Source organism: Brevundimonas sp., from assembly GCF_032055285.1.
Classification (GTDB): Bacteria; Pseudomonadota; Alphaproteobacteria; order Caulobacterales; family Caulobacteraceae; genus Brevundimonas.
In genome coordinates this window covers 111,592-221,153 of the sequence record NZ_DAMBRE010000001.1, presented here as the reverse complement: position 1 = coordinate 221,153, position 109,562 = coordinate 111,592, and the positions used below count along the sequence as shown (strand labels likewise).

Here is a 109,562-nt window from a genome sequence, read left to right as displayed (position 1 = left end):
TCTTCGACGGTCTGGACGCCTTGCTGGCCGCGCCGGCCGGCGCGCTGACCGGCAAGATCGCCGTGGTGGACGGCGGTCAGATGGTGCGGATGCAGGACGGTTCGGGCTATGGCTCGCTGTCGCGCATTCGCGGGGTCGGCCCGACCGAGGCCGCCAAGCGCGGCGCTGTGGCCTTTGTCATGCGCTCGGCCGGTTCGGACGAACACCGCATGCCGCACACCGGCACCACTCGCTATGTCGAGGGCAAGGTGCCGCTGCCGGCCTTCGCTCTCAGCGCGCCTGACGCCGACCAGATCGCGCGACTGGTGGAGATGGGCGAGCCGGTGCGGCTGCGTCTGAAATCCACCGCCCACACCTATCAGACGCACAGCCAGAATGTGATCGGTGACATCGTCGGCGCGACGCGCCCGGACGAGATCATCGTCCTGGGTTCGCACATGGACAGCTGGGACCTCGGCACGGGCGCCATCGACGATGCGGCGGGCGGCGCCATCACCCTGGCGGCGGCCAAGCTGATCGCCGAGCAGGGCCGTCCCGGCCGCACCGTGCGCGTGGTCCTCTACGGCTCGGAAGAGGTGGCGCAGCCGACCGACACCGGCAACGGCGGCGGCGCCTACCTGCGCAACATCGGCGCGGCGGGCGTCGAGAAGCACATCATCGCGGGCGAGAGCGATTTCGGCGCCGACCGCATCTATGCCCTGAAGACACCGCCGGGCGCGCAAGGCTCGGACTTCGCCAGGATCGCCGCGCGGGTGCTGCGTCCGATCGGCGTCCTGCCGTCGAGCGAGCCGGAGCTGCACGGCGGCGTGGACATCGGTCCGCTGGCCGGGGCGGGCGTGCCGGTCTTCGGTCTGCCCCAGGACGGCACGCGCTACTTCGACCTGCACCACACGGCCGACGACACCCTGGACAAGATCGACCCGGCGCAGATGACCCAGAACGTCGCCGCCTGGGCCGCCCTGGTGCGTCTGATCGCCGATTCCGATGTGGACTTCCGCGCCCTGCGTTCGGCGGCTACACCGGCCAAGCCGTAGGGCCTCACAAGGCGAGCGTGGCGAAACTGGTAGACGCAGCAGACTTAAAATCTGCCGACTTCGGTCTTGCGGGTTCGACCCCCGCCGCTCGCACCAATTCAGATCATTGAACCGTCGTCGGCCGGGAGGCTGGCGGCGGTTTTTTCTGGCCAGAGCGGACCTGCGCGGGGCAGGGGCCGTCGGCCAGCATGTCGTGGACAGCAAAAAGGGCGGCGAACCGAAGTTCGCCGCCCTTTCCGTTCAAGCCTGGAGGCTTAGAACGGGCGGTAGTTCAGGCTCAGGAAGAAACGACGTCCGAACAGGTCGAAGTTGTCCGCCGTCGTATTGCCCAGCCAGCGCGCCGGTTCGGCGTCGAAGACGTTCACCACGCCGGCGCGGACCGTCAGGTTGTCGCGAGCCGCCCAGCGCACCGAGAAGTCGTGCTGCGAGAAGTCGCCCGTTTCCAGGTACTTGGCGGTTTCATACAGGTCCGGGTTGGCGACCAGGTTGTCCTTGTCGAGGATTTCCTGGCTGGCCTGCCAGTCCCAATCCCAGGTGAAGGCCAGGGTGTCGATCGGCGCCCAGGTGACGGTCGACAGGAAGCGCACGCGCGGCATGCCGACGGTGTCTTCGAAGTCCGACGAGTCGGTCGGGTCGTCGATGTTGACGAAGTCGTGCTGCTCGATCAGCCAGTTGCCGCGGATCGAGTGGCTGAACGAACCCCAGTTGCGACCGAAGAACTCCGGCAGGTCGGTACGGTAGGCGACCGTGAAGTCGACGCCCTTGGCCGTCAGAGCCGCATAGTTCAGCGAGCCCTGGATGAAGCTCGTGACCTGGAACGAGGTGGCGTCGCGGGTCTGGGTGGCGCAGGCGCCGGTGTTGACCGAGGTGCCGTTGACGCACTGGTTGGCGGCGTTCTGGGCGGTCACCGAGGCGATCGCGTCGTTGATCTCGATGTCATAGTAGTCGAGCACGACGGACAGGTTGGGCAGCAGATAGTCCGGGGTCCAGACGCCGCCGATCGTGAAGCTTTCCGAGGTTTCGGGCTTCAAGAAGGGGTTGCCGCCGGCCAGGCCCGACACCGAGCCGCTGCCGTAGTTGGGCAGGTAGGCGTTGGACGCCGAAGCGTCGGCGAAGTTCAGGTTCAGGCCCGCAGCGCTGGCCAGGGCGCCGCAGTTGGCGATCCGGTTGGCGGCGATCGAACGGTCGGCCAGGTTGTTGATGACCACGGCCGAGCAGGGGTCGCTGAAGCCGTTGGCGAAGGTCTCGCCCAGCGGCTCGTTGGTCTCGCCCAGGTTCGGCACGCGGATCGCCGTGGCGGTCGTGGCGCGGAACATGAACTGATCAACCGGGCGCCACTGGAACTGGCCGCTGTAGGTCTCTTGCTGACCGACGTGCGAGTAGTCCGAGAAGCGGTAGGCGCCGCTGATCTCGGCCGAACGACCCAGGAAGCTGTCGCGGAACAGCGGGATGCTGACTTCGGCGAAGACGTCGTTGGTGTCGTAGCTGGCTTCTTCGAAGTCGGGACCGGAGTTCAGGAACAGGAAGCGGCCGGCGGTGTCGCGGTCGCGGCCCGTGCCGCTGGTGATTTCCTTGCGGTACTCATAGCCGATCGACGCGCCGATCGGGCCGGCGCCCCAGAAGTCCCACAGCTTGCCCGAGGTGTAGGCCATGAAGTCATGCTGCTTGTTCTGGTCGGTCACCGTGACGGCGGCCTGCAGATAGTCCAGGCCTTCCTGGGTGAAGCCGTTCGGGCCGAAGACGCGGACCGGCGAGCAGTCGTCGATGACAGCGCCCTGACGCGAGAAGGTGGTCGGCACGCCGCCCACGCTGATCACGGCGTCCGGCACAGCGATGCCGTTGGCCTTCATCAGTTGCACGCGGCAGACGATTTCGCCCGGCTTGCCGTGAACCTTGCCCGCGACGTCGATGACGGCGTCGGCCGCAGCCTGGTAGCGGACCACGTCCACGCCCAGTTCGCGGTTCGAGTTGTTCATCTCGCCGTAGGTGTAGCCGGCTTCCCAGTTGACGTCCTTGACGAAGCCGATGTCGCCGGCGTCGCCGCGCAGACCAACGACGTAGCGTTGCAGGTCACGGGTGTTCTGCTGGTTGCGGACCGGGCCGTACAGCTTGTGCTGGGCGCGGGCGTCGGCGACCGTGCTGGTGACCACGCCGGCCGAATTGAAGATGTCGCGGCGGTTGTTGGCGATGGCCTGACGCACGTCAGCCGGCAGATAGGCGTTGTCCAGGCCGATCTCGAAGGCCGAGGTCGACGTGATGGCGCCGACGGTGTTGGCGGCCAGGTTGCGGATGTTGAAGTCGTGGAAGACGCGCTGACCGGCGTCGTAGGTTTCTTCCTCGACGTACTTGGCTTCGGCGAACAGGCTGACCCGGTCGGTGATGTCGAAGTTCAGACCGGTCTGGAAGCGGTAGTTCTCCGATTCCGGCAGGCGGCTGGCCTGGCCCTGTTCGGTGTTCGCGACCTGACCTTCGCCGCCGTTGCTGACGTTGCGGGTGAAGCCGGAGCCCTGACGGATCGAACCGAAGGTGACCGGACGCGACACGCCCTGGTCGTTATAGAGGTAGGCGTTGTCCAGGCGGTTCGACGGGGCCAGCGAGAAGCAGTTGGCTGAGAAGGTCGTGGCCGAGCAGGTCTGGAACGGCACATCCGGGTCGCTGGCGATGCTGGGCTTGGTGCCGGTCGACAGGATGGTGACGCCGCCGAAGTTGGTGCCGCGGATATAGGTGCGGGCGTCGCGGATCAGGATCTGGTCCGGAATGCCGTCCGAGGGGGCGCTGGACGGATCGGCGTCATTGCCGATCAGGGCCCAGGACTCACGGCGCCAATCGACGTCGGAATCCAGAACCTCGTCGTTGCGCTGATATTCGCCCGACACATAGTAGTTCAGGCGGCCGTCCATCAGGTTCTGGCCCCACAAGACCGAGAGACGCTCGCTCAGTTGATGGTCCTGGTTGATCTCGGCGATCGAGCCGTCGATCTCGAGGCCGTCGAAGTCCTTGCGCGTGATGAAGTTGACCACGCCCGAGACGGCGTCAGCGCCGTAGACGGCGGCGGCGCCGCCAGTGATGACTTCGGTGTTGGCGACCAGCAGACGCGGGATGGTGTCGACGTCGACGGCCAGCGAGCCGGGGCTCGAGCCGACGTGACGACGGCCGTCCACCAGGACCAGGGTGCGCACGGCGCCCAGGGCGCGCAGGCTCAGCAGCGACAGACCGCCGTCGTTCAGGTTCGAACCCGTGGTGTCTTCCGGGACCTGCGAGGTCGACAGAGCCGGGATGTCGGCCAGGAAGTCGATGACGTTGACTTCGCCCGACTGCAGCAGCTCTTCCTGACCGATCTGGATCAGGGGCGTCGGCGAATTGGTCGGGTTGCGGCGGATGCGCGAACCGGTGACGACGATCTCGCCGACGTTGGTAGCCTGGTCTTCCTGAGCCATGGCGACTGCGGGCGCCGCGCTGATCACCGCGGCGGCTGCCATGCCAGCGATCAGGGTCGAACCCATCAGACGTGTTTTTGTGGTTTTCATTTTTTTCTTTCCCCTCCCAGAGAATCCTCTGGGTGAACGGCGTCCTTCCGCCGCATCGCCTCCATATGACAACTGCGTGGCAAGGCAAGAAGTATGGCGAAGTCGCGATACGAATGAGGACAGAGTGCGGCGTTTTGGTAGCACTTCCGCCTCATTGCCGCGTTCCACGAGCGATGGGCGCTGGGGGGCGCAAGGCGGCGCCATTTGGAAGTCGCGTTGACGGCGTCTTGACGGTAATCACCCGACACCGCTTTTCGATATTGGTGCTCATGATGATCCGTAGTCGTGTTCTGGCCTCGACCCTGACGTTCGCCCTTCTGGCGGGCGCGGCCCTTCCGGCTATGGCCCAGCAGGCGGCCCAGCCGGTCGCCAGCGCCGCAAGCGCCGAGCGCGCGGCCCCGGCCCTGGTGGTGACCCTGGTGATCGACCAGTTCAGCGCCAATCTGTTCAACCAGTACCGCAGCCAGTTCACCGGCGGTCTGAAGACCCTGGCCGATCAGGGCATGGTTTCGATCAACGGTTACCAGACCCACGGTGTGACCGTGACCTGCGCCGGGCATTCCACCGTCCTGACGGGCGTCCATCCCACGCACAGCGGCATCCCGGCCAACGACTGGATCGACACCACGACGGGCGAAGAGACCTATTGCCTGGCGGCGCCGCAGAACACCCTGGCGCACGGCAAGAACACCGACAACGGTCCGGTCGGCCCGGATCAGCTGAAGGCCTCGACGCTCGGCGACTGGCTGAAGACCGTCAGCCCGCGAAGCCGCGTCTTCGGCATTTCGGGCAAGGATCGCGGTGCTATCAACCTGGCCGGGCACAAGGCCGACGGGGCCTTCTGGCTGACCGAGGGCTTCGGCTTCACCACCTATGTCGAACCGGGCCAGTCGGCCGAGGCCAGGCTGGCGCCCGTGGCGGCGATCAATGCGCGGATGATCGACCGGTTCAGCCGCTCGGCGCCGGTCTGGAACTATCAGCATGACGCCTGTCGTCGCCTGGAAGGCCAGTGGGTCATCGGCGGCCAGACCTTCAACTCGACCCTGCCGCCGGCGGACGACACGTTGGAAGGCTCGCCCATGCTGGACGAGCTGACGCTGGAGGGCGCGGCTGCTCTACTTGAGGAGCAGCAACTGGGCCGTCGCGGCGTCACCGACATGCTGGGCGTCAGCCTGTCGGCCACGGACCGCATCGGCCACGGCTACGGCACGCAAGGGCCGGAGATGTGCGAGCAGATGCTGCGCCTCGACGCGGCCCTGGGCGTCTTCCTCGACAAGCTGGCCACCATCCCCGGCGGCGTGATCGTGACCTTGACCGCCGACCACGGCGGCTCGGACTTCCCGGAGCGTTCCTCGGTCGAGGGCTATCCGACGGCGGGCCGCGTGGATCGCGCCCTGATGCCGCGCGTCAATGATGCGCTGAAAGCCCGGTTCAACCTGGACGCCAATCCGCTGGTTTCCTCGGCCGGCGGTCTGGTCGTGGTCGGGGCGGATCACAAGTCGCTGGCCGAGCCGCTGCGCAGCCAGGTTCTGGCCGCGGCCGTCGAACTGCTGAACGCCGAGCCGCAGGTGGCCCTGGCCGTGTCGCGCGATGAACTGCTGGCCGAGCCGGCGCCGGCCTCGGACAACCCCGAGGAACTGAGCGTGCGCCAGCGCTTGCGTCTGTCGGCTGTGGCCGGGCGTTCGCCGGACATCATGCGCTCCTATCAGCCGGGGCTGACCGGGGCGGGCCGGATCGGTTCGGCCATCTCCAGCCACGGCTCGCCCTGGGACTATGACCGCCGCGTGCCGATCATCTTCTGGTGGCCGGGCGCGAACGGTCAGGAGCGCTTCCTGCCGATGCGCACCATCGACATCGCGCCCACCCTGGCTCACCTGATCGGGGTCAAGCCGACGGACGCGGTGGACGGCCGCTGCATGGACCTGCCGCAGTTCGCCGCGGGGCGTTGCGAGGCCAAATAGGCCTGAGGGCCGTAACGTCGTGTTTCAGCCTCATAAACTCGTGTTTCCAGCCGGGGGCGTGGTCTTACGCCCCCGGCTTTTCGTTGGCACAAGGGATCAAGGCCTCTGAGGGGAGGCCATGGCCGTCAGAGCCGCCTTGAGGAAACACTATGAACAGAGCCCGCCGCGCGCGCATCGTCGCGACCCTTGGACCCGCGAGCCGCGCGCCCGCGACCGTCAAGGCGCTGGCCCAGGCGGGAGTGGACGTCTTCCGTCTGAACTTCAGCCATGGCTCGCATGAAGATCACGCGGCGGCCTTGAAGGCCGTGCGCGGCGCCGAGATGGCGCTGAAGCGTCCGCTGGGGGTTCTGGCCGACCTGCAGGGGCCCAAGCTGCGGCTGGGCCGCTTCGCCGACGTCGAGATCGCCATCAAGCCCGGCCACAGGATGCGCTTCGACCTGAACCCGGAACTGGGCGACGAGACGCGGGTGCAGATGCCGCATCCCGAAATCTTCAAGGCCCTGCGCACCGGCATGCTGCTGCTGATCGACGACGGGCGTATCCGCCTGCGGGTCGGCGAGCGCACCGACGAATGGGCCGACGTGACGGTCGAGAGCGGCTCCAAGCTGTCGGACCGCAAGGGCGTAGCCGTGCCGGAGGCCGTCATCCCGGTGTCCGCCCTGACTCCCAAGGACCGCGAGGACCTGGCCTTCGCCCTGCGTCTCGGCGTCGACTGGGTGGCCCTCAGCTTCGTGCAGAAGGCCGAGGACATGGCCGAGCTGAAGCGCATCGTGAACGGTCAGGCCGCCTGTCTGGCCAAGATCGAGAAGCCCCAGGCCCTGAACGATCTGGAGAGCATCCTCGACTACTGCGACGGCGTCATGGTCGCGCGCGGCGATCTGGGCGTCGAGATGGACCCCGAAGAAGTGCCGGTGGCCCAGAAGAAGATCCTGCGCGCCGCCCGCCAGCGCGGCGTGCCGGCCATTGTGGCGACTCAGATGCTGGAGTCGATGACCAGCGCGCCCGCTCCGACGCGGGCCGAGGCCTCTGACGTGGCCAATGCCGTCTATGAAGGCGCCGACGCCCTGATGCTGTCGGCGGAAACGGCTTCGGGCGACTATCCGCTGGAGTCGGTCGCCATCATGAACCGCATCATGGAGCGGGTGGAGCGCGATCCCCTGTGGCCGGGTCTGATGGACGCCGAGCACGCGGGCATGGACATCCACGACGTCGACGCCCTGGTCGCGGCGGCGAGAAAGGCCGCCGAAGCCGCCTCGACCGCCTGCATGGTGGTGTTCACCACCCTGGGCGGCACGGCGCGGCGCATGTCGCGCGAGCGGCCGCTGCAGCCCGTTCTGGCCCTGACGCCCAAGCCGGAGACGGCGCGCCGTCTGGCCCTGGTCTGGGGGCTGGAGCCGCGTCTGGGCGACCAGCCGTCCTCGCTGGAAGGCCTGACCGACGATGCGGTCGAGGCGGCCATGACCTATGGCCTGGCCGAGGCCGGTCAGCGCATCCTGATCCTGGCCGGAACGCCTTTCGGCGCGCCGGGAGCCGCGAATCTGTTGCGTCTGGCCCATGCTCCGGCCCATGTTCCGCAAGGGGCGAAGCGCGCCCGGAAGACCTGACGGGACGGAATGATCAAGTACATCGGCTCAAAGCGCGCGCTTCTGGGCCATGTCACGGGTGCGGTGCGCGCCGCCCTGCCGGACGGCGGGACGGTCTGCGACCTGTTTTCCGGCTCGGCCCGCGTCGGTCATGCCTTGAAGGGGCAGGGCTTCCGCGTCTGGTCGAACGACCACAACGCCTATGCCCACACGCTCGCCACGGCCTATGTCCAGGCCGACCGTGAACGCTGGGCGGCGCAGGCAGAGGTCATCCTGGCTGAGCTGCGGACGGTGACGCCCGACGCCGGATGGTTCACCAAGGCCTTCTGCGAGGACGCCCGTTTCTTCCATCCCGACAACGGCGCCCGCATCGACGCCATGCGCACTCGCATCGAGGCCATGGGGCTGGAGCCGGAACTGAAGGCCGTGGTTCTGGTCGCCCTGATGGAGGCGGCGGACCGGGTGGATTCCACGGCGGGCCTGCAGATGGCCTATATGAAGCGCTGGGCGCCACGCGCGCTGAAGCCGCTGGAGCTGCGCCTGCCGGACCTGCGGCCGGGCGTGGCCGCCGGGCCGTGCAAGGCGACCCAGGGCGACGCGGTCGAGATCGCCGATCAGGTCGAGGCCGACCTGGTCTATCTGGACCCGCCCTACAACCAGCACTCCTATCTGGCCAACTACCACTGCTGGGAAAGCCTGGTGCTGTGGGACAAGCCCGAGACCTATGGCGTGGCCAACAAGCGGGTGGACGTGAAGACCCGCAAGAGCCCGTTCAACAGCCGCCCCGGCATCGGCCCGGCCCTGCAATCCGTGGTCGAGCGGCTGAAGACGCCCAACCTGATCGTCAGCTTCAACGACGAGGGCTATCTGAGCCGCGACGACCTGACGGCCATGCTGTCGGCGCGCGGCCATGTCCAGGTGGTCGAGATCCCGCGCCCCCGCTACGTCGGCGCCCGCATCGGCATCCACAACCTGAAGGGCGAGAAGGTCGGGGCCGTCGGGCGGCTGCGCAATGTCGAGCACCTGTTCGTCGTGACCGAAAAGCCACTGCGCCTGCCGGTCGCCGCCTGACGCGGAACCAAGACGCGGGGATGCGGTTACAGGCGGCATGAGTGCCTCGACCGATCGTACGCCTGACAAGTCTTCCGCATCCCGTCGACGGTCGCCGAACGGACTGCCGAACTGGTTGTTTATCGTGCTGGTCGCGGCGGTGGTCGTGATCCTGGGCCTGCTGGTCGCGGGCGCGACGGGCGGCTAGGCCGCGTCCAGAAGGGCCTTGATCGGCGCCCAGCTGCGGCGATGCGCCGGACAGGGGCCGAGAGTCTGCAGGGCGGTCTGGTGGATGGGGGCGTTATAGCCCTTGTGGCTGGCGAAGCCGTAGCCCGGATAGGTCGCATCCATTTCGATCATCAGCCGATCCCGCGCCGTCTTGGCCAGGATGGAGGCCGCCGCGATGGACAGGGAGCGGCTGTCGCCCTTGACCACGGGCGTCACCGCGCACGGCAGTTTGAAACGATAGTTGCCGTCCACCAGGGCGTGAACCGGCGGATGGGCCAGGGCCTCGACCGCGCGGCGCATGGCCAGGCCGGTGGCGTGCAGGATGTTCAGCTCGTCGATCTCCTCGACCGAGGCGAAGCCGACGCCCCAGGCCAGGGCGCGGGCCTTGATCTCGGGTTCAAGCAAGGCGCGGCGCTTCTCCGTCAGGGCTTTGGAGTCGTCGATGCCGGGCGGCAGGTCGTCCGGGTTCAGGATCACCGCCGCCGCCGACACCGGTCCCGCCCAAGGCCCGCGCCCCGCCTCGTCCACGCCGCAGACGTGACCGTTCCACGTCGCGCGAGCCTCCAGCTCCAGCATCAGGGTGGGGAAGGGGCGGTCGATCCTGGCGGAGGCTTTGGGCGGCTTCATCGCGCGTCAGTGCCACGAACCTCGGCGTGACGAAAGGGCGGCGGGCCTTGCCCTATCGGCGGGCCATGTTCACGACGCCGATAGGACCTCCAATCGGCAGCAGGCGGACCCTCAAGCTGGCGTCGCCGCGAAAGCCGGTCCGTGTCCGCTCCGCCAGGGTGAAGGTCATGCGGACGCCGTTTTCGGCCACGACCACGATCAGCCTGCCATCCCTGACACGGCATTCAGCGGGATCGCCGTCGACGACGCACGAGAGCCGGCCACTGGCTAGGGCCGTAACGGTCAACGGAAAGTCGAGCTGCTGCCTCCCGTCCTTGGCCTTGAAGGTGATGCTGACGTCCTGTCGGTCGGCGGGTGTGATCGCCAGGGTCCATGCCCCGACCACGTCCCGATCCGTGATGGGCGCAGCGCCTTGAGCGAAAGCTGCGTCGACGATCACGGAGCACAACAACAGGGTCGTTCCGAGCACTTGAAGCTTCGCCATGGCGCACTCCCAGTTTCCGCTTACGCCAGCATCGAACGCCTACAGCAAACTGACCCGTGAATTTTTAGAAAGGTAGGGCGGATCGGAAGCGGACCCACGTCTAACCCCGCCATCAGGCCTTGGCGACGCGCCCTGAGCCGCCCGCCTTGCCCACCTCCCCATGACGGAAGCAGGTCGTCTGGTGGTCGTTGACCATGCCGACCGCCTGCATGAAGGCGTAGGTGATGACAGGGCCGCAGAACTTGAAGCCGCGGGCCTTCAGGGCCTTGGCCATGGCGACGCTTTCGGGCGTCTGGGTCGGGGCCTCGCGGAAGTGGCTCCACTGGTTCACCAGAGGCTTTCCATCGACGAAGGACCAGAGCCAGGCGGAGAAGTCCTCTCCGTTGTCTCGCATCTCCAGCCAGATCCGGGCGCCGTTGATGGCGGCGTCGATCTTGGCGCGTGAGCGGATGATGCGCGGGTCGGCCAGCAGGCGGGCGCGGTCGGCGTCGTCGTAGCGGGCGATGATCTCGGGATCGAAGCCGTGGAAAGCCTCGCGCATGCCTTCGCGCTTTCTCAGGATGGTGATCCAGGCCAGCCCGGCTTGGAAGCCGTCCAGCACCAGCTTCTCCCACAGGGCGCGGGGGTCGTACTCGGGCACGCCCCATTCGGTGTCGTGATAGGCGATGTAGAGCGGGTCGGTCGTGCCGCACCAGCCGCAGCGGCCTTCAGCCTTTTCGGATTCGGTCATGGCTCGATGTTGCCGGAATGTTCCAGTTAGGCAAGGGGAACAATCATCTCCGTCATCCCCCGGTCTCGCTCCGCTCGCCGGAGGATGACGGAAGGAAAACAAGCAAAAAGGCCCGGCGTTTCCGCCGGGCCTCTCGCGTGGTTGAAGTCTGAACTTACAGCCGCTCGACCGTGAACCCGCGCGCCTTCAGCATGTCGATGAGGCTGTCCTGATCGGCCAGGTGGGCGACGCCGACGGCGACAAAGGCCGAGCCGGAGCCCTGCATCATCGTCTCGATCTGGTCGGTCCAGTCGGCGTTGCGCACGATCAGGGCGGCGCGGTGGACGTCCTCGTGGATGTCGCGGGTGTCGAGGCGGTTCAGGCGTCCGACCTCGGCGGCGTCGCCCTTGAGCCAGGCGGCGACGGTCTGATCCAGCTTGGGCACGATCTGGCCGCCGTTGCGGACATAGTTGTTCAGATAGGCGATCTGGGCCTCTTCGCTCATCCCGGCGATCAGGCGCAACTGGATGTCGGCGGTCTCGAAGCCGTGGATGGTCTTACCCTCGGCGCGGGCGCGGTCCATCAGGGTCTTGTCGACCCCGGCGTCGGGGCGATAGCCGGCCTGGATCGGCGCGGTGCCGGCGACCATGAAGGCGGCCAGCCAGGGGCGGTAGGCGTCCATGGCCGCGCCGCTGGCGCCCACGCCCTGGGCGGCCTTGTCGAAGGCGGCGAAGTCCTCGGCCGACAGGATCGACGACAAGGGGCGGTCGGGGGTGACGCCGTGCTGCTGGGCGACGGCGGCCACGCTCGGGTCGTCCTGATCGGCCACCTCGACCCAGAACTGGTCCGCGCTGGCGAAGGCGGCGTCCACCTTGTCCGAGCCCCAGGCCGTGCCGGGGCGCAGATAGTGGATGGTCCCGAACAGATAGACGGTGGAGTCCGCGTCCCTGACCACCCACAGCGGCGGACCGGCGCCCTCGGCGCGGGGGATGGCGGGGGCGGCGACGGCGGCGGCCGGGACGGTGGCTTGCTGGGCGTGGGCGGCGCCGGGGAAGGCGGCCAGTGCAGCGCTGGCGGCCAGGGCGGCGCAGGCGCCGAAGGCCATGCGCGAGACGTGATTGGCCGTACGGCCCATGCGGTTGGCGAGGGTCATTGGATCGTCCTTGGATTGTCGGGGTGTTTGGAAAGGCGCCGATCAAGTCGGCGAAGGCGTCGGCCCGGCGGGCCGGAAGATCAGTGCGTGGTCGAGACGGCGACAGCGGCGGGCTGGCTGTGGCCGAAGGTCGGGACCGCCTCGATGGCCGTGGCGATCAGGAAGGCGCCGCACAGGCCCAGGGCGAAGCCCGAGAAACGTTCGACGATGGCGGAGTAGAGATTGAACATGGGTCTGGTCCTGAAAATGAGGGGCTCAGCGGGCGGCGACGGCGGCGGCGGGGGCGTCGAACCAGGCGGCGGCCTGGCCGGGGCTGGGGATCAGCATGACGGCGACGCAGATCAGCAGGGCGCCGCAGACGCCCAGGGCGAGGTTGGAGACGTGTTGGGTCGCTTGGCCCATGCGGTTGGCGCAGGTCATGGTGTAGTCCTTTGAATGTCGGTGTGTTTTGACGGTTGGCGGGCGCGGGGCCGCGCCGGCTTCACTGAACGAAGATGGCTTCGATCGGTCGGCCGAAGAGGCGGGAGATGCGGAAGGCCAGGGGCAGGGAGGGGTCGTAGCGGCCCTTTTCCAGCGCCTGGACGGTTTGACGGGAGACGCCGAGCTGTTCGGCGAGATCGGCCTGGGTCCAGTTGCGCTCGGCGCGGAAGACCTTGAGGCGGTTGACGAACTCGCTGGTCATCGGCGGGCCATCCACCAGCCGCACCAGGCGACGCCGTAACCGACGGCCTGGGCCGCGAAGAGGCCGACGACGCCGGCGGCGACCAGGGCCGCGTCCGAGCGCTGCACGAAGGCCGGCAGCAGGTTCACGTCCATCAGGGCGGCGGCCACGACGCCGGCGCCGCCGATCACCATGCCCAGGTTGCCGCCCCACCACCAGGCCCACTTGTGGGCTTCCTTGGCGGCTTCATCGAGGGCGCGCCACCAGTAGAGGCTGTGGATGGCGGAGAAGACGGCGACGGCGGCGGCCAGCAGGACCACGCCCAGTTGCGGGGCGCTGCCCAGTTGGGCGGGCCAGAAGGGCGTGGCGACGGTCAGGCCGGAGGAGACGACGACCAGGGCGCACAGGCCGACGGCCAGGTCGTTCATCTTCTTGGTGTTGGCGGCGGCGGCCTTGGTTTCGGTGTTCATGACAAGCTCCCCTGTCGTTGTGACAAGTGAACTTTACCAATGCCGTGTTCTGCGTCAAGCGACTTTTACATCATGACAAGTAGATTTTCCGATCTTCTGAAATTAGCCTTGAAAATCAGGGATCCAGTCGGGCCTCTCGGCGCGCACGGGGCGGCCGTCGACGCTCAGATCGCCCTCCAGTCGGTCCAAACGCATCAGGGCGATGGCGCGGCCGTCGGCGCCGGTCATGACCTCGCCGGCGCGTAGGTCGCCGTTCAGCACCTCGGCGCCGCGCTCTGGGGCGGGGCCGTCGAAGGCGATGGCCATCATGCGGTTCTTGATCGTGCCGCGCCGTTTCATGCGCGAGGTCGTTTCCTGACCGATGAAGCAGCCCTTGTGGAAGTCGATGCCGTTCAGCAGGTCGAAGTCGGCCTCGATGGGATAGGTCTTGTCCAGAAGCGTGTCCGCTGTGGGGTCCGGCACGCCCAGAGCCAGGCGGTGCGCCTGCCAGTCGGCCTCGGTGGCGTCGGTCTCGCACTGGTCGCCCCAGCGGCGGCCGCCGAGTTCGGTCAGGCGAGGATCGGGGATGAAGCCGTCGGGCGTCTCATTCCAGGCGACGAAGACGGCGTCGGGAATCGGCATGACCTCGACGCTGGAGCGCAGCCTGTACATCGACAGGCGCTGGACCAGAGCGTCGCGACGCTCGGCCGCCACGTCGAGCACCACGCCGTTCTCTTCGCCCCACAGGAAGAGGTCGAACAGCAGCCGACCGGGCGGCGACAGAAGCGCGCCGAAGCGCAGGGCTCCGGGGTCCAGCGTCTCCACGTCCTGCGTCAGCAGGTTGTGCAGAAAGGGGCGGGCGTCAGGGCCGGTGACGTGGATCAGGGCGCGGCTGTCTAGGCGAGCAATGGACATGCGGCCAAGATAGGGAGGGGGCGGCCGATGCGACAGCCCTAGCCGTCCAGTTCCGCCCGCGCCTGTTCGGCCAGGTCAAAGAAGCGGCGGCGCACCGCGGCGGCGTAGGGGTTGTCGTGTTCGATGGCGCGGAACACCGCCGCGCTGTCGTGGCGGACCATGTCGACGCCCTGCATGACCCGCTCGAAGCTGGTCGTGGTCATCCGCGTCGGCAGGGGCTCCATGGCCAGCAGGACCTTGGCGATCAGGTGGGTCAGGCCCTGAACCGTCGCCGCCTCGCGGTCGTGATCCTCGGGCGCCACGACGAAGACCTTCAGGCTCAACGCCTTGCGACAAAAGGCGGCGACGCGCCACGCCGCCTTTTCACCGCGCACGGGACAGACGGCGATGCGCAGACCCGCGATGCCGTCCTTGCCGCTTTGGGGTCCGAACAGGGGGTGGGTGCCGACGATCTGAACGCCCTCAGGCAAGCCCAGCATGACCTTGGCCGGCTTCACCTTCACCGAGCTGACGTCGAGGATCAGGGCGCCCGGCGTCACGTGCGGTACGATGGCCGCGACCGTTTCCGCCAGCACGCCGACCGGCACGGCCAGCACCACTGTCGGACAGGCCGCCGCCTCTTCCAACGTCGTCAGCCGCGCCAACCCCTCGCCGTCGTCCGCCGCCGGGTCATGGGCCAGGATGTCGAACCAGGGCGACAGATGTCTGGCCGTCAGCCGCCCGAAGGCGCCGAAGCCGATCAGGCCAAGCTGGGGCCGGACGCCGCTCACCCCGCCAGCGTCTCCTGGAACCGCACCGGCTGGCCATGGGCCTGACCGATCAGTTCGCCGTCCTTCATCACCACGCGGCCGCGCACGATTGTCGCCACCGGCCAGCCCGTGGTCTCGAAGCCGTCGAAGGGGGTCCAGCCGCATCGCGTGGCCTGCTGGTCATGCGTAATGGTCTTCTTGGCCTTCAAATCGACGATGGTCAGATCGGCGTCATAGCTGACCGCCATCCGGCCCTTGTTGGCGGTGCCGAACACCCGCTGCGCCCCGCCCGAGGTCAGGTCAATGAAGCGCTCCAGCGACAGACGCCCGTTCGCCACATGGGTCAGCATCAGCGGCACCAGGGTCTGCACCCCCGGCATGCCCGACGGCGAGGCCGGATAGGGCTTGGACTTTTCTTCCTTGGTGTGCGGCGCGTGGTCCGAGCCCAGGACGTCGGCCACGCCCTGCTGCATCCCCCACAGCCACAGGGCGTCGACGTGCTCCTGCGAGCGGATCGGCGGGTTCATCTGGGCGTAGGCACCGAGCCGCTGATAGGCCTCGGGCGCGACCAGGGTCAGGTGCTGGGGCGTGATCTCGACCGTGGCGACGTCCTTGTGGAAACGCAGGAACTCCATCTCGTCCCGCGTCGTGACGTGCAGGACGTGGATGCGGGCGCCGGTTTCTTTCGCCAGTCCGACCAGTCGGCGGGTGGACATGATGGCGCTCTCGGCGTCGCGGACCTCGGGGTGGCTGGTCCAGTCGCCGGTGCGGGCCAGGCTGCGGCGCTCGACCAGACGGTATTCGTCCTCGGAGTGGAAGGTGGCGCGGCGGCGCACGTTCGACAGGACCTTGCGCACCCCTTCGTCGTCGGCGATCAGCAGGTCGCCGGTCGAGGCGCCCATGAAGACCTTGACCCCGCAGCAGCCCGGCAGGCGCTCCAGATCGGCCAGATGCTCGGCGTTCTCGTGCGTGCCGCCGACGTAGAAGGCGTGATCGGTCCACATCCGGTTGTTGGCCCGCACCAGCTTGTCGGCCATGGTCTCCGGGTCGGTGGTGTTGGGGTTGGTGTTCGGCATCTCGAATACGGCGACGACGCCGCCCAGGGCCGCCGCGCGGCTGCCGGTCTCGAGGTCTTCCTTCCACTCCAGCCCCGGCTCGCGGAAGTGGACCTGGGTGTCGATGACGCCGGGCAGGACCGTCAGGCCGGTGGCGTCGAACACCTCTCCGGCAGAGGCCTGGGACAGGTCGCCGATGAAGGCGATGCGGCCGTCGATGACGCCGACGTCCGCCTTGCCGCGTCCGGCGTGGTTGGCGACTTCGCCGCCTCGCACGATCAGGTCATAGGTCTGGGTCATGGGCGCATCTCCTGAGGTCGAGCGCTTATGCGCGCGTGCGGCCTCAGGGGAAACCCCCGAAGGCTCAGCCGGCCAGTTGCGCCAGCAGCTTCTTCGACGCCTTCAGCACCCGCTCATAGGGCAGGTCCATCATGTGCTGGATGTGCTGGTTCAAGCGCGGGTCCAGGTCGATGAACTCCTGCAGGCTGCGCGGTCCGCGTACAGCCACCCCCGTCCAGGGGCGACGCAGGGTCTCGTCGGAGGGGCCGAACACCCCCACCGACGGCACGCCCGCCGCCACCGCCAGCTGGGTCCACAGCGAGTCGCCGCCGATATAGAAGTCCGCCCGCGACAGGGCCGCCACGGTCTGCAGCCGCGTCAGCCGCCCTTGCAGCTCGATCACCCGCTCCCGCTTGACGGCGAAACGGATGGAGTGGGCCGCGTCGCGGTCGGCTTCCTCGCCGATGATCATCAGCCGCCCGCCCGCCAGAGGTCCGTCCTCACCCAGCAGCGACAGGGCCACCTTGGCGTAACGGTCGGCGGGCCAGCGCTTGCCGATCCAGTCCACGCCCGGCCCGATGGCCAGGATCGGCCCGTCGCCCGGCGGGATCAAAGCGTCGGCGGCTTCCTGCGCATCGCGTCCCACGAACAGTTTCGGCGCCGGGATTTCGTCCAGTTGCAGCACCCGCGCCGCCTGCTCGACCAGATGGACGTCGGGCAGGACCTTGCCCTTCACCGCCCGCTTCTGACGCCGCAGCTTGCCCGACAGCGTCGAGCCGCGCATGTCAACCACCAGGCCCCAGTTGGTCTCGCGCACCTGGTTCCACAGGGCGATCCAGTCCCACCGCCCGTCGCGGTCCAGAACGATCAGCCGCTCCAGCCTTGGCAGGTCCGCGAACAGGGGCGCGCTGGCCGGCGATCCGACGACGGTGAAGGTGGCGTGGGGAATGGCCTCAACCAGATGGGCGAGCGCCCCCGACGAGAGGACCGCCTCTTCTGCGTCCGCCTCGGCGATATAGAGGATCGGGAAACGCCCATGCATCGGGCGACCCTAGAGGGATTCTCTACGGAATTCAGTAGATGCGACCGGAGCCGCCATCCGGTCTGGAATGGCGGCTCGTTTGACTCGCGTTCTAGGGATTCGCCGCCGACCAGGTCGCATAGAGGTCCAGCGCGCGCTGCGGCGCAGCCAGCCACCACGAATAGCCGTTGCGGCGCCCGATCGAGATGCCGTTCACATCGTCGTGGATGCTCTGGTCCTTGTCGCCGAAGATCGGACGGCCGGTGACCAGGTCGTAGTTGCGCGACCAGATCGGGCCGGCGCCGGGCTTGTCGATCAGCTTGCGGCCGTCGTCGGTCATCTCGAACGACTTGTCATAGACGCGGACCGATTCCAGCCAGGCCACGCCGCCGCGGATCGCCGCCTTGACCTCGGGCGAGGGGTTGGGCTCACCCATCAGGAACTCGAGGACGTCCGTGGTCTCGCCGCTGGCGATCGAGCGGGGCTCATAGTTGCGGGCGCTGGTCGGGACCAGGCGCATCGGCTCGACCTGCTGCGGCCAGCCCTGCAGGCGACCATCCTTGCGCACCTGGGCGGCCAGGGTGACGTCGATGGCCTTCTTCACCGCCTCGGCGGCGCGGGCTTCCAACTCCGGCGGCACGAAGCCGAAGCCCTCGGCGCCGTTGGCCACATCACGCAGCACCATGGCGGCCTCGGCCACGGCGTTGTCGTTGAAGGTGATGGAGTCGTGGAAGCCGCCTTCCAGGGGCCAGATCTGCGGCCAGCCGCCGTTCGGGTACTGGGCGTTCAGCAGATAGTGGACGCCCTTGATGACGCTGGCGCGCCAGGCGTCGCCCTCGCGCCCCGGTGCCTGGGCCGCGACCTTGGCCAGGTAGCGCATCTCGGTCCAGGTGGAGTTGTTGTCGAGCGTGCCGACGAAGGTCCAGAACCGGTCGGCGGGAGCGTCGAAATTGGCCGGGTTCTGCTCCATCGTCTCGGCGTCGTTAGAGAAACGCTGGCCCGGAAGACGCTTGAGGCTGCGATCCTGGTTCTTGCTCCAGCCGCCGGCCGGGGTCTGGAAGCTGACGACGGCGTCGGCCACGGCGCGAGCCTCGGCCGAGCGATACCAGGCGGCCGGACGGTCCAGCGGCATGTGCGAACTGTTGCCGCGGATGGCCAGGGGCGGCGGGGGCGGGGTGGCGCCAGCGGGCAGTTCCGCGGCCAGGGCGGCGCGATCGGCCAGATGCTGGGCCTGCGAGCGCGCCAGATAGTCGGCCCAGGCCCCGCGCTCGGCGTCCGGCAGGGCGCCGATCCGGTCGATGGTCAGGCCGACCGCGGGCGTATTGGCGCGGATGACCTCGGCCTGGGCGGAGCCGTGGCCGGACGCCGTCGCGACGGCCAGGGCGAGGAAGGAGATGGTGAAGGCGTGTCTCACTGGAAGCGTTTCCCGACTGCGTTCGACTTGAACATCGATTTCACTATGTCAGATAACATTCTACATAATGGCACTTCATGGCAAGCCGCGATGGGTTGTTCCGCCCGCGCATTTCCGCCCGCCTTGCGCTAAACCCCGTTCATGAGCCTTCCCCTTCTGCCTGACCGGACCTGCGGCGGCTGCGTCGAGTGCTGCCGCGTGATCCCGCTGAACCTGCCCGAGCTGGCCAAGCCGACGGGGGAGTTGTGCGGCTATTGCGTCGATGGGGCGGGCTGTTCGGTGCATGAGATACGCCCCCAGACCTGCCGCGTCTGGTTCTGCCTGTGGCGTGCGGTTGAGCTGTCCGACGACTGGCGGCCGGACCGCAGCGGCGTCATCATCCGCCCGGACGGCGTCGAGCGCGGCGAGATCACCCTCTATGTCGTGCGCCGTTCCGACTTCCTGACGGGCATGGACTTCTTCGCCACGGTCGCCGGCTGGATCGCCGAGGGGGTCGAGGTGGCGCTCAGCGTTCCCGGCCCGGTCGGGACCTATCCGGCCCGCGCCGTGGTCACCGACTGGCTGCGCCCCGCCATCGAGGAGGGCGATCCGGAAGATTTCGTCGCTCGCGTCCTGGCCTCTCTGGATCGGCTGGATCAGCATGACTTCCAGCCGGACGGCGTGGTCGCCCGGTACGCGGTCGTCTGACCGGCCTATTTCAGCACGAAGTTCGCCACGGCTTCGACAACCCCAGGGGCCAGAGGCAGGGCCGGGTCCATATAGATGGCGACATTGGCCGCGCGGTCGATCGGCGCGGTCTTCAGCACATGGTTGACGCCGTCCCAGACGACCAGCGTGGCGCGGGGTTGGGCCGCCTTGATCGCCTCGGCGTCGGCGACCGTGACTTGAATGTCCGTCGTCCCCTGGCCGACGAAGATCGGACCGTGGTAAGCGGCGGCCAGTTTGGCCGGGTCCAGCGTCAGCCAGGAAATCAGGTAGGGCTGGACCGAGGGGCGGAACAGGGCGGCCAGTTCGGCGGGGGGATCGGCCACGGTGCGACCGGCCTCCAACTCAGCCAGGACCTCATAGGCGCGGGCTTTCAGCGGCTCGGGCAGGGCGGCTAGCTGTTCGCGCAGCAGGACGCCCGCCGGACGCCCGGCACCCGACAGCAGGACCAGGCCGCAGATCTTGTCGTCGCCGTTCGAGGCGGCGGCCAAGGCCACCAGGACGCCCTCGCTATGGCCGATCAGCCAGGCGCAGGGGCGGTCGGTCTTCGCCGCCGCCTCGGCGGCCCAGGCGCGGGCGTCATCGGCGTAGGTGGAAAAGCGCAGATCGGCCTCAGCGGGACCGGCGGCGGCGCTCTCGCCGACGCCGCGCTTGTCGATGCGGATCGACGCGACGCCGCGCTCGGCCAGACCCTCGGCCAGCAGGCGATAGGAGGCGGCGCGGATGCCGAACTGGGCGCTGTCGCCGTTGCGGTCGGTCGGGCCGGAGCCGGGGACGATGACCGCGGCGGCGCGCGTCTGGCCCTCGGGCGTCAGCAGGGTTCCGTGCAGCGGGGCGGGCGTAGAGGGCAGTTCGACGGGCGTCGAAACCGGCGAGAGCAGCAGGGCGGCGGCGAGGGTCAACATGCTTGTCTCCGTCGTGTAGGCGGGATGAATTTAGAAGGGCTGGCGGTCGGGGTCGGCGCGCCACACGCGCCAGCTTTCGAGCACCGACCAGCCGGCGGCGATCAGGACGCCGGTGATCAGGGTGATCATCCCGGCGGGCTGCGGCGTGAAGGGGCTGGCGATCAGGCCGAGCGCGCCCAGCCAGAACATCAGCCGGCCGGCCAGGCGGTTGGAGCGGTCCCAGGCCAGTCGCGACTTGTAGACCCAAGGCGTCTTGACCCCGATGAAGGGGTTGGGGCTGACACGGCCCAGGACGGCGCCGGTGATCAGGAGGATGAAGGCGGTGAAGGCCATGGCGACGCCCGGGTGGCTCACTCCGGAGGCGGCGGCGGGGCCGAGGCTGGCCCAGGCGATGAAGACGGCGACGGCGCCCATGATGATGATCGACAGCCATTGCCCGCGCTGAAGACCCTTGCGACGGACGGGGTCGGCGACGGATGCGGCCTGACGACCGGTCATCCAGGCCACCAGCAGGTTCAGCAAGGCCAGTCCGGCCAGAACCGCCGCAAGCTCATGGCGGCTGCCGTAACGATCAGCCTGTCCGGCGGCGTCGAAATGCACCGGGATCGGCGTTTGGGGGCCATAGACCGCGATCCACGCCGCCCCTGTCAAAATCAGGAGCGAGACGATGGCGGCGATCGTGTCGGCCAGGGTCAGACGTTTCATCGGGACACCTCCTCATCATCGGCTTTGCCCGTTCCGCTCAGGTCCATCAGGAAGGCCAGGGCCTCTTCGACGGCCGAGATCTCCAGCCGGTAGCGGATCGACTGGCCGTCGCGCTCGGTGCTGACCAGGTCGGCCTCCTTGAGCGCGTTCAGGTGTCCGGTGACCGTCGGCCAACTCATGTCGAAGGCGGCGGCGATGTCGCCGGAGGACAGGGGGCCGGTCCGCAGCATGGCGATGATGCGTCGCCGCACCGGATGGGACAGGGCTTTGAACAGGCTGTTCATAGGGAGGAGGCTAATTAGGAAAAATCCTAAATTCAACCCGTGTTCGTCGAGGCGCGACTGGCCTTCGACGGAAGCGCGGCCTATGGCTCGGCTTCGTTCTTCAGCGTGAGGCAGGCCTATGGAAATCCGCGATCAGATCGTTCTCATCACTGGCGGCGCGCGCGGCGTAGGCGCGGCGGCGGCGCGGGCCTTTGCAGGGCAGGGGGCGCGGGTGGTGATCAACTGGCGGGCCAGCGGCGAACAGGCCGAGGCTCTGGCGGCGGAGCTCGGCGAGCGAGCGATCGCCCTCCAGGCCGACGTGACGGATCGCGCAGCGGTCGAGGCCATGGTGGGACAGGCCGCGGCCCATTTCGGCGGGCCGATCAGCACCGTGGTCAACAACGCCCTCGACTACAGCTTCAACGGCGACGCCCGCGCCCAGATGGCTGATATTCTGTGGGAGGACATGGAGCGTCAGTTCTCGACCGTGATCCGCGGCGCGCTGAACGTCATCCAGGCCACGGCGCCGGGCATGAGCGCGCAGAAGTTCGGCCGAGTGGTCAACATCGGCACCAACCTGTTCCAGAATCCAGTCGTGCCGTACCACGACTACACCGCCGCCAAGGCTGCCCTGCTCAGCCTGACGCGGACGGCGGCGGGGGACCTCGGCCCGTCGGGCATCACCGTCAACATGGTCTCGGGCGGTCTGCTGCGGACCACGGACGCCAGCGCGGCGACGCCGGACGCGGTGTTCGACCTGATCGCCGGCATGACCCCGCTGCGTTCGGTGACGACGCCGCAGGAGTTCGCCGACGCGGTTCTGTTCTTCGCCTCGCCGTGGAGCCGGGCTGTGACGGGTCAGAACCTGGTGGTCGACGGCGGCCTGGTCCGCGACTGACGGCTTGGCCGCACCTCGGTCGCGTTTTGGGCCGGTTCGCCCTATAGGACGCGGCCAACGCTCCCAACGCCTGCGCCCCTGAGGTCATGACGCCACACCCGCCGCACAGACTGTCCGTCGCCCCGATGATGGACTGGACCGACCGCAACTGCCGGGCGTTTCACCGCGCCCTGAGCAGCCGGGCGCTGCTCTATACCGAGATGGTCACGGCCCCGGCGGTGATCCACGGCGACCGCGAGCGGCTGCTGGGCTTTGACGCGGTCGAGCATCCGGTGGCCCTGCAACTGGGCGGGTCGGACCCGGCGCAGCTGGCCGAGGCGGCGAAGATCGGCGAGGCCCATGGCTATGACGAGATCAATCTGAACGTCGGCTGCCCCTCGGACCGGGTGCAGTCGGGCAAGTTCGGCGCCTGCTTGATGCGTGAACCGGAACTGGTGGCCGACTGCATGGCGGCGATCAAGGAGGCGGTCAGCGTCCCCGCCACCGTCAAATGCCGCATCGGCGTCGACGATCAGGACCCTTTGGTCAGCCTGTTCGCCACGGTCGACGCCTCGGCGGCGGTGGGCATCACCAGCTTTGTCGTCCATGCGCGTAAGGCCTGGCTGAAAGGCCTGTCGCCCAAGGAAAACCGCGATGTGCCGCCGCTGGACTATGATCTGGTGCGGCGTCTGAAGCGCGAGCGGCCGCATCTGACCATCTGCATCAACGGCGGCATCGGCGATCTGGATCAGGCCGAGGCCCATCTGGACGATGCTGACGGCGTGCAACTGGATGGCGTCATGCTGGGCCGCGCCGCCTATCACGAGCCGGCCCTGCTGGGGCAGGTGGATCGGCGCATCTTCGGCATGGATGTCGCGGACGTCGATCCCTTCGCCGCCATCGAGCGCTATCGTCCCTATATGGCCGGGCGGCTGGCCGAGGGCGCGCACCTGGCGGGCATGGCGCGGCATATGTTGGGCCTGATGCACGGCCGGGCCGGGGCGCGCGCCTTCCGCCGCATCCTGACGGTCGAGGGCGTCAAGGCCGGGGCCGGACTGGAGGTCTTGGATCGCGCCGTCGAGGCCGTGCGCGAAGCCGAGGCGCGTCAGGCGCGGTTGGGCGAGAGCGAAGAAGCGGCCTGACCCTTCATTACTTCCGTCATCCTCCGGCGAGCATCGCGAGACCGGGGGACCCAGCGGCGCTGAGGGCGATCTTTACTGCAAGCATGGCGCGTGGCGTTTTCGCCCTACGGGCGCCGCTGGGTTCCCCGGTCGGCGCCGCTACGCGGCTTGCCGGAGAATGACGGAAAGAAGAGGGGGCAACTGACGCCCTTTCCGGGATGACGCTGGCGAACGGCAAGGCTATGCCCAAGCCATGAGCGCCTTGCCCCTGTCCGAACTGCTGATGATGTTGGCCGCGCTGATCGCGGCGGGCGCGGTCGCAGGCGTGATCGGCGGCCTGTTCGGGGTCGGCGGCGGGACGGTGCTGGTGCCCGCACTGTTCTACGCCTTTTCGGTGCTGGGCGTGGGCGGCGAGAGCAATCTGCACGTCGCCATCGGCACCTCGCTGCTGACCATCGTCGCCACCTCGCTGCGGTCGCTGGCGACGCACCGGGCGCATGGGGCCGTGGACGAAACGGTGCTGAAGACCTGGACGCCCTGGGTGGCGTTCGGCGGTCTGGTCGGGGCGGCGATCGCGGGTTTCACCTCCATGGAGGGGCTGGCCATCGTCTATGGCGTCTGCTTGCTGCTGATCGCCATGCAGATGGGGCTGCTGCCGGAGCATGTGACCCTGCGCAAGGACCTGCCGACGGGCTGGGGACGGCGCGGCGTCGGCACGGGCATCGGCCTGCTGTCGGCCATGATGGGCGTCGGCGGGGGCAGTTTCGGCGGCATGATGATGACACTGTGCGGACGACCCATCCATCAGGCGGTGGCCACGGCCAGCGGCTTCGGCCTGGCCATCGGGGCGACGGCGGCCTTGGGCTTCGCCGTCTTCGGCTGGGACGCGCCGGGGCGACCGCCGTTGTCGCTGGGTTACGTCAACGTGCCGGCGGCGGTGATCATGGGACTGCTGACGGCAATGACCGCCCCCTATGGCGCGCGGCTGGCGCACCGGCTGAACCGCAAGGTGCTGAGAAAGGCCTTCGCGGTCTATCTGTTGCTGACGGCCCTGTCGGTGGTGCTGAAGGCGCTGTAGCGGCGACTACGTAGATTTCCGCTGTCGGCCGATAAGCCTTTGTCGAACAGCGGGACGCTAGGGAGCTGGTTCAGTCCTCCCCCGCGAGCGTAGAAATGCTGCAGAACCTGTCCGTTCCCAAGAAGCTGATGCTGTCCTTCGCCGCCGTGATCGCGGCCTGCGGGATGGCGACCATGGTGGTCCTCTGGGCCGTGACCGTGCTGCAGAAGGCCGACGCCGCCAACGCCGCCTCCGCCGATATGTTCAAGGCGTCAGATCTGGTTCTGGCCGCCGCGGTCGAGCAGCAGAACGCCATGCGCGCCTATGTGGCGACGCGCGACGCCGACTTCATTCCGAAATACGAGGGGCCGGGCAAGGTTCTGGTGTCGCGTCTGGCCGATCTGGCCGCCGCCGACGTCAACGCAGCCTATGGCCAGGAGCAGGCGGCGCTGAAGGGCGCTGTCGACGCCTTCCACCAGAGCGCCGACGGCCTGATCGCCCTGGCTCGCGATCCCGCCACCCAGCCGCAGGCTGTGGCCGGTCTGGAAGCCGGGGCGCGCCTGTCGGATATCCGCGCCGCCATCACCTCCATTCAGGAAAAGGAGGCGGTGGTCGCCGCCGCCAACGCCAAGGCCAAGGCCTTCGCCTACAAGGAAGCCTACTGGAGCTTCGCCATCGGCGGGGTCGTGGCCCTGGGCATTGCACTCGGCGCCATCGCCTGGCTGATCGGGGCGCTGAGCCGTCCGGTCGAGGCCATGACCCGCGCCATGGGCCGTCTGGCCTCGGGTGATCTGAACGTCGCCATCCCCGCCATCGGTCGCCGCGACGAGATCGGCCACATGGCCGCCGCCGTCCTGACCTTCAAGCAGAACGCCGAGGAGAAGGTGCGGCTGGAAGCCGAGGCCGAGGTCCAGCGCGCCGCCGCCGAACAGGCTCGCATCGCCCAGGCCGAACGCGACGCCGAGATGGCTCGTCAGCAGGCCCAGGTCGTGGACGGCATCGCCTCGGGCCTCGATCGTCTGTCGAACGGTCAACTGGCCTTCCGCCTGAACGCCAGCTTCGCGCCCGAATATGAAAAGCTGCGCGCCGATTTCAATGGAGCGATGGCCAAGCTGCAAAGCACCATGGGCGTCATCGTCGACCGTTCCAGCGCCATCGGCGCCAGCGCCCATGAGATTTCGCAAGCCTCCAACGACCTGTCGCGCCGCACCGAGCAACAGGCCGCCGCCCTGGAGGAGACCGCCGCCGCTCTGGAGCAGATCACCGCCACTGTGACGCGCTCGGCCGAAAACGCCGTCGAGGCCGGCGGCGTGGTCCAGGCCGCCCGTAGCGAGGCCGTCGAGGGCCAAGCCGTGGTCGGCCGCGCCGTCACCGCCATGGGCGAGATCGAACGCTCGTCCAACGAGATCGGCAACATCATCGGCGTCATTGACGAGATCGCCTTCCAGACCAACCTCCTGGCGCTGAATGCGGGCGTCGAGGCGGCGCGCGCCGGCGACGCCGGACGCGGCTTCGCGGTCGTGGCCTCGGAAGTTCGAGCTCTGGCCCAGCGTTCGGCCGAAGCCGCGAAGGAGATCAAGACCCTGATCTCGGCCTCCAGCCGTCAGGTCGGCGAGGGCGTGCAACTGGTCGGCGACACCGGCGAGGCCCTGAAGCGCATCGGCGGTCAGATTGAGCGCGTCACCGCTATCACCGGCGAGATCGTCGCCTCGTCGCAGGAACAGTCCAGCGGTCTGCAACAGGTCAACACCGCCGTGGCCCAGATGGATCAGGTCACGCAGCAGAATGCGGCCATGGTTGAGGAAGCCACCGCCGCCAGCCACTCTCTGGCCCAGGATGCGCGCGAGCTGGACCGGATGATGGGGCAGTTCTCGCTGGAAGACGCCGCGATGGACGCGCGCGGTCAGCAGCGGATGCTGGAACGCGCCGTGGCGTAATAGGGCGCTTCTCCTCCCCACTTGTGGGGAGGTGGCGCGGCGCCGCAGGCGACGTGACGGAGGGGCTCGGTTGAGCCTGGCGAGACGCCCCTCTACCGCTACGCGGTCCCCCTCCCCACGCAGTGGGGAGGAAACTCCGACTGTGTCCTACGCCGCCTGTTGCAGCACCAGGGCGTCGAGCGCCTGGATCAGGTCGGCCAGGATGTCGTCCTGATGCTCCAGCCCGACCGACAGGCGGATCAGGCCGTCGGTGATGCCGGCGGTGACGCGGGCGTCGGGCGTCATGGCGGCGTGGGTCATGGTGGCGGGGTGGGCGATCAGGCTTTCGACGCCGCCCAGGGACTCGGCCAGGGTGAAGATGTCGAGGGCCTCGATCAGGTGGCGCACGGCGTCGGTGCCGCCGTCCAGCTCAAAGCTGAGCATGGCGCCCGGGCCCGACTGCTGGCGCGCGGCCAGGGCATGGCCGGGGTGGGACTTCAGGCCCGGATAGTGGACGGCCTTGACCGCCGGGTGCTGTTCCAGGGCGGCGGCGACCAGACCGGCGGTGGCCTGCTGGCGCTCGATACGGGTGAACAGGGTGCGCAGGCCGCGCAGGGTCTGATAGGCGTCGAAGGGCGAGCCGGTGACGCCCAGGCAGTTGGCCCACCAGGCCAGTTCAGCGTGATCCGCCGGGTCCGCCGCGATCACGGCGCCGCCGACCACGTCGGAATGGCCGTTGATGTATTTGGTGGTCGAGTGGACGACGATGTCGGCGCCCAACTCCAGCGGACGTTGCAGGGCGGGCGACAGGAAGGTGTTGTCGGCCACCACCTTGGCCCCCACCGCATGAGCGCGGCGACAGACGTCGGCCACGTCCACCACGCGCAGCAGCGGGTTGGACGGGGTCTCGATCAGCACCAGCTTGGCGCCATCGGCCAGAGCGGCGTCGAGCGCCTCGCCGTCGTTCTGATCAATGAAGGCGACGCGGAAGTGGCCCTTTTTCGCGCGCGCCGTCAGCAGGCGGTGGGTGCCGCCGTAGCAGTCGTGGGGCGCGATCAGCAACTCGCCAGGGTTCAGCAGCGACAGCGGCAGGTCGACCGCCGCCATGCCGGTGGCGGTGATGACGGCGCCGGCGCCGCCTTCCAGCTCGGCCAGGGTCTCGGCCAGGACGTCGCGGGTCGGATTGCCCGAGCGCGAGTAGTCGTATTTCCGCTTCTGATCGAAGCCGGCGAAGGAATAGTTGGACGACAGATACAGCGGCGGCATGACCGCGCCGTGGGCCGTGTCCGTATCCACGCCCGAACGGGCGGCGATGGTGCGGGGATCGGCGGGGCGGGCGGCGCGGCTCATTGGTCGATGTCCTTCAGTACGGAAGTCAGGATGTCCGCGACCAGGGCGTCTTCCTTCAGGAAGGCGTCATGGCCGTAGAGGGAGGGGTGCTGCTCGAAGCGCCAGAGGTTGGGCAGGCGCGCGGCCAGCTCCTTCATGTCGTCGATGGGGCACAGGCGGTCGGTGGTGAAACCGATCAGGGTGACGGGGGCGGTGATGGCTTCCGGCTCGACCCGGTGGCGGTCGATGGAGTCCGACAGGCTCAGCCAACGCGAGGGCGTGGTGCGGTCACGGTAGGCGCGGCCGCGCGCCGTCAGATAGTCGCAGACGGGATAGGCTTGCCCTGCGTGGCTGGGGGCCTCGGAATCGAAGCGCTCGCCGAACTCGTCGGGGGTGCGATAGGTGGTCATGGCCAGTTCGCGCGCCAGGCCCACGGCCTGATCGACGCGGCCGGTCTCCAGGCCCAGCTGCAGGATGCGGCGCTGAATCCCGCGCCAGGCGGTGGCCAGGGGGTGGGGGCGGTGGGCGGCGGACACCACCACCAACTGCTCGGCCCAGTCGGGGAACAACTCGCCGAAGGCCAGGGCGATCATGCCGCCGTAGGAGCAGCCGATGAAGGCTGCGACCTTGTCGACGCCCAGGTGGTCCAGCAGCAGGGCCAGCAGCCGCGCCTGATCCTGGGTGGTGATGGTCAGCGGGGTCTTGGCGTCCTTGACGCCCTCGCCGAATTCCGGTGCGAAATCAAAGGCCAGGACCCGGAAACGGGTCAGGTCGATGGGGGCGCGCACGCCTACGGCCCCCGACCACCAGCCCAGGCCCTTGGTCTCGGTGCGGTGGACGTAACGGTCGGCCGAGATGCCGCCGGCCACGACGATCAGCGGGGCGCCGGCCTTGCCGTGCAGACGGCCGACGATCTGCTTCTGGTTCAGGGTTCCGCCGAAGTCGAGCTCGAAACCGTCCGGGATCGGCACGACGACGTCATGGGCCCCGTCGCGCGACAGCAGCTCGGACGGGCGGCGGGCGGAACCGGACCGACAGGCGGGCTCTTCGGCGGGGGTGAAGGGGTCGATCAGGGCCAGGGTCATGGGTCTCGGTCACTCAGCAAAACGGCTCGCCAAGGAACCCATGCAGTGACAGACCGTGGAGCGTCGCCTCGTCGATGCTCCACCCATCTCTCGCGGTCTTCAGGTCGCCCTGAAAACCCCGCAGGAGTTGGCACCGTTTCGGGCGGAACCCGATGGTTGCCCCGGCGTCAAAGGGCCTAATCCCTCAGCCGGTCTTGATGAGTGAGCTTACGTTGCGGATGCGAAGGGCGCCGGTCAAGCGAAATAATTCACCTCATTTCGGGCTGATTGCGTAATTCGTCGGTTAAATCACGCCTGTTCGCCCAGCTTGAGAAAAATTTGTTCTTTTCGGGGTTGACGCGATGCGGGGTCGTGGAACACCTTGAGGCAAGATTTTCAACCGGACGCCGCCTGTGCTCGACCAGTTCGCCAGCATGATGATGACCCTGATCGCCGCTGCGGCGACGGGCCTCTTCGCGTCCATGATTACGACCACCGGTACCACCACCATGCCCTCGCGGGCGGGGACCGGATGATGCGCGCCGACTAGGCGAAAAACGCAAAAACCGAACACCCCGCCCGGACCCCCGGGCGGGTTTTTTTATGGCCCGAACCGACCTCCGCCTCCCCACCAGACCCCGCCTTCAGGATGATCCCGATGCCCGCTTCCGCCCTCGCTCTCGTCGCCGATAAACAGAAACCGCAAGCGGAACCCGCCGCAGAAGTCGTGGTGCTGAAGTTCGGCTCGTCCGTGCTGCGCAACGCCGCCGAAGCCCCCGCCGTGGCCTCGGAAATCTACGGTCATGTTCGCGCCGGGCGTAAGGTGGTGGCGGTGGTGTCCGCCTTGGCAGGTCACACCGACCGGCTGCTGGCCGACGCTCGCGCCCTGGGTCTGGATCACGAGAACGAGCTTCTGCCGGCCTATGTGGTGCTGGGCGAGGAGAAGGCGGCGGCCCTGGTCGCCATCGCCTGCGACCGGGTGGGGCTGGACGCGGTGGGTTTGTCGGTGCGGGAACTGGGCATCGTGGTCGAGGGGCCGGCGCAGCACGCTCGCCCCGTCAGCCTGAAGGGCGAGCGTCTGCACGACGCCCTGGCCGAGCATGAGGTGGTGGTGGTCCCCGGCTTCGGCGGCGTTCGCTCCAATGGCCGCGTGGCCCTGCTGGGGCGCGGCGGATCGGACCTGACGGCGGTGGTTCTGGCCGCCGAGCTGGGGCTGGACCGGGTGCGTCTGGTCAAGGATGTCGACGGCCTCTACGACCGCGATCCGGCCTCGGAAACGGGCACGCCGCTGCGCTATCGCCGGGCCAGCTGGGAGACGGCGCGCCAGCTAGGCGGCGCCCTGGTCCAGCACGACGCCATCGATCTGGGCATGCAGCACGGCGTCGAGATCGAGGTCGCCGCTCTGGGCCGCGCCGAGGGCACGGTGGTCGGCGAGCGCGGGGCCCCTCCCGGCCCGGTCCAGCCTGAGGCGCCGCTGCGCGTAGGCGTGGCCGGTTGCGGCGTGGTCGGCGGCGGTCTGCTGAACCGGCTGTTGTCGGACAAGCGCTATGAGGTGGTCGGCGTCCTGGTCCGCAATCCGGGCAAGGCGCGCGACGTGGCGGCGCCCGCCGACCTGTTCACCAACGACGTCGAGGCCCTGCTGGCCAAGAAGCCGGATCTTCTGCTGGAGGCCCTGTCGGAAGGCGAGGCCGGTCACGCCCTGATCCGCCGCGCGCTGGAGGCCGGCTGCGACGTGGTCAGCGCCAACAAGCAGGCCGTGGCCCGCGACCCGGCGGGGCTTCAGGCCCTGGCCGCCGCCAATGGCTGTCGCGTCGCCTGGTCGGCCTCGGTCGGCGGCGGGGCGCCCATGATCGAGACCCTGCGCGCGGCCCGCGCCGCCGGTCCCGTCGCCGGGTTCGAGGCCGTGCTGAACGGCACGGTCAACTTCATGCTGCAGCGCCTGGGCGAGGGCGCGGCCTTCGCCGACGCCCTGTCCGACGCCCGCGTCGCGGGCTTCGCCGAGGAAGATCCGTCCTCGGACCTGGAGGGCCACGACGCCGCCGCCAAGGTCAAGCTGCTGTCCTTCGAGGCCTTTGGCCACGCCCCCGCCGACCTGCCGCGCGACGAGCTGTCCGCCGAGACGCCGCTGGGCGATCGTCCGGTGCGCCAGATCGGCGCCTGCCATGACCGCGACGGCCAACTGGACGCCTCGGTCCGGCTTGACGGCGATCTGAAAGACGCGCTGTTTCAGTCGCTGAACGGAGAGAGAAACGCCTTGAAAGTCTATGGTCAGGACGGTCGCGTCTGGACGTGCAAGGGGCGCGGCGCCGGGCGTTGGGCCACGACCGAGAGCGTTCTGGCCGACGTGGCCGACGTGGTGCGCGCCCGTCGCGCGGCGGCGGAGCTGGTCTAGTCATGGCTGTTTTCACGCCCGTCACGCCGGATCAGGCCGCTGACTATCTCATGCGTTACCCCCTGGGCGATCTGGTCGCGCTGACGCCGATCGCCGAGGGGGTCGAGAACACCAACTACAAGCTGGAGACGACCTCCGGCGCCTATGTCCTGACCCTGTTCGAGGGGCGGACGGACGCCGCCTCGCTGCCCTTCTGCCTGGGCCTGACCCGGCATCTGGCGGCACGCGGCTTCCCGACGCCGTCGCCGGTCGTGGACCGGCAGGGCGAGATCATCGGCCGTCTGAACGGCCGCGCCGCCGCCATCCTGCACTGGGCGCCGGGCGCCTGGAAGCGCCAGCCCTCGGACAAGGAGCAGTATCGCGCCGGTCAGGTGCTGGCCCTGCTGCACCTCGACGCCGCCGACTTCACGATGGAGCGCAAGAACCCGGTCGGACCCGAGGCCTGGGCCGCCCTGGCCGCGCGCTGCGACGGTCCGGCGAAAGGCGTCGACCGCAAGATGCTGGATCAGATCAAGGCCCTGCTGCCGCGTCTGGCCGAACCGTGGAGCGATCCGGCCCTGCCGCGCGGCCTGATCCACGCCGACTACTTCCCCGACAACGTCCTGTTCGCGACCAACGAGCACGGTCAGTGCGACGTCGGCGGGGTGATCGACTTCTATCTCGGCTGCGCCGACGTCCTGGCCTATGACCTGGCCATTGCGCTCAGCGCCTGGGGCTTCGATGCTGAGGGCCGCCCCATGCATTCGGCCCTGCGCGCCTTCCAGAAGGGCTATGAATCCGTGCGGCCCCTGACGCCGGCCGAAGCGGCAGCCCTGCCGGGGCTGGGGGCTGCGGCGGCGGTGCGCTTCACTCTGACCCGCCTGCACGACCGGATTTTCCACGACCCGGCCAACCTGGTCACCCCGAAGGACCCGGCGCCCTTCTTCCGGCGGCTGGACTACTGGAAGGCGGCGGAGGTGGTTTAGGGGCGGGGGAGACGAGCGCTTCGTCTGGACAGACTCGGTTCGCGCAGGCGTAGTGCAGCCTCCACGTCGTGAGGTTGTGCCGATGACCTGCTTGCGCTTGTGTCTTCTCTTCGGGGCCCTGGGTTCTGTTTCGGCTGCTCCGGCCGTCGCGCAATCTGATGCGGCCATGGTGACGATCACTGTGGACGGCGACCGCTATTACACGCTGCCGCATTCGATCATGATCGAGCCGGACGTCAATCGCCTCGCGCAAACTCGGCAGGAGGTCGAGGCCCGGAGGTGGATAGCGACGCGGACCTCGGATGGGCGCATCGATCGGATTTCGTCGGATGAATGCCCGGCGTTACGCACCATCGCGTTGTCGTTCGGGGACTTGCCGGCGACGCCCGTTTCACCGCCTGCGTTGAGGACGACCTCCGATCCTAGCCCCATTCCTCCGACGATGAAGGATGGGTTCGCCACCCGCCTTGAGTTTCGGACAGAGGGCCCGAGCGGGGCCTGGGTGCTTGTTCAGATCAAGCAGGGCTGGCCCTATGATGTCTGGGGCCATGAGGCCGTTTCGTCCCTGCTGCCCTGTTGGGGAGGGGAGGCGCTGATCCCGCCGCCGTCGCGGGACTTGTCGGCGGCCGATATCCTGCCGCGTCTGGACCTGACCTCGTTCCGAAACTCGACAGGCCCGGCGCGCGCGGCCGGACTTAAGCGCCCGGGGGACTGGGGCTTTACGGAACTCGAGACGGCTGACGGCGTGGCGACGCTGTCGCGGCCGGGGGACTGGGCTATCAGCCTGAGCCTTATCCGATGGACGCCAGAGGGCGTCATCGCTTGCTTCACCGACCGTGCCAGAAACGGCGGCTCATACGCCGCACAGTCTGCACTTCGCATCGTCAGCGACGGCCTCGCCGGCTATCGCGTTGCTGACGAAGCCTTGAACGAAGCCGACTGCCCGGCGCTTTCGCCTCAAGACTAGGCCTCGAAGCTCTTCACCGTCGTTCGCCTTCTCGTGCAACGATTTCGTCGGGCGGGATTTTGAGGCGGGGGCGAGGAGGTTTCGGATGACGTCGCGTGCGCAGACATGGCCCGAACTGTCGGCGGCGCGGCTGTGGCCGACGATGGAGACGTTGCAACTGTGGGCGCAGATCGCCGGCAAGACGCGGCTGTCGCAGACGCCCTGGCTGAACCACGGCTGGCACGTGACGCTGCGGGTCTCGGCGCGGGGGCTGGCGACGGGTCTGATCCCGCATGGCGCGGTCGGGTTTTCGATGGAGTTCGACTTCATCGCCGGGGCCCTGGTCATCCGCGTCAGCGACGGGGGCGAGCGCCGGATCGTGCTGAAGTCCGGGACGGTGGCCGACTTCTACGCCGAGGTGCAGGACGCTCTGACCTCCCTGGGCGTGGCCTGTCACATCGACCTGACGCCCGACGAAATGGCGGAGGTCACGCCCTTTCCGCTGGATGAACGGTTCCGCACCTATGATCCCGAGGCCGCGCGCGACTACTGGCGGGCGCTGGTGCAGGTGGATCGGGTGTTCAACCTGTTCCGCACCGGCTTTCTGGGCAAGTGCAGCCCCGTCCATCTGTTCTGGGGCGCGTTCGATCTGGCGGTGACGCGGTTCTCGGGGCGGCGGGCGCCCCTGCATCCGGGCGGGGTGCCGAACCTGCCCGACGCGGTGACGCGCGAGGCCTATTCGCACGAGGTGGCCAGCGCCGGCTTCTGGCCCGGCGATCCGGGGCGCGAGCCCAGCTTCTACGCCTATGCCTATCCCGCCCCGCCGGGGTTCGAGGCGGCGGCGGTCGCGCCCACGGCGGCGCATTGGGACGCGGGCCTGGGCGAGTTCGTCCTGCCCTATGCGGCGGTGCGGGCCGAGGCCGATCCCGACGCCGCGCTCTGCGCCTTTCTGGAGAGTACCTATGAGGCCGCCGCTGATCTGGCGGCCTGGGATCGGGCGGCGCTGGAGTGCCCGCGAGGGACGCCGCGCCATCCGCGCCGGGTGGGCTAGCCCGCGAAGCCCTTCACCGCCGCCAGGGCGGCTTCGGCCGTATTGTCGATGATGGTCAGGCGCTCGGGCTGGTCGCCCAGGGCGCGGATGACGGGGGCGGGTTCCGGCTCGAAGCCCAGCACGTCCGAGACAAAGGCGCCGAACTTGGATGGGTGGGCCGTCGACAGGGCGACGACGGGGCCGTTCGCGCGATCCAGACGCCGCGCGGCGGCCAGGGCCACGGCGGTGTGCGGACAGACGACGCGGCCCCAGGCGGCGTGGGCGTGGGCGATCTCGGCCTTGGTCGTCGCTTCGTCGATGGAGACGGCGGAGACCTCGGCCTTCAGCGCGGCCAGGAGGTCGGCAGGCAGGGTGACGGAACCGTCGCGGGCGAAGGTTTCGAACACGGCGCGGGTCGCCTCGGCGTCGCGGCCGGAGGCCTCATAGACCAGACGCTCGAAGTTGGACGGCGCCTGGACGTCCATCGAGACGCTGCCGCTCTCGACGGCGGGGCGGCGGGCGTAGACGCCCTCGTTGATGGCGCGGGCCAGGGCGTCGTTCTGGTTGACGGCGGCGACGAAGCCCTTGACCGGCAGGCCCATCTTCCTGGCCGCGATGCCGGCGAAGGCGTCGCCGAAATTGCCGGTGGGGACGACGAAGGTCGCCGCCTGACCCAGCTGGGCCGTGGCCGAGACATAGTAGGGAATCTGACCCGCAAGCCGGCCCCAGTTGATCGAGTTGACCGACGACAGGCGGCGACCTTCGCGCAGGGATTCTTCGGCCAGCAGGCCCTTCACCAGACGCTGGCAGTCGTCGAAGTCGCCGCGCACGGCCAGGTTCAGCACGTTGTCGGCCTGCACCGTCGTCATCTGTTTGCGCTGCACCGGCGAGACGCGGTCCAGCGGGTGCAGGACGACCAGATTGATGCGCTCGGCGCCCGCAAAGGCACGCACGGCGGCGGCGCCGGTGTCGCCGCTGGTGGCGGTCAGCAGGGTCAGCTTCTGCCCCGTCGCGGCCAGGGCCTCGTCCGACAGGGCGGCGACCAGTTGCATCGCCAGATCCTTGAAGGCGGCGGTCGGGCCATGGAACAGCTCCAGCACAAACAGGCCCGGCTCCAGCTCGACCAGGGGCGTCACCGCCGGATGGTCGAAGCCGCGCGTCAGACGCTCCAGCGCCCGGTCCAGAGCGCCGGCGGGCAGGGCGTCGCCGATGAAGGGCGAAATCGCCTCTTTCGCCATCTCCGCATAGGTCCGGCCCGGACGCGCCGCGTCGGCGGGCAGGGTCGGCCAGGCCTGCGGCATGTAGAGGCCGCCGTCGGGCGCGATGCCGCGCAGCAGGGCGTCGGCGAAACTGGTCGGGGCGGCGTCGCCGCGCGTCGAAAGATAGCGGTCGGGGGAGGTGCTCATGACGGGTCGTTTCTAGCCGCCGTGTGGTGCTTCGTCATGATTATTTTGCGTCTGCGAAGACAATTTCGCGATTTCGCGCAACAAGATGGCGATAGAGGGCGTGCGGCGACGGCGGGGCTGGCGCATCGCCGCCGTCCGGTCCATGTCAGGGACGATGAGACGCCGTTCCTTCCTGATCCGTGCAGGCGCCGCAGTGGCCGCTATCGGCGGCGGCCTGTGGCTGAAGGATCATGTCATCTGGCGTCGGCCCCGGTTGACCTTCCCTGAGGGCGGGACCAGCGCCTGGTCGCCCTTTGTTGTCGCGGACGCCGCCACGCCGACGGTGCGGGTGCGGATCGCCGGGCGCGAGGTCACGGCCCTGATCGACAGCGGCGCCCAGTATTCGGTGATCGACCGCGCCCTGGTCGAGGCGCTCGGCCTGACGACCTTCTTCGACATGCCGATGGTGGCCTATGGCGTCGGCGGCCAGCCGCAGGTCGGTCGGGGGGTGACGCTGGACCTGACGATCGGTTCGCTGGGCGTCGGCGCGCTGCGGGCGGCCATCCTCGACCTTGGGCCTATCGCCTCGGCGGAGGGGCTCGGCGCGCCTCTGGTGCTGGGACAGGATCTGCTGGGCGAGGCGGTGCTGGAACTGGACTTGAAGCGTCGTCGGGCGCGGTTCGCCGATCCGGGAGGCCATGTCGTCTCGCCCGCTCTGCGTCAGGTTCCTGTCAAACGCAGCGGCACGGCGCTGACCGCCGAAGTCACGGTCGAGGGCGCGGTTCTGCGGGCGGTGGTCGACACCGGCTTTTCGTCCCTGATCGCCCTCAGTCAGGGCGCGGCTGAGACGGCGGGCCTGCTGGACGGACGGCCCGAGACCGCCGGGTCCAGCATCGTTCTGGGCGGCGTGGCGCGGGCGCGAGTGATCGAGGCGCGGACCGTCACCTTTGGCGACGACCTGTGGCGAGGGGTGGCGACGCCGGTTTTCGCCGGTTCGCCCCTGCCCAACTATCCCGACGCCCTGCTGGGCGTGGCGGCCTTCGAGGGCCGCGAGGCTGCGCTGGACCTGGGGCGAGGCCGACTGCACGTCTCTTCCCAGATGGATCTGACGGTGGGCTAGGCTTTAAGCTTTGTTACAATCTCGACCTTTGCTGTCCAGGTGATCGGCGGTAACGCGTCGAGCATGACCATCGTCGTGCCGGGCGCGCCCTTCGCGGCGCCGCAGAGGTTGGAGAGTCTGGACCTGCTGCGGGGCTTCGCCCTGTGCGGCATCCTGTTGGTCAACATCATCTCCATGGGCGGCATCTGGGAGGCCTATGTCCCGCAGACGGCGCCCAGCCTCGGCAATCCCGACTGGATGGCCTGGCTGGTGCAGCATGTCTTTCTGCAGGGCTCGATGCGGGGGCTGTTCACCCTGCTGTTCGGGGCGGGAATGCTGCTCATCACCCTGCGCGGCGACAACGGCAAGGGCACGATCGAGGCGGCCGACGTCTATTTCCGGCGCTGCATGGCCCTGCTGGTGCTGGGGATCGGCAATGTCACCGTCCTGCTGTTTCCGGGCGATATTCTCTATGTCTATGGCCTGTCCGGCTTCTTCCTGTTCGTCTTCCGCGCGGCGCGGCCGCGCACCCTGATCCTGGTCTCGGTCCTGCTGATCACATTGCTGACGGGAATCCAGGGAGCCAGCGCTTACAAGCGGGCGATCGAGGCGCGCGACGGGCGGGCCGTGGCCGAGAGCCATCTCTCCGTTGATCGCCTGAACCCGAAGCAGCGTGAATCCCTGGACGCCTATCGGGCGGCTGTCGCGGCGCGCCAGCCGTCGCCGGAGGTCCGCCTCGAACAGGCCCAGCTGCGCATGGGCGGTCCGGTCAGCCTGCTGAAGTGGAGCGTCCACACCTGGATCGACTATGCCGCCTCCAGCTACACCATCATCCTGGTCATGGAATGCGTGGCCTTCATGCTGCTGGGCATGGCCCTGTTCAAGCTGGGGGTGCTGAGCGGGGCGCGGTCCTTGCGTTTCTATCTGCTGCTGATGGCGGCGGGCTATGCGGTGGGGCTGACCATCAATGGCGCCCAGGCGGCCTCCTTGTGGCGGCACGACTTCTCGCCAGAGCTATGGCTGACACGCGCCAGCTACGAGGCGGGGCGGTTGGGCGTGACCCTGGGCCATGTGGGGCTGATCCTGACCCTGTGGAAGTTGAACGTCTTCGGCTTCATCGGGACCGGGTTGAAGGCCATGGGGCGGATGGCGTTGAGCAACTATCTGGCCCAGTCGGCCATCACTTCATTGTTGTTCTACGGCCTGCACCTGTGGGGACGGTTCGACTGGTGGACCCTGTGGGGCATCGCAGTCGTCATCTGGGTGGTGCTGGCGATCGGCAGCCTGTTGTGGCTGCGCGCCTTCGCCTTCGGGCCGATGGAATGGGCGCTGCGGCTGTCGGCCTATGGCGCCGTTCCGCCGATCCGCCGCCCCCCGGCCGTCACAGCCCCCTGAAGGTGTCGCAGGCCGCCGGATCGCCGGTCTGATAGCCGCGTTGCAGCCACTCGACCCGCTGGGCCGAGGAGCCGTGGGTGAAGCTTTCGGGCGAGACGCGACCGCCGCCGCGGCGTTGCAGCGCATCGTCGCCGATGGCCTGGGCGGTCTTCATGCCTTCTTCCAGATCGCCGGGCTCCAGCGCCACCTGACCGCCGGAGACGGCGCTGGCGTTCCTGGCCCAGACCCCGGCGTAGCAGTCGGCCTGAAGCTCCAGGGCGACGGAATACTTGTTGCCTTCGGCCTGTGAGCGCGCCGCCTGCTGGGCGCGCTGCACCTGCTCGCTGGCGCCCGTCAGGGTCTGGACGTGGTGCCCGAACTCGTGGGCGATGACATAGGCCTTGGCGAAGTCGGCGCCCGAGGCCCCCAGCCTGGTCTCCATCTCGCGCCAGAACGACAGGTCCAGATAGACCTTCTGGTCGGCGGGGCAGTAGAAGGGCCCCATGGCCGACTGGCCGAAGCCGCAGCCGGTCTGGGTGCCTTGCTCATAGAGGACGGTGGTCGGCGGCGTGTAGCCGCGCAGCTTGGTCTTCCACACGTCGTTGATGTTGGTGCCGACAACCTCGACGAACTGACCCGCCTGGTCCTCGGGCGTGCCTGTCTTGCCGGCCTGCTGGCTCTGGCTGGCGCCGCCGAACTGACTGGCGACCTGCTGAGTGGTGTTGGGATCGATGCCGAAGACGAAGTAGCCGATGGCCGCCAGCACCAGAACGCCGATGCCGACGCCGCCGCCCGCCGCAGCACCCATGCCGCGCCGGTCCTCGATGCCGCCGCCGCGCCGTCCGCCCTGCCAACGCATGATGTCGTCTCCGCCCTGATGTCTCGCCCGAAGCTAGGCGAAAACGCGGGGGGCAGGGAAGGGATGCAATTGTAACGGGCGGTCAGTGCGGGCGGCGATCCAGCCAGGCGTCGATCTCTGTGACGCCGCGCACCATTTCTTCGCGCCGGGCGGTCTGGGCCTCGCGGGCCTGCCGTTCCTGTTCCAGCGTGCGCGGGGTGTAGGCGGTCGGCGGAGGAAGGGGCGGTGTCGGCTGGCGCGCGGCCTCAAGCCGCTGGATCGTCAGCTGGGTCTGCAGCCGTTGCTGCTGGGCCAAGGCTTCGCGCTCGGCGGCCTGATTGCGCAGGCGGTCCATCTCGATGCGGTGCTGGTCGGCGATGGCCGAGCCGGGGTCGTAGCCGGGCGGCGGAGGACCCGGCCAGCCGGGCCAGGTCTGGGCGTTCGCGGCCAAGGGCAGGGCGACCGTCAGCAAGGCTATGAAGATCAGGCGACGCATAAGGCGAACATGGGCGCCCGTCGCCCTCGCGCCAAGCGTGGCCCTAGATGGCGAAGCTGACGCCGCAACCGCAGCTGGACGACGCGTTCGGGTTGCGCACCACGAATTGCGCGCCCGCCAGTTCATCGACGAAGGCGATCTCGGAGCCCTTGAGGAAGGGGATGGACACCGGGTCGATCACCGCCGCCTGACCGTCGCGGCGCACGACCAGATCATCGGCCTCGGGCGCATCGACCAGTTCCAGCCGGTACTGGAAGCCCGAGCAGCCGCCGCCGTCGACGGCGACGCGCAGCATGACCGGCTTGCCCTCGACCTCGGCCAGCTTGGCCAGACGTTTCGCCGCGCTTTCGGCCAGAAGGATGCCTTCCGGGGCGCGGGGGGAAACCGAAAGCGACAGGTCGCGGACTGATTCTGTGGATTGGACGGTGCTCACGGCTCTCTATATGAGGAGCTGACAGGCGTTCGCAAAGGCCTGTGTCGCAATAGAAGTGCTGTCCGCCTTGAGCCAGACCCGCGCGTCCTTCGCCGAAGACCCCGCCGCCAGCCGCGGCCGCCATGTTTTCGAGCCCGCCAGCCGCACCCGAACCCCCTTCGCCCGCGACCGCGACCGCATCATTCACGCCACCGCCTTCCGCCGTTTGAAGGAGAAGACCCAGGTCTTCGTGGCGCACGAGGGCGACCACTATCGCACCCGCCTGACCCATAGTCTGGAAGTGGCCCAGATCGCCCGGTCGCTGGCCCACGCCCTGCGGCTGGACGACGATCTGGCCGAGACCATCGCCCTGGCCCACGACCTGGGGCACCCGCCCTTCGCTCATGCGGGCGAAGACGAACTTCAGGCCCAGATGGCCGACTACGGCGGCTTTGATCACAACGTCCAGAGCTTCCGCGTCATCACCGAGCTGGAAGTGCGCTATCCCAAGTTCCCCGGCCTGAATCTGAGCTGGGAAACGGTTGAGGGCGTGATCAAGCACAACGGGCCGGTGGTGCATCACCTGGACGATCCGGCGTGGAAGACGGTCGCGGCCTATGCACCCGGCGGGGCGGCGAACTGGGACCTGAGGCTCGACACCTTCGCCTCGCTGGAGGCCCAGTGCGCGGCCATCGCCGACGACATCGCCTATAACAACCACGACGTGGACGACGGGGTGCAGGCAGGCCTGTTCACCCTGGCCGATCTGGCAGAGGTGCCGCTGATCGGCCCGTGTCTGGCCGAGGTGCGCCGCGACTGGCCCGCGCTGGACGACCGAATGGTGCGGTTGGAGGCCGTGCGCCGCATGATCGGCATCATGGTCGACGACGTTTTGGCCGAGACTGAGCGTCGGCTGGCCGAGCACCGCATCGTCACCGTCGAGGACGTGCGACTGGCGCCGCAGATGATGGTGCAGTTCTCGCCCGGTATGATGGCCGACCTGGGCGTGCTGCGCCGCTTCCTGTTCGAGCGGATGTATCGCCACTACCGGGTCAACCGCACCCGCAGCCAGGCGCGCCGCGTCCTGTCGCAGCTGTTCCATCTGTTCATGGAGGAGCCCGAGGTCATGCCGCCCGAATGGTCGGCCCCGGCGATGTCGGATGATCCGGTCAAGCGGGCGCGGGCGGTGTGCGACTATATCGCCGGCATGACCGACCGCTACGCCATCGAGGTCCACGGCAAGCTGTTCAGCCTCGACCTGGCGCTTGATCTGTGATTCGAAAGCGGCCACGGGCGGGCTAGACTGATACTTCCCGGCGCCGATTCGCGCGGCGCCGATCCAGAAAGCACGACCCATGTCCTACGACGACGATCACCGAGGCAACCCCAACGCCGGCCGCGAGCGGGGGGCCTATACGCCGCCCACCGACGACGACCTGCCGTTCGAGCGTCGCAGCTATGATCCCCGTCGCGCGCCGGCCGCCAAGTCGCCGCCGATCACCCTGATCATCAGCGCCATCGTCCTGCTGCTGCTGATTGTGGCCGTGGTGGTCTTCTATCGTTCGGGCGTGCGCTCCTCGACCGACGCCCCGCCCGCCGTGGGCACGCCGGTTGAAAGCATGAAGGTCGAGGCGCCGCTGGACGCCCAGCCCATCGACCCGGAAGCCGGCGTGCGCGTCTATCGCGACGGCGGCGAGGCGACGGACGCCGTCCCCACCTTCACCCCTGGCCCCGAAGCGGTCGAGCCTCGCCCCGCGCCCCAACCTCTGCCCGCCGCGCCGACGGCCCTGCCGCCCGCCGCTCCGGCTGCGGTCGCCCCGACGCCTGCCGCTCCGGCCAAGCCCGCGCCCGTGACCCCGCCCCCCGCGCCCAAGGCGACGCCCGCTCCGGCGCCTGCTCCCGCCGCCGGCGGTTCCTCGGGCGTGCAGATCGGCGCCTTCTCCTCGACCGCCATCGCCGACCGCGAATACGCCGCCGTCGCCGCCCGCTTCGGCCAGTACGCCTCGGGCGCCGAGAAGCGCGTGCAGGAAGTCACCGCCGCCAACGGCTCGACCGTCTATCGCACCACCTTCACCGGCATGAGCCGCGAACGCGCCGTCGCCTTCTGCAATGCGCTGAAGGCCGCCGGCCGCGACTGCATCGTCCGCTAAGACACCGGACGAGAGAGACCGCATGACCTCCGCCGCCATCTACGGCTGTTCCGGCCACAGGCTGACGGCGGAGGAGCGCGCCTTCTACGCCGAGACCAAGCCCTGGGGCTTCATCCTGTTCCGTCGCAACGTGGACAGTCCCGACCAGGTGAGGGCGCTCGTTTCCGAGCTGCGCGACAGTATCGGCCGCGCCGACGCCCCGGTCCTGATCGATCAGGAAGGCGGCCGGGTGCAGCGCCTCGGTCCGCCGCACTGGCCCAAGTATCCGCCGGGGGCCGCCTATCTGAAGGCCGTCAACGACCCGATGGCGGCGCGGGAACTGGTGCGTCTGGGGGCGCGGCTGATCGCCCACGACCTGCGGGCCTTGGGCATCACCGTGGACTGCGTACCGGTGCTGGACGTGCCGGTGCCGGGCGCCCACGACATCATCGGCGACCGCGCCTATGCTCAGGACCCCGCCACCGTGACCCAGCTGGGCCGGGCGGCGGCCGAGGGCCTGCTGGCGGGCGGCGTCCTGCCCATCATCAAGCACATTCCCGGCCACGGCCGCGCCTTCGCCGACAGCCATCATCACCTGCCGGTGGTCGAGACGGATCTGGCCACGCTGGACGCTTGGGACTTCACTCCGTTCAAGGCCCTGTCGGACATGCCCATGGCCATGACGGCCCATGTCGTCTTCACCGCCGTCGATCCCAAGCGCCCGGCCACGACCTCGAAGAAGGGCATCCGCCTGATGCGCGAGCATCTGGGCTTCTCCGGCCTGATCATGTCCGACGATCTGTCGATGCAGGCCCTGTCGGGGACCCTGACCGAGCGCGCCGAGCAGTCGCTGAAGGCGGGCTGCGACGTCATCCTGCACTGCAACGGCGACCTCGGCGAAATGCGTCAGGTGGCCGAGGGGACCGGCAAACTGAAGGGCGAGGCCAGGCGCCGCGCCGAGGCCGCGCTGGCTCGCATCGTCCACACGCCCGAACCGCTCGACGTGGCCGAGGCCCGCGCCCGGTTGGAAGCGGCCTTGTCAGGCCGCTTCGACGCCGCCAAGGGGCCGGACGTCGGCGAGGCGCAAGCCTGATGATGGATCAGGCGTTCCAGCCCAATCTGGACTTCGCCGCCGTCGATGATGCTGACGCCGCCGAGGCCTTCGTCGTCGATCTGGAAGGCTATGAAGGACCGTTGCACGTCCTGCTGGCCCTGGCGCGCACGCAGAAGGTGGACCTGCTGAAGCTGTCCATCACCAAGCTGGCGGAACAGTATCTGGCCTTCGTTCACGAGGCCCGGCGGCGCAACTTCGCCATGGCGGCGGACTATCTCGTGATGGCGTCCTGGCTAGCCTATCTGAAGTCGCGTCTGCTGCTGCCCCGCAACGAAAAGGGCAAGGCCGAGGAGCCGCCGGCCGAGGAAATGGCCGCCGCTCTGGCGTTTCGTCTGCAAAAGCTGGAGGCTATGCGCCGCTCGGTCGAGGCCATCACCAGCCGCCCGCAGCTGAAGCGCGACGTCTTCACCCGGGGGGACCCGGAAGCCACCGTCATCATCCCGTCGGATCGTGTCGACGCCAGCCTCTATGAGCTGATGGCCGCCTATGTGGCCCAGCGTCGGCGCGAGCAGCGTCGCAACTATGCGCCCGGCCAGCGGGTCGAGGCCTTCCAACTGGAGGCCGCGCGTGACTGGCTGCGCTCCATGATGCCGCGTCTGGCCGACTGGACGCCTCTGGATCAGGTGGCGCCCGCGCGCGAGGACGAAGACGGGGAGGGGCCCAGCCAGGCCAGCTATACCGCCTCGACCCTCTCGGCCAGTCTGGAGCTGGTGAAGGAGGGGGCAATGGACGTGCGTCAGGCCGAGGCCTTCGCCGACCTCTTCCTGAAACGTCGCGGCTTCGGGCAACCGCTGGAACTGACGCCGTGAGGCCTCAACATCCGCTCATCCCCGCGGAGGCGGGGACCCAGTGCTTTGGCCAGGGTCGAAACCATTTGCAGTATTTGACGCGCAGGTCGGCTGGCCGCAGCCGCGCCGCTCAAACCTGGGTCCCCGCCTCCGCGGGGATGAGCGGGAGTTTCCATGTCTGACCTTAGCTTCAAGCCCGACGAAACCGAGATCGAGCGCCGGGTCGAGGCCCTGCTGTTCGCCGCCGCCGCGCCCCTGTCGGCGGCCGAGATCGCGCGCCGCCTGCCGGAGGGCGCCGACGCGGGCCGGGCCATCGCCGCCCTGCGCCAGCGCTATCAGGGCAGGGGGGTTGAGCTGGAATGTGTCGCCGACCGCTGGCGGTTCCGCACCGCCGCTGACCTCGGCTTCCTGATGACCGAGGAGCGCGAGGAGCCGCGTCGCCTGTCCAAGGCCGCGCTCGAGACCCTGGCCATCATCGCCTATCACCAGCCTTGCACCCGCGCCGAGGTCGAGAGCGTGCGCGGCGTCTCCCTGTCCAAGGGGACGCTGGACCTGCTGCTGGAGATGGACTTCGTGCGGCTGCGCGGACGCCGGCGCACGCCGGGCCGCCCCGTCACCTACGCCACGACCGACCGCTTCCTGGAGCATTTCAGCCTGGCCAGCCTCTATGACCTTCCCGGCGTGCAGGAGATGAAGGCGGCGGGTCTGCTGGATCTGTCGATCCCGGTGGGCTTCGAGGTGCCGGACCCGACCCGCAGCGGCGACAGCGAAGGCGAGGACCTGCTGACCGCGCTGGACGACGGATCGCCCGAGTTCGCCCAGGATTTCGTCAGCGAGGACTGAGAGTCGCGCCGCGAACAGCGACGCATCGCCACGGTCAAGCCCGGGGTGACAATAAATGCTGGATTTTCAGGATCTTGGCTGTCGGTTTCCGCGTCTTGACCTTCCGCCCCCCGGCCTATAGGTTCCGCGCCGAATTCAGACCTTCTCGGCGTTCTCGCCGGGCGCTGGGCGAAGCAACCATGTCTCCTACGAAGGAAACGCGCGAAGAGGCGATCGCACGCCTCACCAAGAGCGCATCCGAGCTTGAGGCGCGGACGGCCAACGCCCGGTCGGCGGAAATCTCGGCGCATGCCGTGACGAGCCAGGCCTACAAGATCATCGCCGAGCTTCTCGGCGGCGTGATTGTGGGGATTGCTATTGGATTCGGCGTCGACCGTGTGTTCGGCACGGCGCCTTGGGGTTTGATCGGCGGGGTCCTGTTGGGCTTCGCCTTGTCGTTGTGGATGGCGCGCCGGACGGCCAATCGGCTGATGGCGCAGGCTAAGGCGGCGGGGGTACAGGCTGAGGCCATCCCCTTCGAGGAAGCCGGCGAAGAAGACTAAGGAGCGAAAGGCCCCATGGCCGATCCGATTCACCAGTTCCAGATCCAGAAGGTCGTGGACCTTCCTGACGTCACGCTGCCCGGCGTGGGCGTGGTTGATCTCGCCATCACCAATTCGCACATCGCCATGACCTTGGGCTTCATCCTGGTCGTCGGCTTCCTGGCCATGGTCACCTCGGGCGCCAAGGTGGTGCCGGGTCGTCTTCAGGCGGCAGGCGAGAGCCTGTTCGGCATGATCGACAACCTGACGGACTCGATCATCGGTCATGAAGGGCGCAAGTATTTTCCCTTCATCTTCACCCTGTTCACCCTGATCCTGGTGATGAACATCCTCGGCATGTTCATGACCTTCACCGCCACCTCTCAGTTGGCCGTGACGGTGACCTTCGCGGTCCTGACCTTCGGCCTGGTGGTCGTGGTCGGTTTCGCCAAGAACGGTCTGGGCTTCTTCAAGCTGTTCTGGCCCATGGGCGCGCCGCTGGCGCTGCGCCCTGTGGTCGGCCTGATCGAGTTCGTCTCGTTCCTGCTGCGTCCGGTCACCCTGGCCCTTCGTCTGTTCGGCAACATGCTGGGCGGTCACGTGGCGCTGAAGATCTTCGCTGGCTTCGTCGTCTCCCTGGGCGCTCTGGCCATGGGCGGCGGTCTGAACCTGCTGGCCTTCCCGGTCGCCGCCCTGTCGCTGGGCATGGTGGTCGCGCTGACGGCTCTGGAATTCCTCGTGGCCTTCCTTCAGGCTTTCGTTTTCGCCGTTCTGGCCTGCATCTATCTCAATGATGTGGTCAACCTGGACCACGCCCACTAAGGGCAGGGCCAGTCTTTTAAACCCCAACCTCCAAACCCCAACTCTAGGATACACATCATGGACGCTGAAGCCGCCAAGTACATCGGCGCCGGTCTGGCTACCCTCGGCATGATCGGCTCGGCCGTCGGCGTGGGCAACATCTTCGGTCAATTCCTGTCGGGCGCCCTGCGCAACCCGTCGGCCGCCGCCGGTCAAGTCGGCAACCTGTTCGTCGGCGCCGCCCTGGCGGAAGCCCTGGGCATCCTGGCCTTCGTGCTGGGCGTCCTGATGATCTTCGGCTGATCGGTTCACCCGAACGCCTTTTCGAGTCGGCGCCGCTGGGCTTCAGGTCCGCGGCGCCGCCTTCATTCTGATTTTCGACAGCACGGTTATGGCCACGACACCTACCCCCAATGCTGCGATCCCGCCTTCGGTTGAGGCGGATCTGCACACCGAGACGGCGGTTCCGGAAGCCCATCATGAATCGGGCGGCCTGCCGCAGTTCGACTTCGCCCACTGGGGCGGGCAGATCGTCTACCTGCTGTTCCTGTTCGTCATCCTCTACATCCTGATCGCCAAGGTCTTCGCACCGCGGCTGCGTCGCGTGCTTGACGAACGGACCGAGACCATTTCGTCGGCGGTCGCCACCGCGCGTTCGGTTCAGGCCGAAGCCGCTGGTCAGGCCGAAGCCGCCAAGGCCGAGGTCGAAAAGGCCCGCGCCGAGGCTCGCGCCACCGCCGTCGCCGCCAAGACCCGCGTCGCCGAGGAAGCTCAGGCGCGTCAGGCCCAGGAAGAAGCCGTCGTCTCGGCGCGCATCGCCGAAGCCGAGGCCGCCATCGCCAAGACCCGCGACGCCGCCATGGTTCACGTCTCGACCGTCGCCGCCGACACGGCTCACGCCATGATCGAGCGTCTGACGGGCAAGGCGCCGACCGCCGCCGAAGTCGCCGCCGCCGTCAAGGGAGCCGCCTGATATGAACATGTTCATGGAGCCGGGCTTCTGGAGCCTGGGCAGCGCTGAGCTGTGGGTTCTGATCGGTCTGCTGGTCTTCGTCGGCATCGTCATTGCAGCCGGCGTGCCGAAAATGGTCGCCAAGGCGCTGGACGACAAGGGCGCCAAGATTCAGTCGGAACTGGACGAGGCCGCCCGTCTGCGCGCCGAGGCCGAAGCCATGCTGGCCCAGATCCGTCAGGAGAAGGCTGAGGCCGAAGCCCAGGCCGCCGACATGCTGGCCGCCGCCGAAGCCGACGCCCGCCGTATCGAGGCCGAAGCCAAGGCCAAGCTGGAAGAAGCCCTGACCCGTCGCCAGGCCTTGGCCGAGCGTCGTATTGCTCAGGCCGAGGCCCAGGCCACGACCGAGGTCAAGGCCGCCGCCGCCGACCTGGCCGCCAAGGCCGCTCAGGACGTCCTGACGGCCCGCCTGGCCGCCGCCAAGTCGGACCCGCTGATCGATGCGGCGATCGCCCAGATCGGCGACAAGCTGAACTAGTTTCGGCTAATGCGACAAATGCATCAGGCCCCGCCGGCGACGGCGGGGCCTTTTGCATTCGGGGGCGCCCTCGTTAGTGGGCGGGCGCGCCGTGGATGAAGCCGGCGGCGCGTTTCTCGCGGGCCAGCAAGCGGGCGAAGACATTGCCCATCACCCCGCCGAAGACCATGTGGGTGATCAGCATCCAGGCGAAGGTGCCGAAGCCGGCGCTGCCCGAGAAGGTGCGCGGATCGCCCATCATGCTGATGATCAGCATCATGGCCACCCAGGCCGCCACCGCGAACAGGATGCCCTTGGTCTCAGGCGTATTGGTCGGCAGGCGGGCGTATATGAGGGCGAAGATCGGCCCCATGACCAGCGAGCCGATGACGAAGTGGATGGCCCACCCCGCCGCCAGGTTGTCGCCGAGCAGGAACATACGGGCGACGATTTCCGGGAAGGGGTCGAAGACCTTGGCGAACAGCAGGTTCGCGGCCTCAAGGATGGAAACCGCGACGGTTGCAATGAAGCCGGCGGCGATTCCCTGTTTTACGCGTGACATCATGAGAAAAGCGCCTCCCAACGCTATCTGCTTTTTGACTACGCAGGGGAAGCATACGCCGTTCGACGCGAACGCGAGCGTCACGTCTTTCACATTACCGTGTGTGCCGAAGCGTCGCTGTTAGCGGAAGGCGCGGCGCAGGATGCGGCGGGCGCGCTTGCGAACCCGGATCAGTTGCCGCGAGGGGCGTTTGCGAAGCACCACCTTCTCGGCGCGCAGGGCCTGCTGCCAGAAGACCGGCGCGATCTCCGGCTTCTTCCGCATCAGGCGGCGGAAGGGATAGACCCACTTGGGCCGGGCGTGCTGGGCGCGGATGAACTGGCGCTTGGCCCACCAGGAATTGCGCAGCAGCAGGACCAGGCCCAGGGCGATCACGGGCACGCCGCCTGGACCCGGCAGCGGCGCGATCAGGATGCCCAGACCGATGATCAGGAAGCCCAGGGCCATCATGCCCAGGCGCTTCGCGCGACGCAGCAGTCCGGGCCTCGAACGAGGCCGGCTGTCGGCGCGGAAGGGAATCAGGGCGAGGGTCACGGGCGTCACGGGCGGGGGGAGGAGGAACGACGACCTTGGGAGAAGGCTGTCAGTCTATCCTAGACACGGACGACAAGGCCGAACCGTGGCGTGCCCATGAAGCTTTCGTAAGAGGCCCCTGAAATGCAAAACGCCGTGTCCCGAAAGACACGGCGCTTCACTTCAGGTCGGTTTCGCAGCCTACTCGGCGGCGATGTTGGAGCCTTCCGGGGCGGACCAGCGCAGACGCGGCGAGCGCGCGGCGCGGGTCTCGTCCAGACGCCGCAGGGGCGCATGGAAGGGGGCGCCCTTGAAGCGCTCGACCTCGCCGGCTTTCGCCGCCTCAGCCAGCAGACGCATGGCGTGGATGAAGCGATCCAGCTCGGCCTTGGATTCCGTCTCGGTCGGCTCGATCAGCATGGCCCCGTGGACGACCAGGGGGAAGTACATGGTCATGGGGTGGAAGCCCTCGTCGATCATCGCCTTGGCGAAGTCGAGCGTGGTGATGTCCGTGCCCTTCAGCCATTCGTCGTCGAACAGGGCCTCGTGCATGCACGGACCTTCCGGGAAGGCCGGGCTCATCAGGTCCTCGAGACGGGCCTTGATGTAGTTGGCGTTCAGGACGGCGTCCTCGGCCACCTGACGCAGACCGTCCGAGCCATGGCTCATCATGTAGGACAGGGCGCGCACATACATGCCCATCTGGCCCTGGAAGGCGCACAGACGGCCGAAGGCGTCCTTGGCCTCGTCTTCCTCACGCTCGACCAGCTTGTAGCCGTCGCCGGTGTTCACGACCCAGGGGGCGGGCGCGAACGGGGCCAGGGCTTCGGACAGCACGACCGGACCTGCGCCGGGGCCGCCGCCGCCATGCGGCGTCGAGAAGGTCTTGTGCAGGTTGATGTGCATGGCGTCGACGCCCAGGTCGCCCGGGCGCACCCGACCGACGATGGCGTTGAAGTTGGCGCCGTCGCAATAGAAGTAGGCGCCCGCCTCGTGGGTCAGGCGGCTGATCTCCAGGATGTCGCGCTCGAACAGGCCGCAGGTGTTCGGGTTGGTGACCATGATGGCCGCCACGTCCGGACCCAGCTTGGCGGCCAGATCGGCCACGTCCACGCGACCGTCGTCGGTCTGGGCGACCTCGACGACCGAATAGCCGACGAAGGCGGCGGTGGCCGGGTTGGTGCCGTGGGCCGAGGTCGGGACCAGCACCTTGCGGCGCTGCTCATGCTCGCCCTTGGCCTCGTGGGCGGCGCGGATGGCCATCAGGCCGCACAGTTCGCCGTGGGCGCCGGCCTTGGGCGACAGGGCGACGGCGGGCATGCCCGTCAGCGTCGTCAGCCAGTGGGCCAGTTGGTCCATCAGCTCCAGCGCGCCCTGAACCGTCGACTGCGGCTGCAGCGGGTGGATGTCCGAGAAGCCCGGCAGACGCGCCATCTTCTCGTTCAGGCGCGGGTTGTGCTTCATCGTGCACGAGCCCAGGGGATAGATGGCCAGGTCGATGGCGTGGTTCTTCTGGCTCAGGCGCACATAGTGGCGCATGGCCTCAGGCTCGGACAGGCCGGGCAGGCCGATCGGGTCCTTGCGGACCAGGTCGCCCAGGTCCGAGCCGTCCGTGGCGGGCTTGGGCAGATCGACGCCGGTCTTGTTCCAGCCGTCGCCTTCGAAGATCAGGGCTTCGTCCTGCAGCAGGCCGCGCGCGCCCGTCAGGGTCGGATGCTTGTAGTCGTTGTCCGGCAGGGCGTTCGGGGTGGTCGGACGGCCGACAGTGTTCATCGTGCTCATGGTTCCAAACTCCCTTTAGGCGGCCAGGACCTTGGCGAGCGCACCCGCCAGGATCTTGATGTCGGCATCCAGCGTCGTCTCGGTGGCGGCGACCAGCAGGACGTCGTCGAGGCCGGCTTCCGGGGCCAGGCGGCTGTAGGGCACGCCCGCCAGGATGCCGTTGTCGGCCAGGGTCTGGACGACCTTGGCGGCGTTCTTGGGCAGCTTGACCGCGAACTCGTTGAAGAAGCGCGGGGTCAGAACCTCGACGCCCGGAATGGCGGCCAGGGCGTCGCGGGTGGCGAGCGCCTTCTCGTGGTTGAGCAGGGCCATCTGACGCAGGCCCGTCTCGCCCAGCAGGCTCATGTGGATGGTGAAGGCCAGGCAGCAGAGGCCCGAGTTGGTGCAGATGTTCGACGTGGCCTTGTCGCGGCGGATGTGCTGCTCGCGCGTCGACAGGGTCAGGACGAAGCCGCGACGGCCGTCGGCGTCCACCGTCTCGCCGCAGTAGCGGCCGGGCGTCTGGCGCAGCAGCTTCTCGCGGGTGGCGAACAGGCCGATGTAGGGGCCGCCGAAGTTCAGGGCGTTGCCGATCGACTGGCCTTCGGCCGCGACGATGTCGGCGCCCATCTCGCCGGGCGACTTCAGCAGGCCCATCGACACGGCTTCCGTCACCACGACGATCAGCAGGGCGCCCGCAGCGTGGGCGGCCTCGGCGATCTTGGTGACGTCGGTGGCGGTGCCGAAGACGTTGGGGGTCTGGACGACGACGCAGGCCGTGTCCTTGTCGATGGCGGCGATGACGGCGTCTTCGGCGTCAACGGCGGCGGTCAGGGCTTCAGTCTCGACGCCGACGGCGTGAACCACGGTCTCGGTGGCCTTGACGTAGTGCGGGTGCACGCCGCCCGAGATGACGGCCTTGTTGCGGCGGGTCACGCGGGTGGCCATCAGCACGCCCTCGGCCATGGCGGTCGAGCCGTCATAGAGCGAGGCGTTGGCCACTTCCATGCCGGTCAGGTTCGCGACCTGGGTCTGGAACTCGTACAGGTACTGCAGCGTGCCCTGGGCGATTTCCGGCTGATAGGGGGTGTAGCTGGTCAGGAATTCCGACCGCTGGATCACGTGGTCGACCGTGGCCGGGACGTGGTGCTTGTAGGCGCCGGCGCCGCAGAAGAAGGGCACGGTTCCGGCCGTGGCGTTCTTGCCCGCCATGGCCGAGAGGGCGCGTTCGACCTCCAGCTCGCCCGCCACGCGGGGCAGGTCGACAAAGCCGTCGCGGCGCGCGGCCTGCGGCACGTCGATGAACAGGTCGTCGATGGATTTGGCGCCGATGGCGGCCAGCATGGCCTCACGGTCGTCGGGCGTCAGGGGGAGGTAGCGCATTACAGGTCCTCGGCGGCATCCCGGAGGTCGCGGGACGCGACGCTCCGGGAGCGCTTCAAGCGGCGGGGAATCCGGCGATCCCGGATCGGCGCGCCGCGCCGTCCGGGGACGACGGCGGGTCTTAGAGGGTGGTCAGGTAGGCGTCGTAGGCGGCCTGATCCATCAGGGCTTCGACGGCCGAGGCGTCCGCGACCTTGATCTTGGCGAACCAGCCTTCGCCTTCCGGGTCGGCGTTGACGGTTTCCGGGGCCGAGGCCAGGGCGGCGTTGCCCTCGACCACTTCGCCGGCGACCGGCGCGTAGACGTCCGAGGCGGCCTTGACCGATTCAACGACGGCGAAGCTGTCGCCGACCGAGACGGTCTTGCCGGCTTCCGGCGTCTCGACGAACACCACGTCGCCCAGGGCGTCAGCGGCGTGCTTGGAGATGCCGACCGTGGCGACGTCGCCCTCGAGGCGAACCCACTCGTGATCTTTGGTGAAGCGCATGTGTCTGATCTCTCAGGCTTTAGGTTTGCGATAATAGCGGGTGGCCACGAAGGGGGTGGCGACGACTTCGGCGGCGGCGGGTTTGCCGCGCACGATGACTTTCAGGTCCGCGCCCAGTTCGGCGAAGGCCGGCGGGACGTAGCCCATGGCGATGTTGTGCCCCAGGGTCGGCGAGGGGCCGCCCGAGGTGATCTTGCCAATGACATTGCCGTCCATGTCGGCGATCTCGGCGCCTTCGCGGGCCGGGGCGCCTTCCTTGACGTGCAGACCGATGCGGACGCGGGCAGGGCCGTCGGCCAGTTGCTTCAGGATGGTCTCGGCGCCGTTGAAGTCGGCGGCTTCCTTGCGCGACTTGGACAGGGCGAAGGTCAGGGCGGCCTCGACCGGGCTGGTCGAGGCGTCGATGTCGTGGCCGTGCAGCGGCAGGCCGGCTTCCAGACGCAGACTGTCGCGGGCGCCCAGGCCGATCGGCTTCACGCGGGCGTCCTCCAGCAGCAGGTTCCAGACGCGCTCGGCGTCGGCGTTCGGCACCGAAATCTCATAGCCGTCCTCGCCGGTGTAGCCCGAGCGCGAGACGAAGCAGTCGACGCCGAACAGCATCAGACGCGCCGAATCCATGAAGCCCATCTCGCCCAGAGCGGGTTCGTGCCTGGCCATGACTTCGGCGGCTTCCGGCCCTTGGATGGCCAGCAGGGCGCGGTCGTCGAGCACCACAAGTTTGGCGTCACCGGCCAGATTGGCGTTGAGGAAGGCGAAGTCGGCGTCCTTGTTGCCGGCATTGACCACGACATAGAGGCCGTCGTGGTCGGGCTTGCCCGCCATCAGGTCGTCCATGATGCCGCCCTCGGCGTTCAGCAGCAGGGAATATTTCTGCTTGCCGGCCTTCAGAATCTCATAGTCCCCGGGGACGAAGCGCTGGAACTGCGCAATGGCGTCGTCGCCGGTGATGCGGGCCTGGCCCATATGCGAGACGTCGAACAGACCGGCGTGTTCGCGGGTCCAGCGGTGCTCGGCCAGCACGCCTTCGTACTGGACCGGCATGTCATAGCCGCCGAAGCCGACCATGCGGGCGCCCAGCGCACGGTGCGCGGCGTTGAGGGGGGTGGTCTTCAAGGCCTGGTCGCTCATCGAGCATCCTCCGGTCGCGGGTTGCGGCGATAGCTTCGCCGTCGTCGCGCCCCCGCTGTCCTGAAGCCTGAGAGATTCCGACCGTCCCCGGATCGAGGTCGGCCTTGCTCCGTCGGCGCGCCATAAGGCGACTTTCCAGCGTCCGTGCGCCCTCGCGGTCCTTTTGCCTGAGCGTTTCCGGGGCGGTTGCGCCTTCGGCCCCGGCAGCCGCTACGCGACCGCCGATCTCTCCCGCGAGAGCGTGCGACCTAAGGCCCCGACTCCGGGCCGAAGTCAAGCGGCGCCGGGCTTGCCGTGTACGATCCGACAGGCCATGAGGGGCGCGAACTGCTCTCGCGACAGGATTGAAGCGCCATGACCGCCCGCACTGACCTCGCCGCCCACCTGGCCTCGCTCGCTCTGCCGCAAGGCTTGAGCCAGGCCCTGACGGTCGCCGCCGCCGCCTGCGTCGAAATCCGCAAGATCGTGTCGGGCGGGGCCCTGGTCGGGGCCCTGGGCGCATCCGGCGCCGTCAACGTGCAGGACGAGGAGCAGAAGAAGCTCGACGTCATCTCCAACGATGTTCTGACGGACATGCTGCTGGCCTGCCCGAGTGTGGCGGGCGTGGCGTCCGAGGAAATGGACACAGTCCAGCCGGCCACCAACCCGGCGGGCGAGTACCTGGTCCTGTTCGACCCGCTGGACGGCTCGTCCAACATCGACATCAATGCGCCGGTCGGCACCATCGTCTCGGTGCTGAAGTCGCCGTCGGCCACGCCGACCGAGGCCGATTTCCTGCAATCGGGCCGCCAGCAGGTCGCGGCCCTCTATGCCGTCTATGGCGGCCAGACCATGCTGGTGCTGACCACGGGCCAGGGGGTGGCGGGCTTCACCCTGTCGCACGACGGCCAATGGCTGATGACGCACGAGAAGATCACGGTCCCGGCGGACACCAAGGAGTTCGCCATCAACATGTCGAACCAGCGCCACTGGGCTGAGAGCGTGCAGCGCTACATCGCCGGCTGTCTGGCGGGCGTTGACGGCCCTCGGGCTAAGAATTTCAACATGCGCTGGGTCGCCGCCATGGTGGCCGATGTCCACCGCATCCTGATGCGCGGCGGAGTCTTCCTCTATCCGTGGGACAAGCGTGAGCCGAACAAGCCCGGCAAGCTGCGCCTGATGTACGAGGGCAACCCCATGGCCTTCCTGATCGAACAGGCGGGCGGCAAGGCGACGACGGACGGCGTGCAGGCCATTCTGGACGTGACCCCGACCGAACTGCACCAGCGCATTCCGGTGGCCCTGGGGTCGGCCAACGAGGTCGATCAGCTCGCGGCGGCCTGAGCCATGAAGATCACCGCCACCGATGCGCTTCTGGTCATCGACGCCCAGAACGACTTCTGCGAAGGCGGGGCGCTGGCGGTGCAGGGCGGGGCGGGGATCATGCCCCTGATCAACCGCCTGGCCGAACGCTTCGACGCGGTGATCGCCACCCAGGACTGGCATACGCCGGACCAGATCAGTTTCGCCTCCAATCACGAGGGCAGGGCGCCCTTCACCGAGATTGACGTCGCCTACGGCCGCCAGATGCTGTGGCCGGACCATTGTTTGCAGGGGACGCCGGGGGCGGACTTCCACCCCGACGTTGCCCCCGCCGTGGTCAAGGCCCTGGCTGTGGTCCGCAAGGGCTACAATCCGGCGGTCGACAGTTATTCCGGCTTCTTTGAGAACGATCATCGCACGGCGACAGGTCTGGCGGGCCTGCTGCGCGACCGAGGCGTGACCCGCGTCTTCCTGTGCGGCCTCGCCTATGACTACTGCGTCCGCTTCACCGCCGAGGATGCCGTGCGCGAAGGCTTCGAGGCCGTGGTGATCGAGGACGCCTGCCGGGCGATTGCCGAAGAGACGGCGGCGGCGGCCAAGGCGAGCTTTGCCGCGTTGGGGGTGGTTGAGGTCGCGGCCGAGCGGCTTCTCTAGTCGCGCCGCTTCGCAGTCCGCTCATCCCGAAGTCCGCCGGGATGAGCGGTGGAGGTGAGCCGGCTCAGTGCGCCGCCGCGTAGGCCTCGACCTCGGCGATCCGCGCGGCCTTGTCGGCGTTGCTGAGGAAGCTGCCCTCGAAGCTGTTCCTGGCCAGTTGCGTCACCTGCTCGCGCGTCAGGCCCACGGCCTCAGCCAGCTGGATGTAGTTGGCGTTCACATAGCCGCCGAAATAGGACGGGTCGTCCGAGTTCAGGGTGACGTGCAGGCCGCGGCGCAGCATCTCGGGGACCGGGTGGTCCTCCAGGTCCTTGACCACGCACAGCTTCAGGTTCGACAGGGGGCAGACCGTTAGGGTCATCTGTTCGGCCGCCAGACGGGCGATCAGGCCCTCGTCCTCCATCGAGCGGTTGCCGTGGTCCATGCGGTCGATTTCCAGCAGATCCAGGGCTTCATGCACATAGGCGGGCGGACCTTCCTCGCCGGCGTGGGCGCACAGCTTCAGGCCCAGTTCGCGGGCGGCGGCGAAGACGCGCTGGAACTTCGACGGCGGATGGCCGACCTCGGACGAATCCAGTCCGACGCCGATGAAGTGGTGCAGATAGGGCTTGGCGGCCTCCAGGGTGGCGAAGGCTTCGTCTTCGCTGAGGTGGCGCAGGAAGCTGAGGATCAGGCCGCTGGTGACGCCCAGCTCGGCCTTGGCGCGGTCCATGCCCGCGATCAGGCCCTCGACCACGACGGCGAAGGGGACGCCCCGGTCGGTGTGGGTCTGGGGATCGAAGAAGATCTCGGCGTGGCGCACGTTGTCGGCGGCGGCGCGCTGGAAATAGGCGAAGGCCAGATCCTCGAAGTCCTGACGCGTCAGCAGCACGGCCGCGCCCGCGTAATAGATGTCGAGGAAGTCCTGAAGGTTCGAGAAGTCATAGGCCGCGCGCACGGCCTCGACGCTGTCGTAGGGGATGGCGACGCCGTTGCGCTGCGCCAGTTCGAACATCAGTTCGGGCTCAAGCGAGCCTTCGATGTGCAGGTGCAGTTCGGCCTTGGGCAGGCCGGCGATGTAGGCGTCGAGGGACATGAGGAGGCTCCGTAACTTGAGCGCAGCCTAGCACTTTTCCTCCCCATGCAATGGGGAGGGGGACCATGAAGTGGTGGAGGGGCTGGGGCGGAGGAACCAAGCGGCCCCTCCGTCTCGTCGGCTGCGCCGCCGATCCACCTCCCCATCGCTAGGCGATAGGGAGGAAAGTGGAAGCTTACATCCGCTCGGGCGTCTCGATGCCCAGCAGGCGCAGCGCCGTTTCCAGCTGGTGCAGGCTGGCGGCGGCCAGGGCCAGGCGCGAGCCCTTCGTTGCCGCGTCCGGCGCGACCAGGATCGGGCAGGCGGCGTAGAATTTCGAGAAACTCTGCGCCAGCCGGTAGGCGTGCTCGGCGATCAGGTTGGGCGAACGCTTGTCATAGGCGTCCGCCGTGGCCGCGTCGAAGGCGTCCAGCGTCAGGGCCAGGTCGCGTTCGGCCGGTTCGGCGATGACGATGGGGGCGATCTCGACGCCCTGATCCGCCGCCTTGCGCAGCAAGGATTTCACCCGCACGGCCTGATACAGCAGATAGGGGCCGGTCTTGCCCTCGAAGCTCATGAAGCGGTCGAGGTCGAAGACGTAGCTGGTGGTGCGGTTGTTCGACAGGTCGGCGAACTTCAGCGCCGCCACCGCCACCTTGCGGGCGATGTCCTCGAACTCGGCTTCCGGCAGATCGTCGCCCAGCTTGGCCTCGTGCAGACGCTCGCGCGCCTTGTCGGTGGCCATCGTGATGAGGTCGTGCAGTTTCAGCACGCCGCCCGCGCGGGTCTTGAACGGCTTGCCATCGGCGCCGTTCATGGTGCCGAAGCCGAGGTGCTCCAGCGACTTCTCGGGCGCGTAGCCGGCCAGATAGGCGGCGCGGAAGACCTGTTCGAAATGCTCGGCCTGACGCTCGTCGACGACGTAGAGAATCAGGTCGGGCCCGATCGACTTCTTGCGGTCGAGGATCGTGGCCAGGTCGGTCGTGCCGTACATGGCCGAGCCTTCCGACGACACCACCAGCAGGGGCGGCGGGCTGGGGGCCTCGATCACCGAGCCGTCGGCCAGCTTCTTCTTGCGCGTCTCGCCGGGTCTGGCGACGTGGACCACCTGGGCGCCGTCGTCCTCGACCAGCAGGCCGGACTCCTTCAGGTGCGCCAGCATCTCGGGCATCAGGGGATCGGCGTCGGACTCGCCGTTCCACAGGTCGAAGGTGACATCGAGAGCGCCGAATTCGCGCTTCAGCGCGGTGCGGCTGACGGCGACGAAGTGGGCCCACAGGGCGCGATAGCCGGGGCGGCCGTTCTGCAGTTCAGCGGTGGCCTTGCGGGCGCGGTCGCGGAAGGCGGGGTCTTCCTTGGCCTTGGCGGCGGCCTGGGGATAGAGGCGCTCCAGATCTTCCAGCGTCACCGGGCTTTCGGTGGGGAAGGGACCGTCGCCGTCGGCCATGAAGGCGTCGGCCAGGTTTTCGTCGCCGCAGGCGGTGATCAGCAGGCCCATCTGGAAGCCCCAGTCGCCGAAGTGGGCGTCGCCCCAGACGGTGTCGCCGCGGAAACGGAACAGCCGCTTCAGGCTCTCGCCGATGATGGAGGAGCGCAGGTGGCCGACGTGCATCGGCTTGGCCACGTTGGGACCGGCGTAGTCGATGACGACCTTGCGCGACGGCGTGTTCAGCGAGGCGCCGGCCAGGACTTCGTCGGCGGCGACCTCGGCGGCGCGCTGGGCCAGGGCGGCGTCGGAGAGCTTTAGGTTGATGAAGCCGGGGCCGGCGACCTCGACCGAGGCCAGGCGCGGGTCGTTGCTGAGACGCTCGGCGACCTTGGCGGCCAGTTCACGCGGATTGGCCTTCAGCGCCTTGGCGGCGGCCAGGGCGCCGTTGGACTGGAAGTCGGCCAGGTCGGGGCGGTCCGAGGCGACGACGCGGGCGAGGCTTGCGTCCACGCCTTCGGCGGCGAAGGCGGCGGCGACCGCTTCGCTGAGAGAGGTCTTGAGATCAGTCATGATTCTTAGGGGTTCGGTTGGGTCTGGCCGGCGGTGACGCGGAAGCGGCTGCCCGAGCGGTTGAACTCGGCCATTTCAGGCGTGACGTCGAAGCCGACGAGGACTTCAAAATTGCTGCCCGCCGTGGTCTCGTCGGCGCGGGGGATCACGATGGTCTGGGCCTGCTGCACCGAGGTGGTGGTCTGACCGTTGAAGGTGACCGGCAGGTCGAAATATTCCTTGGCCAGGACGGCGTTGTTCCGCTCGGTCACCGCGATCCAGTAGCGGTAGGTGCGGGCGTCGCCACCCGCCTGCGGGCCCTTGCCGAGGTTGAACAGGATGTTGAAGTCCACGCGGATCGGATCGGCGCCGCGATAGACGCAGTCGGCGGCCACGCCCTCGATTTCGCCGGTGAAGCCAACGGCGGCGGAAGACGGGCGGGCGAAGTCCGCCATCTCGACATAGCGGGCGGCGTCGTACAGCACCTTCACATAGGGGCAGGGGCCGGCGTTGGCGCGACGGCTCAGCGGGGCGATGCGCACTTGGCGTGAGCGCTGCGAGGTCCCCTGGTCCGGCGATTGCTCGCGGCTTTGTTGACCGCCTTGTCGGCCGCTGGACTGGGCCTCGGCGGATTGGGGAATCAGCACGGCCGCGATGGAGAAGGCGGCAAGGGCGGTCAGGACGCGACGCATCAGGAGCTTTCCGGCAGTCGAAGGGGGCGCGGAACGATCGGACGTCCGACCAGGCCACGCTCGGTGGTGATAGCGGCTAAAGCGAGGCGCGGCAAACACGACCACGCAGCCAGTGGCGGGAAGGGACGTGAGCGACTAGGTTCCGGGCCATGAACGCGCCTGTATCGCCCTCCGCCTTTGATCGCCGCCCCATGAATGTGCGGCTCGCCACGCCGCGCGGCTTTTGCGCCGGAGTGGATCGGGCGATCCAGATCGTCGAGCGCGCCATCGAGAAGTTCGGCGCCCCGGTCTATGTGCGCCACGAGATCGTCCACAACCGCCATGTCGTCGAGCGGCTGAAGGGGATGGGGGCGGTCTTCGTCAAGGAACTGGACGAATGTCCCGACGACCGTCCGGTGGTCTTCTCTGCCCACGGCGTGCCCAAGTCGGTGCCGGCCACGGCGCGCTCGCGCGAGATGCTTTTCCTCGACGCCACCTGCCCCTTGGTGTCCAAGGTCCATGTCGAGGCTGAGCGTCACCATGCGGCGGGCCGCCACATCATCCTGATCGGTCATGCCGGCCACCCCGAGGTCGTCGGCACCATGGGCCAACTGCCGCCCGGCGCCATCAGCCTGGTCGAGACGGTCGCGGACGCGGAAGGCTTCCTGCGTCCTGGCGATCAACCCCTGGCCTACGCCACCCAGACGACGCTGTCGGTGGACGACACCGCGGATATCCTGGCGGCGCTGAAGCGGCGTTTCCCGGAACTGCCGGACCCGCACAAGGAAGACATCTGTTACGCCACCACCAATCGACAGGAGGCGGTCAAGGGACTGGGCGAGGGCTGCCAACTGGTGCTGGTGGTGGGGTCCAAGAACTCGTCCAACTCGGCCCGTCTGGTCGATGTGGCGTTGAAGGCCGGGGCGAAGGATGCCCGCCTAGTTGATGACGCAGGCGACGTGGACTGGTCCTGGTTCGACGGCGTGACAACGGTCGGCGTCACCGCCGGGGCCTCAGCCCCCGAGCCCCTGATCGAGGCCCTGATCGAGGCGATCCGCGCCCGATTCGACGCCACCGTGACCGAGGACGACGGCGCGCGCGAGACGGTTTCGTTCAAGCTGCCTCGCGTCTTGACGGCCTGACCGGCATAAGAAAAGGGCGCGCCCGCATGTGCGAAGCGCGCCCCCTATAGGTCTGGCTGGACCTGAAGTCTTAGAGGCCGGGTAGCTTGAAGCCGCGGTCCTGACGCCGGGCGATGGTGATGCCCTGTTGCGTGCCGGTCAGGGCCTGAAGGCGGGCGTGCTCGCTGGCGGCGTCGACGGTGCGCGCACCCTCCGCCGTCTGGGTGACGGTCGCGGTCTGCGTGGCCGGATCGTTCTTGCGCCAGAACATGACGCGATTGGCCCAGCTTTCTTCCTTGTGCGTCAGGTCGCCGAACTCGTCGTCGATGACGTAGCGGGCCAGGGGATCGGCGCGATCGGCGCCGGCCTGGGCGACCAGAACCTGTTCGCCGCCGGTGCGGGTCACGGCCTGACGTTGGCCCAGAAGGATCTGACGGGCGGCGCTTTCGGGGGCCAATTCCTGCGGGCGGGGCTGGCCTGGCGAGGGCGGAGTCAGGCCGTACTCCGGCGGCACGACCAGCGGGGCGCTGGCGACGGTGACGAACTCGTCGGGCACGACCTTGGTCAGGCCGATGCTCTGCTTCATGCTCGAGCAGGCGGTCAGGCCGAGGGCGGTGGTGGCGAGAAGGGCCACAGTGAGGGCGCTACGGATACGCATAAGGTCAGCTCGGCTCCGGGAGGCGCGTCCAACGACGCTGGCTCGGGACGATAACGAAGAGGGGGTGATTACGACTTTTCGTGGGCCGCGCCAACCGTGGAGCGGCGTTCCGACAGGAAGCTGTCGAGGATCAGCAGGACGACGCCCACCGTGATGCCCGCGTCGGCGATGTTGAAAATCCACGGAAACAGACCGGTTCCTGAGAAGTCGAGGAAGTCCACGACCCCGCCGAAGCGGATGCGGTCGAAGACATTGCCCAGGGCGCCGCCCATCACCAGGCCGATGGCGGCGATCATCAGCTTGCGGTCCGAGCGGGTCGCCCAGACGGCGAGGGCGACGGCCACCAGAACCGAGAAGGCGCTCAGGATCCAGCGCCCGGCGCCGCCGCCGAACAGGCCGAAGCTGACGCCGGTGTTCAGCACATAGGTCAGGTTGAAGATCGGCGGCATGACCTCGGCGATGCGATAGCCGTCGGGGATCTGCGAAATGTGGGCCGCGTCGATGGCGCCCAGGACCATGGCCTTGGTCAGCTGGTCCAGCACGATGACGATGAGGGCGGTGCCATAGGCGGCGAGAGCGAGGCGAGAAATTTTCATGCTGAAAGCCGGTTAGCAGGAAGCAGGGCGAGGGCGAAGAGGGAAAGCGACGGGCGTCGCCGGCGGCTGCGGCCTTTCCCCCGGCGGCGCGGCGGCTATAACCGTCCCATGACCCTGCCCCACGCTCTGCCCCGCCTGTCCGCCGTCGCCGACGACTATGACATCCTGCTGTGCGACGTCTGGGGGGTGATTCACAACGGCCGCGAAAGCTGGCCGGTGGCCTGCGAGGCCCTGACGAAGTTCAATGAAAAGGGCGGCCATGTCGTCCTGATCTCCAACTCGCCGCGCCCCTCGTCGGACGTGGTGGCGCAGCTGGATTCGCTGGGCGTGCCGCGCAGCGCCTGGAAGGCCTTCGTCACCTCGGGCGACGCCACCCGCGCCGAACTGGCCCGCCGCGCCCCTGGTCCCGCCTGGATCATCGGCCCCGATCGCGACTTCGTCCTCTATGAAGGGCTGAACCTGACGAGCGCCCATGACGCGTCTGACGCCGCCTTCCTGTCGGTCACCGGCCTGTTCGACGACGCGACCGAGACGCCCGAGGATTATCGCCAGCGCCTGATTCCCGCCGTCGAGCGCGATCTGGAACTGATTTGCGCCAATCCCGACCGCATCGTGCAGAAGGGCGACAGCATCATCTACTGCGGCGGAGCCATCGCCGACCTTTACGAGGAAATGGGCGGGCGCGTGGTCATGGCCGGCAAGCCCTTCGGCCCCATCTACGAACTGGCCCTGCGCGAGGCTCAGACCTTGATGGGCCGTCCGATCGATCGTTCGCGGGTTCTGTGCATCGGCGACGGCGTCATCACCGACGTCCTGGGCGCCGCCGAGCAGGCGCTGGACTGCCTCTTCATCGCCCAGGGCATCCACGGCGACGCCGCCAAGGGCCCGGGCGGGACGCTGGACCCGGCCCGCGCAGCCGATTTGCTCCGGGCCGAGACGACCTTCGCACGCTACGCCGCGCTCGAACTGGCGTGGTGAGGCTCGCCATTTCGTCGCACCTGCCGTAAAGCCCGCACATGGTCGAATACGTCACACAGCATCCGTCGGGCGGTTACATCCTCGACGAACTCCACGTCGGCATGGCCGCAGAGAAGATTGTCCACGTCACCGAGGACCGGATTCGCCTGTTCGCCGAGGCCTCGGACGACTTCAATCCGGTGCACCTGGACGAGGAGTTCGCCTCCAAGACCGCCTATCGTGGCCGTATCGCCCACGGCCTGCTCAGCGCCGCCTTCGGCTCGGCGGTGGTCGGCACCATCCTGCCGGGCGCCGGGTCGATCTATATTTCCCAGACCCTGGCCTTCCACTTCCCGGTCCGCATCGGCGATTCGGTTCGCATCGTCATCACCGTGATCGAACTGGATCAGGAGGGCGCCCGCGCCCAGCTGAAGTGCGAAGGCTTCGTCGGCGACAAGCTGATCATGGACGGGGTGGCCGTCGTGCGCGTGCCGCGTCGTCGCAAGCCCTCGGCCCGCTGAGCCTCCGACGTGGTTGAGGTCATCCGCGGCTGGCGCGACCTGCTGGCCTCGCAGCGCGGGGCGGCGGTCGCCGTCGGCGCCTTCGACGGGGTGCATCGCGGCCATCAGGCGGTCATCGCCTCGGCTCGCGAGGCGGCCCAGCGTCTGGGCGTTCCGCTCGGCGTCGTCACCTTCGACCCGCATCCGCGCCGCCTGTTCCAGCCCGAGGCCGCGCCCTTTCGCCTGATGACGGCGGACCAGATGGCCCGTGCCCTGGCGCCGCTGGGCGTCGACCGCCTGTACCTGATCCCCTTTGACGCCGAGATGGCGGCGATGACGGACGAGGAGTTCGCCCAGCGCGTGCTGGCGGACGGTCTGGGCGTCGTCCACGCCGCCGTCGGCTTCGACTTTACCTATGGCCGGGGCCGCACCGGCTCGCCCGAGGGCCTGCGCCGTCAGGGGCTGGAGCTGGGCTTCACCGTCTCGGTCAACAACCGCATCGACGACGCCTCGGGCCTGAAGCTGTCGTCGTCCGCCGTGCGCGAGGCGATGAAGGCCGGCGACATGGACCGCGCCGCCGCCATTCTGGGACGCCCCTTCGCGATCCAGGGCGAGGTGATCCACGGCGACAAGCGCGGCCGCACCATCGGCGTTCCCACCGCCAACATCGCCATGGGCGACTACATGCGCCCGGCCTACGGGGTTTACGCTGTCCGCACCCGCCTGCCGGACGGACGGGTCATCAAGGGCGTCGCCAACCTGGGCGTCCGCCCCATGTTCGAGATCGAACAACCCCTGCTGGAAGTCTGGCTGCTGGACTTCAACGAGAGCCTCTACGGCCAGACCCTGGAAACGGAACTGGTCGCCTTCCTGCGCGGCGAGATGAAGTTTGACGGGCTGGATGAACTGAAGGTCCAGATCGAGGCGGATGCGGCGGCGGCGCGGGCCGTGTTGGGCTGAAGGTCTATCGCAGGGCGGTTACGCAGCCTGAGATTCTGTATCTGCTTCGGATTTAGGCTCTATCATTTGATCGATGGATAGTCTCGGCTCTGGTGTGATCCAATTTAGACCTCCAATGCTCTGATTTGCCGTCGCGTAAACGTCTTCGTGTATGAAGAGTGTCACGTTGAAGAAGTGGCAGTTAATAAAACGACAGTTAAAGAAGGCAGTAGCAGTTTGAGGGTCGGCTCCGTCTGCTGTTGAAACAGCATCACATCTTGTGAAGGTGTTTCCATGCATCAATCCGGCACCTGTAGCTGCCAATATGATGTTGGCAGGACCGATCAGTTCGCAGGTATCGAACGTTTTGTCGATGATCGGACTGCCCATCGGAGGCGCGATGTCTGCGATTGCTATTCGCTGACGTTCGAACAGGCGATCCAAAGGGTTTATGCGGTCCCCGTCGCGGTAAAATCTGTCTCTGACGCTGGCGGAAACTAAACTCTCTCTAGCCGCAGCGAGCAATCTCGCGATGATGCCAAAAGCCAGCGCTCCCAGAAATCCTGCCAGTACAGATGAAGCAGGTTGATACTGGCCGAATAGATTCGAGGCTTTAACGGCCCAAGCAGGCAGGCCGAAACTGAGAGCCCATCCAGCAAAGAGAGTTATGGTCCCGGCACTTTGCCAGAACCAGTTGGCAATTCTCAAAATCCGCATTCGTTAGCCCCGTGCCCCAAGCGCAACTTGAGGATGGGGCCACTTTTGAATTCGAGCAAGGCAAGAACCTAGGCGCGGCGTCTCGCAACGCCGCCCTCTACCTCACGACAGCCGGTCGCGGAACTCCGTCCAGTCGAACTCACGCACCATCCGCAGCTCGTCCGTGGCGCTGTTCCACAGGGCAATGGCGGGCAGAGGGACGCCGTTGAAGGTGTTGGTCTTCACCATCGAATAGTGGGCCTGATCCAGGAAGGCGAGGCGCGTTCCGGGCACGGGGCGCTCGGCGAAGACGTAGTCGCCGATGATGTCGCCGGCCAGGCAGGACGGGCCGCCTAGGCGCACGGCGACGCCGTTCTCGGGTTCAGCCAGCATGGCGGGACGATAGGGGGCCTCGATCACGTCCGGCATGTGGCAGGTGGCCGACAGGTCGGTGATGGCGATGGGCATGCCGTTGTCGAAGACGTCGAGGATCTCGCCGATCAGGATGCCGGCGTCCAAGGCCACGGCCTCGCCGGGCTCCAGATAGGCGGTGACGTCGTAACGCGTCCGAATGTCGTTCAGGAAGGCGACCAGATCTTCGATCTGATAGTCGGCGCGGGTGACGTGGTGGCCGCCGCCGAGGTTGATCCATTTCACGTCGCCCAGCAGCGGGGCCAGCTTCGGCTCCACCGCCGCCCAGATGCGCGACAGGGGCGCAAAGTCCTGCTCGCACAGGGCGTGGATGTGGATGCCGTCGATGCCGACCATCTTTTCCGGCGTCAGCTGCGACACGGGATAGCCCAGGCGCGAGTAGGGCTGGGCCGGGTCGTATTTGGCGACCTCGCCCTCGGAATGTTCGGGGTTCAGCCGCAGGCCGATCTCGAAGACCTCGCCGGCCGCGCGGGCCTCGGCGATCAGGTCGGCGAAGCGCGTCACCTGATCGGGCGAATTGAAGATGACGTGGTCGGACAGGCGCAGGATCTCGGGCAGATCCTCGGCCTTGTAGGCGGGCGAATAGGTGGTCAGTTCGCCCTTGTAGAACTCGCGCGCCAGCCGCGCCTCCCACAGCCCGGAGGCGCAGACGCCGTCGAGGTATTCCCCGACGACGTCCGCCAGCGACCACATGGAAAAGGCCTTGAGCGCCAGCAGCACCCGGGCGTTGCCCCGGTCACGCACGTCTTTCAGCGTGGCCAGATTGCGCCGCACCGCGGCCTCGTCCACCACGAAGGCGGGCGAGGCGACACGGTTCAGATCAAAATGAGCAAAGGCTCCGGGATCGCCGGCCTGGGTTTCCATGTCGTCTTTTTACTCAGGTCTTAGAAAGCGAGCGGAGCGTCCAGCTCTTCGACGGTCCACGGCAGGCCATGCTTGTTCAGCATGTCCATGAAGGGATCGGGGTCCAGCTGCTCCATGTTGAAGACGCCGGCGCCCGACCACTTGCCGGTCAGCATCATGGCCGCGCCGATCATGGCCGGAACGCCCGTGGTGTAGCTGACGGCCTGGTTGCCGGTTTCGGCATAGGCGGCTTCGTGGTCGCAGATGTTCTTGACGTAGAAGGTCTTGGCGACGCCGTCCTTTTCGCCGGTGGCGATGGTGCCGATGTTCGTCTTGCCCTTGGTGATCGGACCCAGCGAAGCGGGCTCCGGCAGCAGGGCCTTCAGGAACTCGATCGGGATGATCTCGCGGCCCTGGAACATCATCGGCTCGATCGAGGTCATGCCGATGTTTTCCAGCACTTCCAGGTGCTTCAGATAGCTGTCGCCGAAGGTCATCCAGAAGCGGATGCGTTTGATTTCCGGGTAGAACTTGGCCAGCGACTCCAGTTCCTCATGGTACATGAGGTACATGTTCTTCTGACCGACGCCCTCGAAATCGAAGGCCTGCTTGTGCGACAGGGCCGGGCCCTCGACCCACTGGCCGTTTTCCCAGTGACGCGAGTTGGCGGTCACTTCGCGCAGGTTGATTTCCGGGTTGAAGTTGGTGGCGAAGGGCAGGCCCGTGTCGCCGCCGTTGCAGTCCAGGATGTCGAGCGTGTCGATCCGGTCCAGCAGGTGCTTCTTGGTGTAGGTGGCGAAGACCGAGGTCACGCCCGGGTCGAAGCCCGAGCCCAGCAGCGCCATCAGGCCGGCTTCCTTGAAGCGCTCCTGATAGGCCCACTGCCACTTGTATTCGAACTTGGCTTCGTCGCGCGGCTCATAGTTGGCCGTGTCGAGGTAGTTCACGCCGGCGGCCAGGCAGGCGTCCATGATCGACAGGTCCTGATAGGGCAGGGCCAGGTTGACCACCAGGGCCGGCTTGACCGACTGGATCAGGGCCGTGGTCGCGGCGACGTCGTCGGCGTCGATGGCCGCCGTGTCGATGGTCACGCCAAAGCGCGACTTCACGGATTCAGCGATGGCGTCGCACTTGGACTTGGTGCGGCTCGCCAGGGTGATATGCGAGAAGATGTCGGCATTCATCGCCATCTTGTGGACCGCGACGGAGCTGACGCCGCCTGCACCGATAACCAGCACCCTGCTCATGTGTGGCTTCTCCTGAAGTCTGAAACTGCTTTGGCGACACCGCCGCCGCTATAAAGGGCGGGGCTCTTAACACGATGATGACAGGATCGCTAACGGTCGCGTGTCGCAGGAGTTGCGGGGGTCAGCCCTCGGCCTTCTCGGCGATGGCCATCAGGGCGTCGTGCAGGGACTTGCCCTTGGCGTCGACGACGTCGGCGATGCGCCACATGGGGCCTTCCCTGACCAGCTTCAGCGTCTGCTGATGGGTCTGGCCGTGGTTGGTGAAGGTCACCTCGGCGGTGGCGGCCTTGTCGCCGTCGGGCGTCATCTTCAGCGCGGTCAGGGCGAAGCCGTCGGCGTCCTGACAGGCGCAGACGGGGTCGTAGTTCAGATAAGCGACCTCGCCCTTGGCCGCGTGGAAGTCGGCGCCGACCAGAGCATTCAGGGTGCGCGTATAGAGCGGGTCGCGACCGGGGGTGATTGCGGCGGCGGCTGGATCATTGGCCAGAGGCGCGGCGGCGTTGGCGTAGAGGGCGCGCACAAAAGCCTCGGCGTTCTGTTCACCCGCCGCATAGATGGCGGCGCGTCCAGCCAGCGGCGCTTCGGTAGGCGCAGGGGCCTTCTCCTCGGCGGGAGAACAGGCCGCCGCTGTCAGAACCAGCACCGCCGCCGTCATGATCGCCTGAACGCGCATCTGATCGTCTCCTGTCTGTTCGCTTCGACTATGGCGCAGGCGCCGCCCGGTCTGCTAGACGGTTTCAACCATGACCGTTCGCGTGATCCGTCCGATTTCGATTAGCCGCCCGGCGTAGCGCCAGGGCGAACAGCCCCGCGCACGTCGGGATCGAATATCGCCGATGCCGTTCAACGGCCTTCACGCTAGAATGCACCTGCGTCGCTTCCTCGGCGCCCGCGCACAAAGACAAAGATTACCCCATGGCCGACGCCACCAACGACACCGCCTCCGACGCATCGGGCCGCGACTATCGCGACACCGTCTTCCTGCCCGAGACGCCCTTCCCCATGCGCGGCGGGCTGCCCAAGAAGGAGCCGGAAATCCTGGCCCAGTGGGGCGACCTCTATGGTCACCTGCGCGCCACGCGTCAGGCCCAGAAGGCGCCGCTCTACGTGCTGCATGACGGCCCGCCCTACGCCAACGGCGACATCCACATCGGCCACGCCCTGAACAAGACGCTGAAGGACTTCGTCGTCCGCTCGCGCTTCCTGCTGGGCTATGACGTCGACTACGTCCCCGGCTGGGACTGCCACGGCCTGCCGATCGAGTGGAAGATCGAGGAGCAGTTCCGCGCCAAGGGCCGCCGCAAGGACGAGGTCTCCAAGGAAGAGTTCCGCACCGCCTGCCGCGAGTACGCCGGCAAGTACATCGACCTGCAGCGCGACCAGTTCCTGCGCCTGGGCATCACCGGCGACTTCGCCAACCGCTACGCCACCATGGACTTCACGTCCGAGGCGGCCATCGTCGCCGAGTTCCACAAGTTCAAGAACTCGGGCCAGCTGTATCGCGGCTCCAAGCCGGTGATGTGGTCGCCGGTCGAGCGCACGGCTCTGGCCGACGCAGAGGTCGAGTATCACGACCACGTCTCGCCCACGATCTGGGTCAAGTTCCCGGTGGTCGGCGCGACCGACAGCCACCCGGACGACCTGCTGTCCTTCCGCGCGGCGACGCCCTCGATCGTGATCTGGACGACCACGCCCTGGACCATCCCGGCCAACCGCGCCATCAGCTACGGCCCCGAGATCGCCTACGGTCTCTATGAAGTCACGGCGCTGGAGGAAGGCCTGGACTACGAGCCCTGGGCCAAGCCGGGCGACCGCTTCATCATCGCCGACAAGCTGGCCGAGGACGTGTTCAAGGCGGCGAAGATCAGCGGCTTCACCCGCGTCGACGCCATCAACCCGTCCGGCCTGGAATGCGCCCATCCGCTGGCGGCGCTGGACTCGGGCTACGGCTTCTCAGTGCCCCTGCTGGCCGGCGACCACGTGACCGACGACGCCGGCACCGGCTTCGTCCACACCGCGCCGGGCCACGGCGCGGACGACTTCGCCGTCTGGCTGGCCCACGGTCACCGCGAGGTGCCGGACACGGTCGATCCCGACGGCGCCTACTACGACCACGTCCCCCTGTTCGCCGGCCTGAAGGTGTTGGAGACCGAGGGCAAGAAGACCGGCAAGTTCGGTCCCGCCAACGGCGCGGTGATGGAGAAGCTGATCGAGGCCGGCAACCTGCTGGCGCGCGGTCGGATGGAGCACTCCTATCCGCACTCGTGGCGCTCGAAGGCCCCCATCATCTTCCGCAACACGCCGCAGTGGTTCATCCGCATGGATGAGACCCTGGAGGACGACAACACCCTGCGCGACCGCGCCCTGAACGCCATCGACGCCACCGCCTTCCACCCGGCGGCGGGCAAGAACCGCATCCGTTCGATGGTCGAGGGCCGCCCCGACTGGCTGATCAGCCGCCAACGCGCCTGGGGCACGCCGCTCGCCATGTTCGTCGACAAGCAGACGGGCCAACCGCTGCACGACCCCGAAGTCGACGCCCGCATCGTCAAGGCCGTCGCCGAGGGCGGCGCCGACGTCTGGTTCTCGGCCCCCGACGCCGACTTCCTGGGCGCGCATGACCCCGAGCGCTTCGAGAAGGTCACGGACATTCTCGACGTCTGGTTCGACAGCGGCTCGACTCATGCCTTCACCATCGATCCCCGCACGGCCGAGCATGGCTATACGGGCGACCGTCCGTCGCACTGGCCCGCCGATCTCTATCTGGAAGGCTCGGATCAGCACCGCGGCTGGTTCCAGTCGTCGCTGCTGGAGGGCTGCGGCACGCGTGGCCGCGCTCCGTTCAAGGCCGTCCTGACCCACGGCTTCACCCTGGACGAGAACGGTGAGAAGCAGTCGAAATCGCGCGGCAACACCACCGATCCCCTGACGGTCATCAAGGAATCGGGCGCCGACATCCTGCGTCTGTGGGTGGCCCTGGTCGACTATTCGGACGATCAGCGCATCGGCAAGCAGATCCTGCAGACCACGGTCGACGCCTATCGCAAGCTGCGCAACACCGTCCGCTATCTGCTGGGCGCGCTGAACGGCTTCGACGAGGCCGAGCGCCTGCCTTACGACCAGATGCCGCCGCTGGAGCAGTTCATCCTGCATCGCCTGTGGGAACTCGATGGACAGGTGCGTCAGGCCTACGAGGAATACCGCTTCCAGGACGTGATCCGCCCGGTGCTGGAGTTCTGCTCGGGCGACCTTTCGGCCCTCTATTTCGACGTGCGCAAGGACAGCCTCTATTGCGACCGTCCCGACAGCGTCCGCCGCCGCGCCGTGCGCACGGTGATGGACGAGGTCTTCAGCCGCCTGACCGCCTGGCTGGCCCCGCTGACGCCCTTCACCATGGACGAGGCCTGGACCACGCGCTTCCCCGAGGCGGGCACCAACTGCGCCCGCGTGATCCCGGAAACGCCCGACCAGTGGCGCAACCCGGCCGAGGCCGAGCGTTGGGCCGGGGTCAACACCGTGCTGGAAGTGGTCAACGAGGCGCTGGAAGCCGCACGTCGCGACAAGCTGATCGGCGGGGCTCTCGACGCCTGGCCGGTGGTCACGGCCCCGGCTGAACTGCTGGCCCCGTTCGACGGGCTGGACGCCGCCGAGGTGTTCCGCACCTCGGGCGCGGAACTGGTGGTCGGCGGCGAGGTCGTCACCGTCGAGGTCAAGCTGGCCGACTATCCCAAGTGCGCCCGCTCGTGGCGCCGGGTGCCGGACGTCGGTTCCGACGCCGACTACCCCGACCTGTCGGCCCGCGACGCCGACGCCGTCCGGTGGCTGGACGCGCAGAAGGCCTAAGGGATCAGGCCCCTTCGCTCCGGCGGAGGGGCCTTTTTCTTGATCGGGTTTCAGGCGGCGTCATGAAAGATCAGCCCCAGCGTTATCCGCTTGCCCGCGCGCACAGTGCTGACCCCGTGGCGCATCTGCACGCGGTAATCGCCGCGGGCGCCCGCGACCGGCCGTTCACGCACGGTGAAGATCACGGCCTCCCCCTGTTTCAGCGATACGACATGGGCCTGTGACTGCGAGCGGGGCTTTTGCTCGGCCAGAACGAACTCGCCGCCTTCGAACTCGTTCGGATCGCTGAGCAGGATTGCCGCCTGCAGCGGGAAGACCAGGTCGCCGTAGAGGTCCTGATGCAGCCGATTGTAGTCGCCGGGACCGTAGCGCAGCATCAGCGAGGTCGGTCGCGTCTGACCCGCCGCCCGGCATTGGGCGGTCAGTTCATCCAGATTGTCGGGAAAGCCGGGCCGCTCCAGCCGCGCCGCCCAGTCGCCAGCGATCGGCGCCAGACCGGCATAGAGCCGCGCTCGCAGTCGGGGCAGGGGATCGGGCAGGGGATTGGCGAAATACTGATATTCGCCCTGCCCAAAGCCGTGTCGCTGCATGAGGATGCGGCTACGGAAGCGTTCGGACTGGTCGTAGAGGGCTTTCAGGGTCTCGCAGGTGGCGGGCGTCAGTAGCGGCCCGACCACGGCCCAGCCCCGTGCGTTGAGATCATCGGTGATGCGGGGCCAGTCGAGAGTGTCGGTCATGGGCGCTATAGACGCCGACCCAGGTGGTCTGTCTGGCGGCTTTCGGCTGCGGGATTAGAACCGGCGGCGCTGCTCGGCCGACTTCAGCGTGGAGCGGACGAACTCGACCGGCGGGTCGGTCTCGGCCAGGACAGCTTCCTTGATGGCGCGGGGCTCGCCGAACAGATGGCCCTGGCCCATGCCGACGTCCAGTTCGAGGATATCGACGACCTGCTTCTCGCTCTCGACCTTCTCGGCGATCAGTTCGAGGCCGTAGCGACGGGTCAGGGGGGCGAAGTCGGCGGCCTGGATGTCCGGCTGGGTCGGCAGGGGCGCAGCGCCGTCCAGGTCCAGCAGTTGTTCGATCAGCAGGTCGGCCGCCACCTTGATGAAGCGCACGTCCGAGCGTTGCAGGTCGGCGAAGTCCAGATCCAGCGTCTGCACCTTGTCGATGGAGAAGCGGAAGCCCAGGTCGGCCAACTTGGCCATGTTGCGGGCCTCGGACGCGCCGCGCGCCTCGAAGGTCGCCTGACCCAGCTCGAAGATCAGGGCGTCCTTCAGATCGCGGTTCTGGCTGAGGAAGTCGAGGAACTGGGGGAAGAAGGTCTCGTCGCCCAGCGAGGCCAGGGAGATGTTGCAGAAGACCCCGACCTTGCGGTCCTGACGCGCCAGCCGGCGCACGATCTGGGCGCAGCGGAACAGCAGCAGGTTGTCGATGGCCGGCAGCAGGCCCTCGCCCTCAGCCACCGACAGGTATTCGGCAGGCATCATGACCCGGTTGGACGGGTCGCGCAGGCGGGTGAAGCTTTCGTAGAAGACAGTCCGGCGCTGCGGCAGGGTGACGACCGGCTGCAGATAGAGGTCGATGCGGTTTTCCGTCAGGGCGTCGTGGACGGTCTTCAGCAGGGTGTTCGACTGGACCTGACGGCGGCCCTCATAGGTGTCGGCGGTGATCGGCGAGGACGACAAGCGATCGTCGATCGAATCGCTCATCTGCTGGATCAGACCTTCCAGCATCCGCACCTCGCCGGTCAGGGCCTCGGTCTTGGTCAGGGCTCCGCTTTCGATGGCCTCGGCCAGTTCGGTCAGGGCGCCTTGGGTCGACTCCATGGCGTCGGCCAGCAGGCGGTGCGCCTCGCGGACCTTGGCGACTTCCTTGCGCAGGGCGCGACGGTCCAGAATCCCCGCGATCACGGCGTGCAGCCCGATCAAGACCCCCAGGGCGCCCAGCACACCGGCTGCGCCCGCGCCCGCGCCCATACCGGCGCGCCAGATCGCCGCCCCGATGGTCAGGGACAGGAAGAGGTAGCCGAAGAACAGAAAGCCGCCGGTGATCTTGCGCATGGGGCCGGTATCGAGCCGCCTTTCCCTTATGGAATCGGCCGAGTATCGGTCTAACTAGAGGTAACGGCTAGGGTTGGGGCGCAGAAAACCCGCCCAAAGGGAGGTTAACGCATGGAATTGTTCGATCTGAGCGGCAAGGTCGCCATCATCACCGGCTCCTCCAAGGGCATCGGCAAGGCCATCGCCGAGCGTCTGGCCGAGCATGGCGCGCGCGTCGTCATCTCCTCGCGCAAGGCCGGGCCGTGCGAAGAGGTCGCCGCCGCCATCAATGACAAGCACGGCGTCGGCCGCGCCATCGCCATCCCCGCCAATATCGCCTCGAAGGAAGACCTGCAGCGGCTGGTGGACGAGACCAGCAGCGCCTTTGGTCAGATCGACATCCTGGTCTGCAACGCCGCGACCAACCCCTATGCCGGGCCGATGGCGGGCATCGCCGACGACCAGTTCGAGAAGATCCTTCAGAACAACGTCATCTCCAACCACTGGCTGATCCAGATGGTTGCGCCGCAGATGCTGGAGCGCAAGGACGGGGCGATCCTGATCATCTCGTCCATCGGCGGGCTTCGCGGCAACGCCCTGATCGGCGCCTACAACATCTCCAAGGCCGCCGACATGCAGCTGGCGCGCAATCTGGCGGTCGAATACGGGCCGTCGAACGTGCGCGTGAACTGCATCGCGCCGGGCCTGGTCCAGACCGACTTCGCTAAATACCTCTGGGAGAACCCGGAGCTGCTGAAGACGGTCACCGAGCCGGCGCCGCTGAAAAGGATCGGCCAGCCTGATGAAATCGCCGGCACGGCGGTCTATCTGTGCAGCCCTGCCTCGGCCTATGTGACCGGACAGACTCTTGTGGTGGACGGCGGACTGACGATTGCCTGGTGATAAAGACAACAAGGTCAGCTTTTTCCAGGACCTGAACTGGCGATTGGAGGCGGCGGCGTTCAAGGCGCTGTTCGCCTTCCTGCGGGCGCTGGGCGTCGAAGGAGCCTCGGGCTTCGGCGGCAAGCTGCTGCGCTGGTTGGGGCCGCTGACCGGCACGCACAAGACGGTGACGCGCAACCTGCGCATCGCCTTCCCGGACATGGACCCCGCCGAGCGGGACCGTCTGGCCGTGGACCAGTGGGAACAGACCGGTCGTACCTTCGCCGAGCTGGCGGTCATGGATCGCCTGACGCCGGAAAGTGGGCGCATCGACATCGTAGGCTTGGAACGGTTGCACGCCGTGCGCGACAGCGGCAAGGCGGTGGTCCTGATCTCGGGCCATCTGGCCAATTTCGAGGTCATGGCGGCCGTCATCATGGCGGCGGGCGTGCCCTGCCAGGTGACCTATCGCGCCGCCAACAACCCCTATGTCGACGCCCTGATCCGCGAAAGCCGCGAGCGATACGGCATCAAGCTGTTCGCGCCCAAGGGCGACGGCACGCGCGAACTGATGGCGGGGATGAAGCGCGGCGAATCCATCGCCCTGCTGGTCGATCAGAAGTACAGCCAGGGGCCGGAGGTCGAGTTCTTCGGTCAGCCGGTCAACGCCTCGCCGGGCGCCGCGCGTCTGGCGCTGAAGTTCGGCACCGTGATCCAGCCTCTGTCGGTGACGCGCCTGCCGGGCGTGCGTTTCCGCGTCACGGCCCATGAGCCGATCGAAGTGCCGGGCACCGGAGACAAGGCCGCTGACGTCGTGGCCGGCGTCCAGGCGGTCAACCGCTTCGTCGAGGAGCGGGTCAAGGAGCATCCCGTGGACTGGTTCTGGGTCCACAAGCGCTGGCCGCCCAAGGTCTATGAGACGCTGAAGGCGACAGAAGCCTAGTCGATCACGGCGTCGTCGGCCCGGCGGAACGGGCCGTCGTAGTGTTCGCGCTGGGTGCGGCGACGCTCCGGGCCGAAATAGTCGCCTCCCCGGATGAAGGGGCGCGGCCGCATGATCACAGCCTCGATTCGGGCCAGAAGCGCCGGGGCGTTCACCGGCTTGGTCACGAACTCGGTCACGCCCGCGTCGCGCGCCTCGGTCACGTGTCGCTTTTCTGAATGGCCCGTCATCATGATGATGGGCAGATAGGGGTTGGGACTGTCCTCGGCCTTGCGGATCAAGTGGGTGAAGGTCACGCCGTCCACCGGCAGCATGCGGAAGTCCACGATGGCCAGGTCGGCAGGGCGGAGCCTCAGCGCCGCCAGGGCGGCGGAGCCGTCATCGACCTCGCGCACCCGGCCCACGCCGACGGACTTCAGCATGGCCGAGACGATGGCCCGCATGTTCGGATTGTCGTCGGCGAGCAGGATGTCGAGCGATTGCAAGGCGGACATGGGGACGGGACACGATCTGACGGCCGGGGGCCGCCATATGGGGATAGGGGTATCAGGTTCAGGCGTCGCGCGCGGCGGCCATGAATTCCAGCGGGCTGGCATAGGCCTCTTGGCGTTCCACCGACCAGTAGCGCAGGGCCGCGAGGGCGATCGGCACACCGCTGACCGCGCAGGTCACATAGGCGCCGGGGCGCAGAACAGCGAACTCGCCGTCGCCATAGTGGAGCGTGGCGGGCGAAGGCGAAACAGGCGAGGAAGCAGGCGTCGTCATGGAGCGATGATTGGCATGGCTTGCGGCGCGAGACGAGGGGCGAATCGCTGTCATTTGAAAGAAGCTGACGAACGGAGACGCCGATGCCCCGCCGATACCCGCTGCCGACCGTCCTGGCCTTGTCTGTGATCCTGGCCGCCAGCCTGGCGGCCGGGCCGGCTGCGGCGCAATCGAGCGAGGCGCGACCGACGATTCGCGATCTGGGCCGGGCGCCTGGCATCCTCTCGCCGGCGCCGCTGAACGCCATTACCGACGTGGCGGGCGTGCGGGTCGGGCAGGTGACTCTGCGCTCGGGCGACAGCATCCGCACGGGCGTCACGGCCATCCTGCCGCACGGCGGCGACCTGTTTCGCGAGAAGGTTCCGGCGGGGCTGTCGGTGGCCAACGGCTTCGGCAAGCTGGCGGGCGCGACCCAGATTCGCGAACTGGGCGAGATCGAGACGCCCATCGTTCTGACCAACACCCTGTCGGTGGCGCGCGGCATCGACGGCGTGCTGGACTGGACGCTGAAGCAGCCGGGACATGAGGACATCCGTTCGCTCAACGCCGTGGTGGGCGAAACCAACGACGGCGGGCTGAACGATATTCGCGCGCGGGTGGTCACGGCGGCCGACGTGGTGCAGGCCATAGAGACGGCGACGAGCGGCCCGGTCGAGCAGGGCGCGGTCGGGGCCGGGACGGGCACCATTGCGTTTGGCTTCAAGGGTGGCATCGGCACCAGTTCGCGCAAGCTTCCCGCCAGCCTCGGCGGCTTCACCGTGGGGGTGCTGGTGCAGTCCAACTTCGGTGGGGTGCTGAGCATGGACGGCACGCCCGTCGGGGTGCCGCTGGGCCGCTATTTCCTGCGTCAGGAGGTCGAGGCCGAGCGCGCAGATGGCTCGATCATGATCGTGGTGGCGACCGATGCGCCCCTGTCGGACCGCAATCTGGAGCGACTGGCGGACCGGGCCTTCGCCGGTCTGGCGCGGACAGGGGCGGCCTTCTCCAACGGCTCGGGCGACTACGCCATCGCCTTCTCCACCCATGAGGGCGTGCGGCGGACGCCGGAGCGGCGCAGCGGTACGACGACGGTGGCGGACTGGCCCAATGACCGCATGTCGCCCCTGTTCGTGGCGGTGGCCGAAGCTGCGGAGGAGGCCATCCTCAACTCCCTGCTCAAGGCCGAGACCACGACCTCGATCATCGACGGCCAGACGGTGACGATCGAGGCGCTGGACGTCGAGGCGGTGAAGGGGCTGTTGGCGCCGGGGCGCTAGAGCTTTCCTCCCCATGCAATGGGGAGGTGGCACGGACGCGCAGCGGCCGTGACGGAGGGGCTGCTTGATGCCGAGCGCGGCGAGCCCCTCCACCGCTACGCGGTCCCCCTCCTCATTGCATGGGGAGGAAAAAGCTAGAACAGATCGCCTTGACCGGCGGGCGGGGCCTTGGGCCGGGGCGCGGGCTTGGGCGCGGGCGGCGTGACGGGCCGGGGCACCGCCCCATCCCCGTCGATGGTGGCGCCCCTGGCGCCGTCGCCGAAGACGATACGCACCGCCTGGCCCGGCGACAGGGCGGCGGCTGAGGCGATCATGGCCCCCGCCTCATCCTCGATGCGGGCGAAGCCGGGCTTGGGCCGTTTGGGATCGAGGGTGGCCAGCGCCCGCGACAGGGCGGCTAGCCGCGTTTCGTCGTGGTCCAGCCGTCGCTTCATCGCCGGGCCGAAACGGTCGGCATAGGCCGCCAGACGGTCGCCACGGCGTTCGATGGCGCGGTCCAGCAGACCCTTCGACAGCCGTCCGCCGACGACGGCCAGTTGGCGCTCATGCACGGCGACGTTGCGGTGCAGGCCGGAGCCCAGACGGCTGGCGGCGTGGTCGAGGCGCTGCTGCGGCAGGGCCAGGAGGTCTTCGGGCCGCGCGGGCAGGCCGCGGGCGGCGGCGCGCAGTCGGGTGCGGCGGTCCTCCAGCAGGCGCGAACCCGCTCGGGCCAGACGCGCCTCCAGATCGCTCAACGCCCAGCGCAGGTCCGACAGCACCGGGGTGGCGATCTCGGCCGCGCCGGTCGGCGTCGGCGCGCGGCGGTCCGCAACGAAGTCGATCAGGGTGGTGTCGGTCTCGTGTCCCACGGCCGAGATGATGGGGATGCGGGCTTCGGCCACGGTGCGGGCCAGGGTCTCGTCGTTGAAGCACCACAGGTCCTCGACCGAACCGCCGCCACGCGCGACGATCAGCAGATCGGGGCGCGGGATCGGCCCGTCCGGCCTCATCTGGTCGAAACCGCGAATGGCGTTCGCCACCTGACCGCTGGCGGCGTCGCCCTGCACCACCACCGGCCAGACGATGACGCGGCAGGGCCAGCGCTCGGCGATGCGGTGCAGGATGTCGCGTATCACCGCCCCGGTCGGGCTGGTGATGACGCCGATGGTGGCTGGGAAGGTCGGCAGGGGCTTCTTGCGGCCCGGCTCGAACAGGCCCTCGTCGCGCAGACGCGCCTTCAGTCGCTCCAGCTGGGCCAGCAGGGCGCCGGCGCCGGCCGGTTCCATGCTCTCGATGACGATCTGATACGACGACCGGGCGGGGTAGGAGGTGATCTTGCCGGTGACGATGACTTCCAGCCCGCTTTCCGGCTGGGCGCCCAGGCCCCGGACCACGCCCTTCCAGACGACGCCGTCGATGGCGGCCTTGTCGTCCTTCAAGGTCAGATAGACGTGGCCCGAGGCGTGGCGGTTCACCTTGGAGATCTCGCCGCGCAGCCGCACATGGCCGAAGCGGTCCTCCAGCGTGCGTTTCAGCGCGAAGCTGAGCTCCGAGATCGACAGGGGCGGGTTGTTGTCGCGCGCGGCGGCCGGCGCCTCGGCGGGGCCTTCAAAAGCATAGTCGTCGTCGGAGATCATGGCACGACCTTAGCCCGTCTTGTCGCAGGCGGGAACGGGGCGGGGCCGCGTCCGTTAGCTTGACCATGGAACCCGCAGACCCGCCCGGAACCGACCCCGCCGAACGCGCCCCGCGCGAGGACGAACTGGCGCGTCGCAGCAACGCCCCGGCGGTCAGCCCCTGGCTGATCGTCTTTGCCATCGTCCTGCTGGGGGCCGTGATCTACGTCCTGTCGGCGCTTCTATAGGCCGCTAACCCTTTCCCCCGCTTGACCCGGACGGCGGGGGCGGTCATTGCGCGCATATGAACATTCTGCTCGTCGGATCCGGAGGGCGTGAGCACGCCCTGGCCTGGAAAATCGCCCAGTCGCCGCTGGTCACGCGGCTTGTCGCCGCGCCTGGCAATCCCGGCATGGCGAAACACGCCGAGCTCAAGCCCGAGATCAAGGCGACCGACGCCGACGCCCTGACCGCCCTGGCGCGCGAGATGAAGGCGGACCTGGTCGTGGTCGGCCCGGAATCGGCCCTGGCCGAGGGGCTGGCCGACCGCCTCAACACCGTGGGCATTCCCTGCTTCGGCCCGACGGCCAAGGCAGCGCAGCTGGAAACCTCGAAAGCCTTCTCCAAGGCCTTCCTGCAGCGTCACAACATCCCGACGGCGGGCTATGGCGTCTATGAGAACGTGGCCGAGGCCAAGGCGGCGCTGAACAACTACGCCGCCCCCTATGTCATCAAGGCCGACGGTCTGGCGGCGGGCAAGGGCGTGGCCATCAGCCCCGACAAGCCGGACGCCGAGGCCGAGATCGAGCGGATGCTGGGCGGGCGTTTCGGCTCGGCCGGATCGCGCGTCGTCATCGAGGAATTCATGGACGGCGAGGAGGGCTCGCTGTTCGCTCTGTGCGACGGGAAGCGCGCCGTCCTGTTCGGCGGGGCCCAGGATCACAAGCGCGCCTTCGACGGCGACATGGGCCCCAATACGGGCGGCATGGGCGCCTATTCGCCCGCGCCGGTCTTCACCCCCGAGCTGGTGCAGCAGGCCGACGAACGCGTGGTTCAGCCGACCATCCGCATGATGGCCGCCGAGGGCGCGCCCTATCGCGGCGTCCTCTACGCCGGCCTGATGGCGACGAGCGAAGGCCCCAAGGTGGTCGAGTTCAACGCCCGCTTCGGCGACCCGGAATGCCAGGTGCTGATGATGCGCTTTGACGGCGACATCGTGCCTCTGCTGCTGGCCTGCGCGCGCGGCGACCTGACCAAGGCTCCGGCGCCCCGGTTCAAGGACGGGGTGGTCATCACGGTGGTTCTGGCGGCCAAGGGCTATCCCGACAGCCCGCTGGAGGGCTCGGTCATCCGTGGCGCCGATCAGGACTTCGGCCCTTACGTTCAGGTCTTCCATGCCGGGACGAAGAAGCGCGACGATGGCGCCCTGGTGGCGGCGGGCGGGCGCGTGCTGAACGTCTGCGCCCACGGCGCCGACATCGCCGAGGCCCGCGCCCGCGCCTACGAGGCGGTGGCCAGGATCGACTGGCCCGGCGGCTTCCACCGCAGCGACATTGGCTGGCGGGCGCTGGAGCCGCGCTAGGCGGCTCCAAAATCTAGGTCATGGCGAACAGAAGCCGTCCCTCGCCCATGCGTTCCCGCAAGGGGACGAGATCGGCGTGCGACACCGAGAAGCAACCGTAGGAGCGACCCAGCTTGCCTTCGCGGGCCAGGAAGGCCGGGTCGGCGTAGTCGGCGCCGTGGATGATGATGGCCCGCTCACGCGCCCGGTTGTTGGAGTATTCCAGCCCGTCCAGCAGGACGTTCGGCCCTTGCTGCGAGCCCCAGCTGGCGCCCGCCGTGGCGAAGGCGCCGATGGACGACATGTGGCTGTTCATCTCGTTCGAGAAGCGCTGGGCGAAGCCCGAGTGCGCCGGGTCCGAGCCGCGGCCGTGGCTGGTGCGGTAGGCCGTGACCCAGCCGCCTTCCAGATCGACCTCGTAGAAGCGGTCCTCGCCAGAGAACTTCTGGAAGTCGACCAGATACATGCGGTCGCGCTTGCTGATCTTGTGACCGTGGGTGTCCATGGCGGCGCGGGCGCGCTCCATCAGATCCTTGCGGACCACGCCATGCGGATCGATGACGGGGCCGCTGACCCGGGTCACGACGGCGGGCTGCGGCGCGACCGTGGGAATCGGAACGACGGGGAGGCTGGCAGGCGCGGCGCCGGCGAGCTGGAGGTTGGTGGTCGAAGCGGCGGAGGAACATCCCGCCAACAGGGCCGAACCGCCCAGGATCAAGCCACGTCTGGAAAGCCGCATGCGACGCCCCTCGCACGATTAAACAACTGTATCGGCTTGTTTCACAAAGCCCCGTAACGACGCAACCTGAGCCTTGGCGAAAGCCGCTGACCCGCTAAGGTGCCGCCGGTAGTTCTGGGAGGGACCGATGAAGAAACTGGCTCTGATTGTGACCGCTGCCGTTCTGGCCGCCACCTCGGCGCAGGCGCGGCAAGCCCCTGCGGTCCCTGCCGTTTCGGCCGAACAGCCGACCACGTTCGTTCAAGTGGGGCGACTTCTGGCCGATCCGGCCAGCGGGCGGGTGCTGCGAGATAAAACTCTCGTGATCAGAGGGAACCAAGTCGTCGAAATCCGCGACGGTTTCGTCGGCGAGGGCCAGGTGGTCGATCTGCGCGGCGCCTTCGTCTTGCCCGGCCTGATCGACAGCCACGTCCACCTGACCAGTCAGCAGAACCCCAACGGGCGTCTGGAGAACGTCACCGAGTCGAACGCGACCCAGGCCATGATCGGCGCGCGCTACGCGCGCCGCACCCTGAACGCCGGCTTCACCACGGTGGCCGACCTGGGCGCCAGCAATGAATCCATCTTCGCCCTGCGCGAGGCTGTGCGGCGCGGCGACGTGCCGGGACCGCGCATCATCGCGGCGGGCTCGGCGGTGTCGGTCCACGGCGGCCACGGCGACATCAACGGCTATCGCGAGGACATCATGCATGTCCTGTCGCCGGAAAGCGTCTGCTCGGGCGTCGAGGACTGCATGCGGGCTGTTCGCCTTCAGGTCCGCAGCGGCGCCGACATCATCAAGATCACCGCCACGGGCGGCGTCCTGTCCAACACCGCCGCCGGTCTGGCCCAGCAGTTCAGCGAGGACGAACTGGCCGCCATCGTCGCCTCGGCGCACCGCATGGGGCGTCAGGTCACGGCCCACGCCCACGGCGTCGATGGCATCAACGCCTTCCTGAAGGCGGGCGGCGACTCCATCGAGCACGGCACCTATCTGGACGACGAGTCCATGCGGTTGTTCAAGGCGCATGACGCCTGGCTGGTGCCGACCCTGATGGCCGGGGACTATGTGGCGCGCATGGCCTCTGGCCCCGACAACTTCTTCACCCCGGCCCAGACCGCCAAGGCGCTGGAGGCCGGACCCAAGATGCTGGACATGGCGCGCCGCGCCCATGCCGGCGGCGTGCGCATCGCCTTCGGCACCGACTCGGGCGTCTCGGCCCACGGCGACAACGCCCAGGAGTTCGCCCTTCTGGTCCGCGCGGGCCTGACCCCGCTGGAGGCGATTCAGGCCGCCACCGTCGGCGCCGCCGAGCACCTGAAGATATCTAACGAAGCGGGCCGTCTGGCGCCGGGCATGCCCGCCGATCTGATCGCGGTCTCAGGCGATCCGCTGAGCGATGTGACGGAACTGGAACGCGTCCGCTTCGTGATGAAGGGGGGGCAGGTCTTCCGTCAGGACTGACCGAGGCGATCCCGCAGGAAGCGGGCGAAGGCCGCTTCCTGCTCCAGCCGCGCCACGACGGGCCAGGCGACGATCCGGTCGCGCCACGCGGGCGGCACGCGCACCCAGTCCTTCTCGGTCGTGACCAGGCCCGCGTCGAACAGGGCCGCGCGCTCATTGAGGAAGGCGAAGTCGCGCTCCGACAGTTCGGCGTGGTCGGGGAAGGGGACGAAGTCCTTCAGGTCGCAGCCGGCGGCGATCAGCGACCGCTCGACCTTCCAGGGCTTGGCGATGCCGGCGAAACCGACCTGAGGCCCTGGCGGCGGGGCGGCGGCGGGCTCCAGCCGGGCGATGAAGACGGGCAGGTCGCCGAAGGTCGCGATCAGTTCCGGGTCTGCATCCGGTAGGTCGGCGGGCAGCAGAATGACGACCGCGTCGGTGCGGGCAAGGCCAGCCTTCAGCGGCTCGCGCATGGGACCGGACGGAAAGACCGAACCGTCGCCGAAGGGCCATTCGTCGCCGCGTGTCTCGCCATCGACCACGATCAGGCTGAGGGTCTTTTTCAGCGACGGATTCTGATGGGCGTCGTCCAGCACCAGGGCCTGCGCGCCCGCCGTCACGGCGGCCTGGGCTCCGGCCACGCGGTCGCGCGCGATCCAGGCGGGGGCGTCGGCGGCCAGCATCAGCGGCTCGTCGCCCACCTCGGTGGCGGTGTGGACGGCCAGATCGACCTGAACCGGACCTTCCAGCGATCCGCCGTAGCCGCGCGACAGGGCGGCGGCCTTGATCCCTTGCGCGTGCAGCAGGCGCAAGACCTCGCGGGCGATGGGCGTCTTGCCCGACCCGCCGACGGTCAGATTGCCGATGGAGACGACGGGCGCGCCGGGGTCGACGGGCGTGGCGCGGGCGATGCGACGGGCGGTGACGCTGCTCCATATCCATGAGGCGGGCTTGAGCAGCATACGCGCCACCGGCGCATGACGAAGGTCGCGGCTGTACCACCAGCGGGGGGTGTTCAGCTTCATCGGCGCCCTCGCGACGGGGCGGCGGGCAGGTGGGCCTGAAGCGCCAGCCACAGGCGGTCCAGCCCGGCGGCGGCCTCGGCGGCGGCGCGACGGCCGCGCTCGCCCATGTCGCGCCCGGCGTCAGGATCGGCCAGCAACGGACCGACGATGCCCGGCAGTTCGGTGGGAGACAGCACCGAGACCAGGCCGCCGGAGTTTTTCAGCATCCGCGTCACGGCGGCCCAGTTGCTGGCGTCGGGGCCGGTGACGACCGGCTTGGCCAGACGCGCGGGCTCCAGCGGATTGTGGCCGCCGACGGCGCCGCCGCCCAGCGCCGGGGCGAACGAGCCGCCCATGACCACCACGTCGGCCAGGCGCATGAACAGGCCCAGTTCGCCCAAGGTGTCGGCCAGATAGATGTCGGTTTCGTCGGTGATCGGCTGACGCAGGCTGCGCCGGGCGAAGCTGTAGCCGTCCTGAGCCAGCGACCGGGCGATCTCATCGGCGCGGTCGGGGTGGCGCGGCACGACGATGAGGAAGAGGCGGTCGGCCAGATGGTCCAGCGCCCCGACGATGGCCATTTCCTCGTGCTCGTGGGTGCTGGCGGCGACCACGACGGGGCGGTCGTCGATCAGGGCCGACAGGCGGCCGAACTCGCCCTTGTCATAGGGCAGGGGCTCGCCCGACAGCTTCAGATTGACCTGACCATCGACGCGGGCGCCGAGCGCCGTCAGCCGGTCGGCGCTGGCCTGATCCTGGGGCCAGACATGGGTGAAGCAGGCCATCAGGGCGCGCGCCATGCCGGGGGCCTTCTTCCAGCCCTCGGCGGTCTTGTCGGTGATGCGGGCGCTGACCAGGGCCAGGGCGACGCCGCGCTTCTTCGCCGCCATAAGCAGATTGGGCCACAGTTCGCTCTCGACGAAGACGCCGATGGTCGGCTTCCAGTGGTCGAGGAAGGCGGCCACGGCCGAGGGGCTGTCCACCGGGGCGAACTGATGGATGACGCCCGGCGGCAGGCGCTGGGCCAGGACCTGCGCCGAGGTCAGCGTCCCGGTGGTGACCAGGACGGTCACGTCCGGGCGGTCCTTGCGGATGCGCTCGGCCAGGGGAAGGATGGACAGGGCCTCGCCGACGCTGACCCCATGAATCCAGATCAGCGGTCCGTCTGGGCGCGGCAAGCCTGCTAGCCCCAGCCGTTCATCGACCCTTTGCGGGTCTTCCTTGCCCTGCTTGACCCGCGCGTCGAGCAGGCGCGGGGCCAGGGGCTCGATCAGACGGGTCAGCAGGCGATAGGCGATCAGGGCGGGGCTGAAGATCACGCTCAGACGCGCTCCAGCCCGGTGAGGACGTCGGCCCGGGCCTCTACGGCGGTCAGGCGGCCGGTCCAGTCAGCGACGACCTCGGACATATCGACGCCCTCGGGATACCAGGCCTTGTCCCAGACCACGGCGCCCTTGCCGAAGGGCAGGGGCAGGACGGCCTTGTCCCAGCTGTTCAGGCGGATCGCGGGCTTGCAAGACAGACCGATGAACAGAACCGGCGCGCCCGAAATCCTGGCCATCAGCGGCAGCCCCTCGGCCATCTGGCGCGCCGGGCCGCGGGGACCATCGGGGGTCAGGGCCAGGCCGCCGACCTTCAACTGCTTCAGGCCGTCGCGCAGGGCCTGGGTCCCGCCCTTGGCCTGCTTGGCCTTGTCCTTGTTGCTGGACGAGCCGCGCACGGCGGGGATGCCCAGACGCCCTACGGCGCGAGCGAAGAACTCGCCGTCGGCGCTGAGCGAAACCAGACCCTTGACCGGCTGGGCCCGCTTCATCGGCCAGCATGCGGGGGCGAGGGCCAGTCTTGAGTGCCAGAAGGCGCACAGGACGCCGCCGCCCTCGGCCCAGACCTCCTCGGCGACCTGTTCGTTCTCGTATTCCCAGCGGATGGTGGCGTAACAGAACCGCATCCATTCCGAGAGGATCCAGGCCATGGAGGTCTGGATGATCGGATTGCGCAGCGGCCTCATGCACCGGTCTCATCGGGCAGGGCGGAAGCGGCGACGGGCGACGGGCCGTCCAGGGATTGCTGGCGCGCGAGGCGGGCGTAGAGACCGCCCTTCTTGACCAGGGCGGCGTGGGCTCCCTGTTCGACCACGCGGCCGGCCTCGATGACATAGATGCGGTCGGCGTTCTGCACTGTCGACAGGCGGTGGGCGATCATCAGGGTGGCGCGGCCGTGCATCAGCCGCTCCAGCGCCGCCTGGACCAGGGCCTCGCTTTCGGTGTCGAGGGCGCTGGTGGCCTCGTCCAGCAGCAATATGGGGGCGTCCTTCAGGAAGGCGCGGGCGATGGCGATGCGCTGGCGCTGGCCGCCGGATAGACGCATCCCGGCCTCGCCGACGCGGGTGGCGTAGCCTTCGGGCAGGGCGGTGATGAAGTCGTGGGCGGCGGCTGAGCGCGCCGCCTCGATGATCGGCTCGGCGGTCGCGCCCTTGCGGCCATAGGCGATGTTGGCGGCGATGGTGTCGTCGAACAGGAAGGGCTCCTGCGTCACCAGGGCGATGTGATCGCGCAGGGACTGCAGCTTCAGTTCACGGATGTCGCGGCCGTTGACGGTCACGGCGCCGGTGGTGACGTCATAGAAGCGCGGCAGCAGCGACAGGATGGTGGACTTGCCGCCGCCCGAGGGGCCAACCAGGGCGATGGTCTCGCCCGGCGCAACATGCAGGCTGACGTCAGACAGGGTCGGCGCGGCGCCGTCCTCGCTGGCGGCGTAGGCGAAGGAGGCATGATTCAGGGCGACGGTGACCGGGCCGGTCTCCAGGTCGACGGCGTCGCTCGCCTCGCGGATTTCAGGCTCGATGTCCAGGGCGGTGAACAGGCGCCGGGCGGCGGTCAGGCCTTCGCTGAGGACGGTGGTCAGGTTGGTGACCTGACGCAGGGCCTGTCCGGCCAGCAGCAGCATGCCGATGAAGGAGGCGAAGGCGCCGACGGTCATCTCACCCTGGCTGGCGCTCCAACCCGCATAGGCCATGACGGCGGCGACGATGGCGTAGGCGACGATGTCGCTGGCCGGGCCGGCGAAGGCGCGGCTGTCGGAGCCCTTGATGATGTGGCGTTGGCGACGGGCGATGACCTCGCCGACGCGGGCCTCCTCGGCGGCCTCGCGGTTCTCGATCTTGATGACGCGGACGCCGTCCAGGTTCTCCATCAGGGCGCTGGACAGGGCCTCGGTCTCGACCATGGCGCCGCGCGCGGCCTTGCGCGATTTCTGGCCGAAGCGGCGGATGATCCAGCTGACCACCGGCACGCCCAGCAGGACGATCAGGGTCAGCGGCAGGTCGATGAAGCCCATGGCGATGATGACGCCCAGCAGCATCAGGGCGTTCTGGGTGTAGTTGACCACGCCCGAGGTGAAGGCTTCGCGCACCAGGTTGGCGTCGAACAGTACGGAAGAGACGAAGGTCCCCGAATGCTGGCTGCGTAGACGCGACAGGTCGGCGCGGATCATGCCCGAGAAGAGCTGCTTCTGAATATCGCCGACGATGCCGTGGCCCAACCGGTTCACCAGGGCCGCCTGCGCCGCCATGGCCAGCGACCGGACGATGGCCACCATGATGATGAACAGCGGGATGAGGATCAGCACCCTGTCCGACGGGATGCTGACCAGGCCCCAGACCTGCACCGGCCCTTGGTGCTTGGTGAACAGCAGGTCGATGGCCGGTTCCAGGAACTTCAGCAGCAGGGCGGTCAGGCCGCCGGAGATCGCGGCGCAGAGCATGGAGGCGAAGAAGGCGCCCTTGTGCCGGGACAGGTAGTCGCGCCAGATCCGGCCCAGAAGCGGCCGCAGAGGTTCGCGGGTGTCGGAGGCGGGCGTAGGAACGGTCATTGGCTCTCGGTCGAACGGGACGGGCGTCAAGTCAAGCCGCCGCCGTCAAGCTGATGGTGACGCGGTGCGGTTTCGTCGCTATCTGCGGCCTATGGCGCGCTATGATCTGACAACGCTGATGGGCCGGTTCAAGGCGCATTGGTCCTATTTCTGGGCCGACCACGCCTTCCTGCGCACAGCCTTCACCAATGCTCACTGGCTGGGGCCTGACCTGGTGCGCACCAATCAGCCGTCGCCGGGACAGCTGGCCTACTGGCAGAGACGGGGGATCAAGACCGTCATCAATCTGCGCGGGCAGCGCGACGAGGCCTACTACTGGCTGGAGAAGGACGCCTGCGAGCGGCTGGGCCTGACCCTGATCGACGCCCCGCTGGATTCGCGCGATCCGCCGGGCCGGGATCGCATCGACCGGGCGCGCGACCTGTTCAAGACCATCGAATATCCCGCCCTGATCCACTGCAAGTCGGGCGCGGACCGGGCGGGGATGATGGCGGTGCTGTATCGTCACTTCCATCTGGGCGAGCCGATCTCGGCGGCCATGTCGGAACTGGGCAAGCGCACGCTGCACAGCCGCGAGGGCCTGACGGGGGTTCTGGACTATACGCTGGAGAAATATGTCGCCGAGGTCGAGCCGACCGGCGTCAGTTTCGAGGACTGGATAGCCAGCGACGCCTATGATCCCAAGGCCATTCGCGCCGAGTTCAAGGCCGGCTGGTGGGGCAAGCTGGTCGTGGACCGCCTGCTGAAGCGCGAGTAGAGCTTAACCCCAGGGGCCGCGCTTCGGGCCGTGCTGGGCCGTTTCCGCGTCGCGACGCGCCTTGCGGTCGGCTTCCCACTGGCGGAACCAGCGGGCGTAGTTGCGCTCGCGGCCAAGCACGACCAGCCACAGGGCCAGGACGCTGATCAGGGAGATGATTCCGAACAGCTGCTGTCCGTCGAGGGTCTGGCCGAACAGGGTCACGGTCGCGGCTCCGGCTTGTGGGACGAATGATGATGCCCGGATTCGGCTGGCGTGATGGGGTCGTTCCAGGCCGTGTCCTGATCCTCGCCGGGACGGGGCGTGTGCGCGGGGCCCTTCTTCACGACCCAGACGACGGCGGCCACGGCCAGGATCACCAGCAGCAGGACGATCAGGGTGGGCGTCATGTTGAGCACCTCTCAGAAACGCCGAAGGCGGCTGACACGAAAGCGCGTCAGCCGCCTGTGCGGTTCCGTAAACCTCGCCGCGAGGCGAGGGCGGCGGATCAGACGTCCGAGCGCGGGTCGATCAGCTTGTGCGCGTGCAGGATGAAGTAGCGCATGTGGGCGTTGTCGACGGTGGCCTGGGCGCGGGCCTTCCAGGCCTGCTTGGCTTCGTCATAGCTGCCATAGGCGCCGACGAACTCGACCTGGGCCAGGTCGCGGAAGACGGGCTCGGCCGGGTGGCGCATCTCGCCGCCGATGACGAGGTGAAGCAGTTGGGGGTCGTGCGCAGTATTGGGGGCGTCAGCCATGGAGAGGGGGTCCATTGCGAGAAAGGGGTGATCAGATCGCCAGCGGGATAGGCGCTGTGCGCCTCACGATCAACGGGTGAAGGGCCGGCGCGGCGCAGATCAGGCTGGTTTGGCGCGGATCGGGGTGATTAAAGCGCCAGGCGCGCCCCATATGGTCGCTGACCCGGGCGCCGGCCTCCTCGGCGATCAGGGCGCCGGCGCAGACGTCCCAGTCCCATTTGGGGCTGATGGCGATGGCCGCGTCAAAGGCTCCGGCGGCGACCAGGGCCATCCGATAGGCCAGGGCGTTGCGCTTGGTGAAGCGCATTTCCGGCCAAGGTTCGGCCCATTCGCGCGCCTCCATCAAGCGGGCGTCGGCCAGAAGCTCGGCGTCTTCCAGGGTGTCGGTGTCCGAGGCGCTGATCGGGCGGCCCTGCAAACGGGCGCCGCCGCCTAAGGTCGCTTCGAACATCTCGCCCAGCATCGGGGCGTGGATGACGGCGGCGACGGGGCGACCCTCCTCGACCACGGCGATGGGCACGCACCACCACGGCTTATTCTTCATATAGGCGACGGTGCCGTCGATCGGATCGACGACGAAGATGCGCTTCTTGGTCAAACGCTCGGCGCTGTCCGCCGTCTCCTCGGACAGCCAGCCGTAATCGGGTCGGGCGCTCAGCAGCGTGTCGCGCAGCAACTGGTCCACCGCCAGATCGGCGCTGGTGACGGGCGAGCCGCCGTCCTTGGACCAGACCTTCAGTCCCGCCTCGCGATGCTCGAGCGCCAGCTTGCCCGCCGCCAAAGCCGCGTCGCGGATCAGTTCGAGGTCGGACAGAAGGTCGGTCATTTTCCGGCGATGGCCACCGCGTCGAACATCAAAGAGGGGCTGTTGAAGGAACCCCGGAACTCCAGATCCGATCCGCGCACCAGCCGGGCGTAGAGGTCGATCAGATTGCCCGCCACGGTCACTTCGCTGACCGGATAGGCCACCTGGCCGTCCTCGAACCAGAAGCCGGACACGCCCGCCGACCAGTCGCCGTTGTTGGCGTTCAGCGACGGGCCGAACATGGAGGTGATCAGCAGGCCCGAGCCGGCCTCAGCCATCAGGCCAGCCTTGTCGCGCTCGCCCGGCGCCAGATGCAGGTTGTGGGTCGAGACGCCCGACGGCCCGGCCAGCCCGCGCGAGGCGTGACCCGTCGAGGCCATCCCCAGCTGGGCGGCGGCGGCGGTGTTCAGCAGCCAGGTGGTGATGACGCCGTCCTCGACGATGTTGCGACGTTCGACCGCCACGCCCTCGTCGTCGAACGGGGTGGAGCCGAGGCCGCGCAGGCGGAAGGGGTCGTCGATCATGTCGACGCCGGCGGGCAGGACATGCTGGCCCAGCCTGTCCTTCAGGAAGGAGCTGCCGCGGGCGATGGCGGGGCCGGAGATGGCGCCCAGCAGGGGCGACAGGACCTGGGTGGCGATGCGGTTCTCGAAGATGACCGGGGCGGTGGTCGAGGCGATCTTGCGCGGGCCGACGCGAGCCACGGCGCGCTCGCCCGCCTTCAGGCCGATCTCGGCGGCGCCGGGCAGGTCGGACAGGTAGCGCGTGGCGCGGCTTTCGCCGCCGCGCTCCATGGCGCCGTCCTTTTCGGCGATGACGCCGACGCCCAGGGAGAAGGCGCTGCCCTTATGGCGACCGTCAAAGCCGTGCGAGGTGACCAGGCGCCATTCGCTGGCCGACCAGGAGGCGTGACCGCCTTCGGACTTGGACACGCCGGACACAGCCAGGGCGGCGGCCTCGGCCTCGGCGGCGGCGGCTTCCAGCGCCTCGGCGGTGCGCTCGGACGGGTCGAACAGGTCGAGGTCGGCGTGCGGGCCTTGCGCCAGCCGGTCCTGCGGCGCAAGCGAGGCGTAGGGGTCTTCGGGCGCCAGTTTCGCCATGGCCACGGCGCGTTCAATCAGACGGGCGCGGGTGGCGTCGGACAGGTCCGAAGCGGAGACCGTGGCCTGGCGGCGACCGATGAAGACGCGCAGCCCCAGATCGCGGGCCTCCTCGCGCTCGACCTCTTCCAGTTCGGCGTTGCGCACGCCGACGGAAAGGGAGGCGCGGTGGGCGGAAACCGCCTCGGCGGCGTCGGCGCCGGCCTTCAGCGCGGCGGCGACCAGATCATGCAGGATGTCGGGGGAGGGCGTCTGTGCGGACATGCCCCGATATGGCGGACCCGCCGCCGTATCGCAACCGGCCCGCCGCGCTTCAGAGAATCGACCAGCCGATCAGGCTGACCGCCGCCACCAGCAGGGCCAGCCAGGTCAGGATCATGCCGACCGAACGACCCAGCGACGGCCCTTGCTGGAACAGCAGGCCCAGGGCGTGGATCACCCGGCCCGCGAACAGCGTCCCGCCGACCGCATGGATCAGCAGGGCCGGCGCGCCGAGGAAGGCCAGAAGGATCAGGCCGCACATCCCGGCGGGGATGTATTCGGCCGCGTTGGCGAAGGCGCGGGTGGCGCAGACCAGCTCGCGCTCACCGCCGTCGCCGAACTCGACCATGTGCTTGCGGCGGCGGTTCACCACCACGCCGGACAGGCCGAACATCAGGAGGATCAGCAGGCCGCCCCACAGGGAGGCCGCCTGAATGGTCGGGATCAGGCTCAATTTTCACGCCCCACCGGATAGAGGCGGAAGCGCTGATCGTAGAAGGGCGTGCGCTCGTAGAACCAGGCCAGACGCGCGTCGCCGTCGGCGGCGAAGGCGGGCTCTGCCGCCAGCTTGGCCTCGAACTCGGCCTTCAGCGCGGGATCGGCGGCCAGCATCTTCTCGGCCAGGGGCGCGATGGCGTAGGCCTCGATGTATTCGACGCGGTTCAGCACCTCGGGGAACATGCCCCAGGCGAAGAAGCTCTCTGACGACTGCGGCTCCAGCAGCAGGATGGCGACGTCGCCCATCGGCTGATCGGTCGGCACGCGCACCGAGCCGATGGGGAAGGTCCAGTCCTTGGCTTCGGCGCGGACTTCGCCGACCGTGATCGGCACATGGCCTTCATTGGTGCGGCCCGAGACCTTGGGATCGATCAGACGCAGCATGTCGACGGCCACCGTGCGCGGCGCGGCCAGGGTCTCCATCTGCACGCCGTGGGTCTTCAGCCGCTCGATGATGTCGGCGCGATAGGACGGCACCCAGTAGGCGGTGGGGCGCTTCAGCGTCAGGGTCGGGCTGGAACCGTAGTAAGGCACCTGCCACAGCTCCGGGTCCGGCTGGCCCAGCCAGCGCAGTTCGGACCGGCCCGAGGCGGCGCTTTGATAAGTCTCGTAGAGGATGCCCTTGAACGGGCGGATGCGGATCGGCTGCTCGTCGCCGACGAAGTTGGCGGGCAGTTCGGCGGGACGCAGGGCGCGGTCGGCGCCGATGGCGGCGCGCAGGGACTGCGACTTGTCGGCCAGCAGCTTCAGGGCCTCCTCGAGGAAGACATAGGTGCCCAGAACCCGCTGCTCGTGCGGTTTCAGGCTGTGGTTCTCGATCAAGATGGTCGGGACGTGGGCCGCCGAGCCCCAGCCGTTGGAGTAGCGCTCGCCCAGACCGCCGTCGTTCATCCCCTTCTTCGGGTCGCGGTCGTCGATGGCGAAGACCAGTTCGCCGGGGATGTGGCCCTGGGCCTCCAGTGCGGCGTTCATGTCGGGCTTGAAGGCGTCGTCCAGCCATTGGGCGATGGCCGGGCTGCGGCTCCAGACGCCGTCCTCGCCGTTGTAGCCATAGGTGACGTCGTATTGATAATCGATGCCGTCGGTGACGTGAATGTCGACGTAGAGATCGGGGTTATACTTGTGGATCAGGCCCATGACGGCCTGCATCTCGGCCTGATCCAGCTTCATGAAGTCGCGGTTCAGGTTCTGATTGGTCGCCGTGTGACGCCAGCCCTGGTTGCGCGGTCCGCGCTGGTTGGGGCGGGAATAGGGGCTGGTCCGTTCATGCCCGTCCACGCTCAGGATCGGGATGAGGACCAGGTTGGCGCGGTCCAGCAGGCCGTCCTTGCCGTAGAAGGCCATGTCGCGCAGCAGCATCATGCCCGCGTCCTTGCCGTCGATCTCGCCCGGATGGATGCCGGCCTGGGCCAGCAGCACGGGCTTGGAGGGATCGAACGTCGCGCCGTCCTTGGAGGCGATGACGGCGTAGATGGGGCGGCCTTCCGGCGAGACGCCGAACTGCTCGATGCGGATCAGGTCGCTGGCCGCGTCCAGACGGTCGAACCAGGCGCGGGTGTCGGCGTAGCTGGGCGAGAAGTCATGGGCCGCATCGGCCTCGAAGGCCGTGACCCAGGGATCAGACGCGTCGCGCAGCAGGGCCTTGGAGGCGCCGTTCCACGTCGGCGCGGGCGGCAGGAAGGCCTGATCCCACGGCGCGACGTTGGAAACTGAGGTCGGAGTCTGGGACATGGCGGAACTCGATGCGAGCGCCGCGACGGCGGCGAGGAACAGGCTGATGCGCATGGTCCCTGTCTTCCGTCGTCACGGCCTCGCTTGCAAGTCCCTGTCAGCCTCGGCTGCGTTTGGCTTCCAATCGATCGATGGTTTCCTGCAGTTCCTGGCGGCGGGCGTTGTGGGAGCGCCATTCCTCGCGTTGGGCTTCGGTCAGGGTGCCGGCCGTGTCGGCGTCTTGAAGATCGGCGATTTTCACGTCGATCTCCGAGACCTCGTCCTGAGCGGCGTACAGACGGTCCTGCTCGGCTTCGGTGAGGCGCGGACGCGGACGCGGCGGGGTACGTTTCATGGCGCCCGATCCGACGCGCACCTGGGCGTCCGCTGATGAAGGCGCGCTCATGGCCACGGGCGCAGCGAGAAGAGCGGCGAGAAGGACGGGAAGAATGCGGGTCATTTTGCCTCCGGCGACTGGAAGGCGGAACGCTATGACGAGATTACAATCCCGTCATCTGAAAATCGTATTTGGAACACAATTAGGAAAACGTCCCTTTCTAAGGCGCGTCCAGGTTCAGGCGCCACTGACGATCGACCAGCCGCCGGCGGCCGCCAGGGCCGCCGCGGAGCGGGCCATCTGCCACAGGCTGTACAGCAGGACGACCGCCAGGGCGCCGACCGCCGCGCGACGCCCAGGAGCGAAGGCCGCCGTGGCGGTTCCCGCTACGAAGACGGCCACGCCGGTCCACAGTGGGACGGAACTGGCGATCTTGGCGAACGTCGCGTCCGCCTGCCCCAGGATGATGACCATGACGGCCACGATCAGGTTGGCGGCCAAGATGCAGCCGAACACCAGTTTGCGGTGGGCCCAGAAGTGGGCGTCCATGTCGATGCGCTCATGCGCGCCCTCGGCCGAGACGCGGGGGAAGGTGACGCTGGCCGCCACATAGAAGGTCGCGGCGATGCTCAGGCTGACCAGCAGCAGGAAGGTATTGAACGGCGCCCCGCGAAAAATGACCCAGGCTTGGTTCCAGAAGGTGGCGATGTCTATGGCCACGAACAGGGCCAGGGCCGGCGTCAACCAGCCGAAGCGGATGCGCTCGCGCTCGTGCAGCACCCGCGCGAAGCCGCCGACCAACTCGGCGACCGACAGGCCCAGCAGCAGGCCGTAGAAGCTGAAAAAGAATTCGAACGCGCTCAATGCGGCCCCCAGACCCTGTCTGGGGGCAAGCTAGACGGTTCCCCGCCGCCGCACCAGCGGGCGAGGGAGAAGGTCGGGCTTTAGAACTCTTCCCAATCCTGGATCGTAGGGACGACCGACAGACCGCGTCCGCCTACGGTCTTCAGGGCGGCGACGGGCTGGGGAGCGGGCGCAGGACGCGCCGCCGGGGCGGCTTCGGCGCTGATGCGGAAGCGACGCATCAGGTCGGCCAGGCTGGTGGTTTCCTGGGCCAGGGAGTGCGAGGCGGCGGTGGATTGTTCGACCATGGCGGCGTTCTGCTGGGTCATCTGATCCATCTGGTTCACCGCGACGTTGATCTCGCCCAGGCCGCTGGCCTGCTCCTTGGCAGAGGCGGCGATGCCGGCGACCAGGCCGCTGATCTGGGCCACCTCGTCGATGATGCGGGTCAGGGCCTGGCCGGTGTCGCCGACCAGTCGCACGCCCTGATTGACCCGCTCGGTGCTGGACCCGATCAAGGCCTTGATCTCTTTGGCCGCTTCAGCCGAGCGCTGGGCCAGGGCGCGCACTTCCGAGGCCACGACGGCGAAGCCGCGTCCGGCGTCGCCCGCACGCGCGGCCTCGACCCCCGCGTTTAGGGCCAGAAGGTTGGTCTGGAAGGCGATCTCGTCGATGACGCCCGTGATCTGGGCGATCTGCTGGGCCGAGGTCTCGATGTCGCGCATGGCGGTGACGGTTTCATCGACCACCTCGCCGCTGCGTTTGGCGTTATGGCGGGCGGTTTCCACGATGCCGTGCGCCCGTTCCGCGCCGTCCGAGGACAGGCGCACGGTGGCGGTGACCTCTTCCAGGGCGGCGGCTGTTTCTTCCAGGCTGGCGGCCTGTTGTTCGGTGCGACGCGACAGGTCGTCGGAGGCCTGGCTGATTTCGCCGGTGGTCGAGCGGATGCCGGCGGCGCTGTCGATGATCACCGTCATCGTCTCTTCCAACCGGACCATGGCCAGGTTGAAGTCGTCGCGCAGCTTGCGATAGTCCTCGGGGAATTCGGCCTGCAGACGATAGGTCAGGTCGCCGTCCGACAGACGCGACAAGCCCTGGCCGACCGCGGCGACGACGAAGCGTTGTTCCTCTTCGGCGGCCTGGCGGACGGCGTCGTTGCGCAGGCGCTCGGCCTCGGCGGCGGCGCGGTTCTGTTCCTGCTCTGCTCTCAGGCGGTCGGTGTCGGCCAACTGGTGGCGAAAGCCGTCGAGGGCGCGGGCGATGCCGCCCAACTCGTCGGCGCTCTCGGTGCCCTGCACGGGGGTTTCGTAGCGCCCGGCGTTCAGAGTGCTGACCGAGGCCGTCAGTCGAGTCAGCGGCTTGCGGACCACCCTGTCGATCACAAAGAAAAGGCTGGCCAGGACCAGGGCCAGAATGACCAGGCCGCCGACCATCATGGCGATCGCCAGGCGGTCGGACGGGCCGTTGATCGCGGCGGTGGGGATGTCGGTCACCAGACCCCAGGTGGCGTTCAGACCGGTCAACGGCGCCGGGATCACCAGACGCTCGATCGGCACGCCAGCCAGATTGCGTAGGCTATCCAGTTGCGCTGCCTTGCCGCTGCTTAGGACTGCACGCACCGCGTCGGCCTGACCTTCGGCATAGGGCTTGGTGCGCAGGGCGGCGTTCGGGTGCGACACCCAGGCGCCCGAGCTGGAGAGCAGCATGACCTGGCCCGAACCGAGCGGCTTCATCGCGCCGAGCAGGTTGGAGAAGTCGTTCAGGGCCAGGTCGAGACCGGCTACGCCGATCACCTTGCCGCCCGAGACGACCGGATAGGCGATAGAGGTCATCAGCACGGACTTGCCGCCGACATCCTCATCATAGGGCTCGACGATGGCCGGCTTGCCGGTGGTGAAGGGCTGGGTGAAGTAGGGCTCTTCGTAGTCCGTACTCTCCATCGGCGCCTGCAGGGTCGTCGTGTCGGCGTCATTCACCCAATAGGTCAGGAAGCGACCCGACGCGTTCGACCCCAGGTCGTCACGGCCCGCCATAGCGGCGTCCCGACCGTCGAAGGCGTCGGGGGCGGCCATGAACCAGCTGCCCATGACCAGGGGCGTGGCGCTGGCCGCGGGCTTCAACATGGCCACGACCGTCGCGCGGTCGCGCAGGCCGGTTTCGTGGGCCTCACCGATCATGTTCGCCATGGCGCGGGCGGTGGCCGAGGCCTCGGAGATCTGGCCGCTGACGTTGGCGACGGCGCTGTCGCCAAGGGCCTGAGCATAGTCGTGCGACAGGGCGCGCGCGACGCTGCGCGTGTTCTGCGACACCGCAAAGGCCGCGCAGAGCAGCAGAACGCCGGTGACGGCGCCGCCCGCCAGCAGCATTTTTCCGGCGACAGTCAGGTTCTTGAACACGCGCATCGGCTCTCCTCGATCATCGTCGGCTTACCGATGATAATGTTAAGGGGAGGCTTATCGCGGCCTTAGGGAGATTACGGTTCAGCGACCGCTCGGGCGGTTACTTCCAGATCGGCGTTCCGTCACCGGGCAGTCCGAGACGGTCCCACAGGTCGTTGACCCGCTCGACCACGGCCTCGTCCATGCGGATTTCCTCGCCCCATTCGCGCTTGGTTTCGGGCTCCCACTTGTCGGTGGCGTCCAGACCGATCTTGGAGCCCAGGCCGCTCTCGGGGCTGGCGAAGTCCAGATAGTCGATGGGGGTGTTCTCGATGACGGTGATGTCGCGCGCCGGGTCCATCTTGGTCGAGACGGCCCACATGACGTCCTTCCAGTCGCGGGCGTTGATGTCGTCGTCCACGACGATGATCCACTTGGTGTACATGAACTGGCGCAGATAGCTCCAGCAGCCCATCATCACGCGCTTGGCGTGGCCGGGATAGGCCTTCTTCATCGACACCACGGCGATGCGATAGCTGCATCCCTCGGGCGGCAGCCAGAAGTCGGTGATCTCGGGGAACTGTTGCCGGATGAGGGGGATGAAGACCTCGTTCAGCGCCTCGCCCAGCACGGACGGCTCATCGGGCGGACGGCCGGTGAAGGTGGTCAGATAAATGGGGTCCTTGCGCATGGTGATGGCGCTGACCTGGAAGACCGGGAACTTCTCGACCGAGTTGTAGTAGCCGGTGTGGTCGCCGTAGGGGCCTTCGTCCTCGAACTCGTCCAGCAGGACATGGCCTTCCAGCACGATCTCGGCCTGGGCAGGGACCATCAGGGGCACGGTCTTGCAGGGAACCAGCTCGGCCTTGGAGCCGCGCATCAGGCCCGCGAACTGATACTCCGACAGGGTTTCCGGCACCGGGGTCACGGCGGCCAGAATGGTCCCCGGATCGGCGCCGAGCACCACGGCGCAGGGCAGGGGCTCGCGCTTGCCCGCCTTCTTGTGCCGGGCGTAGTGCTGGGCGCCGCCGCGATGGGCCAGCCAGCGCATGATGGCCTTGTCCTTGCCCAGCACCTGCATCCGGTAGATGCCCAGGTTGAAGTCGTCCTCGCGCTCGTCGGACGGCCCCTTGGTCACGACCAGACCCCAGGTGATCAGGGGCGCGGGTTCGCCGGGCCAGCAGCCTTGAACGGGCAGGGCGGTCAGGTCGATCTGATCGCCCTTCAGCACCACCTCCTGCACCGGGGCCTTTTTCACCGTCTTCGGCCGCATGGACATGACGGTCTGGGCCAGGGGCAGCATCTCCATGGCGTCGCCGAGGCCGCGCGGCGGCGTCGGATTGCGCAGGAAGGCCAGCAGTTCGCCGACCTCGCGCAGCTCGCCCGCCGTGGTGCGTTGCTTGCCCTCCAGCGTCACGCCCATGGCGACGCGCTTCACCGTGCCGAACAGATTGGCCAGGCAGGGGATGGGGCTGATCGTGCCGTCCGGCATGACCGGCTTCTCGAACAGGACCGCCGGACCGCCGTTGCGCAGCAGCCGGGTCTGGATCTCGGTCATCTCCAGATGGGTGGAGACGGGCTCCGACACGCGGACCAGTTCGCCGTCGGCTTCGAGGGTCGCGATGAAATCGCGCAGGGACTTGTAGGCCATGGCTTCGCCTAGAGCTCGGCGTCAGCCAGTTGTCGCTCGAACATCGCGCGGGCGGCTGCGTACATCTCATGGTCCGAATGGAACACCTGCTCGTGACGGCTGCGATAAGCATCGTAGTCGTTGGCGCTTCCGTAGGTGGTGACATTCATCCGCACATCCGATGCGTGCGGCTTACCCAGCAGTGTTGCGAACAGGCGGATTGTTTCAGGGAAGCGTTCGCAAACGCCGACCGCCACGAAACTGTGGTCGAAAGCCATATGTGCAGTCTCGGGAGTCAGACTTTCAGGCATTTGCATCATCAGGCGAGTTATCGGCTGTTCTGCAACTTCGTCAGCGCGTCGTCCGAACCAAGTGTCAAACGAGGGATCGTCTTCCATCTCATCTACCGGATTGCCTGCGGACTTGATCATGTTCTTGAACCGCCACTCAGAGATGGCTCGGTCGAACGGATCGCGCATGATCGTGATGACCTGGTCGGCATCGGGATAATATTGATGGATCGCCGAGTCATTGCGACGGGTGAAGTGGCCGTGCACGCAAGCGTCTGCCTGGGCGTCGGTTCGCGTGAGAGGCGTTGCCCATCCGGGATAATGATTGTGCAGCCGTTCGCCAAACCAGTCGCCGAGTATGGCCCTGAACGATGTTCCTGCTGTCTTGGGAATATGAAGCGAGACTAGGAGCTTGGCCGGGTCATAGCGCTTGGGCCCTGCAGCGGAGGAAGAAGCAGCGGAAACGATCATGAAGCCGCTTTTAAGCCATTCTGCGGTGAAGGCCAGCGCTTGGCTTTGGCCTTTGACTGTTCGGCCAAGACTTCGCCCAGTCGGCCGCCGTTACACTCATTGACGATTAATAGGCCGCCGTTGCGGAGCAGCCGCGTCTGGATCTCGGTCATCTCCAGATGAGTGGAGACGGGTTCGGCGACGCGAACCAGTTCGCCATCGGCTTCGAGGACAGCGATGAAATCGCGCAGGGACTTGTAGGCCATGCGCTGACGCCTAGGCGGACGCGCGGCTTCTGTCACGCCGTCCGAAGGTGCGATCAAGCGTCACGATCGTCAGCCCGACGATCAGGAAGAAGATCAACAGGCCGACGAAGTTGACCAGCACCCGCGCCAGACCCAGCGCGCCGACGTCCACGAAGGGATAGGGCCACCAGCCGCTCAGCGCGCCGTGGATCAGGGTCCAGCCGCCATAGACCAGCGGAAAGATCAGCCATCGGGCCGGATCGCCCCACTTCAGACGCCCCTTGGGCGCGAACAGCAGCCAGTCCAGCACGAAGGCGGCGGGCATGACGTAGTGCAGCAGGGTGTTGCCCAGCAGGGCCAGACCCTGAGGGTTCCAGGTCGGGGCCAGCAGGACGTGGTACACCACCCCGACCACCACGATGTACATGGCCAGGGCCGCGCGGACCGCCTCGCCCGCCAACCAGCGCCCCGCCCGGCTGTTCGGCGCCACGACCGGCGCCGTCAGGGCCAGGGCCACCAGACTATTGCTCAGTATGGTGAAATAGCTGAAGAAATTCAGCGACAACTCGGCCGGGCTTTGACCGGGGTTGTCCGCGAGTGTCACTCCGTACTGCAGGGCCACGGCGAACCACCCGACGCAGGCGAAAAGGGCGCGATAGAGACGGGCCATCAATAGCCCGGCGTATCTGACACCAGCGCCCACACTGGCAGGTGCAGGGCGCGGGTGGCCGCGTCGATGCCGGCGGAATCCAGATGCTCGCGGCCCGCCTCGATGCGGCGCAGCGCCTCGGGCGTCAGGTCGAGGGCGGCGGCCAGATCGTCGGCCCCCACGCCCCGGTGGTCGCGCCAGCGCCGGATGCGGGCGCCGACGACGGCGTCCATCGGATCAATCCCCGGAAAGCCCAGAACCGAACCCATGGCGTCCTCCCTGACGCGAGCGTTCTATGACGCCGTTAGGTCAGGCATCCTGATCCCATTGGAAGGCCGCGTCCAGCCAGTCGCCCAGACGACCGTCGGGGCGCGCCAGATCGTGAATACGGGCCATTTCATCCGCCGACAGTTCGAAGTCGAAGATGTCGAAATTCTCGGCCGCGCGGCTTCCCTTGGCCGTGCGCGGAATGGCGATGACGCCCTGCTGGATGATCCAGCGCAGGGTGATTTGTCCGTTGGTCTTGCCGTGGGCTTTGGCGATCTCGCCGATCACGGCGTCGTCGGCGATCTTGCCTTGGGCCAGCGGCGACCAGGCGGTGATGGAGGAGCCGAGTTCGCGCGCCGTCTCGATCAGGGTCTTCTGCGACAGGTAGGGGTGATACTCGACCTGATTGGTCACCAGCGGCGCCTTGGACAGGGCCGCCGCCTCACGGAACAGGGCCGAGGTGAAGTTCGACAGGCCGATGTGGCGGGTGAAGCCCTTTTCTTGCGCCGCGTTCAGGGCGCCGATGGTCTCGGCCAGAGACGGCGTCGGCTTGGGCCAGTGCAGCAGCAGCAGGTCGGGCGTGAGGCCCAGGCTGATGGCGGACTCTTCGGCCTGACGCAGCAGGGCGTCGCGGTGGAAATGCTCGACCCAGATCTTGGTGGTCACGAAGATCTCGTCGCGGGCCACGATGCCCTCGGCCACGGCGTCGGCGATGCCGTCGCCCACGGCCTTTTCGTTCTTGTAGATCCAGGCCGTGTCGATGTGGCGATAGCCGATGCGCAGGGCTTCCAGCACCATGCGCCGCGCATCGCCGGCCTCCAGCTGCCAGGTGCCGAAGCCCAGCAGCGGAATCTCAACACCAGAGGCGATGACTGTGGGTTGGTCCGAATAGGGCATGGGAGGCTCCGCGCGATCAGGGAGCGCCGGATATAGGCGCCGGATCAGGCTTCGCCATTCTCAAGCCAATGGAAAATCCGGTCCCACAGAGGCTCCATGCCCTTGCGGAAGGCGCCCTCGTGGCCGATGCGGCGCGCACCGAAGTCCGCGGGCGCGTGGACGCTGATTTCGGACGGGGCCTTGGGATAGACCGTCAGCAGGTCGCGCGCGGTGTTCGGCGTGGCGATGGGGTCGTCGGTGAAGATCCACGACCGGATCGGGGCGGTTACGGCCTCATAGTGATGGGGCCGTAGGGTCGTCTCCAGTTCGCGCGAGAAGTATTCCCGCTTCAGGCACCAGCGCCGCCAGGTGGTGAAGACCCCGCGCGGCAGGTCCGTCCCGGCCCACAGGCCGCCGCCCTTGATATAGCCGTGTCGCAGCAGGCTGAGCGGGCCGAAGCCCAGCCAGAAGAAGAGCTCCAGCGGATTGTAGGACCGGTGGTGCCCGCCCCACCAGCCGGTGCCGACCGAGACGAAGGCGTGGCGGTCGATGCGATCCTGATTGTGCATGAAGCCCAGGAAATGCCCGCCGACGCTGTGGCCGACATGGACGACGCGCAGGCCCGGCGCCGCCCTGATCAGGGCGTCCAGGGCGGCGGGCATGTCCAGCCGGCCCCAGTCGGGATAGTCCATCGCCATGGCCTTCAGATCGTCGGGCCGCGACCCGGCGATGCCGCGAAAATCATAGGTGAGCACCGCCGCGCCCCGCTCGGCCAGATGCCGGGCGAACCGTTCGTAGAAGCCCTTGGGAAAGCCGGTGCCGGACGAGACCAGCACGGCGAGGCGCGGCTCCGCCGCCGACACCAGCCGCATCGACAGCGGATAGCCGTCGGCGGCGGGGGCGATGAAATCGCGGGTCACGAGCTCGGTCATCTGGTCCGTCCTGTTTAGAAACGAACTCTAGGCGATTGACGCGAGGTCAGGTCAATAGGCGAGAGCGTTGCCGTCCTTGCGCATTTCGGTCGCCGCGCCATAGGTCCAGCGGCCCTGGGCGTTGATCTGCTTCATGACGTTCTGATAGCCGCCGAAGCCGCCGTCGGGCGGGCCGAGATCCCAGCCCATTGCGGTCAGTTGCTGCTTGGTCGCGTCCGGCACGCCGGATTCCAGATGCAGCTTGCCGACGCCCTCGGCGGGCTGGCCGGTCGGCTCGGACGAGCCGTAGTGCTGCCAGCGCGGGCTATCGCCGGCCTGCTGCGGATCGAGGCCGTAGTCGACCATGTTGATGATGATCTGGGCCTGGCCCTGGGGCTGCATGCCGCCGCCCATGACGCCATAGGCCAGCCACGGCTCGCCGTCCTTGCAGGCGAAACCGGGGATGATGGTGTGGAAGGGCCGCTTGCCCGGTGCATAGACGTTCGGGTGGCCGTCGGTCAGGGCGAACAACTCGCCCCGGTCCTGGAACATGAAGCCCAGCGTCCCGCCGTTCGGGCCGTCGGGCGTCAGGCCCGAGCCCATGCCGCGATAGTTGGACTGGATCCAGCTGACCATCATCCCGTCCTTGTCGGCCACGCTGAAATAGGTGGTGTCGCCTTGCGTTGGCGCATCGCCGGGGAAGACGCGGTCCATGACGCGGTCCGGGTTGATCAGCCTGGCGCGCTCGGCGGCATAGGCCTTGGAGTTCAGCCAGGCGGTCGGGGCCTTGCTGAAGCGCTCGTCGGCGAAGTAGCGGGCGCGGTCCTCGAAGGCCAGACGCTTGGCCTCGGCCTGGATGTGGATGGAGGCGGCGGACTGGAAGCCCATCCCCTTCAGGTCGAACTGCTCGCAGATGTTCAGGATCTGGTTGGTCGACAGACCCTGGGTGTTCGGCCCCAGCGAATAGACCTCGACCCCGCGATAGGTGGTCATCAGCGGCTCGACCCATTCGGTGCGGTGGGCGGCCAGGTCGGCGCGGGTCATCCAGCCGCCGATGCGCTTGAAATAGCGCTCGATATGGTCGGCGATGGCGCCGTCATAGAAGGCGTCGCGGCCCCCCTCGGCGATCATCCGATAGGTGCGACCCAGATCGGGGTTGGCGAAGACCTCGCCCGTCTTCGGCGTGCGGCCGTGGGGGCGATACACCTTCTTGCGGTTGTCGTTCTCCTCGATCTGGGCGCTGGCGCGGTCGAAGCCGGCCATGTTGCGTTCCAGATACCAGGCGATGACCTCGGGCACCGGCACGCCCTGTTCGCACAGTTCGGCGACGGGGATCAGGACGTCCTTCCACGGCAGCTTTCCGTAGCGCCGGTGCGCGCTCCACCAGGCGTCGACCGTGCCGGGCACGTTGACGGTGACGGCGCCGTACTTGGGCAGGTAACCGTCCACGGCTTTCGAGCGCGCGGTCGCCAGCGACAGGCCGCGAGGACTATTCCCCGAGCCGTTGAAACCGACGACCTTTTTCTGGGTCGGGTCCCACATCAGACAGAAGGCGTCGCCGCCGATGCCGTTGGCGGTCGGCTCCAGGAAGCCCAGGGCGGCATTGATGGCGATGGCGGCGTCGATGGCCGAGCCGCCGCGCCTCAGGGTGTCCAGACCGATCAGGGTGGCGGCGGGATGGGCCGTGGCCGCCGCGCCGTTGGCGCCCCAGACGGTCGAGCGGCCGACGAACTTGGGCCCGATCACCCGGTCGCCGATGCCGACACCCGCATAGGGATCGGCCGGGCGACGCGTGGGGGCGGCTGTCGTATTGGCGGGCGCAGGGCCGGCCGTCTGGGCGGCGACAGAACCAGCTCCGGCCAAAAGGGCGCCCGCAGGCAGGCTGGAAAGGAAGGTGCGGCGACGCATGACGAAATCCCCCGAAAGCTGACGGCCGCATCAAGAACCGGGCGCGGCTCGGGGGCAAGCGTCCGATGAGGTTCAGCTTACGAATTCGGGCAAAGAAAAAGGGCCGTCCCCGGAGGAACGGCCCTGATTCATGAGAGCGGAGGTTGGTCCTACTCGATGTCTTCGTTCAGCAGGCCGACCTTGTAGAAGCCGTTTTCCTGAAGCTTGTTCATGACTTCCATGAACTGGTTGTACTTCACTTCCGGCTGGGCGCGGACGAAGACGCGCTCTTCGCGGCAGTCGGTCGTCACGGCCTGGGCGGCGCAGACGTCCGCCGGCAGCTTCTCAACAGTGGTTTCCTGCTCGGCGATGTAGATGCTGCCCGATTCCTGGATCGTGATGTACACGGGTTCCTTGGGCTTGTCGGTCGGCGCCGGCGGGGTCGCCGGCGGCAGGTCCAGCTTGATCGACACGGTGGCCAGAGGCGCGGCGACCATGAAGATGATCAGCAGCACCAGCATGATATCGACGAACGGCGTGACGTTGATGTCCGCGTTCTGTTCGATCGTTTTGCCACCCTGGCCCGCGGGACCGGAAAGTTTAGAGCCCATACGCCGTCGTCTCCATCACGGCTCGCATTCTTCGGCGAGCAGCACTCAAAGGTATGGATCGTCTCTTGGCGTCCCGCGCCGGGCTTGTAAAGCCGTCTTGCGTGACGAATTCGCGTCAGAGGGCAATAAGATTGCATAACCGGTCGTCTCGCAGCTGCGAGACGACCGGTTCAAACCCCTCGGTCAGCCCCGCGCCAGCTTGAGGAAGCGGTCGGCCAGGGCCGGGTCGTCCTTGAAGGCGCCGGTGAAGCGGGTGGTGATGGTGGTGACGTGGCGGTGATGCACGCCGCGCGTGGTCATGCACTGGTGCGCCGCGTCCAGCAGGACGGCCACGCCGCGCGGCTGCAGGTGCGATTCGATGGCCTCGATGATGTCGTTGGTCAGCGTCTCCTGGTTCTGCAGGCGACGGGCGAAGATCTCGACCACGCGCGCCAGCTTGGAGATGCCCACGACCTTCTCGCCCGGCAGGTAGGCGACATAGGCCTTGCCGAGGAAGGGGGCCATGTGGTGCTCGCAGTGGCTCTCGATCTCGATGTCGCGCAGGATGACCATGTCGTCATAGCCAGTCACGTCCTCGAAGGTGCGCGACAGCTCCTTGCCCGCATCGGCGTCATAGCCGTCGAACCATTCGCCATAGGCGTCGACCACGCGCTTGGGCGTGTCGATCAGGCCGGGACGCGAAGGATTGTCGCCCGCCCAGGCGATCAGCGTGCGCACGGCCTCCAGCGCCTGCTCGCGGCTGGGGCGCACGACGGCGGTCTCTTCGGTGACGAGGACGGGCTTGGCGGGCGAAGTGCTCATGAACTGATCCAGCGGGGCGGGGAGACCGCCAAGGCTACCTTTTACCAATCAAGTATGACTGTGTATCAGGCCGCTATATGGGACACGTCGTCCGTCCCGCAAGAAAACTCGCAAAAGACTGTCACCCATGCCGTTGCACATCCACGACACCCTTCGCCGTGAAAAGCGCGCCTTCACGCCGCGCGATCCGAACCGGGTGACGCTCTATGTCTGCGGTCCGACGGTCTATGACTACGCCCATATCGGCAATGCACGTCCGCCAGTGGTGTTCGATGTCCTGGTGCGGCTGCTGCGCCGGACCTATGGCCCGGACAAGGTCGTCTACGCCCGCAACGTCACCGACGTGGACGACAAGATCAACGCCAAGGCCGCCAAGGAAGGCGTCGGCATCGGCGAGATCACGGCCCGCTATGAAGCCGCCTATCTGGCCGACATGGGCTTGCTGAATGTCAGCCCGCCCGACATCGCCCCGCACGTCACCGACTACATCGAGGCCATCACGGCCCAGATCCAGGCCATCATCGACGCCGGCAACGCCTACGCCGCCGAGGGTCATGTCCTGTTCGACGTCGCCTCCTATCCATCCTATGGCGCGCTGTCGGGCCGCAATCTGGACGACATGATCGCCGGCGCCCGCGTCGAGGTCGCCCCATACAAGAAGAACCCGCACGACTTCGTCCTGTGGAAGCCGTCCAAGGCGGATGAGCCGTCCTGGCCGAGCCCATGGGGCGAGGGCCGTCCCGGCTGGCATATCGAGTGCTCGGCCATGATCGAGAAGACGCTCGGCCTGCCCATCGACATCCACGGCGGCGGCATCGACCTGGTCTTCCCGCACCATGAGAACGAGATCGCCCAGGGTGTCTGCGCCCACGGCCACGCCCATGGCGATCAGGCGCATGACGAATACGCCCGCTACTGGATGCACAACGGCTTCCTGACCGTGGACGCCGAGAAGATGTCCAAGTCGATCGGCAATGTCCTGCTGCTGCACGATCTGGTGAAGGCCATGTCGGGCGAGGTGGTGCGCTGGGCCTTGCTGAGCGCCCACTATCGTCAGCCGCTGGACTGGAACCAGACCCTGCTGGACCAGTCGCGAAAGAACCTGGACCGCCTCTATGGCGTCCTGCGCGACGCCGACGCGGCACTGGTCGGTTTCGAAGACGCCACGCTGGACGAGGCCGAGATGGAACTGGCCGAGAACGCCATGGACCCGGTGCTGGACGCGCTGGAGGACGACCTCAACACGCCGGGGGCCATCGCCCAGCTGTTCGGGCTCGGCAACGCCCTGCGCGACCTGCTGAACGACGCCGAGGCCGACATCAATGATGTGGCCATGGCACGCTGGAGCCTGACCGAAGCCGCCGGGCTTCTGGGCGTGCTGGCCCTGACGCCCGACGAATGGTTCGAGGGCGGCGATCCGGCGCTGAAGGCCGAGGTCGAGGCTCTTCTGGAGCAACGCGCCGCCGCCCGCGCCGAAAAGAACTGGGGCGAGGCCGACCGCATTCGCGACCGGCTCAATGAACTGAACGTCGTCGTCATGGACGGCCCGCAAGGCGCGACCTGGCGGGTGAAGGGGTAAGCTCGAATCTCCCTCCCCTTCATGGGGAGGGTGGCTGAGCCCTCAGGGCGAAGTCGGGTGGGGGCGCTTCGGCTTTTCCGATGCCGCGTCTTGTATCGCCTTGCCCTCGTCATGAAGGGGAGGGAGAGGCGTGAGCGTTACCGCGCCTTGCGGATCAGCTCGTCCGCCAGCACGTCGGTCAGATAGCCGTCCGCGATCCGTCCGTTGGCCTGCTGCCAGCGACGCAGGGCGGCGCGGGTGTTCGAGCCGATGACGCCGTCGACGCCCTGGGTGTCGAATCCCATGCGCGTCAGGGCCGTCTGGGCGCCGACGCGCTGTTCGCGGGTCAGGGGGCCGTCGTTGGGCCAGGTCGCGGTCAGGGCGGGCTTGCCGGCCACGCCATCGGCGATCAGGCCGATGGCCAGGGCATAGCTGACCGAGTTGTTGTAGCGACGGATCACATAGTGGTTGGGCAGGGCCAGGAAGACCGGCCCCTTGGCACCCTGCGGCAGCAGGATGGTCGCGCCCTCGGCGGCTTCATCGGCGTTCAGGGCCACGCCATTGGCCAGGCGCACGCCCCGCCCCGACCAATAGGCCCAGTTGTGCTTGGGCCCCTCGGCCTGACTGTAGTCGAAGTCAGCGGGCAGGGTGACCTCATAGGCCCAGCCTTGGCCGCGCTTCCAGCCGGCCTGGGCCAGCAGGTTGGCGGCCGAGGCCAGAGCATCCGCGTCCGAGCCCCAGATGTCCACCTTGCCGTCGCCGTTCTGGTCCACGCCCAGCTTCAGATAGCTGTCGGGCATGAACTGGGTCTGGCCCATGGCGCCCGCCCAGCTGCCCTTCAGGCCGCTGCGGGCGCGCTTGCCGTCCACGACGATGTCGAGGGCGTTCTTCAGTTGGTCCTCGGCCCAGGCGCGGCGGCGGCCGTCATAGGCCAGGGTGGCCAGCGAGCGGATGACGTCGAAGTCGCCCTGAACCTGACCGAAGGCGCTTTCTTGAGCCCAGACACCCAGCAGGATCTCGGTGGGGACGCCGAATCTCTGGGTCACTTCCCAGGGCACGCGATCGACGCGCTGACGGGCCATGCCGATTCGGGCGGGGGCCGTCGCGCTCTGGATATAGGCGCCGGCCGGGCGCGAGAACTCGGGCTGGTTGCGGTCCAGACGGACGACGCTGGCGTTGGGCGTGACGCCGTTCAGCTCACGCGAATATTCCCACTTACGGGCGCCGCCGAGACGATCGAGGAAGCTCTTCTTCCAAGCCTCGAAGCTGGCCTGGTCATAAGCGTCGGACAGGTCCGTGGCCGCAGGCGGGGCGGTCGGCGCCGGCGTGGCGGGCGCGGGCTCGACGACGGGCGGCGGCGCGGGCTGGGGCTGTGGCGGCGTCGGAACCATGGGCGCGCAGGCCGCAACAGAACCAATCAGGGCAAGACGATAGGCGATACGCATGACCACAGGCTAACGCCCCCGAATTCCACGACCAATCACAAGCGCGCGAAGCCAAGAGGGGTTTCCGTGAAAAGGGTTAAGTCCACGCTAACCATTCATGACAGTAAGCCCTTAAGGAACATCGTTTTACGTTTTGGCTCCCTTGGACACGGCCTGGTGGCGGAGGGGCGACGCGCCGGACGTGCATGTCCGGAGACCCTCCGTTCAACTCGGAGGCCAGGCCTCCAGCGGAATCCCCGTGCGGAATGTTGACGAAAGGCCGGGGCCTCTCTATACGCACCGCTCCGCCGCAAGGTCCTGTCCGCAGGTTCTTCGCGCATTTGTTTTTGACCGCCCTCACGGGCCTCCAATCTTCGGGACGTCCGACCATGAAGGTCCGCAGCTCGCTCAAGTCGCTCAAGGGTCGCCACCGCGACTGCAAGATCGTTCGCCGCAAGGGCGTGGTCTATGTGATCAACAAGACCGACCCGCGCTTCAAGGCCAAGCAAGGCTAAGAACCGCGTCGGCGCCTTCGATGGCGCCGCGGTTACGACATGCAAAGGCTGCGGGCTTCGCCTGCAGCCTTTTTCGTGTCCGACGCCCCGCCTCGGAAACGGACGCGATTCGTCCCTGAGGCCCCTTCGGGCGATTCCTTTCTTGCCCTGTCGCCCCCCGGTCTGCTTGAGAGTGGGGTCACGGTCGCCCGCCGGCCAATTCAAGTTTCGGAGCTTTCCTCATGGCCGACGACGCCCCCGCCTTTGACGCCGCCTCGGATGTCCTGACCGCCACGGCCCAAGGCCGTCTGCGTTCGATCATCGAGCGGCTGGAGCGCCTCGAAGAGGACAAGCAGGCCGTCATGGTCGACATGAAGGAGGTCTTCGCCGAGGCCAAGGGCGAGGGCTATGACGTCAAGGTCCTGCGCAAGGTCCTGCGCCTGCGCAAGCAGGACAAGGCCAAGCGTCAGGAAGAAGAAGCGATCCTGGACCTCTACCTGTCGGCCCTCGGCGAGATCTGAGGGAGGCGGGCCTGAAGCGCACGTCCTTCAAGCCCCCCAGCGACCGCCCTTCACGCTCAAGCAGCCTGAAGGGCGGCGACGCATCCAAGCTGCGCTCCAGCGGCTTCAAGAGCAGCGGGCTGAAGGGCGAAGACGCCTCCAAGGCGCGCTCTCCTGTCTCGCGCTCAAGTAGCCCAAAGGGCGGTAGCGCCCTAAAGAAGAAGCCTTCGCTGTCTCCCTGGGAGCAGCAGAAGGAAGCGGCGAAGCGCTCCGCGCTGAACGCTCTGAAACGCGCCCGCCGCTCGGCCGAGAAGGCGGGCGTTTCGCTGTCCGAATGGGAGGGCGACTTCCTCGATTCGGTAGGCGAGCGAATCGAGACCCACGGCCGCGCCTTCGCCGACCCCGAAAAAGGCGTCCCCGGTCAGGCCTTCTCGACCATGCAGGGCCGCAAGCTCAAGGAAATCACGGCCAAGGCCAACGGCGAGGAGACGCGGCCGTGGATGCGCAGGGCGAAGAAGGCGCAGGAGTAGAGGCGGCGCAGTCTTCTCTCGGTCATTCCGGGACGCGCAGCGAACCCGGAACCCAGACGCCCGACGCGTCTCCGCCCTAGCCATTGGATTCAGCGCCTGGGCCCCGGATCGTCCCTCCGGGCCGTCCGGGGTGACGGGTTATGGGCTGCGCGGCGATGGCGGCTATCGA

112 protein-coding genes, 1 tRNA gene, 1 pseudogene and 2 riboswitches (1 of these 116 running past the window's edge) are annotated in these 109,562 nt (G+C 67.9%); of the genes and pseudogenes, 45 read left to right on the top strand and 69 right to left on the bottom strand.

The window, feature by feature from the left end; translation table 11 throughout:
- A protein-coding gene (locus RTY13_RS01130) for a M28 family peptidase (RefSeq protein ID WP_312780537.1) crosses the window boundary here: on the top strand, positions 1-1,034 show its 3' portion. 403 nt of this gene lie to the left of the window's left edge; only the last 1,034 of its 1,437 coding nucleotides appear in the window; the start codon falls outside the window, past its left edge; it ends in the stop codon at positions 1,032-1,034.
- Between the two features lie 11 nt (positions 1,035-1,045).
- Positions 1,046-1,130 (top strand) — tRNA-Leu (locus tag RTY13_RS01125).
- 158 nt (positions 1,131-1,288) lie between these two features.
- Here the strand turns inward: RTY13_RS01125 and RTY13_RS01120 are convergent.
- Positions 1,289-4,561, bottom strand: a complete 3,273-nt coding sequence (locus tag RTY13_RS01120) for a TonB-dependent receptor domain-containing protein (protein ID WP_312780535.1) — start codon at positions 4,559-4,561, stop codon at positions 1,289-1,291.
- Between the two features lie 272 nt (positions 4,562-4,833).
- Here RTY13_RS01120 and RTY13_RS01115 point away from each other — a divergent pair, with 272 nt between their 5' ends.
- The 4 genes from RTY13_RS01115 to RTY13_RS01100 all read left to right on the top strand — a co-directional run bounded on the left by RTY13_RS01115 (position 4,834) and on the right by RTY13_RS01100 (position 9,363).
- Positions 4,834-6,522 carry an alkaline phosphatase family protein gene (locus RTY13_RS01115; RefSeq protein WP_312780533.1) on the top strand — a complete coding sequence of 563 codons (1,689 nt, stop codon included), beginning with the start codon at positions 4,834-4,836 and terminating at the stop codon, positions 6,520-6,522.
- 149 nt (positions 6,523-6,671) lie between these two features.
- Positions 6,672-8,126: a pyruvate kinase gene (pyk, locus tag RTY13_RS01110; RefSeq protein ID WP_312780531.1), complete on the top strand. Its 1,455-nt coding sequence runs from the start codon at positions 6,672-6,674 to the stop codon at positions 8,124-8,126.
- A 9-nt stretch (positions 8,127-8,135) separates the two neighbouring features.
- Positions 8,136-9,176: a DNA adenine methylase gene (locus RTY13_RS01105; RefSeq protein WP_312780529.1), complete on the top strand. Its 1,041-nt coding sequence runs from the start codon at positions 8,136-8,138 to the stop codon at positions 9,174-9,176.
- 37 nt (positions 9,177-9,213) lie between these two features.
- Complete coding sequence (locus tag RTY13_RS01100) at positions 9,214-9,363, top strand: hypothetical protein (protein WP_207825687.1); 150 nt, start codon at positions 9,214-9,216, stop codon at positions 9,361-9,363.
- On the opposite strand, the gene RTY13_RS01095 is transcribed toward RTY13_RS01100, so the two are convergent.
- The 13 genes from RTY13_RS01095 to pelA form a co-directional block, all read right to left on the bottom strand.
- On the bottom strand, positions 9,360-10,010 hold the full coding sequence (locus tag RTY13_RS01095; RefSeq protein WP_409450264.1) for a ribonuclease HII: 651 nt from the start codon (positions 10,008-10,010) through the stop codon (positions 9,360-9,362). The two genes, RTY13_RS01100 and RTY13_RS01095, sit on opposite strands and share 4 nt — an antisense overlap.
- A gap of 52 nt (positions 10,011-10,062) precedes the next feature.
- Positions 10,063-10,494, bottom strand: coding sequence for a hypothetical protein (locus RTY13_RS01090; protein WP_312780527.1), 432 nt, complete (start codon positions 10,492-10,494; stop codon positions 10,063-10,065).
- 112 nt (positions 10,495-10,606) lie between these two features.
- A complete protein-coding gene (locus tag RTY13_RS01085) occupies positions 10,607-11,224 on the bottom strand; it encodes a DNA-3-methyladenine glycosylase I (protein WP_312780526.1) in 618 nt (205 codons plus the stop codon).
- A gap of 154 nt (positions 11,225-11,378) precedes the next feature.
- On the bottom strand, positions 11,379-12,356 hold the full coding sequence (locus tag RTY13_RS01080; RefSeq protein WP_312780525.1) for a TraB/GumN family protein: 978 nt from the start codon (positions 12,354-12,356) through the stop codon (positions 11,379-11,381).
- 80 nt (positions 12,357-12,436) lie between these two features.
- On the bottom strand, positions 12,437-12,586 hold the full coding sequence (locus tag RTY13_RS01075; protein WP_312780524.1) for a hypothetical protein: 150 nt from the start codon (positions 12,584-12,586) through the stop codon (positions 12,437-12,439).
- A 25-nt stretch (positions 12,587-12,611) separates the two neighbouring features.
- A complete protein-coding gene (locus RTY13_RS01070; RefSeq protein WP_312780523.1) occupies positions 12,612-12,776 on the bottom strand; it encodes a hypothetical protein in 165 nt (54 codons plus the stop codon).
- A gap of 61 nt (positions 12,777-12,837) precedes the next feature.
- Positions 12,838-13,038, bottom strand: a complete 201-nt coding sequence (locus RTY13_RS01065) for a helix-turn-helix transcriptional regulator (RefSeq protein ID WP_292033751.1) — start codon at positions 13,036-13,038, stop codon at positions 12,838-12,840.
- Positions 13,035-13,487 carry a hypothetical protein gene (locus RTY13_RS01060; RefSeq protein ID WP_312780522.1) on the bottom strand — a complete coding sequence of 151 codons (453 nt, stop codon included), beginning with the start codon at positions 13,485-13,487 and terminating at the stop codon, positions 13,035-13,037. The genes RTY13_RS01065 and RTY13_RS01060 overlap by 4 nt, the downstream gene beginning before the upstream one ends.
- A 102-nt stretch (positions 13,488-13,589) precedes the next feature.
- Positions 13,590-14,381 carry a folate-binding protein gene (locus RTY13_RS01055; protein ID WP_312780521.1) on the bottom strand — a complete coding sequence of 264 codons (792 nt, stop codon included), beginning with the start codon at positions 14,379-14,381 and terminating at the stop codon, positions 13,590-13,592.
- Positions 14,382-14,419: 38 nt separating this feature from the next.
- A complete protein-coding gene (locus RTY13_RS01050; protein WP_312780519.1) occupies positions 14,420-15,151 on the bottom strand; it encodes a prephenate dehydrogenase/arogenate dehydrogenase family protein in 732 nt (243 codons plus the stop codon).
- Positions 15,148-16,485, bottom strand: a complete 1,338-nt coding sequence (locus RTY13_RS01045) for a dihydroorotase (RefSeq protein ID WP_312780517.1) — start codon at positions 16,483-16,485, stop codon at positions 15,148-15,150. The genes RTY13_RS01050 and RTY13_RS01045 overlap by 4 nt, the downstream gene beginning before the upstream one ends.
- A gap of 64 nt (positions 16,486-16,549) precedes the next feature.
- Positions 16,550-17,506 (bottom strand): glycosyltransferase family 9 protein, encoded by a 957-nt coding sequence (locus RTY13_RS01040; protein WP_312780515.1) that lies wholly within the window; start codon positions 17,504-17,506, stop codon positions 16,550-16,552.
- A 91-nt stretch (positions 17,507-17,597) separates the two neighbouring features.
- Positions 17,598-18,899, bottom strand: coding sequence for a pectate lyase (gene pelA, locus RTY13_RS01035; protein ID WP_312780513.1), 1,302 nt, complete (start codon positions 18,897-18,899; stop codon positions 17,598-17,600).
- Between the two features lie 141 nt (positions 18,900-19,040).
- Between pelA and RTY13_RS01030 the strand changes: the two genes are divergently transcribed.
- On the top strand, positions 19,041-19,586 hold the full coding sequence (locus tag RTY13_RS01030; RefSeq protein WP_312780511.1) for a hypothetical protein: 546 nt from the start codon (positions 19,041-19,043) through the stop codon (positions 19,584-19,586).
- A gap of 5 nt (positions 19,587-19,591) precedes the next feature.
- Here RTY13_RS01030 and RTY13_RS01025 read toward each other — a convergent pair whose 3' ends face one another.
- The 3 genes from RTY13_RS01025 to RTY13_RS01015 are packed head-to-tail and all read right to left on the bottom strand — an operon-like array spanning position 19,592 to position 21,498.
- A complete protein-coding gene (locus RTY13_RS01025) occupies positions 19,592-20,509 on the bottom strand; it encodes an alpha/beta fold hydrolase (RefSeq protein WP_312780510.1) in 918 nt (305 codons plus the stop codon).
- 30 nt (positions 20,510-20,539) lie between these two features.
- Positions 20,540-21,214: an SdpI family protein gene (locus tag RTY13_RS01020; RefSeq protein WP_312780509.1), complete on the bottom strand. Its 675-nt coding sequence runs from the start codon at positions 21,212-21,214 to the stop codon at positions 20,540-20,542.
- Positions 21,211-21,498 carry a metalloregulator ArsR/SmtB family transcription factor gene (locus RTY13_RS01015; RefSeq protein ID WP_312780508.1) on the bottom strand — a complete coding sequence of 96 codons (288 nt, stop codon included), beginning with the start codon at positions 21,496-21,498 and terminating at the stop codon, positions 21,211-21,213. Before RTY13_RS01015 ends, RTY13_RS01020 begins: the two co-directional genes overlap by 4 nt.
- Before the next feature lie 118 nt (positions 21,499-21,616).
- On the opposite strand from RTY13_RS01015, the gene RTY13_RS01010 reads away from it, so the two are divergent.
- From RTY13_RS01010 to RTY13_RS00995, 4 genes are all read left to right on the top strand, one after another.
- Positions 21,617-22,375 (top strand): 3-oxoacyl-ACP reductase, encoded by a 759-nt coding sequence (locus RTY13_RS01010; RefSeq protein ID WP_312780507.1) that lies wholly within the window; start codon positions 21,617-21,619, stop codon positions 22,373-22,375.
- A gap of 86 nt (positions 22,376-22,461) precedes the next feature.
- Positions 22,462-23,496, top strand: a complete 1,035-nt coding sequence (dusA, locus tag RTY13_RS01005; protein WP_312780505.1) for a tRNA dihydrouridine(20/20a) synthase DusA — start codon at positions 22,462-22,464, stop codon at positions 23,494-23,496.
- Between the two features lie 232 nt (positions 23,497-23,728).
- Positions 23,729-24,553 carry a sulfite exporter TauE/SafE family protein gene (locus RTY13_RS01000; RefSeq protein ID WP_312780503.1) on the top strand — a complete coding sequence of 275 codons (825 nt, stop codon included), beginning with the start codon at positions 23,729-23,731 and terminating at the stop codon, positions 24,551-24,553.
- Between the two features lie 95 nt (positions 24,554-24,648).
- On the top strand, positions 24,649-26,469 hold the full coding sequence (locus RTY13_RS00995) for a methyl-accepting chemotaxis protein (RefSeq protein WP_312780501.1): 1,821 nt from the start codon (positions 24,649-24,651) through the stop codon (positions 26,467-26,469).
- Positions 26,470-26,616: 147 nt separating this feature from the next.
- Here RTY13_RS00995 and metB read toward each other — a convergent pair whose 3' ends face one another.
- Both metB and RTY13_RS00985 read right to left on the bottom strand, forming a co-directional pair.
- A complete protein-coding gene (metB, locus tag RTY13_RS00990; RefSeq protein WP_312780499.1) occupies positions 26,617-27,798 on the bottom strand; it encodes a cystathionine gamma-synthase in 1,182 nt (393 codons plus the stop codon).
- On the bottom strand, positions 27,795-28,862 hold the full coding sequence (locus RTY13_RS00985; RefSeq protein ID WP_312780497.1) for a homoserine O-succinyltransferase: 1,068 nt from the start codon (positions 28,860-28,862) through the stop codon (positions 27,795-27,797). The genes metB and RTY13_RS00985 overlap by 4 nt, the downstream gene beginning before the upstream one ends.
- Before the next feature lie 80 nt (positions 28,863-28,942).
- Positions 28,943-29,066, bottom strand: a riboswitch (SAM riboswitch).
- Positions 29,067-29,499: 433 nt separating this feature from the next.
- Here RTY13_RS00985 and RTY13_RS00980 point away from each other — a divergent pair.
- The 4 genes from RTY13_RS00980 to RTY13_RS00965 all read left to right on the top strand — a co-directional run bounded on the left by RTY13_RS00980 (position 29,500) and on the right by RTY13_RS00965 (position 34,195).
- Complete coding sequence (locus tag RTY13_RS00980) at positions 29,500-31,233, top strand: Gfo/Idh/MocA family oxidoreductase (RefSeq protein ID WP_312780496.1); 1,734 nt, start codon at positions 29,500-29,502, stop codon at positions 31,231-31,233.
- A 2-nt stretch (positions 31,234-31,235) separates the two neighbouring features.
- Positions 31,236-32,198 carry a homoserine kinase gene (locus tag RTY13_RS00975; RefSeq protein WP_312780494.1) on the top strand — a complete coding sequence of 321 codons (963 nt, stop codon included), beginning with the start codon at positions 31,236-31,238 and terminating at the stop codon, positions 32,196-32,198.
- Positions 32,199-32,364: 166 nt separating this feature from the next.
- Positions 32,365-33,165 (top strand): hypothetical protein, encoded by an 801-nt coding sequence (locus RTY13_RS00970; protein ID WP_312780493.1) that lies wholly within the window; start codon positions 32,365-32,367, stop codon positions 33,163-33,165.
- 85 nt (positions 33,166-33,250) lie between these two features.
- Positions 33,251-34,195 carry a DUF5996 family protein gene (locus RTY13_RS00965; RefSeq protein WP_312780492.1) on the top strand — a complete coding sequence of 315 codons (945 nt, stop codon included), beginning with the start codon at positions 33,251-33,253 and terminating at the stop codon, positions 34,193-34,195.
- On the opposite strand, the gene thrC is transcribed toward RTY13_RS00965, so the two are convergent.
- Entirely contained in the window at positions 34,192-35,580 is a 1,389-nt protein-coding gene (gene thrC / locus RTY13_RS00960; protein ID WP_312780491.1) for a threonine synthase, read from the bottom strand. The genes RTY13_RS00965 and thrC overlap by 4 nt on opposite strands.
- 154 nt (positions 35,581-35,734) lie before the next feature.
- On the opposite strand from thrC, the gene RTY13_RS00955 reads away from it, so the two are divergent.
- Both RTY13_RS00955 and RTY13_RS00950 read left to right on the top strand, forming a co-directional pair.
- Positions 35,735-36,679, top strand: coding sequence for an aspartyl protease family protein (locus RTY13_RS00955; protein ID WP_312780490.1), 945 nt, complete (start codon positions 35,735-35,737; stop codon positions 36,677-36,679).
- Between the two features lie 63 nt (positions 36,680-36,742).
- Positions 36,743-38,053 (top strand): DUF418 domain-containing protein, encoded by a 1,311-nt coding sequence (locus RTY13_RS00950; RefSeq protein ID WP_312780489.1) that lies wholly within the window; start codon positions 36,743-36,745, stop codon positions 38,051-38,053.
- Here RTY13_RS00950 and RTY13_RS00945 read toward each other — a convergent pair.
- The 3 genes from RTY13_RS00945 to RTY13_RS00935 form a co-directional block, all read right to left on the bottom strand.
- Entirely contained in the window at positions 38,040-38,891 is an 852-nt protein-coding gene (locus RTY13_RS00945; RefSeq protein WP_312780488.1) for a neutral zinc metallopeptidase, read from the bottom strand. The genes RTY13_RS00950 and RTY13_RS00945 overlap by 14 nt on opposite strands.
- A gap of 82 nt (positions 38,892-38,973) precedes the next feature.
- The gene (locus RTY13_RS00940) at positions 38,974-39,366 is read right to left on the bottom strand and encodes a hypothetical protein (protein ID WP_312780487.1); all 393 of its coding nucleotides are present in this window, start codon (positions 39,364-39,366) and stop codon (positions 38,974-38,976) included.
- Between the two features lie 43 nt (positions 39,367-39,409).
- On the bottom strand, positions 39,410-39,763 hold the full coding sequence (locus RTY13_RS00935) for an iron-sulfur cluster assembly accessory protein (protein ID WP_225910505.1): 354 nt from the start codon (positions 39,761-39,763) through the stop codon (positions 39,410-39,412).
- Between the two features lie 103 nt (positions 39,764-39,866).
- Here RTY13_RS00935 and RTY13_RS00930 point away from each other — a divergent pair, with 103 nt between their 5' ends.
- From RTY13_RS00930 to RTY13_RS00885, 10 genes are all read left to right on the top strand, one after another.
- Positions 39,867-41,054: a deoxyguanosinetriphosphate triphosphohydrolase gene (locus RTY13_RS00930; protein WP_312780486.1), complete on the top strand. Its 1,188-nt coding sequence runs from the start codon at positions 39,867-39,869 to the stop codon at positions 41,052-41,054.
- 79 nt (positions 41,055-41,133) lie between these two features.
- A complete protein-coding gene (locus RTY13_RS00925; RefSeq protein WP_312780485.1) occupies positions 41,134-41,928 on the top strand; it encodes an SPOR domain-containing protein in 795 nt (264 codons plus the stop codon).
- A gap of 22 nt (positions 41,929-41,950) precedes the next feature.
- Positions 41,951-43,000 carry a beta-N-acetylhexosaminidase gene (gene nagZ / locus RTY13_RS00920; RefSeq protein WP_312780483.1) on the top strand — a complete coding sequence of 350 codons (1,050 nt, stop codon included), beginning with the start codon at positions 41,951-41,953 and terminating at the stop codon, positions 42,998-43,000.
- Between the two features lie 2 nt (positions 43,001-43,002).
- Positions 43,003-43,830 (top strand): ScpA family protein, encoded by an 828-nt coding sequence (locus RTY13_RS00915; protein ID WP_312781752.1) that lies wholly within the window; start codon positions 43,003-43,005, stop codon positions 43,828-43,830.
- A gap of 153 nt (positions 43,831-43,983) precedes the next feature.
- Positions 43,984-44,652 carry an SMC-Scp complex subunit ScpB gene (gene scpB, locus RTY13_RS00910; protein ID WP_312780481.1) on the top strand — a complete coding sequence of 223 codons (669 nt, stop codon included), beginning with the start codon at positions 43,984-43,986 and terminating at the stop codon, positions 44,650-44,652.
- A gap of 74 nt (positions 44,653-44,726) precedes the next feature.
- Positions 44,727-45,194 (top strand): AtpZ/AtpI family protein, encoded by a 468-nt coding sequence (locus RTY13_RS00905; RefSeq protein ID WP_312780479.1) that lies wholly within the window; start codon positions 44,727-44,729, stop codon positions 45,192-45,194.
- A gap of 15 nt (positions 45,195-45,209) precedes the next feature.
- Positions 45,210-45,995, top strand: a complete 786-nt coding sequence (locus RTY13_RS00900) for a F0F1 ATP synthase subunit A (RefSeq protein ID WP_312780478.1) — start codon at positions 45,210-45,212, stop codon at positions 45,993-45,995.
- Between the two features lie 57 nt (positions 45,996-46,052).
- A complete protein-coding gene (locus RTY13_RS00895) occupies positions 46,053-46,277 on the top strand; it encodes a F0F1 ATP synthase subunit C (protein WP_207822907.1) in 225 nt (74 codons plus the stop codon).
- An 88-nt stretch (positions 46,278-46,365) separates the two neighbouring features.
- A complete protein-coding gene (locus tag RTY13_RS00890) occupies positions 46,366-46,947 on the top strand; it encodes a hypothetical protein (RefSeq protein ID WP_312780477.1) in 582 nt (193 codons plus the stop codon).
- A 1-nt stretch (position 46,948) separates the two neighbouring features.
- On the top strand, positions 46,949-47,464 hold the full coding sequence (locus RTY13_RS00885) for a F0F1 ATP synthase subunit B (RefSeq protein WP_312780476.1): 516 nt from the start codon (positions 46,949-46,951) through the stop codon (positions 47,462-47,464).
- A 73-nt stretch (positions 47,465-47,537) separates the two neighbouring features.
- On the opposite strand, the gene RTY13_RS00880 is transcribed toward RTY13_RS00885, so the two are convergent.
- The 6 genes from RTY13_RS00880 to gcvT all read right to left on the bottom strand — a co-directional run bounded on the left by RTY13_RS00880 (position 47,538) and on the right by gcvT (position 53,277).
- Entirely contained in the window at positions 47,538-48,008 is a 471-nt protein-coding gene (locus RTY13_RS00880) for a DUF6789 family protein (protein ID WP_312780475.1), read from the bottom strand.
- A gap of 117 nt (positions 48,009-48,125) precedes the next feature.
- A complete protein-coding gene (locus tag RTY13_RS00875) occupies positions 48,126-48,539 on the bottom strand; it encodes a PGPGW domain-containing protein (RefSeq protein ID WP_312780473.1) in 414 nt (137 codons plus the stop codon).
- A gap of 180 nt (positions 48,540-48,719) precedes the next feature.
- A complete protein-coding gene (gene gcvPB, locus RTY13_RS00870; protein ID WP_312780472.1) occupies positions 48,720-50,300 on the bottom strand; it encodes an aminomethyl-transferring glycine dehydrogenase subunit GcvPB in 1,581 nt (526 codons plus the stop codon).
- Positions 50,301-50,315: 15 nt separating this feature from the next.
- On the bottom strand, positions 50,316-51,662 hold the full coding sequence (gene gcvPA, locus RTY13_RS00865; RefSeq protein WP_312780471.1) for an aminomethyl-transferring glycine dehydrogenase subunit GcvPA: 1,347 nt from the start codon (positions 51,660-51,662) through the stop codon (positions 50,316-50,318).
- A 121-nt stretch (positions 51,663-51,783) separates the two neighbouring features.
- Positions 51,784-52,149 carry a glycine cleavage system protein GcvH gene (gcvH, locus tag RTY13_RS00860; protein WP_312780470.1) on the bottom strand — a complete coding sequence of 122 codons (366 nt, stop codon included), beginning with the start codon at positions 52,147-52,149 and terminating at the stop codon, positions 51,784-51,786.
- A 12-nt stretch (positions 52,150-52,161) separates the two neighbouring features.
- Complete coding sequence (gene gcvT, locus RTY13_RS00855; protein ID WP_312780469.1) at positions 52,162-53,277, bottom strand: glycine cleavage system aminomethyltransferase GcvT; 1,116 nt, start codon at positions 53,275-53,277, stop codon at positions 52,162-52,164.
- Between the two features lie 145 nt (positions 53,278-53,422).
- Positions 53,423-53,521, bottom strand: a riboswitch (glycine riboswitch).
- A 110-nt stretch (positions 53,522-53,631) separates the two neighbouring features.
- Between gcvT and RTY13_RS00850 the strand changes: the two genes are divergently transcribed.
- Both RTY13_RS00850 and pncA read left to right on the top strand, forming a co-directional pair.
- Entirely contained in the window at positions 53,632-54,600 is a 969-nt protein-coding gene (locus RTY13_RS00850) for a class 1 fructose-bisphosphatase (RefSeq protein ID WP_312780467.1), read from the top strand.
- Between the two features lie 3 nt (positions 54,601-54,603).
- Positions 54,604-55,233 (top strand): bifunctional nicotinamidase/pyrazinamidase, encoded by a 630-nt coding sequence (gene pncA, locus RTY13_RS00845; protein ID WP_312780465.1) that lies wholly within the window; start codon positions 54,604-54,606, stop codon positions 55,231-55,233.
- A gap of 64 nt (positions 55,234-55,297) precedes the next feature.
- Here pncA and RTY13_RS00840 read toward each other — a convergent pair whose 3' ends face one another.
- The 3 genes from RTY13_RS00840 to RTY13_RS00830 form a co-directional block, all read right to left on the bottom strand.
- Positions 55,298-56,308 (bottom strand): adenosine deaminase, encoded by a 1,011-nt coding sequence (locus RTY13_RS00840; protein ID WP_312780463.1) that lies wholly within the window; start codon positions 56,306-56,308, stop codon positions 55,298-55,300.
- A 175-nt stretch (positions 56,309-56,483) separates the two neighbouring features.
- Positions 56,484-58,286 (bottom strand): arginine--tRNA ligase, encoded by a 1,803-nt coding sequence (gene argS, locus RTY13_RS00835; protein WP_312780461.1) that lies wholly within the window; start codon positions 58,284-58,286, stop codon positions 56,484-56,486.
- A 5-nt stretch (positions 58,287-58,291) separates the two neighbouring features.
- Positions 58,292-58,957: a Tat pathway signal sequence domain protein gene (locus RTY13_RS00830; RefSeq protein WP_312780459.1), complete on the bottom strand. Its 666-nt coding sequence runs from the start codon at positions 58,955-58,957 to the stop codon at positions 58,292-58,294.
- Positions 58,958-59,106: 149 nt separating this feature from the next.
- On the opposite strand from RTY13_RS00830, the gene ispH reads away from it, so the two are divergent.
- Positions 59,107-60,078: a 4-hydroxy-3-methylbut-2-enyl diphosphate reductase gene (gene ispH, locus RTY13_RS00825; protein ID WP_312780457.1), complete on the top strand. Its 972-nt coding sequence runs from the start codon at positions 59,107-59,109 to the stop codon at positions 60,076-60,078.
- 70 nt (positions 60,079-60,148) lie between these two features.
- Here ispH and RTY13_RS00820 read toward each other — a convergent pair whose 3' ends face one another.
- Together RTY13_RS00820 and lspA are read right to left on the bottom strand one after the other, a co-directional pair.
- Positions 60,149-60,715, bottom strand: a complete 567-nt coding sequence (locus tag RTY13_RS00820; RefSeq protein WP_312780455.1) for a DUF3035 domain-containing protein — start codon at positions 60,713-60,715, stop codon at positions 60,149-60,151.
- 68 nt (positions 60,716-60,783) lie between these two features.
- Entirely contained in the window at positions 60,784-61,311 is a 528-nt protein-coding gene (gene lspA / locus RTY13_RS00815) for a signal peptidase II (RefSeq protein WP_312780453.1), read from the bottom strand.
- A 108-nt stretch (positions 61,312-61,419) separates the two neighbouring features.
- On the opposite strand from lspA, the gene RTY13_RS00810 reads away from it, so the two are divergent.
- Genes RTY13_RS00810 through RTY13_RS00800 form a run of 3 tightly spaced genes read left to right on the top strand, consistent with a single transcriptional unit; the run spans position 61,420 to position 63,728 of the window.
- Positions 61,420-62,289: a TIGR01459 family HAD-type hydrolase gene (locus tag RTY13_RS00810; protein WP_312780451.1), complete on the top strand. Its 870-nt coding sequence runs from the start codon at positions 61,420-61,422 to the stop codon at positions 62,287-62,289.
- A 38-nt stretch (positions 62,290-62,327) separates the two neighbouring features.
- The gene (locus RTY13_RS00805) at positions 62,328-62,789 is read left to right on the top strand and encodes a MaoC family dehydratase (protein ID WP_292083970.1); all 462 of its coding nucleotides are present in this window, start codon (positions 62,328-62,330) and stop codon (positions 62,787-62,789) included.
- A 9-nt stretch (positions 62,790-62,798) separates the two neighbouring features.
- Positions 62,799-63,728 (top strand): bifunctional riboflavin kinase/FAD synthetase, encoded by a 930-nt coding sequence (locus tag RTY13_RS00800; RefSeq protein ID WP_312780449.1) that lies wholly within the window; start codon positions 62,799-62,801, stop codon positions 63,726-63,728.
- 18 nt (positions 63,729-63,746) lie between these two features.
- On the opposite strand, the gene RTY13_RS00795 is transcribed toward RTY13_RS00800, so the two are convergent.
- The 4 genes from RTY13_RS00795 to RTY13_RS00780 all read right to left on the bottom strand — a co-directional run bounded on the left by RTY13_RS00795 (position 63,747) and on the right by RTY13_RS00780 (position 67,598).
- A complete protein-coding gene (locus tag RTY13_RS00795) occupies positions 63,747-64,424 on the bottom strand; it encodes a hypothetical protein (protein ID WP_312780448.1) in 678 nt (225 codons plus the stop codon).
- A gap of 102 nt (positions 64,425-64,526) precedes the next feature.
- Positions 64,527-65,699: a carboxynorspermidine decarboxylase gene (locus RTY13_RS00790; RefSeq protein ID WP_312780446.1), complete on the bottom strand. Its 1,173-nt coding sequence runs from the start codon at positions 65,697-65,699 to the stop codon at positions 64,527-64,529.
- Between the two features lie 20 nt (positions 65,700-65,719).
- The gene (locus RTY13_RS00785; protein ID WP_312780445.1) at positions 65,720-66,925 is read right to left on the bottom strand and encodes a saccharopine dehydrogenase family protein; all 1,206 of its coding nucleotides are present in this window, start codon (positions 66,923-66,925) and stop codon (positions 65,720-65,722) included.
- 121 nt (positions 66,926-67,046) lie between these two features.
- On the bottom strand, positions 67,047-67,598 hold the full coding sequence (locus tag RTY13_RS00780; protein WP_312780444.1) for a DUF3828 domain-containing protein: 552 nt from the start codon (positions 67,596-67,598) through the stop codon (positions 67,047-67,049).
- A 242-nt stretch (positions 67,599-67,840) separates the two neighbouring features.
- On the opposite strand from RTY13_RS00780, the gene ileS reads away from it, so the two are divergent.
- Positions 67,841-70,768: an isoleucine--tRNA ligase gene (ileS, locus tag RTY13_RS00775; protein ID WP_312780443.1), complete on the top strand. Its 2,928-nt coding sequence runs from the start codon at positions 67,841-67,843 to the stop codon at positions 70,766-70,768.
- A 50-nt stretch (positions 70,769-70,818) separates the two neighbouring features.
- Here ileS and RTY13_RS00770 read toward each other — a convergent pair whose 3' ends face one another.
- Together RTY13_RS00770 and RTY13_RS00765 are read right to left on the bottom strand one after the other, a co-directional pair.
- Complete coding sequence (locus RTY13_RS00770; RefSeq protein WP_312780442.1) at positions 70,819-71,505, bottom strand: 2OG-Fe(II) oxygenase; 687 nt, start codon at positions 71,503-71,505, stop codon at positions 70,819-70,821.
- A gap of 54 nt (positions 71,506-71,559) precedes the next feature.
- Positions 71,560-72,828 (bottom strand): EAL domain-containing protein, encoded by a 1,269-nt coding sequence (locus RTY13_RS00765; protein WP_312780440.1) that lies wholly within the window; start codon positions 72,826-72,828, stop codon positions 71,560-71,562.
- Between the two features lie 111 nt (positions 72,829-72,939).
- On the opposite strand from RTY13_RS00765, the gene RTY13_RS00760 reads away from it, so the two are divergent.
- Together RTY13_RS00760 and RTY13_RS00755 are read left to right on the top strand one after the other, a co-directional pair.
- Positions 72,940-73,710: an SDR family oxidoreductase gene (locus tag RTY13_RS00760; protein WP_312780438.1), complete on the top strand. Its 771-nt coding sequence runs from the start codon at positions 72,940-72,942 to the stop codon at positions 73,708-73,710.
- Positions 73,700-74,632, top strand: a complete 933-nt coding sequence (locus RTY13_RS00755; RefSeq protein WP_312780437.1) for a lipid A biosynthesis acyltransferase — start codon at positions 73,700-73,702, stop codon at positions 74,630-74,632. The genes RTY13_RS00760 and RTY13_RS00755 overlap by 11 nt, the downstream gene beginning before the upstream one ends.
- Here RTY13_RS00755 and RTY13_RS00750 read toward each other — a convergent pair.
- Positions 74,629-75,126, bottom strand: a complete 498-nt coding sequence (locus tag RTY13_RS00750) for a response regulator (RefSeq protein WP_312780436.1) — start codon at positions 75,124-75,126, stop codon at positions 74,629-74,631. The two genes, RTY13_RS00755 and RTY13_RS00750, sit on opposite strands and share 4 nt — an antisense overlap.
- A 58-nt stretch (positions 75,127-75,184) precedes the next feature.
- Complete coding sequence (locus RTY13_RS00745; protein WP_312780435.1) at positions 75,185-75,397, bottom strand: DUF2093 domain-containing protein; 213 nt, start codon at positions 75,395-75,397, stop codon at positions 75,185-75,187.
- Positions 75,398-75,480: 83 nt separating this feature from the next.
- On the opposite strand from RTY13_RS00745, the gene RTY13_RS00740 reads away from it, so the two are divergent.
- Positions 75,481-76,653, top strand: coding sequence for a P1 family peptidase (locus tag RTY13_RS00740; protein WP_312780433.1), 1,173 nt, complete (start codon positions 75,481-75,483; stop codon positions 76,651-76,653).
- 134 nt (positions 76,654-76,787) lie between these two features.
- Here the strand turns inward: RTY13_RS00740 and xseA are convergent, their stop codons facing one another.
- Positions 76,788-78,269, bottom strand: coding sequence for an exodeoxyribonuclease VII large subunit (gene xseA, locus RTY13_RS00735; RefSeq protein ID WP_312780432.1), 1,482 nt, complete (start codon positions 78,267-78,269; stop codon positions 76,788-76,790).
- Between the two features lie 65 nt (positions 78,270-78,334).
- Here xseA and RTY13_RS00730 point away from each other — a divergent pair, with 65 nt between their 5' ends.
- Complete coding sequence (locus RTY13_RS00730; protein WP_312780431.1) at positions 78,335-78,496, top strand: hypothetical protein; 162 nt, start codon at positions 78,335-78,337, stop codon at positions 78,494-78,496.
- Between the two features lie 56 nt (positions 78,497-78,552).
- On the top strand, positions 78,553-79,830 hold the full coding sequence (purD, locus tag RTY13_RS00725; RefSeq protein ID WP_312780430.1) for a phosphoribosylamine--glycine ligase: 1,278 nt from the start codon (positions 78,553-78,555) through the stop codon (positions 79,828-79,830).
- A gap of 13 nt (positions 79,831-79,843) precedes the next feature.
- On the opposite strand, the gene RTY13_RS00720 is transcribed toward purD, so the two are convergent.
- A complete protein-coding gene (locus RTY13_RS00720; protein ID WP_312780429.1) occupies positions 79,844-80,548 on the bottom strand; it encodes a murein L,D-transpeptidase catalytic domain-containing protein in 705 nt (234 codons plus the stop codon).
- 127 nt (positions 80,549-80,675) lie between these two features.
- Between RTY13_RS00720 and RTY13_RS00715 the strand changes: the two genes are divergently transcribed.
- The gene (locus RTY13_RS00715; protein WP_312780428.1) at positions 80,676-81,992 is read left to right on the top strand and encodes an amidohydrolase family protein; all 1,317 of its coding nucleotides are present in this window, start codon (positions 80,676-80,678) and stop codon (positions 81,990-81,992) included.
- Here the strand turns inward: RTY13_RS00715 and lpxK are convergent.
- The 4 genes from lpxK to RTY13_RS00695 are packed head-to-tail and all read right to left on the bottom strand — an operon-like array spanning position 81,983 to position 86,845.
- Entirely contained in the window at positions 81,983-82,996 is a 1,014-nt protein-coding gene (lpxK, locus tag RTY13_RS00710) for a tetraacyldisaccharide 4'-kinase (RefSeq protein ID WP_312780427.1), read from the bottom strand. The genes RTY13_RS00715 and lpxK overlap by 10 nt on opposite strands.
- Positions 82,993-84,294 carry a 3-deoxy-D-manno-octulosonic acid transferase gene (locus tag RTY13_RS00705; RefSeq protein WP_312780426.1) on the bottom strand — a complete coding sequence of 434 codons (1,302 nt, stop codon included), beginning with the start codon at positions 84,292-84,294 and terminating at the stop codon, positions 82,993-82,995. Before RTY13_RS00705 ends, lpxK begins: the two co-directional genes overlap by 4 nt.
- Before the next feature lie 2 nt (positions 84,295-84,296).
- On the bottom strand, positions 84,297-84,983 hold the full coding sequence (locus RTY13_RS00700; RefSeq protein ID WP_312780425.1) for a lysophospholipid acyltransferase family protein: 687 nt from the start codon (positions 84,981-84,983) through the stop codon (positions 84,297-84,299).
- Positions 84,980-86,845 (bottom strand): ABC transporter ATP-binding protein, encoded by a 1,866-nt coding sequence (locus tag RTY13_RS00695; RefSeq protein ID WP_312780424.1) that lies wholly within the window; start codon positions 86,843-86,845, stop codon positions 84,980-84,982. Before RTY13_RS00695 ends, RTY13_RS00700 begins: the two co-directional genes overlap by 4 nt.
- Positions 86,846-86,936: 91 nt before the next feature.
- Between RTY13_RS00695 and RTY13_RS00690 the strand changes: the two genes are divergently transcribed.
- Positions 86,937-87,602: a fused DSP-PTPase phosphatase/NAD kinase-like protein gene (locus tag RTY13_RS00690; protein ID WP_312780423.1), complete on the top strand. Its 666-nt coding sequence runs from the start codon at positions 86,937-86,939 to the stop codon at positions 87,600-87,602.
- Between the two features lie 3 nt (positions 87,603-87,605).
- Here the strand turns inward: RTY13_RS00690 and RTY13_RS00685 are convergent, their stop codons facing one another.
- The 20 genes and pseudogenes from RTY13_RS00685 to folE all read right to left on the bottom strand — a co-directional run bounded on the left by RTY13_RS00685 (position 87,606) and on the right by folE (position 104,887).
- Positions 87,606-87,806: a hypothetical protein gene (locus tag RTY13_RS00685; RefSeq protein ID WP_312780422.1), complete on the bottom strand. Its 201-nt coding sequence runs from the start codon at positions 87,804-87,806 to the stop codon at positions 87,606-87,608.
- Positions 87,803-87,991: a hypothetical protein gene (locus RTY13_RS00680; RefSeq protein ID WP_312780421.1), complete on the bottom strand. Its 189-nt coding sequence runs from the start codon at positions 87,989-87,991 to the stop codon at positions 87,803-87,805. The genes RTY13_RS00685 and RTY13_RS00680 overlap by 4 nt, the downstream gene beginning before the upstream one ends.
- A gap of 98 nt (positions 87,992-88,089) precedes the next feature.
- On the bottom strand, positions 88,090-88,353 hold the full coding sequence (locus RTY13_RS00675) for a DUF4170 domain-containing protein (protein ID WP_105562930.1): 264 nt from the start codon (positions 88,351-88,353) through the stop codon (positions 88,090-88,092).
- Between the two features lie 16 nt (positions 88,354-88,369).
- Positions 88,370-89,164, bottom strand: a complete 795-nt coding sequence (locus RTY13_RS00670) for a 3'(2'),5'-bisphosphate nucleotidase CysQ (protein ID WP_312780420.1) — start codon at positions 89,162-89,164, stop codon at positions 88,370-88,372.
- The gene (locus RTY13_RS00665; protein WP_312780419.1) at positions 89,161-90,507 is read right to left on the bottom strand and encodes a metallopeptidase TldD-related protein; all 1,347 of its coding nucleotides are present in this window, start codon (positions 90,505-90,507) and stop codon (positions 89,161-89,163) included. Before RTY13_RS00665 ends, RTY13_RS00670 begins: the two co-directional genes overlap by 4 nt.
- 49 nt (positions 90,508-90,556) lie before the next feature.
- Positions 90,557-90,958 (bottom strand): MAPEG family protein, encoded by a 402-nt coding sequence (locus tag RTY13_RS00660; protein ID WP_312780418.1) that lies wholly within the window; start codon positions 90,956-90,958, stop codon positions 90,557-90,559.
- A complete protein-coding gene (locus RTY13_RS00655) occupies positions 90,955-92,733 on the bottom strand; it encodes a M14 family metallopeptidase (RefSeq protein ID WP_312781750.1) in 1,779 nt (592 codons plus the stop codon). The genes RTY13_RS00660 and RTY13_RS00655 overlap by 4 nt, the downstream gene beginning before the upstream one ends.
- Before the next feature lie 97 nt (positions 92,734-92,830).
- Positions 92,831-93,172: a hypothetical protein gene (locus RTY13_RS00650; RefSeq protein WP_312780417.1), complete on the bottom strand. Its 342-nt coding sequence runs from the start codon at positions 93,170-93,172 to the stop codon at positions 92,831-92,833.
- Between the two features lie 114 nt (positions 93,173-93,286).
- On the bottom strand, positions 93,287-93,913 hold the full coding sequence (locus RTY13_RS00645) for a hypothetical protein (protein ID WP_312780415.1): 627 nt from the start codon (positions 93,911-93,913) through the stop codon (positions 93,287-93,289).
- Positions 93,914-93,993: 80 nt separating this feature from the next.
- Positions 93,994-96,294, bottom strand: coding sequence for a methyl-accepting chemotaxis protein (locus RTY13_RS00640; protein WP_312780413.1), 2,301 nt, complete (start codon positions 96,292-96,294; stop codon positions 93,994-93,996).
- 97 nt (positions 96,295-96,391) lie between these two features.
- On the bottom strand, positions 96,392-97,921 hold the full coding sequence (locus tag RTY13_RS00635) for a UbiD family decarboxylase (protein ID WP_312780412.1): 1,530 nt from the start codon (positions 97,919-97,921) through the stop codon (positions 96,392-96,394).
- A gap of 8 nt (positions 97,922-97,929) precedes the next feature.
- A complete protein-coding gene (locus RTY13_RS00630; protein ID WP_312780410.1) occupies positions 97,930-98,661 on the bottom strand; it encodes a sulfotransferase family 2 domain-containing protein in 732 nt (243 codons plus the stop codon).
- 95 nt (positions 98,662-98,756) lie between these two features.
- Positions 98,757-98,906: pseudogene (locus tag RTY13_RS17665) on the bottom strand (hypothetical protein); the annotation flags it as partial.
- Positions 98,907-98,916: 10 nt separating this feature from the next.
- Complete coding sequence (locus RTY13_RS00620) at positions 98,917-99,555, bottom strand: Pr6Pr family membrane protein (protein WP_312780406.1); 639 nt, start codon at positions 99,553-99,555, stop codon at positions 98,917-98,919.
- Positions 99,555-99,803, bottom strand: coding sequence for a helix-turn-helix domain-containing protein (locus RTY13_RS00615; RefSeq protein ID WP_312780404.1), 249 nt, complete (start codon positions 99,801-99,803; stop codon positions 99,555-99,557). Before RTY13_RS00615 ends, RTY13_RS00620 begins: the two co-directional genes overlap by 1 nt.
- Before the next feature lie 40 nt (positions 99,804-99,843).
- Positions 99,844-100,698, bottom strand: coding sequence for an aldo/keto reductase (locus RTY13_RS00610; protein WP_312780403.1), 855 nt, complete (start codon positions 100,696-100,698; stop codon positions 99,844-99,846).
- Positions 100,699-100,742: 44 nt separating this feature from the next.
- Positions 100,743-101,609, bottom strand: a complete 867-nt coding sequence (locus RTY13_RS00605) for a serine aminopeptidase domain-containing protein (RefSeq protein WP_312780402.1) — start codon at positions 101,607-101,609, stop codon at positions 100,743-100,745.
- Between the two features lie 51 nt (positions 101,610-101,660).
- Positions 101,661-103,496 (bottom strand): gamma-glutamyltransferase family protein, encoded by a 1,836-nt coding sequence (locus RTY13_RS00600; protein WP_312780401.1) that lies wholly within the window; start codon positions 103,494-103,496, stop codon positions 101,661-101,663.
- A 149-nt stretch (positions 103,497-103,645) separates the two neighbouring features.
- Complete coding sequence (locus tag RTY13_RS00595; protein ID WP_312780400.1) at positions 103,646-104,086, bottom strand: biopolymer transporter ExbD; 441 nt, start codon at positions 104,084-104,086, stop codon at positions 103,646-103,648.
- A gap of 183 nt (positions 104,087-104,269) precedes the next feature.
- Positions 104,270-104,887, bottom strand: a complete 618-nt coding sequence (folE, locus tag RTY13_RS00590) for a GTP cyclohydrolase I FolE (protein ID WP_312780399.1) — start codon at positions 104,885-104,887, stop codon at positions 104,270-104,272.
- 127 nt (positions 104,888-105,014) lie between these two features.
- Between folE and cysS the strand changes: the two genes are divergently transcribed.
- Positions 105,015-106,466 (top strand): cysteine--tRNA ligase, encoded by a 1,452-nt coding sequence (gene cysS, locus RTY13_RS00585; RefSeq protein WP_312780398.1) that lies wholly within the window; start codon positions 105,015-105,017, stop codon positions 106,464-106,466.
- Between the two features lie 137 nt (positions 106,467-106,603).
- Here the strand turns inward: cysS and RTY13_RS00580 are convergent, their stop codons facing one another.
- The gene (locus tag RTY13_RS00580) at positions 106,604-107,890 is read right to left on the bottom strand and encodes a lytic murein transglycosylase (RefSeq protein WP_312780397.1); all 1,287 of its coding nucleotides are present in this window, start codon (positions 107,888-107,890) and stop codon (positions 106,604-106,606) included.
- Between the two features lie 368 nt (positions 107,891-108,258).
- On the opposite strand from RTY13_RS00580, the gene ykgO reads away from it, so the two are divergent.
- From ykgO to RTY13_RS00565, 3 genes are all read left to right on the top strand, one after another.
- Positions 108,259-108,384: a type B 50S ribosomal protein L36 gene (gene ykgO, locus RTY13_RS00575; protein ID WP_006274063.1), complete on the top strand. Its 126-nt coding sequence runs from the start codon at positions 108,259-108,261 to the stop codon at positions 108,382-108,384.
- A 221-nt stretch (positions 108,385-108,605) separates the two neighbouring features.
- Positions 108,606-108,884: a DUF2312 domain-containing protein gene (locus RTY13_RS00570; protein WP_105562911.1), complete on the top strand. Its 279-nt coding sequence runs from the start codon at positions 108,606-108,608 to the stop codon at positions 108,882-108,884.
- A 209-nt stretch (positions 108,885-109,093) separates the two neighbouring features.
- Complete coding sequence (locus tag RTY13_RS00565; RefSeq protein ID WP_312781749.1) at positions 109,094-109,393, top strand: hypothetical protein; 300 nt, start codon at positions 109,094-109,096, stop codon at positions 109,391-109,393.
- The last annotated feature ends 169 nt before the right edge of the window (positions 109,394-109,562 follow it).

Coding starts and splice junctions, on each gene's coding strand:
- RTY13_RS01120 (WP_312780535.1), bottom strand. CDS start 4,561: ATGAAAACCACAAAAACACGTCTGATGGGTTCGACCCTGATCGCTGGC.
- RTY13_RS01115 (WP_312780533.1), top strand. CDS start 4,834: ATGATCCGTAGTCGTGTTCTGGCCTCGACCCTGACGTTCGCCCTTCTG.
- pyk (WP_312780531.1), top strand. CDS start 6,672: ATGAACAGAGCCCGCCGCGCGCGCATCGTCGCGACCCTTGGACCCGCG.
- RTY13_RS01105 (WP_312780529.1), top strand. CDS start 8,136: ATGATCAAGTACATCGGCTCAAAGCGCGCGCTTCTGGGCCATGTCACG.
- RTY13_RS01100 (WP_207825687.1), top strand. CDS start 9,214: ATGAGTGCCTCGACCGATCGTACGCCTGACAAGTCTTCCGCATCCCGT.
- RTY13_RS01095 (WP_409450264.1), bottom strand. CDS start 10,010: ATGAAGCCGCCCAAAGCCTCCGCCAGGATCGACCGCCCCTTCCCCACC.
- RTY13_RS01090 (WP_312780527.1), bottom strand. CDS start 10,494: ATGGCGAAGCTTCAAGTGCTCGGAACGACCCTGTTGTTGTGCTCCGTG.
- RTY13_RS01085 (WP_312780526.1), bottom strand. CDS start 11,224: ATGACCGAATCCGAAAAGGCTGAAGGCCGCTGCGGCTGGTGCGGCACG.
- RTY13_RS01080 (WP_312780525.1), bottom strand. CDS start 12,356: ATGACCCTCGCCAACCGCATGGGCCGTACGGCCAATCACGTCTCGCGC.
- RTY13_RS01075 (WP_312780524.1), bottom strand. CDS start 12,586: ATGTTCAATCTCTACTCCGCCATCGTCGAACGTTTCTCGGGCTTCGCC.
- RTY13_RS01070 (WP_312780523.1), bottom strand. CDS start 12,776: ATGACCTGCGCCAACCGCATGGGCCAAGCGACCCAACACGTCTCCAAC.
- RTY13_RS01065 (WP_292033751.1), bottom strand. CDS start 13,038: ATGACCAGCGAGTTCGTCAACCGCCTCAAGGTCTTCCGCGCCGAGCGC.
- RTY13_RS01060 (WP_312780522.1), bottom strand. CDS start 13,487: ATGAACACCGAAACCAAGGCCGCCGCCGCCAACACCAAGAAGATGAAC.
- RTY13_RS01055 (WP_312780521.1), bottom strand. CDS start 14,381: ATGTCCATTGCTCGCCTAGACAGCCGCGCCCTGATCCACGTCACCGGC.
- RTY13_RS01045 (WP_312780517.1), bottom strand. CDS start 16,485: ATGACCCAGACCTATGACCTGATCGTGCGAGGCGGCGAAGTCGCCAAC.
- RTY13_RS01040 (WP_312780515.1), bottom strand. CDS start 17,506: ATGCATGGGCGTTTCCCGATCCTCTATATCGCCGAGGCGGACGCAGAA.
- RTY13_RS01030 (WP_312780511.1), top strand. CDS start 19,041: ATGAGCCTTCCCCTTCTGCCTGACCGGACCTGCGGCGGCTGCGTCGAG.
- RTY13_RS01025 (WP_312780510.1), bottom strand. CDS start 20,509: ATGTTGACCCTCGCCGCCGCCCTGCTGCTCTCGCCGGTTTCGACGCCC.
- RTY13_RS01020 (WP_312780509.1), bottom strand. CDS start 21,214: ATGAAACGTCTGACCCTGGCCGACACGATCGCCGCCATCGTCTCGCTC.
- RTY13_RS01015 (WP_312780508.1), bottom strand. CDS start 21,498: ATGAACAGCCTGTTCAAAGCCCTGTCCCATCCGGTGCGGCGACGCATC.
- RTY13_RS01010 (WP_312780507.1), top strand. CDS start 21,617: ATGGAAATCCGCGATCAGATCGTTCTCATCACTGGCGGCGCGCGCGGC.
- dusA (WP_312780505.1), top strand. CDS start 22,462: ATGACGCCACACCCGCCGCACAGACTGTCCGTCGCCCCGATGATGGAC.
- RTY13_RS01000 (WP_312780503.1), top strand. CDS start 23,729: ATGAGCGCCTTGCCCCTGTCCGAACTGCTGATGATGTTGGCCGCGCTG.
- RTY13_RS00995 (WP_312780501.1), top strand. CDS start 24,649: ATGCTGCAGAACCTGTCCGTTCCCAAGAAGCTGATGCTGTCCTTCGCC.
- metB (WP_312780499.1), bottom strand. CDS start 27,798: ATGAGCCGCGCCGCCCGCCCCGCCGATCCCCGCACCATCGCCGCCCGT.
- RTY13_RS00985 (WP_312780497.1), bottom strand. CDS start 28,862: ATGACCCTGGCCCTGATCGACCCCTTCACCCCCGCCGAAGAGCCCGCC.
- RTY13_RS00980 (WP_312780496.1), top strand. CDS start 29,500: ATGCCCGCTTCCGCCCTCGCTCTCGTCGCCGATAAACAGAAACCGCAA.
- RTY13_RS00975 (WP_312780494.1), top strand. CDS start 31,236: ATGGCTGTTTTCACGCCCGTCACGCCGGATCAGGCCGCTGACTATCTC.
- RTY13_RS00970 (WP_312780493.1), top strand. CDS start 32,365: ATGGTGACGATCACTGTGGACGGCGACCGCTATTACACGCTGCCGCAT.
- RTY13_RS00965 (WP_312780492.1), top strand. CDS start 33,251: ATGACGTCGCGTGCGCAGACATGGCCCGAACTGTCGGCGGCGCGGCTG.
- thrC (WP_312780491.1), bottom strand. CDS start 35,580: ATGAGCACCTCCCCCGACCGCTATCTTTCGACGCGCGGCGACGCCGCC.
- RTY13_RS00955 (WP_312780490.1), top strand. CDS start 35,735: ATGAGACGCCGTTCCTTCCTGATCCGTGCAGGCGCCGCAGTGGCCGCT.
- RTY13_RS00950 (WP_312780489.1), top strand. CDS start 36,743: ATGACCATCGTCGTGCCGGGCGCGCCCTTCGCGGCGCCGCAGAGGTTG.
- RTY13_RS00945 (WP_312780488.1), bottom strand. CDS start 38,891: ATGCGTTGGCAGGGCGGACGGCGCGGCGGCGGCATCGAGGACCGGCGC.
- RTY13_RS00940 (WP_312780487.1), bottom strand. CDS start 39,366: ATGCGTCGCCTGATCTTCATAGCCTTGCTGACGGTCGCCCTGCCCTTG.
- RTY13_RS00925 (WP_312780485.1), top strand. CDS start 41,134: ATGTCCTACGACGACGATCACCGAGGCAACCCCAACGCCGGCCGCGAG.
- nagZ (WP_312780483.1), top strand. CDS start 41,951: ATGACCTCCGCCGCCATCTACGGCTGTTCCGGCCACAGGCTGACGGCG.
- RTY13_RS00915 (WP_312781752.1), top strand. CDS start 43,003: ATGGATCAGGCGTTCCAGCCCAATCTGGACTTCGCCGCCGTCGATGAT.
- scpB (WP_312780481.1), top strand. CDS start 43,984: ATGTCTGACCTTAGCTTCAAGCCCGACGAAACCGAGATCGAGCGCCGG.
- RTY13_RS00900 (WP_312780478.1), top strand. CDS start 45,210: ATGGCCGATCCGATTCACCAGTTCCAGATCCAGAAGGTCGTGGACCTT.
- RTY13_RS00895 (WP_207822907.1), top strand. CDS start 46,053: ATGGACGCTGAAGCCGCCAAGTACATCGGCGCCGGTCTGGCTACCCTC.
- RTY13_RS00890 (WP_312780477.1), top strand. CDS start 46,366: ATGGCCACGACACCTACCCCCAATGCTGCGATCCCGCCTTCGGTTGAG.
- RTY13_RS00885 (WP_312780476.1), top strand. CDS start 46,949: ATGAACATGTTCATGGAGCCGGGCTTCTGGAGCCTGGGCAGCGCTGAG.
- RTY13_RS00880 (WP_312780475.1), bottom strand. CDS start 48,008: ATGATGTCACGCGTAAAACAGGGAATCGCCGCCGGCTTCATTGCAACC.
- gcvPB (WP_312780472.1), bottom strand. CDS start 50,300: ATGAGCACGATGAACACTGTCGGCCGTCCGACCACCCCGAACGCCCTG.
- gcvPA (WP_312780471.1), bottom strand. CDS start 51,662: ATGCGCTACCTCCCCCTGACGCCCGACGACCGTGAGGCCATGCTGGCC.
- gcvH (WP_312780470.1), bottom strand. CDS start 52,149: ATGCGCTTCACCAAAGATCACGAGTGGGTTCGCCTCGAGGGCGACGTC.
- gcvT (WP_312780469.1), bottom strand. CDS start 53,277: ATGAGCGACCAGGCCTTGAAGACCACCCCCCTCAACGCCGCGCACCGT.
- RTY13_RS00850 (WP_312780467.1), top strand. CDS start 53,632: ATGACCGCCCGCACTGACCTCGCCGCCCACCTGGCCTCGCTCGCTCTG.
- pncA (WP_312780465.1), top strand. CDS start 54,604: ATGAAGATCACCGCCACCGATGCGCTTCTGGTCATCGACGCCCAGAAC.
- RTY13_RS00840 (WP_312780463.1), bottom strand. CDS start 56,308: ATGTCCCTCGACGCCTACATCGCCGGCCTGCCCAAGGCCGAACTGCAC.
- argS (WP_312780461.1), bottom strand. CDS start 58,286: ATGACTGATCTCAAGACCTCTCTCAGCGAAGCGGTCGCCGCCGCCTTC.
- RTY13_RS00830 (WP_312780459.1), bottom strand. CDS start 58,957: ATGCGTCGCGTCCTGACCGCCCTTGCCGCCTTCTCCATCGCGGCCGTG.
- ispH (WP_312780457.1), top strand. CDS start 59,107: ATGAACGCGCCTGTATCGCCCTCCGCCTTTGATCGCCGCCCCATGAAT.
- RTY13_RS00820 (WP_312780455.1), bottom strand. CDS start 60,715: ATGCGTATCCGTAGCGCCCTCACTGTGGCCCTTCTCGCCACCACCGCC.
- lspA (WP_312780453.1), bottom strand. CDS start 61,311: ATGAAAATTTCTCGCCTCGCTCTCGCCGCCTATGGCACCGCCCTCATC.
- RTY13_RS00810 (WP_312780451.1), top strand. CDS start 61,420: ATGACCCTGCCCCACGCTCTGCCCCGCCTGTCCGCCGTCGCCGACGAC.
- RTY13_RS00805 (WP_292083970.1), top strand. CDS start 62,328: ATGGTCGAATACGTCACACAGCATCCGTCGGGCGGTTACATCCTCGAC.
- RTY13_RS00795 (WP_312780448.1), bottom strand. CDS start 64,424: ATGCGGATTTTGAGAATTGCCAACTGGTTCTGGCAAAGTGCCGGGACC.
- RTY13_RS00790 (WP_312780446.1), bottom strand. CDS start 65,699: ATGGAAACCCAGGCCGGCGATCCCGGAGCCTTTGCTCATTTTGATCTG.
- RTY13_RS00785 (WP_312780445.1), bottom strand. CDS start 66,925: ATGAGCAGGGTGCTGGTTATCGGTGCAGGCGGCGTCAGCTCCGTCGCG.
- RTY13_RS00780 (WP_312780444.1), bottom strand. CDS start 67,598: ATGCGCGTTCAGGCGATCATGACGGCGGCGGTGCTGGTTCTGACAGCG.
- ileS (WP_312780443.1), top strand. CDS start 67,841: ATGGCCGACGCCACCAACGACACCGCCTCCGACGCATCGGGCCGCGAC.
- RTY13_RS00770 (WP_312780442.1), bottom strand. CDS start 71,505: ATGACCGACACTCTCGACTGGCCCCGCATCACCGATGATCTCAACGCA.
- RTY13_RS00765 (WP_312780440.1), bottom strand. CDS start 72,828: ATGCGCAAGATCACCGGCGGCTTTCTGTTCTTCGGCTACCTCTTCCTG.
- RTY13_RS00760 (WP_312780438.1), top strand. CDS start 72,940: ATGGAATTGTTCGATCTGAGCGGCAAGGTCGCCATCATCACCGGCTCC.
- RTY13_RS00750 (WP_312780436.1), bottom strand. CDS start 75,126: ATGTCCGCCTTGCAATCGCTCGACATCCTGCTCGCCGACGACAATCCG.
- RTY13_RS00745 (WP_312780435.1), bottom strand. CDS start 75,397: ATGACGACGCCTGCTTCCTCGCCTGTTTCGCCTTCGCCCGCCACGCTC.
- RTY13_RS00740 (WP_312780433.1), top strand. CDS start 75,481: ATGCCCCGCCGATACCCGCTGCCGACCGTCCTGGCCTTGTCTGTGATC.
- xseA (WP_312780432.1), bottom strand. CDS start 78,269: ATGATCTCCGACGACGACTATGCTTTTGAAGGCCCCGCCGAGGCGCCG.
- RTY13_RS00730 (WP_312780431.1), top strand. CDS start 78,335: ATGGAACCCGCAGACCCGCCCGGAACCGACCCCGCCGAACGCGCCCCG.
- purD (WP_312780430.1), top strand. CDS start 78,553: ATGAACATTCTGCTCGTCGGATCCGGAGGGCGTGAGCACGCCCTGGCC.
- RTY13_RS00720 (WP_312780429.1), bottom strand. CDS start 80,548: ATGCGGCTTTCCAGACGTGGCTTGATCCTGGGCGGTTCGGCCCTGTTG.
- RTY13_RS00715 (WP_312780428.1), top strand. CDS start 80,676: ATGAAGAAACTGGCTCTGATTGTGACCGCTGCCGTTCTGGCCGCCACC.
- lpxK (WP_312780427.1), bottom strand. CDS start 82,996: ATGAAGCTGAACACCCCCCGCTGGTGGTACAGCCGCGACCTTCGTCAT.
- RTY13_RS00700 (WP_312780425.1), bottom strand. CDS start 84,983: ATGAGGCCGCTGCGCAATCCGATCATCCAGACCTCCATGGCCTGGATC.
- RTY13_RS00695 (WP_312780424.1), bottom strand. CDS start 86,845: ATGACCGTTCCTACGCCCGCCTCCGACACCCGCGAACCTCTGCGGCCG.
- RTY13_RS00690 (WP_312780423.1), top strand. CDS start 86,937: ATGGCGCGCTATGATCTGACAACGCTGATGGGCCGGTTCAAGGCGCAT.
- RTY13_RS00680 (WP_312780421.1), bottom strand. CDS start 87,991: ATGACGCCCACCCTGATCGTCCTGCTGCTGGTGATCCTGGCCGTGGCC.
- RTY13_RS00675 (WP_105562930.1), bottom strand. CDS start 88,353: ATGGACCCCCTCTCCATGGCTGACGCCCCCAATACTGCGCACGACCCC.
- RTY13_RS00670 (WP_312780420.1), bottom strand. CDS start 89,164: ATGACCGACCTTCTGTCCGACCTCGAACTGATCCGCGACGCGGCTTTG.
- RTY13_RS00665 (WP_312780419.1), bottom strand. CDS start 90,507: ATGTCCGCACAGACGCCCTCCCCCGACATCCTGCATGATCTGGTCGCC.
- RTY13_RS00655 (WP_312781750.1), bottom strand. CDS start 92,733: ATGTCCCAGACTCCGACCTCAGTTTCCAACGTCGCGCCGTGGGATCAG.
- RTY13_RS00650 (WP_312780417.1), bottom strand. CDS start 93,172: ATGACCCGCATTCTTCCCGTCCTTCTCGCCGCTCTTCTCGCTGCGCCC.
- RTY13_RS00640 (WP_312780413.1), bottom strand. CDS start 96,294: ATGCGCGTGTTCAAGAACCTGACTGTCGCCGGAAAAATGCTGCTGGCG.
- RTY13_RS00635 (WP_312780412.1), bottom strand. CDS start 97,921: ATGGCCTACAAGTCCCTGCGCGATTTCATCGCGACCCTCGAAGCCGAC.
- RTY13_RS00630 (WP_312780410.1), bottom strand. CDS start 98,661: ATGATCGTTTCCGCTGCTTCTTCCTCCGCTGCAGGGCCCAAGCGCTAT.
- RTY13_RS00620 (WP_312780406.1), bottom strand. CDS start 99,555: ATGGCCCGTCTCTATCGCGCCCTTTTCGCCTGCGTCGGGTGGTTCGCC.
- RTY13_RS00615 (WP_312780404.1), bottom strand. CDS start 99,803: ATGGGTTCGGTTCTGGGCTTTCCGGGGATTGATCCGATGGACGCCGTC.
- RTY13_RS00610 (WP_312780403.1), bottom strand. CDS start 100,698: ATGCCCTATTCGGACCAACCCACAGTCATCGCCTCTGGTGTTGAGATT.
- RTY13_RS00605 (WP_312780402.1), bottom strand. CDS start 101,609: ATGACCGAGCTCGTGACCCGCGATTTCATCGCCCCCGCCGCCGACGGC.
- RTY13_RS00600 (WP_312780401.1), bottom strand. CDS start 103,496: ATGCGTCGCCGCACCTTCCTTTCCAGCCTGCCTGCGGGCGCCCTTTTG.
- RTY13_RS00595 (WP_312780400.1), bottom strand. CDS start 104,086: ATGGGCTCTAAACTTTCCGGTCCCGCGGGCCAGGGTGGCAAAACGATC.
- folE (WP_312780399.1), bottom strand. CDS start 104,887: ATGAGCACTTCGCCCGCCAAGCCCGTCCTCGTCACCGAAGAGACCGCC.
- cysS (WP_312780398.1), top strand. CDS start 105,015: ATGCCGTTGCACATCCACGACACCCTTCGCCGTGAAAAGCGCGCCTTC.
- RTY13_RS00580 (WP_312780397.1), bottom strand. CDS start 107,890: ATGCGTATCGCCTATCGTCTTGCCCTGATTGGTTCTGTTGCGGCCTGC.
- ykgO (WP_006274063.1), top strand. CDS start 108,259: ATGAAGGTCCGCAGCTCGCTCAAGTCGCTCAAGGGTCGCCACCGCGAC.
- RTY13_RS00570 (WP_105562911.1), top strand. CDS start 108,606: ATGGCCGACGACGCCCCCGCCTTTGACGCCGCCTCGGATGTCCTGACC.